The organism is Amycolatopsis sp. NBC_00438 (genome assembly GCF_036026695.1).
In the GTDB taxonomy this organism is placed as follows: domain Bacteria; phylum Actinomycetota; class Actinomycetes; order Mycobacteriales; family Pseudonocardiaceae; genus Amycolatopsis.
Window position 1 is genome coordinate 1,696,038 of sequence record NZ_CP107923.1, and the last position, 113,281, is coordinate 1,809,318.

Annotated in this window: 102 protein-coding genes and 1 pseudogene (2 of these 103 only partly in view); 57 read left to right on the forward strand and 46 right to left on the reverse strand. The window is 72.3% G+C overall.

Features of this window, described 5'->3' with window-relative positions; all coding sequences use genetic code 11:
- Positions 1-998, forward strand: the 3' portion of a protein-coding gene (locus OG494_RS08120; RefSeq protein ID WP_328453500.1) for an SGNH/GDSL hydrolase family protein. 760 nt of this gene lie to the left of the window's left edge; only the last 998 of its 1,758 coding nucleotides appear in the window; the start codon falls outside the window, past its left edge; its stop codon occupies positions 996-998.
- Positions 999-1,002: 4 nt separating this feature from the next.
- Here the strand turns inward: OG494_RS08120 and OG494_RS08125 are convergent, their stop codons facing one another.
- Entirely contained in the window at positions 1,003-2,256 is a 1,254-nt protein-coding gene (locus tag OG494_RS08125; RefSeq protein ID WP_328453502.1) for an MFS transporter, read from the reverse strand.
- Between the two features lie 72 nt (positions 2,257-2,328).
- Here OG494_RS08125 and OG494_RS08130 point away from each other — a divergent pair, with 72 nt between their 5' ends.
- Both OG494_RS08130 and OG494_RS08135 read left to right on the forward strand, forming a co-directional pair.
- Positions 2,329-2,805: a MarR family winged helix-turn-helix transcriptional regulator gene (locus OG494_RS08130; RefSeq protein WP_328453504.1), complete on the forward strand. Its 477-nt coding sequence runs from the start codon at positions 2,329-2,331 to the stop codon at positions 2,803-2,805.
- Positions 2,806-3,083: 278 nt separating this feature from the next.
- Complete coding sequence (locus tag OG494_RS08135) at positions 3,084-3,503, forward strand: STAS domain-containing protein (RefSeq protein WP_328453505.1); 420 nt, start codon at positions 3,084-3,086, stop codon at positions 3,501-3,503.
- 71 nt (positions 3,504-3,574) lie between these two features.
- On the opposite strand, the gene OG494_RS08140 is transcribed toward OG494_RS08135, so the two are convergent.
- Entirely contained in the window at positions 3,575-3,982 is a 408-nt protein-coding gene (locus OG494_RS08140) for an ATP-binding protein (RefSeq protein WP_328453507.1), read from the reverse strand.
- 192 nt (positions 3,983-4,174) lie between these two features.
- On the opposite strand from OG494_RS08140, the gene OG494_RS08145 reads away from it, so the two are divergent.
- Together OG494_RS08145 and OG494_RS08150 are read left to right on the forward strand one after the other, a co-directional pair.
- Positions 4,175-5,365, forward strand: coding sequence for a zinc-dependent alcohol dehydrogenase (locus OG494_RS08145; protein WP_328453509.1), 1,191 nt, complete (start codon positions 4,175-4,177; stop codon positions 5,363-5,365).
- Between the two features lie 61 nt (positions 5,366-5,426).
- Complete coding sequence (locus OG494_RS08150; protein ID WP_328453511.1) at positions 5,427-5,906, forward strand: hemerythrin domain-containing protein; 480 nt, start codon at positions 5,427-5,429, stop codon at positions 5,904-5,906.
- Positions 5,907-5,957: 51 nt separating this feature from the next.
- Here the strand turns inward: OG494_RS08150 and OG494_RS08155 are convergent, their stop codons facing one another.
- From OG494_RS08155 to OG494_RS08180, 6 genes are all read right to left on the reverse strand, one after another.
- Positions 5,958-6,956: an esterase/lipase family protein gene (locus OG494_RS08155; RefSeq protein ID WP_328453513.1), complete on the reverse strand. Its 999-nt coding sequence runs from the start codon at positions 6,954-6,956 to the stop codon at positions 5,958-5,960.
- Positions 6,957-7,107: 151 nt separating this feature from the next.
- Positions 7,108-7,272: a DUF2188 domain-containing protein gene (locus OG494_RS08160; RefSeq protein WP_328453515.1), complete on the reverse strand. Its 165-nt coding sequence runs from the start codon at positions 7,270-7,272 to the stop codon at positions 7,108-7,110.
- Between the two features lie 67 nt (positions 7,273-7,339).
- Positions 7,340-7,549 carry a DUF2188 domain-containing protein gene (locus OG494_RS08165; RefSeq protein WP_328453517.1) on the reverse strand — a complete coding sequence of 70 codons (210 nt, stop codon included), beginning with the start codon at positions 7,547-7,549 and terminating at the stop codon, positions 7,340-7,342.
- 89 nt (positions 7,550-7,638) lie between these two features.
- Positions 7,639-8,010, reverse strand: coding sequence for an STAS domain-containing protein (locus tag OG494_RS08170; protein WP_328453519.1), 372 nt, complete (start codon positions 8,008-8,010; stop codon positions 7,639-7,641).
- A 64-nt stretch (positions 8,011-8,074) separates the two neighbouring features.
- Positions 8,075-8,512 carry an ATP-binding protein gene (locus OG494_RS08175; RefSeq protein WP_328453521.1) on the reverse strand — a complete coding sequence of 146 codons (438 nt, stop codon included), beginning with the start codon at positions 8,510-8,512 and terminating at the stop codon, positions 8,075-8,077.
- 125 nt (positions 8,513-8,637) lie between these two features.
- Positions 8,638-9,231, reverse strand: coding sequence for an NADPH-dependent F420 reductase (locus OG494_RS08180; protein ID WP_328453523.1), 594 nt, complete (start codon positions 9,229-9,231; stop codon positions 8,638-8,640).
- Positions 9,232-9,314: 83 nt separating this feature from the next.
- On the opposite strand from OG494_RS08180, the gene OG494_RS08185 reads away from it, so the two are divergent.
- Positions 9,315-9,782 carry a MarR family winged helix-turn-helix transcriptional regulator gene (locus tag OG494_RS08185; RefSeq protein ID WP_328453525.1) on the forward strand — a complete coding sequence of 156 codons (468 nt, stop codon included), beginning with the start codon at positions 9,315-9,317 and terminating at the stop codon, positions 9,780-9,782.
- 369 nt (positions 9,783-10,151) lie between these two features.
- On the opposite strand, the gene OG494_RS08190 is transcribed toward OG494_RS08185, so the two are convergent.
- Complete coding sequence (locus tag OG494_RS08190) at positions 10,152-10,847, reverse strand: TetR/AcrR family transcriptional regulator (protein ID WP_328453528.1); 696 nt, start codon at positions 10,845-10,847, stop codon at positions 10,152-10,154.
- A gap of 88 nt (positions 10,848-10,935) precedes the next feature.
- Here OG494_RS08190 and OG494_RS08195 point away from each other — a divergent pair, with 88 nt between their 5' ends.
- The 3 genes from OG494_RS08195 to OG494_RS08205 all read left to right on the forward strand — a co-directional run bounded on the left by OG494_RS08195 (position 10,936) and on the right by OG494_RS08205 (position 14,526).
- A complete protein-coding gene (locus OG494_RS08195; RefSeq protein ID WP_328453530.1) occupies positions 10,936-12,066 on the forward strand; it encodes an FAD-dependent oxidoreductase in 1,131 nt (376 codons plus the stop codon).
- A gap of 181 nt (positions 12,067-12,247) precedes the next feature.
- Positions 12,248-13,171, forward strand: coding sequence for an ABC transporter substrate-binding protein (locus tag OG494_RS08200; RefSeq protein ID WP_328616832.1), 924 nt, complete (start codon positions 12,248-12,250; stop codon positions 13,169-13,171).
- A 26-nt stretch (positions 13,172-13,197) separates the two neighbouring features.
- Positions 13,198-14,526, forward strand: a complete 1,329-nt coding sequence (locus OG494_RS08205) for an LLM class flavin-dependent oxidoreductase (RefSeq protein WP_328453532.1) — start codon at positions 13,198-13,200, stop codon at positions 14,524-14,526.
- Positions 14,527-14,670: 144 nt separating this feature from the next.
- On the opposite strand, the pseudogene OG494_RS08210 reads toward OG494_RS08205, so the two are convergent.
- A pseudogene (locus OG494_RS08210) lies at positions 14,671-15,051 on the reverse strand (LytR/AlgR family response regulator transcription factor); the annotation flags it as partial.
- 1,185 nt (positions 15,052-16,236) lie between these two features.
- Between OG494_RS08210 and OG494_RS08215 the strand changes: the two are divergent.
- Entirely contained in the window at positions 16,237-17,274 is a 1,038-nt protein-coding gene (locus OG494_RS08215; RefSeq protein WP_328453534.1) for an ion channel, read from the forward strand.
- Between the two features lie 302 nt (positions 17,275-17,576).
- On the opposite strand, the gene OG494_RS08220 is transcribed toward OG494_RS08215, so the two are convergent.
- From OG494_RS08220 to OG494_RS08260, 9 genes are all read right to left on the reverse strand, one after another.
- On the reverse strand, positions 17,577-17,756 hold the full coding sequence (locus tag OG494_RS08220; protein ID WP_328453536.1) for a hypothetical protein: 180 nt from the start codon (positions 17,754-17,756) through the stop codon (positions 17,577-17,579).
- Between the two features lie 50 nt (positions 17,757-17,806).
- Entirely contained in the window at positions 17,807-19,075 is a 1,269-nt protein-coding gene (locus OG494_RS08225) for a cytochrome P450 (protein ID WP_328458899.1), read from the reverse strand.
- Positions 19,076-19,211: 136 nt separating this feature from the next.
- A complete protein-coding gene (locus OG494_RS08230; protein WP_328453538.1) occupies positions 19,212-20,876 on the reverse strand; it encodes a discoidin domain-containing protein in 1,665 nt (554 codons plus the stop codon).
- Positions 20,877-21,017: 141 nt separating this feature from the next.
- On the reverse strand, positions 21,018-22,388 hold the full coding sequence (locus OG494_RS08235) for a lamin tail domain-containing protein (RefSeq protein WP_328453540.1): 1,371 nt from the start codon (positions 22,386-22,388) through the stop codon (positions 21,018-21,020).
- A gap of 144 nt (positions 22,389-22,532) precedes the next feature.
- Positions 22,533-23,150, reverse strand: coding sequence for a GNAT family N-acetyltransferase (locus OG494_RS08240; protein WP_328453542.1), 618 nt, complete (start codon positions 23,148-23,150; stop codon positions 22,533-22,535).
- Positions 23,151-23,172: 22 nt separating this feature from the next.
- On the reverse strand, positions 23,173-23,334 hold the full coding sequence (locus tag OG494_RS08245; RefSeq protein ID WP_328453544.1) for a hypothetical protein: 162 nt from the start codon (positions 23,332-23,334) through the stop codon (positions 23,173-23,175).
- Complete coding sequence (locus tag OG494_RS08250; protein ID WP_328453546.1) at positions 23,331-23,696, reverse strand: SDR family NAD(P)-dependent oxidoreductase; 366 nt, start codon at positions 23,694-23,696, stop codon at positions 23,331-23,333. The genes OG494_RS08245 and OG494_RS08250 overlap by 4 nt, the downstream gene beginning before the upstream one ends.
- Positions 23,697-23,707: 11 nt before the next feature.
- The gene (locus tag OG494_RS08255) at positions 23,708-24,616 is read right to left on the reverse strand and encodes an NmrA family NAD(P)-binding protein (RefSeq protein ID WP_328453548.1); all 909 of its coding nucleotides are present in this window, start codon (positions 24,614-24,616) and stop codon (positions 23,708-23,710) included.
- A 248-nt stretch (positions 24,617-24,864) separates the two neighbouring features.
- Positions 24,865-25,173, reverse strand: a complete 309-nt coding sequence (locus OG494_RS08260) for a putative quinol monooxygenase (protein WP_328453550.1) — start codon at positions 25,171-25,173, stop codon at positions 24,865-24,867.
- A gap of 93 nt (positions 25,174-25,266) precedes the next feature.
- On the opposite strand from OG494_RS08260, the gene OG494_RS08265 reads away from it, so the two are divergent.
- Entirely contained in the window at positions 25,267-25,803 is a 537-nt protein-coding gene (locus OG494_RS08265) for a winged helix-turn-helix transcriptional regulator (RefSeq protein WP_328453552.1), read from the forward strand.
- Here OG494_RS08265 and OG494_RS08270 read toward each other — a convergent pair.
- The gene (locus OG494_RS08270; protein ID WP_328453554.1) at positions 25,778-26,740 is read right to left on the reverse strand and encodes an AraC family transcriptional regulator; all 963 of its coding nucleotides are present in this window, start codon (positions 26,738-26,740) and stop codon (positions 25,778-25,780) included. The two genes, OG494_RS08265 and OG494_RS08270, sit on opposite strands and share 26 nt — an antisense overlap.
- A gap of 83 nt (positions 26,741-26,823) precedes the next feature.
- Between OG494_RS08270 and OG494_RS08275 the strand changes: the two genes are divergently transcribed.
- Positions 26,824-27,633, forward strand: coding sequence for an NAD(P)H-binding protein (locus OG494_RS08275; RefSeq protein ID WP_328453556.1), 810 nt, complete (start codon positions 26,824-26,826; stop codon positions 27,631-27,633).
- A gap of 4 nt (positions 27,634-27,637) precedes the next feature.
- Here OG494_RS08275 and OG494_RS08280 read toward each other — a convergent pair whose 3' ends face one another.
- Both OG494_RS08280 and OG494_RS08285 read right to left on the reverse strand, forming a co-directional pair.
- Positions 27,638-28,777 (reverse strand): FAD-dependent oxidoreductase, encoded by a 1,140-nt coding sequence (locus tag OG494_RS08280; RefSeq protein ID WP_328453558.1) that lies wholly within the window; start codon positions 28,775-28,777, stop codon positions 27,638-27,640.
- Entirely contained in the window at positions 28,774-29,487 is a 714-nt protein-coding gene (locus OG494_RS08285; protein ID WP_328453559.1) for a TetR/AcrR family transcriptional regulator, read from the reverse strand. Before OG494_RS08285 ends, OG494_RS08280 begins: the two co-directional genes overlap by 4 nt.
- A gap of 536 nt (positions 29,488-30,023) precedes the next feature.
- Here OG494_RS08285 and OG494_RS08290 point away from each other — a divergent pair.
- Both OG494_RS08290 and OG494_RS08295 read left to right on the forward strand, forming a co-directional pair.
- On the forward strand, positions 30,024-30,869 hold the full coding sequence (locus OG494_RS08290; RefSeq protein ID WP_328453561.1) for a hypothetical protein: 846 nt from the start codon (positions 30,024-30,026) through the stop codon (positions 30,867-30,869).
- A gap of 147 nt (positions 30,870-31,016) precedes the next feature.
- Entirely contained in the window at positions 31,017-31,211 is a 195-nt protein-coding gene (locus OG494_RS08295) for a hypothetical protein (protein ID WP_328453563.1), read from the forward strand.
- Between the two features lie 7 nt (positions 31,212-31,218).
- On the opposite strand, the gene OG494_RS08300 is transcribed toward OG494_RS08295, so the two are convergent.
- Positions 31,219-33,042 carry an arabinofuranosidase catalytic domain-containing protein gene (locus OG494_RS08300; RefSeq protein WP_328453565.1) on the reverse strand — a complete coding sequence of 608 codons (1,824 nt, stop codon included), beginning with the start codon at positions 33,040-33,042 and terminating at the stop codon, positions 31,219-31,221.
- Positions 33,043-33,863: 821 nt separating this feature from the next.
- Between OG494_RS08300 and OG494_RS48335 the strand changes: the two genes are divergently transcribed.
- The gene (locus tag OG494_RS48335; protein ID WP_442874393.1) at positions 33,864-35,228 is read left to right on the forward strand and encodes a beta-1,3-glucanase family protein; all 1,365 of its coding nucleotides are present in this window, start codon (positions 33,864-33,866) and stop codon (positions 35,226-35,228) included.
- A 35-nt stretch (positions 35,229-35,263) separates the two neighbouring features.
- On the opposite strand, the gene OG494_RS08315 is transcribed toward OG494_RS48335, so the two are convergent.
- From OG494_RS08315 to OG494_RS08325, 3 genes are all read right to left on the reverse strand, one after another.
- Positions 35,264-35,899 carry a YeiH family protein gene (locus OG494_RS08315; RefSeq protein WP_328453567.1) on the reverse strand — a complete coding sequence of 212 codons (636 nt, stop codon included), beginning with the start codon at positions 35,897-35,899 and terminating at the stop codon, positions 35,264-35,266.
- 73 nt (positions 35,900-35,972) lie between these two features.
- On the reverse strand, positions 35,973-36,737 hold the full coding sequence (locus OG494_RS08320; RefSeq protein WP_328453569.1) for a LysR substrate-binding domain-containing protein: 765 nt from the start codon (positions 36,735-36,737) through the stop codon (positions 35,973-35,975).
- Positions 36,647-36,934, reverse strand: coding sequence for a helix-turn-helix domain-containing protein (locus OG494_RS08325; protein WP_328453571.1), 288 nt, complete (start codon positions 36,932-36,934; stop codon positions 36,647-36,649). The genes OG494_RS08320 and OG494_RS08325 overlap by 91 nt, the downstream gene beginning before the upstream one ends.
- An 85-nt stretch (positions 36,935-37,019) precedes the next feature.
- Between OG494_RS08325 and OG494_RS08330 the strand changes: the two genes are divergently transcribed.
- The 6 genes from OG494_RS08330 (at position 37,020) to OG494_RS08355 (ending at position 40,601) form a co-directional block, all read left to right on the forward strand.
- Positions 37,020-37,628 carry a hypothetical protein gene (locus OG494_RS08330; protein ID WP_328453573.1) on the forward strand — a complete coding sequence of 203 codons (609 nt, stop codon included), beginning with the start codon at positions 37,020-37,022 and terminating at the stop codon, positions 37,626-37,628.
- The gene (locus OG494_RS08335; protein ID WP_328453575.1) at positions 37,625-37,996 is read left to right on the forward strand and encodes an SgcJ/EcaC family oxidoreductase; all 372 of its coding nucleotides are present in this window, start codon (positions 37,625-37,627) and stop codon (positions 37,994-37,996) included. The genes OG494_RS08330 and OG494_RS08335 overlap by 4 nt, the downstream gene beginning before the upstream one ends.
- Positions 37,993-38,373, forward strand: coding sequence for a VOC family protein (locus OG494_RS08340; protein WP_328453577.1), 381 nt, complete (start codon positions 37,993-37,995; stop codon positions 38,371-38,373). Before OG494_RS08335 ends, OG494_RS08340 begins: the two co-directional genes overlap by 4 nt.
- 61 nt (positions 38,374-38,434) lie before the next feature.
- Positions 38,435-39,382 (forward strand): NAD(P)-dependent alcohol dehydrogenase, encoded by a 948-nt coding sequence (locus OG494_RS08345; protein ID WP_328453579.1) that lies wholly within the window; start codon positions 38,435-38,437, stop codon positions 39,380-39,382.
- 56 nt (positions 39,383-39,438) lie between these two features.
- Positions 39,439-40,125 carry a haloacid dehalogenase type II gene (locus OG494_RS08350; RefSeq protein WP_328453581.1) on the forward strand — a complete coding sequence of 229 codons (687 nt, stop codon included), beginning with the start codon at positions 39,439-39,441 and terminating at the stop codon, positions 40,123-40,125.
- 41 nt (positions 40,126-40,166) lie between these two features.
- Positions 40,167-40,601 (forward strand): VOC family protein, encoded by a 435-nt coding sequence (locus tag OG494_RS08355; RefSeq protein WP_328453583.1) that lies wholly within the window; start codon positions 40,167-40,169, stop codon positions 40,599-40,601.
- Between the two features lie 9 nt (positions 40,602-40,610).
- On the opposite strand, the gene OG494_RS08360 is transcribed toward OG494_RS08355, so the two are convergent.
- Complete coding sequence (locus OG494_RS08360) at positions 40,611-41,234, reverse strand: TetR/AcrR family transcriptional regulator (RefSeq protein ID WP_328458901.1); 624 nt, start codon at positions 41,232-41,234, stop codon at positions 40,611-40,613.
- 63 nt (positions 41,235-41,297) lie between these two features.
- Here OG494_RS08360 and OG494_RS08365 point away from each other — a divergent pair, with 63 nt between their 5' ends.
- Both OG494_RS08365 and OG494_RS08370 read left to right on the forward strand, forming a co-directional pair.
- Positions 41,298-42,122: an ABC transporter ATP-binding protein gene (locus OG494_RS08365; protein ID WP_328453585.1), complete on the forward strand. Its 825-nt coding sequence runs from the start codon at positions 41,298-41,300 to the stop codon at positions 42,120-42,122.
- Positions 42,115-42,852 (forward strand): ABC transporter permease, encoded by a 738-nt coding sequence (locus OG494_RS08370; protein ID WP_328453587.1) that lies wholly within the window; start codon positions 42,115-42,117, stop codon positions 42,850-42,852. The genes OG494_RS08365 and OG494_RS08370 overlap by 8 nt, the downstream gene beginning before the upstream one ends.
- Position 42,853: 1 nt before the next feature.
- Here OG494_RS08370 and OG494_RS08375 read toward each other — a convergent pair whose 3' ends face one another.
- Positions 42,854-43,615 carry a class I SAM-dependent methyltransferase gene (locus tag OG494_RS08375; protein WP_328458902.1) on the reverse strand — a complete coding sequence of 254 codons (762 nt, stop codon included), beginning with the start codon at positions 43,613-43,615 and terminating at the stop codon, positions 42,854-42,856.
- Between the two features lie 111 nt (positions 43,616-43,726).
- Here OG494_RS08375 and OG494_RS08380 point away from each other — a divergent pair, with 111 nt between their 5' ends.
- Together OG494_RS08380 and OG494_RS08385 are read left to right on the forward strand one after the other, a co-directional pair.
- Positions 43,727-44,332, forward strand: a complete 606-nt coding sequence (locus OG494_RS08380) for a TetR/AcrR family transcriptional regulator (protein ID WP_328453588.1) — start codon at positions 43,727-43,729, stop codon at positions 44,330-44,332.
- A 68-nt stretch (positions 44,333-44,400) separates the two neighbouring features.
- Entirely contained in the window at positions 44,401-44,643 is a 243-nt protein-coding gene (locus OG494_RS08385) for a hypothetical protein (protein WP_328453589.1), read from the forward strand.
- A gap of 9 nt (positions 44,644-44,652) precedes the next feature.
- Here the strand turns inward: OG494_RS08385 and OG494_RS08390 are convergent, their stop codons facing one another.
- Together OG494_RS08390 and OG494_RS08395 are read right to left on the reverse strand one after the other, a co-directional pair.
- Positions 44,653-45,402 (reverse strand): short-chain dehydrogenase/reductase, encoded by a 750-nt coding sequence (locus OG494_RS08390; protein WP_328453591.1) that lies wholly within the window; start codon positions 45,400-45,402, stop codon positions 44,653-44,655.
- 34 nt (positions 45,403-45,436) lie between these two features.
- Complete coding sequence (locus tag OG494_RS08395) at positions 45,437-46,120, reverse strand: GntR family transcriptional regulator (protein WP_328453593.1); 684 nt, start codon at positions 46,118-46,120, stop codon at positions 45,437-45,439.
- A gap of 86 nt (positions 46,121-46,206) precedes the next feature.
- On the opposite strand from OG494_RS08395, the gene OG494_RS08400 reads away from it, so the two are divergent.
- The 3 genes from OG494_RS08400 (at position 46,207) to OG494_RS08410 (ending at position 48,322) form a co-directional block, all read left to right on the forward strand.
- Positions 46,207-46,728, forward strand: coding sequence for a YbhB/YbcL family Raf kinase inhibitor-like protein (locus OG494_RS08400; RefSeq protein WP_328453595.1), 522 nt, complete (start codon positions 46,207-46,209; stop codon positions 46,726-46,728).
- A complete protein-coding gene (locus tag OG494_RS08405; RefSeq protein ID WP_442874470.1) occupies positions 46,725-47,564 on the forward strand; it encodes an SCO6745 family protein in 840 nt (279 codons plus the stop codon). The genes OG494_RS08400 and OG494_RS08405 overlap by 4 nt, the downstream gene beginning before the upstream one ends.
- Positions 47,565-47,689: 125 nt before the next feature.
- Complete coding sequence (locus OG494_RS08410; protein WP_328453597.1) at positions 47,690-48,322, forward strand: hypothetical protein; 633 nt, start codon at positions 47,690-47,692, stop codon at positions 48,320-48,322.
- Between the two features lie 196 nt (positions 48,323-48,518).
- Here OG494_RS08410 and OG494_RS08415 read toward each other — a convergent pair whose 3' ends face one another.
- A complete protein-coding gene (locus tag OG494_RS08415) occupies positions 48,519-49,760 on the reverse strand; it encodes a helix-turn-helix domain-containing protein (protein WP_328458904.1) in 1,242 nt (413 codons plus the stop codon).
- Positions 49,761-50,154: 394 nt separating this feature from the next.
- On the opposite strand from OG494_RS08415, the gene OG494_RS08420 reads away from it, so the two are divergent.
- The 11 genes from OG494_RS08420 to OG494_RS08470 all read left to right on the forward strand — a co-directional run bounded on the left by OG494_RS08420 (position 50,155) and on the right by OG494_RS08470 (position 69,582).
- On the forward strand, positions 50,155-52,161 hold the full coding sequence (locus OG494_RS08420; protein ID WP_328453599.1) for an MMPL family transporter: 2,007 nt from the start codon (positions 50,155-50,157) through the stop codon (positions 52,159-52,161).
- A 58-nt stretch (positions 52,162-52,219) separates the two neighbouring features.
- On the forward strand, positions 52,220-53,800 hold the full coding sequence (locus OG494_RS08425; protein ID WP_328453601.1) for a CocE/NonD family hydrolase: 1,581 nt from the start codon (positions 52,220-52,222) through the stop codon (positions 53,798-53,800).
- A complete protein-coding gene (locus OG494_RS08430) occupies positions 53,797-54,747 on the forward strand; it encodes a R2-like ligand-binding oxidase (protein ID WP_328453603.1) in 951 nt (316 codons plus the stop codon). Before OG494_RS08425 ends, OG494_RS08430 begins: the two co-directional genes overlap by 4 nt.
- 101 nt (positions 54,748-54,848) lie before the next feature.
- A complete protein-coding gene (locus tag OG494_RS08435; RefSeq protein WP_328453605.1) occupies positions 54,849-56,294 on the forward strand; it encodes an MFS transporter in 1,446 nt (481 codons plus the stop codon).
- 100 nt (positions 56,295-56,394) lie between these two features.
- Positions 56,395-58,089, forward strand: a complete 1,695-nt coding sequence (locus tag OG494_RS08440) for a fatty acyl-AMP ligase (RefSeq protein WP_328453606.1) — start codon at positions 56,395-56,397, stop codon at positions 58,087-58,089.
- The gene (locus OG494_RS08445) at positions 58,086-64,571 is read left to right on the forward strand and encodes an SDR family NAD(P)-dependent oxidoreductase (protein ID WP_328453608.1); all 6,486 of its coding nucleotides are present in this window, start codon (positions 58,086-58,088) and stop codon (positions 64,569-64,571) included. The genes OG494_RS08440 and OG494_RS08445 overlap by 4 nt, the downstream gene beginning before the upstream one ends.
- Positions 64,568-66,163, forward strand: coding sequence for an acyl-CoA carboxylase subunit beta (locus tag OG494_RS08450; protein WP_442874394.1), 1,596 nt, complete (start codon positions 64,568-64,570; stop codon positions 66,161-66,163). Before OG494_RS08445 ends, OG494_RS08450 begins: the two co-directional genes overlap by 4 nt.
- 13 nt (positions 66,164-66,176) lie before the next feature.
- Complete coding sequence (locus tag OG494_RS08455; RefSeq protein ID WP_328453612.1) at positions 66,177-67,181, forward strand: alpha/beta hydrolase; 1,005 nt, start codon at positions 66,177-66,179, stop codon at positions 67,179-67,181.
- Between the two features lie 14 nt (positions 67,182-67,195).
- Positions 67,196-68,440, forward strand: a complete 1,245-nt coding sequence (locus OG494_RS08460) for a lipase family protein (protein WP_442874395.1) — start codon at positions 67,196-67,198, stop codon at positions 68,438-68,440.
- Positions 68,441-68,449: 9 nt separating this feature from the next.
- Positions 68,450-68,821: a helix-turn-helix domain-containing protein gene (locus tag OG494_RS08465; protein ID WP_328453616.1), complete on the forward strand. Its 372-nt coding sequence runs from the start codon at positions 68,450-68,452 to the stop codon at positions 68,819-68,821.
- A 134-nt stretch (positions 68,822-68,955) separates the two neighbouring features.
- Positions 68,956-69,582, forward strand: a complete 627-nt coding sequence (locus OG494_RS08470) for a cyclase (protein ID WP_328453618.1) — start codon at positions 68,956-68,958, stop codon at positions 69,580-69,582.
- A gap of 311 nt (positions 69,583-69,893) precedes the next feature.
- Here the strand turns inward: OG494_RS08470 and OG494_RS08475 are convergent, their stop codons facing one another.
- On the reverse strand, positions 69,894-71,153 hold the full coding sequence (locus OG494_RS08475; protein WP_328453620.1) for a helix-turn-helix domain-containing protein: 1,260 nt from the start codon (positions 71,151-71,153) through the stop codon (positions 69,894-69,896).
- Positions 71,154-71,298: 145 nt separating this feature from the next.
- On the opposite strand from OG494_RS08475, the gene OG494_RS08480 reads away from it, so the two are divergent.
- Positions 71,299-71,769 carry a YdeI/OmpD-associated family protein gene (locus OG494_RS08480; protein WP_328453621.1) on the forward strand — a complete coding sequence of 157 codons (471 nt, stop codon included), beginning with the start codon at positions 71,299-71,301 and terminating at the stop codon, positions 71,767-71,769.
- 9 nt (positions 71,770-71,778) lie between these two features.
- Entirely contained in the window at positions 71,779-72,396 is a 618-nt protein-coding gene (locus tag OG494_RS08485) for a YdcF family protein (protein ID WP_328453623.1), read from the forward strand.
- Here OG494_RS08485 and OG494_RS08490 read toward each other — a convergent pair whose 3' ends face one another.
- The 4 genes from OG494_RS08490 to OG494_RS08505 form a co-directional block, all read right to left on the reverse strand.
- A complete protein-coding gene (locus OG494_RS08490; protein ID WP_328453624.1) occupies positions 72,397-73,539 on the reverse strand; it encodes a serine hydrolase domain-containing protein in 1,143 nt (380 codons plus the stop codon).
- Between the two features lie 73 nt (positions 73,540-73,612).
- Positions 73,613-73,969 carry a putative quinol monooxygenase gene (locus tag OG494_RS08495; RefSeq protein ID WP_328453625.1) on the reverse strand — a complete coding sequence of 119 codons (357 nt, stop codon included), beginning with the start codon at positions 73,967-73,969 and terminating at the stop codon, positions 73,613-73,615.
- Positions 73,966-74,721 (reverse strand): MBL fold metallo-hydrolase, encoded by a 756-nt coding sequence (locus OG494_RS08500; RefSeq protein ID WP_328453627.1) that lies wholly within the window; start codon positions 74,719-74,721, stop codon positions 73,966-73,968. Before OG494_RS08500 ends, OG494_RS08495 begins: the two co-directional genes overlap by 4 nt.
- A gap of 15 nt (positions 74,722-74,736) precedes the next feature.
- Positions 74,737-75,522, reverse strand: coding sequence for an alpha/beta fold hydrolase (locus OG494_RS08505; protein WP_328453629.1), 786 nt, complete (start codon positions 75,520-75,522; stop codon positions 74,737-74,739).
- Positions 75,523-75,617: 95 nt separating this feature from the next.
- On the opposite strand from OG494_RS08505, the gene OG494_RS08510 reads away from it, so the two are divergent.
- A complete protein-coding gene (locus OG494_RS08510) occupies positions 75,618-76,040 on the forward strand; it encodes a MarR family winged helix-turn-helix transcriptional regulator (RefSeq protein ID WP_328453631.1) in 423 nt (140 codons plus the stop codon).
- A 43-nt stretch (positions 76,041-76,083) separates the two neighbouring features.
- Positions 76,084-76,827 (forward strand): 5'/3'-nucleotidase SurE, encoded by a 744-nt coding sequence (gene surE / locus OG494_RS08515; RefSeq protein ID WP_328453633.1) that lies wholly within the window; start codon positions 76,084-76,086, stop codon positions 76,825-76,827.
- A gap of 96 nt (positions 76,828-76,923) precedes the next feature.
- Here surE and OG494_RS08520 read toward each other — a convergent pair whose 3' ends face one another.
- Positions 76,924-77,574, reverse strand: coding sequence for a GOLPH3/VPS74 family protein (locus OG494_RS08520; protein ID WP_328453635.1), 651 nt, complete (start codon positions 77,572-77,574; stop codon positions 76,924-76,926).
- Positions 77,575-77,743: 169 nt separating this feature from the next.
- Between OG494_RS08520 and OG494_RS08525 the strand changes: the two genes are divergently transcribed.
- Positions 77,744-81,133: a TM0106 family RecB-like putative nuclease gene (locus OG494_RS08525; protein ID WP_328453637.1), complete on the forward strand. Its 3,390-nt coding sequence runs from the start codon at positions 77,744-77,746 to the stop codon at positions 81,131-81,133.
- Here the strand turns inward: OG494_RS08525 and OG494_RS08530 are convergent.
- Positions 81,102-82,199: a serine hydrolase gene (locus OG494_RS08530; RefSeq protein ID WP_328453639.1), complete on the reverse strand. Its 1,098-nt coding sequence runs from the start codon at positions 82,197-82,199 to the stop codon at positions 81,102-81,104. The genes OG494_RS08525 and OG494_RS08530 overlap by 32 nt on opposite strands.
- Positions 82,200-82,257: 58 nt before the next feature.
- On the opposite strand from OG494_RS08530, the gene OG494_RS08535 reads away from it, so the two are divergent.
- On the forward strand, positions 82,258-82,812 hold the full coding sequence (locus OG494_RS08535; RefSeq protein WP_328453641.1) for a helix-turn-helix domain-containing protein: 555 nt from the start codon (positions 82,258-82,260) through the stop codon (positions 82,810-82,812).
- A 53-nt stretch (positions 82,813-82,865) separates the two neighbouring features.
- Here OG494_RS08535 and OG494_RS08540 read toward each other — a convergent pair whose 3' ends face one another.
- Positions 82,866-83,510 (reverse strand): TetR/AcrR family transcriptional regulator, encoded by a 645-nt coding sequence (locus OG494_RS08540; RefSeq protein ID WP_328453643.1) that lies wholly within the window; start codon positions 83,508-83,510, stop codon positions 82,866-82,868.
- Positions 83,511-83,627: 117 nt separating this feature from the next.
- On the opposite strand from OG494_RS08540, the gene OG494_RS08545 reads away from it, so the two are divergent.
- The 5 genes from OG494_RS08545 (at position 83,628) to OG494_RS08565 (ending at position 92,879) form a co-directional block, all read left to right on the forward strand.
- Positions 83,628-84,380 (forward strand): SDR family NAD(P)-dependent oxidoreductase, encoded by a 753-nt coding sequence (locus tag OG494_RS08545; RefSeq protein ID WP_328453644.1) that lies wholly within the window; start codon positions 83,628-83,630, stop codon positions 84,378-84,380.
- Between the two features lie 76 nt (positions 84,381-84,456).
- Complete coding sequence (locus OG494_RS08550; protein ID WP_328453645.1) at positions 84,457-85,071, forward strand: class I SAM-dependent methyltransferase; 615 nt, start codon at positions 84,457-84,459, stop codon at positions 85,069-85,071.
- Entirely contained in the window at positions 85,064-85,414 is a 351-nt protein-coding gene (locus OG494_RS08555) for a TraR/DksA C4-type zinc finger protein (RefSeq protein WP_328453648.1), read from the forward strand. The genes OG494_RS08550 and OG494_RS08555 overlap by 8 nt, the downstream gene beginning before the upstream one ends.
- A 125-nt stretch (positions 85,415-85,539) precedes the next feature.
- Complete coding sequence (locus tag OG494_RS08560; protein ID WP_328453650.1) at positions 85,540-89,472, forward strand: family 78 glycoside hydrolase catalytic domain; 3,933 nt, start codon at positions 85,540-85,542, stop codon at positions 89,470-89,472.
- On the forward strand, positions 89,469-92,879 hold the full coding sequence (locus OG494_RS08565; protein ID WP_328453652.1) for a glycoside hydrolase family 3 C-terminal domain-containing protein: 3,411 nt from the start codon (positions 89,469-89,471) through the stop codon (positions 92,877-92,879). The genes OG494_RS08560 and OG494_RS08565 overlap by 4 nt, the downstream gene beginning before the upstream one ends.
- Here the strand turns inward: OG494_RS08565 and OG494_RS08570 are convergent.
- Positions 92,869-93,642 (reverse strand): class I SAM-dependent methyltransferase, encoded by a 774-nt coding sequence (locus tag OG494_RS08570; protein ID WP_328453654.1) that lies wholly within the window; start codon positions 93,640-93,642, stop codon positions 92,869-92,871. The two genes, OG494_RS08565 and OG494_RS08570, sit on opposite strands and share 11 nt — an antisense overlap.
- Before the next feature lie 40 nt (positions 93,643-93,682).
- Positions 93,683-94,123, reverse strand: coding sequence for a GbsR/MarR family transcriptional regulator (locus OG494_RS08575; protein ID WP_328453656.1), 441 nt, complete (start codon positions 94,121-94,123; stop codon positions 93,683-93,685).
- Positions 94,124-94,272: 149 nt separating this feature from the next.
- On the opposite strand from OG494_RS08575, the gene OG494_RS08580 reads away from it, so the two are divergent.
- Complete coding sequence (locus OG494_RS08580) at positions 94,273-96,183, forward strand: sigma-70 family RNA polymerase sigma factor (protein ID WP_328453659.1); 1,911 nt, start codon at positions 94,273-94,275, stop codon at positions 96,181-96,183.
- A gap of 703 nt (positions 96,184-96,886) precedes the next feature.
- Positions 96,887-100,573, forward strand: a complete 3,687-nt coding sequence (locus OG494_RS08585; protein WP_442874471.1) for a CARDB domain-containing protein — start codon at positions 96,887-96,889, stop codon at positions 100,571-100,573.
- Positions 100,574-100,630: 57 nt separating this feature from the next.
- Here the strand turns inward: OG494_RS08585 and OG494_RS08590 are convergent, their stop codons facing one another.
- The 4 genes from OG494_RS08590 to OG494_RS08605 form a co-directional block, all read right to left on the reverse strand.
- Complete coding sequence (locus tag OG494_RS08590) at positions 100,631-101,461, reverse strand: adenylate/guanylate cyclase domain-containing protein (protein ID WP_442874396.1); 831 nt, start codon at positions 101,459-101,461, stop codon at positions 100,631-100,633.
- 126 nt (positions 101,462-101,587) lie between these two features.
- A complete protein-coding gene (locus tag OG494_RS08595) occupies positions 101,588-101,995 on the reverse strand; it encodes an ATP-binding protein (protein ID WP_328453665.1) in 408 nt (135 codons plus the stop codon).
- 590 nt (positions 101,996-102,585) lie between these two features.
- Positions 102,586-103,059 (reverse strand): SRPBCC family protein, encoded by a 474-nt coding sequence (locus tag OG494_RS08600; protein WP_328453667.1) that lies wholly within the window; start codon positions 103,057-103,059, stop codon positions 102,586-102,588.
- A 136-nt stretch (positions 103,060-103,195) separates the two neighbouring features.
- The gene (locus OG494_RS08605; RefSeq protein WP_328453669.1) at positions 103,196-103,651 is read right to left on the reverse strand and encodes an SRPBCC family protein; all 456 of its coding nucleotides are present in this window, start codon (positions 103,649-103,651) and stop codon (positions 103,196-103,198) included.
- Positions 103,652-103,771: 120 nt separating this feature from the next.
- On the opposite strand from OG494_RS08605, the gene OG494_RS08610 reads away from it, so the two are divergent.
- On the forward strand, positions 103,772-104,203 hold the full coding sequence (locus OG494_RS08610; RefSeq protein WP_328453671.1) for a DUF6292 family protein: 432 nt from the start codon (positions 103,772-103,774) through the stop codon (positions 104,201-104,203).
- Between the two features lie 313 nt (positions 104,204-104,516).
- The gene (locus OG494_RS08615) at positions 104,517-106,940 is read left to right on the forward strand and encodes a glycoside hydrolase family 32 protein (protein ID WP_328453673.1); all 2,424 of its coding nucleotides are present in this window, start codon (positions 104,517-104,519) and stop codon (positions 106,938-106,940) included.
- 1 nt (position 106,941) lies between these two features.
- Here the strand turns inward: OG494_RS08615 and OG494_RS08620 are convergent, their stop codons facing one another.
- Entirely contained in the window at positions 106,942-107,619 is a 678-nt protein-coding gene (locus OG494_RS08620; protein ID WP_328453675.1) for an SDR family NAD(P)-dependent oxidoreductase, read from the reverse strand.
- Between the two features lie 101 nt (positions 107,620-107,720).
- Here OG494_RS08620 and OG494_RS08625 point away from each other — a divergent pair, with 101 nt between their 5' ends.
- The 3 genes from OG494_RS08625 to OG494_RS08635 all read left to right on the forward strand — a co-directional run.
- Positions 107,721-108,560: a helix-turn-helix transcriptional regulator gene (locus OG494_RS08625; RefSeq protein WP_328453677.1), complete on the forward strand. Its 840-nt coding sequence runs from the start codon at positions 107,721-107,723 to the stop codon at positions 108,558-108,560.
- Positions 108,561-108,671: 111 nt separating this feature from the next.
- A complete protein-coding gene (locus tag OG494_RS08630; RefSeq protein ID WP_328453679.1) occupies positions 108,672-110,684 on the forward strand; it encodes a phosphocholine-specific phospholipase C in 2,013 nt (670 codons plus the stop codon).
- Between the two features lie 115 nt (positions 110,685-110,799).
- Positions 110,800-113,281, forward strand: partial view of a glycosylhydrolase-like jelly roll fold domain-containing protein gene (locus tag OG494_RS08635; protein ID WP_328453681.1) — the 5' portion only. The gene runs 881 nt beyond the window's last position; only the first 2,482 of its 3,363 coding nucleotides appear in the window; its start codon is at positions 110,800-110,802; its stop codon lies beyond the right edge, outside the window.

Consider the following 113,281-nt stretch of genomic DNA (forward strand, 5'->3'; position numbering starts at 1 on the left):
CCTACGATCCCGGCCCGCTGGTCGTCGGCCACGCCACGGTCGCGGTGCGGCAGGCGGGCGCGACGCCGGTGAGCACGCCGGTCACCCTGACGTTCGGCGGGCAGCCGGAAGCGGCGCTGCCGGCGGGTGGCCAGGCCGTCAGTGACCCGCTGCCCTTCGCGGTGCCCGCGGACGCCGATCTCCTGGTGAGCCTGTACCTGAGGGGGACCGTGACGAACGCGCCCGCGCACAGCGTCGGGCTGCAGGACATGTACACCACCGCGGACGGCACCGGCGACCACACCGCCGACACCGGCGACTTCCCGTCGGCGGGCACGTTCGGCTTCTGGACGATCCTCGCCGGCATCGACGTCGCGGACGCCGACACCGCTGGCACGGTCGTCGCCTTCGGCGATTCGATCACCGACGGCTACTCGTCGACCCCGAACACCAACAGCCGCTGGCCGAACTTCCTGGCCCGGCGCCTGCTCGCCGGTGGCCAGGCCGGCACCCCCGGGGTGGTCGACGAGGGCATCGCGGGCAACCGCATCCTGCAGGACGCGTTCAGCGGCTTCCCGGACGGCCGCACGGCCGGCGTGAGCGGCCTCGCCCGGCTGAACCACGACCTGATCGGCCAGCCCGGGGCGCGCACCGCGATCGTGCTGGAGGGCATCAACGACATCAACAGCGACGCGAGCGCCGACGACGTCATCACCGGCCTGAGGCAGATCGCCACGGAGCTGCACGCGGCCCGCATCCGGGTGCTGGCCGCCACGCTGACGCCGATCAAGGGCTGTTCGTGCAGCAACGACGCGCACCTGGCGGCCCGGGATCAGGTGAACACCTTCATCCGCACGAGCACCGGGGTGTTCGACGGCTGGGTCGACTTCGACGCGGCGGTCCGCGACCCGGCGGACCCGGAGTCGATGCTGGCGGCCTACGACTCCGGCGACCACCTGCACCCGGGCGACGCGGGCTACCGGGCCATGGCGGAGGCCATCCCGCTCGACGCCCTGTGAGTGTCTACTGAGGACTGTCGTGAAAGGACAGTCGTCCGTCTTCGTCCGCTGAGCGCCGGACCCGGCGCACGTCGGGGACGGCGAGGACCGCGGCCGTCGCGGCCGCGATGGCGCCGGCCGCGAACCACAGCGTGCGGTCCAGGCCGATCTTGTCCGCCGCCGGGCCGGCGGCGGCCGCTCCCAGTGGGGTGAGCCCGAAGGAGCCCAGTGCTTCGTACGCCGCGACGCGGGAGAACTTGTCGTGCGGGATTTCCTGCCGCAGCGTCGTCATCCAGTTGACGCTGAAGATCTCCACGCCGACCCCGGCCAGCAGCGATGCCGCGCAGATCACCAGCAGCGGCGCGCCGGCCGCGAACGCGGCCAGCGGCAGCGCCAGCAGCAGCGCCGCGGACGTGCCGGACACCAGCAGGCGCTGCGGCCGCAGCCGCACCATCAGCAGCCCGCCGAGGATCATGCCGACCGCGTCACACGAAAGAATGAAGCCCCAGTCCGCCGCCCCGTTGAACTTCGCGTTGGAGGCCAGCGCGCCGAGGACGGCGAACGCGCCGACGCCGAGGGCGTTGACGACGGCGAACTGCCCCACCACGCTCCACAGCCACCGCCGGCCGGCGAACTCGGTCCAGCCTTCGCGCAGCTCGGTGCTCAGGCCCGTGCGCTTACGCAGGTTGCCCTCGACCTTCATCATCACCCCGAGCCCGGAGGCGAGGAGGAAAGTGGCCGAGTCGAGGGCCAGCACCCAGCCCGGGCCGAAGCCCGCGACCAGCACACCGCCGAGCGCGGCGCCGGCGACCTGCGCGCCGTTGAGGCCGGTCCGGAAGATCGCGAACGCCTTCCTCGCGTTCGACATGTCCACGCTGCGCATCAGCAGGCCCTCGGTGGCGGGCATGCGGAAGGCGATGGCGAGGCCGTTGCCGGCGGCGAAGATCACCAGCTGCCAGACCTTCACCGACTCCATGAAGACCACCAGCGCGAACAGGGCCTGCGCGACCGCGCTGACCAGGTTCGCGGCCACGATGACCAGGTGCCGCGGCAGCCGGTCGGCCACCACGCCGCCGATCGCGAAGAACAGCACCGCCGGCACCGTGCCCGCCGCGGACACCAGGCCCACCGCCGTGCCCGAGCCGCCCGCGTAGATGATCGCGAACGCCATCGCGACCGGCGCGGCGGCCGTGCCCAGCGCCGAGATGACCGCGCCGGCGATCTGCAGCCGGTAGTTGCGGCTCTGCCACACACTCGTGCTCGATCCGGCGATGCCCATCCACGCTCCAGAAGCAGTTTCAACCCGGATAGTGTCAATTTCTTATATGAGGTTTGCGGGTACCCTGGGCGCGTGTCAAGCGAGAAAGCAGGTCCGCCGCCGTCGGGCGCGCAACTGGCCGACGCGCTCATGCGCACCACCCACGCGCTGCGGCGGTTCGCCGGGCAGCCCTACCAGCAACGCGGCTGGTCGACGTCCCGGGTGCTGCTGATGCTCGCCGTCGACGAAGCCGGCGCGCCGCGGATGGGCGAGCTCAAGGACCGGCTCGGCGTCACCGGCCGGTCCATCACATCCCTGGTGGACGGTCTGGAGGCCGAAGGACTGTTACGCCGCTACGGCGACCCCGGCGACCGCCGGTCGACCCGGCTCGAGATCACCGCGAAGGGCCGCGAACACCTCGCCGAGATCAAGGCGCTGCACGACGCGCACGCCGAACACACCTTCGGCATCCTCGGTGACTCCGAACGAAACGCTCTGCTCGACACACTGGGCCGGCTCCGCGACCACGTCGCCGGCCGGCTCTCCGCGTCCGACGACGACGTGTCCTGAGGGATCCGCCGCGAACCGTCACGCTGCTCGCGTCGCAGGTCAAGGGCTGAGTCGTCGCAGAACCGTTGCATGAACGCCGGCTGAGTGCGTCGCGTGCGGGATCGGCGAACGGGGCCCGGGTACTGCATCGATTGTGAATCGGTTGTACCGTCGTGGGTGCAGCGGTTCAACCGGGAGCCGCCGCACCCCACACCCGTGATCCCCGTCCGGGGCCGGCGTGGGACTGGACTGGTGCACGCCGCGGTTTGGCCTCACGGTGAAGAAGGAGGCCACCCGTCATGCCCGCTGTTCCGCCGCCTCGTCATCGCGGCACGTTCGCGTCGGTGACGCCGTTCGACGTGTCGGCCTCGGCCGAGGCCACGGTGCTGGCCGTGGCCGGTGAGCTCGACGCCTCCGTCGTCGACGCGCTCGCCGAGTCGCTCGACCGCGAGCTCGCCCCCCGCCCGCCGGTGCTCGTGGTCGACGCCGCGGCGGTCACCTTCTGCGCGGCGCGAGCGCTGACCGTGCTGGTGAAGGCCGCCGCCGACGCGCACGCCGCCGGTGTCGCGTTCGTGATCGTCACCGAGCAGCGTTCGGTGTTGCGCCCGCTGACCGCGCTGGGGCTGGAGCGGGTGCTGCCGGTGTACCGCGACGTCGCCGAGGCGCTGTCGTGGCTGGCGTTGCTGCCGCGGCTGACCGAGCCGGCGCCGGACTGCTGACCGTCGCGCACCGGTAGCGGGCGCACTACCGAGCCGCGGTCGTCGAACCTCGGACGCGTGACACCGGCCGGTCAGGGTTCCGTGCAGGGGACCCGGCCCCAGACGGTCTTGCCGTCCTCGTCGTCGTCCACTCCCCAGTCCCGGCAGATCCGGTCGACCAGCACCAGCCCGCGGCCGCCGTCGTGGGCCGGGGTGCGCAGGTGCGGCACGCCGTCGCCGTGATCGGCGACGGCCACCGCGACCTCGCACGGGTCCTGGACCTGGTGGAGCCGCAGCTGGATCGGCCCGGTCGCGTGGTGGTAGGCGTTATCGAGCAGCTCCCCGACGACCAGCATGGTGTCGACGCGGTGCGCTTCGCCGAGGCTCGCGAGCCTCGCTTCGGTCCACCGCCGGGCCGCGGAGAGGTCGGCGAGATCGTGGCCGGTCAGGTCCAGGACCTGCCACCCGGTCCGATCGGTTTCGCGCCAGGTCACCGGCATGAACAACTCCTCACGCAGACGTCCGCCACGCCGGGGAGCAAATGTGGCCGACGTCGTTCTCCGGTAGGTACCCCGAGCCGCCGGGCTTACCCGTGACTCGCGCTCCTTTTCGCCGGCGCCCCGACCGGCTGAACCGGGTTTGTGCCTTCCCTTCGCGGGAAACCGGGTAGTCCGTACTCGCAGAGGAGTCCCATGAAGGCAGTGACCTGGCACGGCAAGCGTGACGTCCGCGTCGAAGAAGTGCCGGATCCGAAGCTCGAAGAACCCACCGACGCGATCGTGCGGATCACCTCCAGCGGCATCTGCGGCTCCGACCTGCACCTGTACGAAGTGCTCGGGGCGTTCATGACCGAGGGCGACATCCTGGGCCACGAGCCGATGGGCGTGGTCGAGGAGGTCGGGGCCGAGGTGACCGGCCTGAAGCCGGGTGACCGCGTGGTGGTCCCGTTCAACATCTCCTGCGGCCACTGCTGGATGTGCGACCGTGGGCTGCAGTCGCAGTGCGAGACCACCCAGGTCACCGATCAGGGCAAGGGCGCCGCATTGCTCGGGTACACCAAGCTCTACGGCCAGGTACCCGGCGGGCAGGCCGAGTACCTGCGGGTCCCGCAGGCGCAGTACGGGCCGATCAAGGTCCCGGACGGCCCGCCGGACGAGCGGTTCGTCTACCTGTCCGACGTCGTCCCGACCGCCTGGCAGGCCGTCGAGTACGCGAACGTCCCTCGCGACGGCACGGTCGTGGTGTTCGGCCTCGGCCCGATCGGGCAGATGGCCTGCCGGATCGCCCGCCACCGCGGCGCCGGCCAGGTCATCGGCGTCGACCTCGTGCCGGAACGGCTCGCCCGGGCGCGCGAACACGGCGCCACCGCGATCGACACCCGCGACCACAAGGTCATCGGCGACGCGATCCGGCAGCTGACCGGCGGCCGCGGCGCCGACTCGGTGATCGACGCCGTCGGCATGGAGGCGCACGGCGCCCCGGTGGGCAAGCTCGCCCACAACCTGGTCGCGATGCTGCCGCAGCCGATCGGCGCGAAGATCACCGAGAAGGCCGGCATCGACCGGCTGAGCGTCGTCTACGCCGCCATCGACAGCGTGCGCCGCGGCGGCACGATCTCGCTGTCCGGGGTGTACGGCGGCATGGTCGACCCGCTGCCGCTGATGGACATGTTCGACAAGCAGCTGCAGCTGCGGATGGGCCAGGCGAACGTGCGCCACTGGATCGACGACATCATGCCGGTGCTGACCGGCGACGGCGACCCGCTCGGCGTCGAAGGGTTCGCCACGCACAAGTTGCCGCTGTCGGACGCGCCCCGGGCGTACGACATGTTCCAGAAGAAGCTCGACGGCGTCCAGAAGATCCTGCTGCAGCCGGTGTCCTGATCGGGACGCCGGTTGGGCCGTCCCCCGGCGGGTACCCGCCGGGGGACGAAGGAGGCTGCCCGTGTCGACCGACGCGATCGTGATGCTCAAGGACGATCACAAGACAGTCGAAAGGCTGTTCAAGCAGTTCGAGAAGGCGGGCGAGCAGGCCTTCAAGGAGAAGCGGAAGCTCGTCGACGCGATGATCGAAGAGCTCACCACCCACACCTACATCGAAGAAGAGATCTTCTACCCCGTCGCCCGGGAAGCCGTTCCGGAAACCCGCGACCACGTGCTGGAAAGCGTGGAAGAGCACCACGTGATGGTGTGGCTGATGGCCGAGCTGCGGACGCTCGACCCGAAGGACGAAACCTTCGACGCGAAGGTCACCGTGCTCACCGAAAGCGTGCGCCACCACGTCGAAGAAGAAGAGGAAGAGTGGTTCCCGGAGGTGCGCAAGGCGTTGGGGCGCAAGCGGTTGCAGGAGATCGGGCTGACCATGCTCGACATCCGGCCGAAGGCCCCCAAGGACCCGCTGAAGATCCGCAGCGCGCACGCCTGACGTGCCTCGCGTGGACCGGCCCGGACGCCCTTCGCGTCCGGGCCGGTCCCGTCACCGCAGCCAGCCGAGCAGCGCCTCGTAGACGACGTTCTCGTGCAGCAGCGCGAAGTGGTTCAGGCCGCCGAGCCAGACGATGTCGGCGTCCTCGGTCAGGTCGGCGCGCTCGATCGGGGTCACGAGCAGGTCGCCGAAGAGCCGGCCCCACGTGCTGTCCCGGGTGCGCGAGAGTGTCGCGGACACGAACAACCGGCGGATGCCCGTCCCCGGGCCGGGTTCCGGCCGCCAGGTGGCGCCGGTCTCCCGTTGCGCGTGGTGGACGTGGCCGTACCCGAGGTCCTGGATGCCGTCGCTGCGCAGCGCGAGCAACCGGGCCAGGGGCGCAGCCGCGGCCGAGCGGCCGAGCAGGCCCGCGAGCCGGGCGACGTGGCGTTCGAGCGGCGCGCCGCGGTGCGGCGTGCCCAGGCACACCAGGCGCGTCACGCGGGGGAGCCACGGCGAACCCTGTTCTTGTGCTTGGTACAGCGCGCTTCGCGCGACCAGGCCGCCCATGGAGTGTCCGATGAGGACGATGTCGGTGACGGGGACCGGCCACGCGGCGACGAGCCGGGACAGCAGCGCGACGAGATCCCGGCCGTTCTCCCAGACGTGGCGGCCCGAGTTGTACCGCAGGTACACCGGAGTGCCGCCGACGTCGGCGGCCAGCCGCGTCCCGAAGTCGGCGCCGGGTGACGCGCCGCGGAACCAGCCGCGCTCGGTTTCGACCAGGCCGTGCAGGAAGACCACCACACGGCCGGTCGCGGCCGGGAAGGCCGCGGCGAGCGCCCGGCGATCGACCTCGACCGGCCTCCGGTCCGCCCGGACGGTCATGGCGTCCCGGCCGGGCGCGGCCGGGCTCGCGCCGAACATCCCGTGGGCGACCCCGGTGGCGTAGTGCCCCGCCGAGGACTCGAGCACCGAACCGGCCCAGCTCCGCCACGCGAGGAACGCCGGCAGCTGCGCGGGGACCCGGCCCAGCAGGTCGTGCAGCGCCGAAGCGGCCGTTTTCGTCATGGTGCTTCTTCCGTGCTTCGCCGCCGCAGGACCGGCTGACCTCAGGTGGGGGACTACCCGCCGGGACGCCCGCTACGCGGCCGGACCCGAAGCGCCGGGGTGACGTCCGACGCACTGCCGCAGCAGGGCGCCGGGCGGCGAAGCTCGAAAGTCAGGACCGGGCGCACGGGTACGTCCGGCGTTCGCCCACTTTCCCGTCCTTCGGGTGGATGAGGTGCGCCGTGGCGCGTTTGACCGCCAGCTGCCGGCCGGCTGTGACGGCGTCGGGCTTGTCGGGTTTGGCTTCGGACTGCAGCAGCAAGGTGTGATGGAACACGGTGGTCCGTCCGGGGAACTCGGGCCCAGGCCGTTTCATCGTCCTTGATGGACACTGAAATCGTCCGTCAGGAACTCGGTCCGTACGTTTTCCGTTCTTCGACGTCTCCCGCGGCGTCGTGGACGAAATGCGTGACCCGTTTCCGGCGCGCCATCGTGCGCCCGAACGACAGCGCGTCGCTGCGGCGCACCGAGGTGTTCGAGGCGCGGACACCGCCTTCGATCCGGTTCTTCCACAGTCCGTCTTCGTAGTACGTGTGCACGTCTCCCCGGGTCACGCCGACGCCTTTCACGGTGGGTGGGCCGTCCTACCCGGGGTGGGTGCCCTTCCCGGTGCGGCACAAACGCGGTGCCGCCCATCGATGGCTCAGGTGTCGCCGGGGGTGCCCGAGTCGAGCACGGTCACGACCCGGTCGATCCCGGCGAGGCCGATCACCCGCCGGACCCGGCGCGGTGCGAGCACCACGAACGTCGTTCCCCGGTCGGCGCAGCGCAGCTGCACGGTCATCAGCGTCGAGATGCCGGCGGAGCTGAAGAAGGTCACGGAGTCGAGGTCGAGCGTCAGCCGGCGCGGGCCGCCGGCGAGCTCCGCGGTCAGCGTGTCTTCCAGGACGGGGCTGGTCGAGGCGTCGACCTCGCCGGCCGCCCGCACGCTCACGTCGCCGTCACCGGCGCTCTGCCTGGTCACCGTGAGCAGGTCGTTCGCGGGGCCGGTGCCCTCCGGGCGCGGCGTCTCCATGGCAGCTCCCTCCGCTCGCGTGGCCGGTTCCATCCCACCAGGTCCGGCGGTCGATACCAAGGGCCTAACCCGGGCCGTCCCCGCCCTTCGGGCAGGGGAAGCCGGGTGCCGCGCAGCCGAGGCGGCCCCACACGACCTTGCCGTCGTCGTGGTAGCTCGCGCCCCAGGCGAGACACAGCTGGTCGACGAGCACCAGCCCGCGGCCGCCGTGGTCGTCGGGGACGCGCACCCGCGGCGAACTGCCGCTGGTGTCGGCGACGGCCACGGTGATCTCGCAGGGGTCGGCGAGCCGGTGGAGCCGGACCTGAGTGGGGCCCTCGGCGTGCTGGTAGGCGTTGTCGAGCAGTTCGCCGATCACCATGAGCACGTCGAGGCGGTGCGCTTCGCCCAGCGTGGCGAGCCGGGCTTCGGCCCAGTGCCGCGCGGACGCCGAGTCGGCCCGGTCGCGGCCGGTCACGTCCAGGATCTGCCAGCCGGCCTGGTCGTCTCGAGCCCAGGTCACCGGCAAAACGACTCCTCCCGAGGGCCTGTCCCCAGAGGTCAGGAACCTGCCTGGGCGGTCGTATCCTCCAGGCAGGTTACCCGCGCCCGGGATCGGCACCCGCCGCGGCCATCGGAGCGTCGTGTTCAGCGCAGCGGCTGCTCGACGAAGTTGCGCAGCACGAGGGCGTTCTGCGCCTGGATCAGGCGGCCGCCTTCGTCGATCCGGCCCAGCTGCACCGCGGCGAAGCCGAGGGCGACGGCGAGGTCCGCCATCCGGTCGCCCGCGGCCGGGGAGTCGGTCGCGAGGAAGACCACCCGCTTACCCGGCCCCGGGCCGGGTTCGGCCGCGAGGGTCTCGGACGGCAGCTGGTTGAAGGCCTTGACGACCTCGGCGCCGGGCAGCTGCTCGGCGGTGTAGTGGGTGGACAGCCGGCCTCGCAGGATCTCCTCGGCGTTCGGTGTGTAGTAGGCGTTCGTGGTGTCGACGACGGTCTTGCCGGTCCAGTCCGGCCGGGACTTGCCGAACCGCTCGACCGCGGTGAACGGGATCGCCAGGAAGAGGACATCGCTCTCCAGCGCCTCTTCCAGCGTCACCGCGTGCACGCCGGAGCCGAACGACGGCAGCGATTCCGGCCCGCGGGTGTTGGCGATGCTCACCTCGACGCCGGCCCGGGCGAACAGCCGGGCCAAGGCCGAGCCGATGTTCCCGCTGCCGATGATCGCCGGACGTGTGGTCATGGTGCCTCCCGATTTGGTTAACGTGTGAACCAAACGTAGGCCGCAACTGGTTCACATGTCAACCAAGCGGTAGGGTCCCGGTCATGGCGGACGCGCGGTGGCTGGACGAGCGGGAAGAGCGGGCCTGGCGTGGCCTGATGGCGATGCAGGACGGCCTCTCGGAGTTCATCGAGCGGCAGCTGCGGACCCGCTGCGGGCTGTCCGGGGCCGACTACCAGGTGCTGGCCCACCTTTCCGAGGCGCCGGAAGGCCGGTTGCGGTCGTTCGAACTCGGCGAGCTGCTGCGCTGGGAGAAGAGCCGCCTGTCCCAGCACCTGGGCCGGATGCAGCACCGCGGGCTGGTGACGCGCGAGCGGTGCGCCACCGACCAGCGCGGGGCGGTCGTCGTCAGCACCCCGCGAGGCGCGGACCTGATCAGGGCCGCGGCCCCGCAGCACGTGGCCGACGTCCGGGACGCGTTCATCGACCAGCTCACCGAGGCGGAGCTGGAGACGCTCGGCACCATCGGCGAGAAGGTCCGCGACCGCCTCGCGGCCCTGGACCGCCGGTGACGGCGAGCGGTATCGCCCGGTGAGGTCGGGGACGCCGCCGGCGGGTGGTTGACCGGCGTCGAAGGCCGGGACGAGACCATGTGGGGCCGCCCGGTCGCGGAACTGGTGCGCTCGGCGCCGAACTGGTGGGCACGAGCCCGTTCGCGCCGGAGCCGTTCCACCGGCGCCACCACATGGTGCCGTTCTTCCACGGCTGCGGCGCTGACCGCGCTCGACGTCGCCTGCTGGGACCTGATCAGCAGGATCACCGGTGCGGATCCCGTTGTGCACCAACATGTGCGTGGTCAGTTCGCGCCGGCCGGGCGCGGTCGACGTGATCCACGGCGACGTCGACGAGCGGGGCGGGATTTCGGCGACGAAGGCGCCGCCCTACCCGGCCAGCCCGATGATGCCGGCGAGGATCAGGTCGACCCCGGCGAGGAACTGCTCCCGGTCGTCGTGCTCGCGCATCTGCGCCGCGACGGCCCGGCTGAACGGATACTCGCCGGGGTCGAGCTGTTCCCACGCCGTCGACACGGCGTCGAGGAATCCGGCCCGGTCCATGCCGGGGCCGAGGGCGCGCCCGCTCGCGGTGTTGGCGGCGTTCTGGCCGGCGGCGCCGAAGATGTAGTGCACCAGCGCGGACGTCGCGGTGAACCAGCTGCTCTCGGGTGCGCCCAGCGCGCGGACCTGCCGGCCGAGGCTCTCGAAGATCCGCGGGGTCACCGACCCCCGGAGCCCCTGGGCGGACTGGGTCGAGAGCTGCACGGCGAGCCACGGGTGTTCGTCGATCGCCTCGAACAGGCCGAGGGCGACGGCGCGGACCTCGTCCTCCGGTGAGTCCAGGGGCTTCCCGGGTGCCATGGCCAGGGTGACGACGGCCTCGGTCGCGGCGGCCAGCAGCTCGCCCTTGTTCGCCACGTGCCAGTAGATGGCACCGGCGCCGGTGGCGAGGCGCTCGGTCAGCACCCGGAACGTCAACCCTCCTTCGCCGGCCGCGTCGAGCACCTCGACAGCGGCTTCGACGATGCGCTCGCGGGAGAGCGCTTCTGTGCGCCGCTGGGCCCGGCGCGTCCGTGTGGCCATGCCTCCAGTTTGACACATCTGGAATGGCGTTCCAAGATGGAACGACGTTCCAGTGAGGCTGGACGGCCTCGAACCCGGAGGAGTCACCATGAACTCTCAGGTCACGATCATCGGCGCCGGTCTCGGCGGCCTCACCCTCGCCCGCGTCCTGCACGTCCACGGCATCCCGGCCACGGTCTACGAGGCCGAGGCGTCGCCGGCCGCCCGCACCCAGGGCGGGATGCTCGACATCCACGAACACAACGGCCAGGTCGCCCTCGAGGCCGCCGGCCTGACCGACGAATTCCGCGGCTTGGTCCTGGAGGGCCGCGAGGCGACGCGGATCCTGGACCGGAACGGGACCGTCCTGCTCGACGAACCCGACGACGGCACCGGCGGCCGGCCGGAAGTGCTGCGCGGCGAACTGCGGCAAGTCCTGCTCGACTCGCTCCCGGACGGCACCGTCCGGTGGGGGCACAAGGTCGGCGGCGTCCGCGCCCTCGGTGGCGGACGGCACGAGGTGACCTTCGGCGACGGCACCACCGTCGTCACGAGTCTGCTGGTCGGCGCGGACGGCGCGTGGTCCCGGGTGCGGTCGCTGCTCTCGGACGCGACACCCGAGTACGTCGGGACGTCGTTCGTCGAGACGTACCTGTTCGACGGCGACACCCGGCACCCGGCCGCCGCGAAGGCGGTCGGCGCCGGCGCGATGTCCGCGCCCGAGCCGGGCCGGGGGATCCAGGCGCACCGGGAAAGCGGCGGCAACCTGCACACCTACGTGATGCTGGCGCAGTCGCCGGAGTGGTTCGCCGCCATCGACTTCACCGACGCCACCGCGGCCACCGAGCGGATCGCGCGGGAGTTCGAGGGCTGGGCCCCGGAGCTCACCGCGCTGATCACCGACGGCGAGACCCCGCCGATGCTGCGCCCGCTCAACACCCTGCCGATCGGGCACCGCTGGGACCGGGTGCCGGGGGTGACCCTGCTCGGCGACGCCGCCCACCTGTCGGTCCCGAACGGTGAAGGCGCCAACCTGGCCATGCTCGACGGCGCCGAGCTCGGCCAGGCCCTCGCCGCGCACCCCGGCGACGTCGAAGCCGCGCTCGCCGACTACGAGCGGACGCTGTTCCCGCGCAGTGCCGAGGAGTCCGCCGAGGCGGCCCGCGACTTCGAACTGTGCTTCGGCGAGAAGACACCGCACAGCCTCATCGGGCTGCTGACCGGGCAGGAGCCGGCCTAGCCGAAGTTGACAAGCCGGCCTCCTGGCACCTAACCTCTAAAAATGAGCAGTAAGGTTAGTTACCTGGCTGGCTCCCGGCGCCGACGACCCGCGTCGCCGCGATCCCAGTATGTGGTTTCTGTCGTACCCGCTGGTTAGGGTCGTGTTCGGCTGGATCATGGGAAACGAGGAGTGTGGGCACGTGCGCTGGAGCCGGAATCTTCGAGCGGCCGCGGTGGTGGCGGTGGCCGTCTTCGGCCTGACCGCGTGCGGCGGCGGGGACAGCGGTGACAAGCCCGCCGCGCCGGGCAAGGGCGGGGCGCCGATCGTCGTCGCGTCCTTCAACTTCACCGACAGCCAGATCCTGGCCGAGATCTACGCGCAGGCCTTGGAGGCCAAGGGTTATCCGGTGACCCGGAAGCTCAACCTGGGCTCGCGCGAGCTGATCTACCCGTCGCTGAAGTCCGGTGAGCTGCAGTTCATCCCGGAGTACCAGGGATCGGCGATCACCACCGGCTTCGGCGCGGAGCCGGTCAAGGACGCGAAGGGGGAGCACGACCAGCTGGCGAAGCTGTTCGAGCCCAGTGGCGTCTCCCTGCTGGACTACGCGCCGGCCGAGGACAAGAACACCTACATCGTGAAGGCCGATCTGGCGAAGTCGAAGGGCATCGCCTCGATCAGCGACCTGAAGAAGCTCGACAAGGTGATCCTGGCCGGCGGCCCGGAGTGCGAGAAGCGGCTGACGTGCTTCAAGGGCTTCACCGACATCTACCAGCTGACGAACGCGTCCTTCCAGACCGTGCAGGAGATCGGGCCGCGGGTGCAGCAGCTCAACTCCGGTGCCGTCACGGTGATCCCGGTGGACTCGGTGAGCCCGTCCGCCGGTGACCCGCAGTACGTCGCGCTCAAGGACGACCTGAGCATGGTGCCGACGGAGAACGTGGTGCCGGCGGTGAACAAGAAGGTGCTCGACGCCCGAGGCGCGGACTTCGCGGCCGTCGTCGACGCCGTGAGCGCGAAGCTGAACACCGACGGTATGCGTGAGCTGAACAAGCGCGTGGACTCCGACGGGGAGCCGGCCGCCGACGTCGCGAAGGACTGGCTGTCGCAGCAGGGTCTCGCCTGAGCCGGCACTATCCGAGGAGTCGTTCCGTGAGCGCGGATCAGTTGCACTTCAACGCCTTCATCTGGCCGAACGGGTACCACGAGTCCGCCTGGCGGGTCGTCGGCGACGACGTCCGCGGCGTGCTCGGGCTGCCGTACTTCGCGGACATCGCGCGCATCGCCGAGCGCGGCCTGATGGACACGATCTTCCTGGCCGACAACATCGCCATCGCCGAATACCGGGCGACCCACCTGCCGCAGACGCAGTTCGACCCGATCTCGGTGCTCTCGGCCCTGGCCGCGGTCACCAGCCACATCGGACTGATCGGCACCGGCTCCACGACCTACAACAAGCCGTGGGAGCTGGCCCGCAGGTTCGCGACGCTGGACCACCTCAGCGGCGGCCGCGCGGGCTGGAACATCGTCACCACCATCACGCCGCTGGCCGCGGCGAACTTCGGCGAGCGCGCCCACCCCGATCACGCCGACCGGTACACGCGGGCGCACGAGTTCGTCGACGTCGTGACCCGCGCGTGGGACAGCTGGGAGGACGACGCCGTCGTCGGTGACCGGGAGCGCGGTGTGTGGGCGGATCGCGCGAAGCTGCACGCGCCGCGGTTCCACGGCGAGTTCTACGACGTCGAAGGGATCCTGCCGTTCCCGCGCTCGCCGCAGGGGCGTCCGGTCCTGGTCCAAGCAGGACAGTCCCCGGCGGGTATCGCGCTGGCCGCGCGGTACGCCGAGCTGGTGTTCTCCGGGCCGCCGTCGCTGGCGGCCGCGGCCGCGTTCCGGACCGGGCTCCACGCCCAGGCGGCGGCCGCGGGCCGGGACCCGGCCCAGGTGCTCGTCCTCCCGGCGCTGATGGTGACCCTCGGCGGGACCGAAGCCGAGGCCCAGGAGAAGGCCCGGCGGCTGGAAGAGCTGGCGAGCCCGGAGTTCCGCTGGCAGAACATCCTTTACACAGCGGGGCTCGACCCGGACGGTTTCGATCCGGACGTCCCGCTGCCCGCGGAACTGTGGGCCGGCACGGCGAACGTGTCGAGCCGCGCGGAGGAGCTGTTCGCCCTCTCGCGCGCGCAGCCGGAGGCGTCCTTGCGCGAGGTCGCCCTGCAGCTCAAGAGCGGCGCGGGCCAGTCCCACTTCGTCGGCACGCCCGAGCAGCTGGCCACCCACGTGATGTCCTGGCAGGACGCCGGCGCGGTCGACGGGTTCACCATCATGGGCTCGACCCTGCCGTACGAACTGACGGCGTTCGTCGACCACGTCGTGCCGATCCTGCAACGCAAGGGCCGGTTCCGCACCGAGTACACCGGCCCGACCCTGCGCGACCACCTGGGCCTGAACCGCCCACCCGCAGGAGGTGTCACGCCCCATTGACCCGGCTCCCGGTCTGCGGATCTCCGGGTAAGTAGCGGACCAACGGCCTCTTTGTTTCGTCGAACCCATAATAGGCACCGCTGGAGGCTGCGTAATAGTGGCGAATCGTCAGCTGCCGGTCGCATTCGACTGGCGCTGGTGCCACACTCGGGCAACAGCTCGGTCAAGGCGGTCCTGCATGTAGGGCTTGAGTACATAGTCGACGGCACCGAGTTCGAAGGCGTTGACCGCTTCGTCAGCATGCGCGGTCACGAAGACCAGTGCGGGGGACGGCCGCAGGGCGGCGAACACCCGGGACATCTCCATCCCGGATAGCCCGGGCATTTCGATATCGGCGAAGACCGCGTCCACGATCGGCAGCCCGCGGTCCCGGCGATCGCGCATGCGGGGATCGTCGGTGGACAAGAGGCGCAATGCCTCGGCCGCGTCGATAGCCGGGAAGACCCTCGTCACGTGCGGATTGTGCTGTAGGCAGTGAACGAGTTCGTCAAGACCGTTCGGCTCGTCGTCCACGGCCAGTACCACCAGCTCGGCTGGGTCATCCAGAGCAGCGTCGGCCTCGAGTGTGGTCGTGCCGGCAGGCCGCTCGTCCGGCTCGCCCGAATCCTCGATGGTGTCGCGCAGATCTTCGAACGCGGTCTCCCACAGTTGCCTGAGTCGTTCGACGATGCCGTGATCATCCGGTAGGCGGCCGAGAACTATGAGTGCTTCGACGATGCCCAACGTCGTAGACCAACTCGGCATCGTGGGCTCGACCAGCGCTTTGTGGACTGAGGTGTGGGACAGCTTCGGCCAATCGCCCGGAAACTCCGCTCGATCGGCCCGTTCCTTCAGCCATGCCGAAATTCGGTAGCTACTGACATGGCCGGCGTGCGCATGAAGGCGGTGAAGTGCGTTGTTGAGTTCCCGCAGGGGGCCCTCCGGAAGATCCGGCTGACGCCACCCTCTCATGCGACCCCCCAGTGCGCCTGTCCAGCATCATTTTGCAGCACCGAGTATAAACGGACGTAAACGATCAAGATCCCGCCACGTGCCGTCGCGCTGCCGTTGCCTCCCGGAAACCAGGGGAAACTGCCGCGGAAGAGAGCCTGGAAGAACTGCTCTATACAGACGTAACCAGATGTAATGAGGCATCCCGGGCGACCGCTGACCAGCGTAGACATCTCTCCAGCTTCGAACAGACCGTCTCGAGGCCGACTCGAGGGCAGGTCAGGAGGGCACGTGACGTGGAGCTGGCTGTGGATAGGACCATCAGCCACGGCGATGATCGCGGCGATCGCACGGTGTGTGCTCGCCCGGATCCGGGCGGAGAGCCAGAGGCATGCGCTCGAGATCGCCTTGGAAGGTGCCACCCCGCGGGAGCGCGTGGCGATCATTCGCGAACTTCGTCGTGATCAGCCTGGGTAGCGAGACCCCTTCCACGCCGGTCCTGCCCGCGCCGACTCCCGGCCACCGTGCCGCTGTGGTGCTCTGGCCGTATCTGCAACGGGCTGCTGGGCTGCGCACCTGCGTCAGCCGTACCGCCCCGGCCGCCGAATCGCACTGGCGGTGACCGTCGAATCCCCGGGAAGCGGGTTGCGTCCTGCGGCCGTCACGGTCGGGTAAAGGCCGTTGTGCCTGGTCCGCGCGTGTGATCTCGTGATCGGGAACTGTCCTCAAGGGACGCTGAAGGCGGCGTGTCCGAGTGGTGGCGTTCGGTGAGGAGAGGACGTGTCGTTCATCCTTTCCCGCTTGTTCGCGCGCTGGATCCTGCGTGCCGGGTGGACGCTCCCGGTGGTGGTCGTCGTCTTCGTGTTCGTGACCAGCTGGCCGCTGATGGTGCTGGCCGAGCCGGCCGGCAGTGACCTCGTCCAGCCGGGCAATTACTGGTGGTATTTCGTCGTGACCGCGGCGACGGTCGGGTACGGCGACTTCTCGCCGGCGACGGTGGCCGGGCACTTCGTCGGCGGGTATGTGATCGTCGGCGGGATCGCCACGCTCACCACGGTCTTCACCCGGCTCGCGGCGCTGCTGGAGCAAACGAAGGGACGGCGGATGCAGGGGCTGGAACCGGTGGAGCTGAGCGGCCACGTCGTGCTCGTCGGCTACCTCGCCGGCCGCACCGAGCGGCTCGTGGCGCAGCTGCTGGCCGACGGGATCACCGGCCTGGTGCTGTGCGCGGGAGACGACGTCCCGGTGCACCCGATGCCGGCGCAGCCGGTGGAGTTCGTCCGGGGCGACCTCACCGCGCCGGGCGTCCTCGCGCGGGCGGGGATCGAGCGGGCCGCCACGGTGCTCGTGGACGTCCGGGACGACAATGAAGCGCTGGCCGTGGCGGTCCTGGTCGACCACGCCACGACGTCGGCGCACGTGGTGGTCACGATGCGCGACATGGAGCGCGCCGAGCTGATCGGCTTCGTCGACCCGCGGATCACCTGCGTCCAGTGGCACACCCCGCGCATGGTCGTCGAGGAGGTGGTGTCGCCCGGAATCGCCGAGGTCTACGCCGAGCTGATGACCGCCGGCGGCGCCGGCACGTACTCGATCACCCTCCCGGAACGCCTCGGCGCCGTGTCGGTCGAGCGCTGCCAGGCCGCACTGGGCCACGCGTTCGGCGCCACGGTCCTGGCGGTGCGCGGCGCGGAAGGCCTGACCGTGAACCCCGCCCGGGACGGCGACCTCCCGCCCGGCGCGGTGGTCTACTACGTCAACTCGCGCGCGCTCGGCGAGGAGGAGATCGAACGCGCACTCCGCGCCGCCCACCGCTGACTGCCCACGCGGGTGTGCCACCCCCGACGGACTCCGCGATCGCCTCGGCCCGCGGCAGCCCCCTCGGCCGGCCCCGACCGATGCGGTAAACCGAGGTCGCCGACGAGCACCGTGTTGGCCGTTCCGGTGACTGTGTTGGCCACTCCGGTCGCCGACGTGGCCGTTCCGGTCACGATGGCGACGGACAGCGACCCGTGCGGCCGCCCACGAACCGGCTGCCCCATGGCGACGGGATGCGCTCACAGGCCGAGACCGGAACGGTCTGCGCGGCGACTGGGTTGGCCGACCTGGCGGCAGGACGGTCAGCATGGCAATCGGGCGGCCAACCACGATGGCGGCAGTTGGCGGCCCGCGCGGCTGCGCACGAACGGCCGCCACGCGACGGCGATGGACAACACAGCGACCGCAGTGGCCAACACGGTGACCGCAGTGGCCGACACGATGACCGGAGCGGCCAGCACGGCGGCCGCCGTGGCCAGCACGGCGGCTCCAGATCGGAGCAAGAGCCCCGCACCGGCCTGGGGACTCGGGCTCAGGCGAGCGTGGCGGGAAGGTACTCGTAACCGCGCAGGATGCGGGTGTCGCGGCGGCGGCTTCCCGGGCGCAGGGCCACTCCCGGGTACCGGTCGAAGATCGTCCGCAGGCCGATCTCGCCTTCCATCCGGGCCAGCGCCGCGCCCAGGCAGTGGTGGCGGCCGGCGCCGAAGGAGACGTGGTCGCGGGCTCGGGTGCGGGTCACGTCGAACGCCTCGGGGTCGGTGAAGACCTGCGGGTCGTGGTTGGCGCCGGCCAGGACCGTCGTCACCAGGGCTCCGCGCGGCAGGGGGACGCCGGCGACCTCCGTGGCGCGCACCGAGACCCGGCCGGTCAGCAGCACGGGCGGGTCGTGGCGCAGCACCTCCTCGACGGCGTTTCCCCACAGCTCCGGCCGCTCGCGCAGGGTCGCGAGCTGGTCCGGGTGGGCCGTCAGCAGGGCGATGCCGCTGCCGAGCAGGTTGACCGTCGTCTCGAAGCCGGCCGCCAGGACCAGGCCCGCCGTCGACTTCAGCTCGGCCTCGGTGAGCCCGACGCCGTCGTCACGGGCCGCGACGAGCCGGCTGAACAGGTCGTCGCCGGGGTGGCGGCGCAGGTGGTCCAGGTGCTCGCCGAGCCAGGTGTCGAACTCCGCCAGCGCCGTCTCGACGTCGCGGAACGTGCGCCAGCCCAGGCCGAGGTCGAGACTCGGCGCCGCCGCCGCGCCCAGCGACAGCACCTTGCCCACCTCGGTGGCCGGGACGCCGAGGATCTCGCTGATCACCGTCACCGGGAGCAGCCCGCAGTAGGACTCGACCAGGTCGACCGGAGCGGCCGGGTCGATCCCGTCGAGCACCTCGTCGGCGATCGCCTGGACGCGGCCGCGCAGCTGCTCGACGGCGCGCGCGGTGAACACGCCGGTGACGAGCTTGCGGTAGCGGGTGTGCTCGGGCGGGTTGACGGCCAGCAGCGACGGCGGCCGCACCGGGTGCAGGTGCTCGCCCGCCGACCACTCCAGCAACCGCCCGAGCGCGGACCCGTCGGAACCCATCACGCCGGTGCGGAAGTCGTCGTTGGACAGCACCTCCCGGACGGCGGCGTGCTGCGTGGTGATCCACCCGAAGCGCGTGCGGGCAACCGGCCCGGCGGCGCGGATCTCGTCGAACAGGCCCGTCAGGTCGCGTCCCGCGGCGGCGTCGTCCACCAGCCGGCCCTGCAGGTCGCCGCGCTTGGCCTCGCGCAGCAGCACGGCCCGCGGCAGCGCGTGTCCCAGCCCCCACCGGACCATCGGCTTCGCCCGCAGCAGGGCACCTCCGACGACGTCTTTGCCGAACCGGGCCACGTTCCCCCCACTGCGCCGCTGGACACGAACTACTCCAGAGTAGATCGTGGCGGCCGCCGCGGTGCGGCAGCGGTGCCCGTGATCAGCCGTAGGCCTCGAAGCGGGCGATCTGCCCGGCCGGCCAGCCGGTGTTTCCGGTGCACGTCAAGCGCAGGAAACGACGGCTGGTGCGGGCAACCGTGATCGTGACGCTGTTCCCGCGCGCCGGATCGAAGACGTACCCGGTCGCGGGGGAGAGGGTGTCGAACGTGGTGCCGTCGGACGAACCGGACAGGGCCAGCGTCTGCGTCCGGGTGCCCCACGCGCTCGACGGCGGGAGGGCCACCACGATCCGCGTCACCGCGGTCGCCGCGGCGAGGTCGACCTGCACCCACTGCGGGAACGCGTTGTTCGCGCTTTCCCAGTAGCTGTCGGCGTTCCCGTCGACCGCGTTGCCCGCGCCGTAGTTCTGGGTGTGGCTGCTTTCGGTGGTGGCGCGGCCGCGTGCCAGGTCGGTCGAGCCGCCCGTGGTCAGCGTCGGCGACGTCGGCCGGGTCGCCGTCAACGCGATCTGGCCCTTGAGCATGCGGCCGCCGTCGGCGGTCAGCCGCAGGTAGTAGTCCGACGAGCACGCCGTCCCGTCCTCGTCGAGGGCGAGCAGGCCGGAGCCGGCGGGGGTCATCGAGGCGTTCTCCGCCGTCTTCGCGATCTGGTTGCCTTCGCCGTACTCGTCGAACATCGAGATGTAGATGCCCTGCACGCCGGCGCGCACCATGTTGTAGAACTGGCGCCACATGAAGTCGCCGTGGGCCCGCTGCCGGCCGGAGACGTCGCCGGGCAGCACGCACGGCTGGTAGTCGATGCCGTGGGCGGTGCAGTCGGCCTGGTCGGGCACGGTCAGGTTCTGGTACATCCAGTCCGAGCCCGCCGCGTCCCCGACGGCGCCGACCATCCACGGCGAGATCATGTTGAAGGAGCGGTAGACGTCGCCGAAGCCGGGCCGCGAGCCGCCGTCGCTGGTGCGCCACTCCCGCGGCACGCCGCCGATGACGTAACAACCCTGGCCCTTGAACCAGTTCACGACGTCGAGGCAGGTGCCCGCGTCCCAGGGGTGGTTGCCGTCGTTGTACCCGAAACCCCAGATGCAGACGACCGGTTTGCCGTTCTGGCGGGCATACGCCGACGACGCCGTGTGCGCGGACATCTTCGCCGTCCAGTCGGTTTTCATCTCCTGCTGCATGTTCGCCCAGCCGGTGGCGTCGTACATGATGTAGAACTTCCGCCCGTGCGACTCCGCGGCGCTGCGGACCTTGGCGGCCATCGCGTCGCGTGTCGGGCCTTCGCTGCTGTTGGGGTTGAAGCGCTGCAGCGCGGCGGTGTCGCAGCCGTTCTGCTGCATCCACAGGAAGTGCGTGTCCACGGTCTGCTGGTCGTAGGACGAGAAGAGCGTCGCCGGCCGGCCGTCGCCGAAGTTGCCGTAGGCGGTCTGGTAAGTGCGGGTGTACTCGCGCATGTCCGGCCACGCCTTGATCACGTTGTTGCCCGTCGACGGCGTCTGGCCCCAGTTCTGGCTCCAGTGCCACCACCCGTTGATCGGCGCGCCGTCGCCGGCGCAGGCGAACCAGCCCTGGTAGCCGACGGTGATCTTGCCGACGACGTCCCCCGGCGGGGAGGCGGCGGAGGCGCCGGGCGCTCCGGCGAGGGAAAGCGCTCCCCACACCGAAGCCGCCGCGGCCGAACCGATGAACGTCCTGCGCGAGATCGCCATCCCAGTTCCTCTCGGCACCGTTGCACGAGTACGTGTTCCGCGAGGCGACTGTAGGCTTCCGGCCAAGAACTGGCAATAGTCGGACTGTTTTCAGAAATTTACGTACCGAAGTCTGCAAGAATTGTCGGAGAAGGCGGGCGATCAGCAGGTGACGGTGCCCTTCCGCAGGGCGTGACCGTCGTCGTCGCTGTCGTCGGACCAGTAGACGGGTTTGGTGCCGCCGGCGCATTCGTTCGCGCCGGCGAGAGTGAAGCCTTCGTTGTTGAGGTCGGGCATGCCGCTGGGCCGGTTGTAGACCGCGGTCGTCGCGAACACGCCGGAGGAGTTCACGCGCATCGTGCGGTGCTGGCCGTGGCAGGTGTCGTCGCAGACGACCCACAGCCGCGCGGCCTGCGGCTCCCACTGCACCTCCATGACGCCGCTCATCCCGCTGGCGAAGGACGCCACGCGGGTGAACGCGCCCGAGTCCTGCAGGACGTAGCCGTGGACCATGCCGGTGCCCTCGACGCCGACGAAGAACACGCCGCCGCTGTGCGCGCCGTAGCGGGCGGGGTCGTAGGCCGTGCCGGTCGAGACGTCGGTGAACCCGGCCCCGGTCAGGGCCGCGTCGGGAACCCAGGTGACGCCCTCGAAGCCGAGGTTGGCGCCCACCGGCGGCAGGTCCGCGGTCAGGTTCCACTCCTTGGCCGCGGTCAGGGTGGAGCCGGTGCCGCTCACGTCGTAGCGCAGCACGGACGTGCGGCTGCTGCCGGAACCGTTGCGCTCACTGGCCACGAACGCCGCGCCACCGGTGACCGTCACCCCTTCGCCGTCCGGATTGCCGGAGCCGCCCGGGAAACGCAGTGTCTTCCCCGCCGACCACCCGTTCGCGGTGTCCGGCTTCCAGCCGCCGGAACCGGTGGGCAGCAGGCGCCAGAGCTTCCCGGAGTTCTGGGCGGCCCACAGCACGCCGCCGTCCTGGAACAGGCCGCTGAGGTCCTCGCCGAAGACGTTCGACGCGTCGGCCGTCGTGACCGAACCGCCGCCGGGCCACGCCACCGGCGTGGGGCCCGAACCGCAGCTGTTCGCGGCGCCGAGCGTCAACGCGGCCGCGGTGAGCGGGCCGGTCCCGTCCGGGCAGCGCGACCACGACGGGGCGGAATGCTCGCTCCAGCCGACGCTGTCGACCAGGGTGCTGCCGTCCGCCCGGTACAGCCGCGCCTTGTCCGCCGAGCCCAGGCCGAAGGCGCTGTGGACGTCGAACGCGCGGAACGCGCCGGGCGCCAGCGTGGTCCCCGCGGCGATCTTGTACTTCGAGCTGTCCTGGTCGTCCTTGAGGATCCAGCCCGAGACGTCGACCGCGGTGGTGCCCGCGTTGTAGAGCTCGACCGAGTCGTCGACACCACCCGTGGTCACGACTTCGTTGAGGTGGACGTCCGCGGCCGTCGCGGCGTGCGCCGGGGCGCCGGTGGCCAGCAGCAGGGCACCGGCGATGAGGCAGAAGACGCGCCTGCGGGCACGGGATTCGGTCACGGAGTCCGTCCTCGGGTCGGGGGAACAGAGCCGGCCCAGCGTTCCGGTGCGCGCCGAACGAATGCCCTCCGGGAGATGGGTTTCCCCTGAACGATGACGGAACTGTCCGTGAGCGCGCCACCACCCTTCGGCGGTGATCCGCCGTCAGCCGGCGTCGACCGCGCGTGCGAGGTAGGTGACCGACGGGTGCTCGACGCCGAGGTCGTGGAAACCGAGCCGGTCGTAGAACACCCGGGCCAGCCGGTTCGCGCTCGGCATCACCAGGTGCACACCCGGCACCGCCCGCTCGGCCAGCGCCGCCAGGTACGCCGTCATCAGCGCGCGCCCGTGCCCGCCGCGCTGGTGCCCGGGCAGGAGGTCGATGTGCAGGTGCGCCGGGTAACCGGCGACCTCCGGGCGCACCATGCCCTCCGGGGCGTGCAGGACGGTCAGCATCTCCTCCGACGGTGTGGTCGGCGGATCGGGCGGCGCCGGGAAGCGCCCGGCGACGCGCGGGAGGTACTCGCGCCGGAGCCGGCCGGCGAACGCCGGGGTGTCCGCGGTGCCGACGAGGTACCCCACGGCCACGCCGTCCCCGCGGTCCAGGACGAAGGCCAGCTCGGGCTCCAGGTCCAGGTAGGGCGCGAGGAAGACGGCCGGCAGGAGATCCTCGTCGGCATAGACGCCCCGCGCGTCACCGCCGTCGAGGCCGGTCCGGACACACACGTCGAACAGCGCCGCCCGGTCTTCCGGGCGGTAGAGCCTGATGCGGGGACCGGTCATGAACCCGATCATGGCACGGGGCCTACCAGCCGAGGTCGGTCGCGAGGAAGGGGACGTCTTCCGGCGCTTCCTTCCGGGCCCGCAGGATCCGCTCCGCGGGGGCGCCGATCGGCCCGCGCAGCGGCGGGTCGGGCTTCTCGATCGTGTCGGCCACCGCGGCGGCGACGTCCTGCGCGATGCTCACTTGACGCCAGAGTGACCCACCTCGACAGCGAGGGTTTCGGCGAGCGCTTCCAGCGCCCACTTGCCGGCCCCGCACGGGCTGATCAGCGGCAGCACCACCCGTCCCAGGATGCTCGAGACGAAGACCAGGTGGCCCGCGCCCCGTGTCCGCATCGCCGGGAGCACCCCCTGGGCCACCCGCACCGCGCCCACGGTGTGGAGCTGGAAGAGCCGTTCGAAGGGCAACCGCCGGGAGACCGGCAGCTCGGCCAGGGTCTCCGGACGGCGGGCGGTGGCGATGACCCGGTGGCCCCGGCCCGCGAGTTCGACGGCGAGGGCGCGGCCGATGCCCCGGGACGCGCCGGTGACGAGTACGGACGACATGGGGACTCTCCTCAGGGAGCCGGGACGAAGTAGGGGCCGCTGGTGTCGAACGCGGCTTTGTTGTCGAGCACGAACTGCTCGACGGACAGCGGGGCCCGGCCGCCGATCTTCTCGACGTGGTCGTTCGTGCCCGCGAACACGCCGTCGCGGTAGTCGAGGGCGACGTTGCCCAGGTGCTGCACGAGGTGCGCGGGGAAGCCGCGCTCCGTCATGGACGCGGCGAACTCCTCGACGCTGATCGGCTCGTAGCGCACCGGGATGCCGAGCGTCGCGGCGATCGCCGCGGCGATCTCGTGGTGGTCCAGCTCGACCGGGCCGTGCAGCGGGTAGACGGCGCCGTCGTGCGGCTCGGGGTCGGCGAGCACCGCGGCGATCACGCGCGCCTGGTCGGCCGCGGCGATCGGCGCGTGCCGGCCGTCACCGAACGGGAGCCGCAGATGCCCCTCGCCGTCACGCAGCTCCCACCACGTGGTGAGCCACTCGGCGAAGAACGTCGGCCGCAGGTGCGTGGTGAGCAGGCCGGTCCGGTCCAGCAGGCGTTCGGCGAGCCAGTGCTGCCGTGCCGCGTTGCTCTTCGCTTCCCGCCGGGCGGAGATCTGGGACATGTCGACGACGTGCCGGACGCCGGTTTCCGTGGCGGCCTGGGCGAAGGTGACGGTCGCGTCGAGCAGGCCGTCGCGGATCGGGTAGACGAAGTAGGCGCCGCTGACGCCGTCGAGCGCGGCGGTCACGCTGTCGAGGTCGTGGAGGTCACCCCGGACCACCTCGGCGCCGGCCGCGGCGAGCGCGCGGGACCGGTCGTCCTCCTGGCGGACCATGGTCCGGACGCGGTGCCCGCGTCGCAGCAGCAGTTCGGCCGTCACGCTCCCGGTCTTGCCGGCCGCGCCGGTGATCAGGAACAGCCTGTCGTCGTGCGTCATTTCGAGTCCTTCCGGGTGGTTTCGCGGACGAAGTCCGCCAGTGCGGTGCCGATCAGGTCCGGGAGTGGGGAACGTCCGCTGTGGACGGTCCCGCCGGGTGCCGGTAGGCCCGGTCGAAGCCGAGCGCGGACGCTCCGGGATGCGGCAAGACGGTGCGCCACAGGTATGTCGGCGTCGGGTTGCCGTGGAACGGTGTGGTCAGGGGGTTCCCCCTGCCTTGCCCGCCGAAGTACGGGGCAGGCCGGTGCTCATCGGGCGGTGGCGTTGTCGCCGACGAGGTTGCCCCGCATCAGCCACGTCGGGCCTTCGGCGTACGCGCTCGCCTCGGCGAAGAAGGCGCCGAAGTACGGGCCGCCCGCGTGGGTCTCGAAGGCTTCGAGGTCGGCGTAGACCTCGTTGAGGTAGAAGACATCCGGGTTCTCGGCGTCCGCGATGACCTCGAACCGGTGCGAGCCCGGTTCGTGCGCGAGGGAGTCGCGCGCGGTCCGGCCGGCGGCCCGGACGAAGTCGTCGCGGTGCTCCGGCCGGACGGTGAACGAGACGAGGAACTGGTACACGGCAAGGCCTCTTTCGGTAGTTCATTCATTGAACTAGGTCACCGTAGCACGAGTGCAGTTCATTGAGCGAACTGCCGGTGTAGGGTGGACGACATGGCTCTTCCCAGCACCTACGCGGACCGCAACTGCTCGCTGGCGCGGGCGTTGGAGGTCGTCGGGGAGCGGTGGACGCTCCTGATCGTCCGCGACGCGTTCTTCGGGGTCCGGCGCTTCGGCGACTTCGCCGCCCAGCTCGGCATCCCGCGCGCCGTCCTGACCAGCCGGCTGAAGTCCCTCGTGCAGGAAGGCGTGCTCACCCGCGACGAAGCCGCGGGCGGGATCGTCGAATACCAGCTGACCGGCAAGGGTGTCGAGCTGTGGCCGATCGTGCGCGCCCTGATGGGCTGGGGGGACGCGCACTACTCCCCGGCCGGGGTGAAGCGCGCGGTCCGGCACGACGCCGACGGCGGCCTGCTCGACCACGACGGCCGCTGCCAGGACTGCGGTGAGGTCGTCCCGGTCCCGGACATCCGCATCGAACCCGGCCCCGGTTACGAGCCGTCGGGCGCGGTTCCCGATCCGCTGTCCGCCGCGATCAACACGCCGCACCGGCTGCTCGAGCCGGTCACGGCGGCCCGTCCGGCGCCCTGACCGAGCGCCGCCAGGCCGACGGGCTGACCCCGCGGACGCGTTTGAACGCGACGCTGAAGGCGAAGGCGTCTTCGTACCCGACATCCCGGGCCACGGCGGCGATCGTGGCCTCGGTGTCGCGGATCCGGTCCGCCGCCAAGGTCATCCGCCAGCCGGTGAGGTAGGTGAGCGGCGGCTCGCCGACCAGCGCGGTGAAGCGCGCGGCGAACGCGGCGCGGGACAGGCCGATCTCGGCGGCGAGCGCGGCGACCGTCCAGCGGCGGGCGGGATTCCCGTGCAGCAGGCGCAGCGCGTCGCCGACGGCCGGCTCGGCCAGCGCCCGGTACCAGGAGGGCGGCGCGGCGCCAGGGCGGGCGCACCACGCGCGCAATGCCAGCACGAGCACCAGATCCAGCAGCCGGGCCAGGACGGCGTCCTGGCCCGGTTCGTCTCGGGCGGCCTCGGCGGCGAGCAGTTCCAGTGGCCCGCCGGTCCGCGGCCCGGCGGGCACGACCGCCAGCGGCGGCAGCACGTCCAGCAGGCGGCTACCCGCGTCGCCGCGGAGTTCGTAGACGCCGCGGAGCATGGTCGTCGCCCCGGGCCGGCCGTCGCCGTAGGTGCGGGGCGCCCGGGTCCGCTGTACTTCCGCGGCGGCCTCGCTCCCGTCGGTGAAGTGCTTCTTCCCCTGCCGGATCACGAACCCGGCCGGCGTCGCCGGGTCGTCGGCGATCGTGTGCGCACCGGGTCCTTTGACGAGGGCGATGTCGCCGGCGGCGAGACGCACCGGCGCGGGATCGCCGTCGTCGAACCGGATCCACGCGTGGCCGCCGAGCGTGGCCACGACCGTGAGCGGCGGCGGGTCGGCGTAGGTCACCGCCCACGGCGGGCTTTGGACCAGCTGCCGGACCAGTGCAGTGCTCGCGCGGGCCCGGTCCAGCAGCTCGCTCAGGACGTCCATGCGACCTCACGGTAGACGATCACAAAGATATCCTCGACGTCCTCCCATGGATCGTCTTCGCTGCGGGGAGTTGGCTTCAGGGCATGACGAAGATCCTGATTCTCGGCGGCACCGGCAAGACCGGCAGCCGCGTCGCCCGGCGGCTGACGGACGCCGGCCGGCCGGTGCGGGTGGCGGCCCGCGCCGGCGGCTTCGACCTGGGCGACACGACGACCTGGGCGCCCGCGCTCGACGGGGTCACCGCCGCTTACCTCGTGGAACCCGATCTGCGGACGGTCCGCCTCCCGGGGTTCGTGGCCTCGGCGGTTTCCGCGGGCGTGCGGCGGCTGGTGCTGTTGTCGGCCGGCGGCGTCGGCGAGGCCGACGACCGGCACCCGCTCAAGGCCGCGGAGGCGGCGGTACGCGAGTCCGGGGCCGAGTGGACGATCCTGCGGCCGGACTGGTTCGCCCAGAACTTCGGCGAAGGTCCCTGGCTGCCCGCGATCCTCGCCGGAACCCTGGCCCTGCCCACCGGCGACGGGCGGACGCCGTTCGTCGACGCCGAGGACATCGCCGAGGTCGCCGCGTCGGCGCTGACCGGCCGCCACCACGGCCGGACCTACCGGCTGACCGGGCCGCGGGCGATCGGCGTCGGCGAAGCGGCCGAGATGATCGGCAAGGCCACCGGCCGCGTGATCCACTACGCCGACGTCAGTCCCGAAGTCCACATCGGACACTTGATCGCGAACGGCGTCCCGCCCGGCATCGCCCGGTTGCTCACCGGCATCCTGGTCGCCGTCCGCGACGGCGCGGTTCCCGCGCCGACCGACGACGTGGAACGCGTACTCGGCCGGCCGGCGGGGTCGTTCGAGGACTACGTCATCCGGGCCGCCGCCGCGGGGGTGTGGACCTGACGGCCTACCCCGGGCCCATCTCGGAGAAGAACTCGACGATCTCCCGGGGCGAGGTCGGGGTGAAGATCCACTCGAGTCCTCGCGCGGACCCGTGCGCCGCTTCTTCGGCGCGCGGGAACATCGCCTTCTCGTACTGCGCCAGCGCGGTCTCGACGTCGTCCGGGTGCTCCAGGATCGCGCGGGCCAGGTCGGCGCCGTCGATCAACGCGAGGTTCGCGCCCTCGCCGGCGAACGGGGACATCACGTGCGCGGCGTCGCCGACGAGCGTCACACCCGGGACCCGCTCCCAGCGGTGCCCGGCCGGCAAGCCGTAGATCCGGCGCGGGGTGATCGTGTCCGCGCTGTGGCGGATGAGATCGGTGAGGGCGGGCGCCCAGCCGGCGAACTCCTTGAGCAGGGCTTCGCGGGCCTCGCCCGGATCGGCCCAGTCGACGCCGCTGGAGGACAGCCAGTCCTCGGGGACGCGCAGCGAGGCGCCGAGTTCGATGTCGTGGCCGCCGTGGCCCAGGAAGCCCTTGTTGTCGGAGAGGGCGAAGATCATGCCGGGGCCGACGAGCTCGGCCAGGTCCGGGTGGCGCGCCGGGGCGTCCGGGATGCGGATCTCGACGTGGGAGATCCCGCAGTACTCCGGCGTCGCGGGCGACAGCAGCGGGCGCACCTTCGACCAGGTGCCGTCCGCGCCGATCAGGAGGTCGGTGGTGGTCGTGGTGCCGTCGGCGAAGGTCAGCTCGTGCCGGCCGTCGCCGAGGGCGCGAACCGCGGTGACCTTGTGGTCCCACACGATCCGGCCGGGATCGAGCGACGTGACGAGCAGGTCGCGCAGCACCGTCCGGTCGATCTCCGGACGGCCGCCTTCGCCGCCTTCCGGCCCGTTGTCGATGAAGACGTGCGCTTGCTTGTCGAGGACGCGCACGTGCTCGCCCTGCGGATGCGTATGACGGCGGAACTCGTCGTAGAGGCCGGCTTCGCGCAGGGCGAGCTGCCCGGTTTCTTCGTGGATGTCGAGTGAGCCGCCTTGGCGGCGTGCGCCGGCGGTGGTGTCGAGTTCGTGGACGGTGGCGGCGATCCCGTGGTTCTGGAGGATGCGGGCCAGGACGAGGCCGGACAGGCCCGCGCCGACGATCGTGACGGAAGAAGTGGTCATGGGAGGTCCTGATCCGGTGCTGGAGGGGGGTTTGCGGCGAGGATGCCGTCGAGCAGGACGTCGAAGGCCCAGTCGCCACGGGAGCCGCCGTCCCCGGAGACGAGCGCGGCGCTGAGCGGGAAGATGTGCGGGTACCGGGCCGCGTCCACGGTGGTGATCTTCGTGGCGAGCGCGGACAGCGCGGCGGCTTTCTCCGTCTTGGACTGGGGGCCGCTGAATTCGACGGCCACCGCGGTGGGGAAGAGCAGGAGCAGGTCGACGCCCCAGGCCGCGGCCCGGCCGGGCACGCCGCCTTCGTGGAGCAGCGCCAGGACGGTGTCGACCAGGGACAGGTAGTTCGGGCCGCTGGGCTGCGTGGACATCGCCATCCGGGCGATCCCGGGGTAGCGCATCAGCAGCTGCCCGTAGCCGGTCAGCAGTTCCTTCACCCGATCCCGCCAGGTGCCGGGCCCGGCGGCCGTCGGCCGGAGTTCGCCGAGAAGCACGTCGAGGATCTGCGCGTGCAGGTCTTCGGTGTTCCGGACGTAGACGTAGAGCGACGCGTGCCCCGAGTCGAGCGCGGCGGCGACACGGCGCATCGTCACCTTCTCCAGGCCTTCGTCCCGCAGGATGCCGAGCGCGGTATCGATGATCCCCTGCCTGGTCAGGGCCGGTTTCGCCGGCCGCTCACGGCGGCTGCGGGATGCCTGGGTGTCGTCGGCGGAGGGCATGACGCCACCGTAGCACGACCATGGTCGTAACGACCATGGTCGGCGGGTGATCTCCTCGTAGCCGACCTTGTTCGCGGTGTGCCGGCTCTGCCCGGTCACTTCGGTTCTCCAGGCCAGCCGTGCGGGCCCCGGATCGCTTTCGCTTCGGGTGAAGACGACCAGCCGGCGGTCGCGTGACTCGGCGAAGGGCAACTCGGAACGAGCCAAGGTGATGACGTCGGCCTCGGGACCGGTGAGGGCCGGGGTCGTGCTCGCCACCGAAATCGCCGGCCATTCGTCGTGCACCCTGCGGATGCGGCCGGCTTCCCGCGGCCCCGCCGGAGCGCGCGGGCGATGCGCGGCGCGAGTTCGCCGGCCGGCCGCGTCGCGCCCTTCAGGTCGTCGACGGGGAATCGCATGGTTCCATGCGTAGGCTCGCGCGTCCGAGCCCCGGGAGTTCCGCGTTCGTGCTCAATCCCGTTGCGGGGCAGTGAATCCCGGCGCTTTCCGGTGTTACGGTCCGCCGCGGCAGTCGAATCCACACCCCGGAGGCGCAAATGGTGGCGAAGCGTTGGTTCCCGGCCGTGGTGGCGGCCGTGCTCGGTCTCGCCGCGCCGGCCACTCCCGCGTCGGCGGCAGTGCCGGCGGTACAGGTGGCGCAGGTGGCTCCCGCCGGGTGCACGACGTCCGTCCAGTGGGTGCAGCAAGGCAACAACTACTTCTACGGCCTAGGCAGTGTGCAGTGCACTTCCGGGCGCTACCGGGCGAAGGCGGCCTGCATCAACAACCAGACCGGCGCCGGGTACGTGAACTACGGGACCCAGGTCGTGACCGCCCCGGCGACCACGACTGTGTTGTGCAACACCGGCAACTCGGCGCAGGCCGTGTACGCCGTGACCGATCCGGCCGACGCCGGCCTCACGGGCTGCGTCTCCTGGACCGAGTGGGTCAACCAGGGCGGCAACAACCTCTTCTACGGCCGCGGCCAAGCGCAGTGCGACACCGGCCGTTACCGGGTCAAGGCCCTGTGCAAGAACGAGCAGACCGGCGATTACTACATCCTCTACGGCACCCAGGTGGTGACCGCGCCGGCCGCCGTTGCGGTCACGTGCAACACCGGCAACACCGCGCAGATCGTGCAGGCCGTCGCCGATCCGGCCGCCGCGGGCCTGGCCGGGTGCATGACCTGGAGCGCGTGGATCGTGCAGGGCAGCACGCTCTACTACGGCCGGGGCAGCGCCCAGTGCGACAGCGGCCGCTACCAGGCGCGGCTCGCCTGCCACAACCTCCAGACCGGCCAGGACTACGTCGTGTACGCGCCGGTCGTCACCGCGCCGGCGACGTCGACCGGGACGTGCTTGTCCGGTAACTCCGCCACCGCCGTGACGACTGTCGCGGCCTGAAATCGGGCGGACGGGCAGTCACGCGGCGGCGCGTCACCTCGCGGGGTGACGATGACGAGATGGGGATTGCGGGGAAGACGCGACACGCGTGGAAGCGGCCTCGCAGGAGCGGCGCGTGCGGCCGCGATCCGGGTCGCCGCGTATTGGTTGTCCGAGGCGCGGCGCACCCGGACGAGCACCGTGGTCTGCTGCGGGATCACGACGGCCTTCAGCGTGCTCAACGGGCTGACCAGGTCGTGGCTCAGCCTGCTCGGCGCGGCGGGCCTGGCCGCCGTGGCTGCCCTGGTGCTGTGGCAGCCACGGCGGCTGGAACGTTCCCCGATCCGGCCGGGCCGGACCTGAACCCGGTTCAGAGCAGCGCGAACTTCTGGGCCGCCGAGCCGTTGCAGTCCCAGATCTGCAACCGCGTCCCGTTGCCCGTCGCGCCGCTCGGGGAGTCGAGGCAGCGGCCGGACTGCGGGTTGCGCAGCGAGCCGTCCGCCTGCTGCGTCCACGCCTGGCCGCCGACGCCGTTGCAGTCCCACAGCTCGACCTGGGCGCCGTTGGCCGTGCCGTTGCCGACGATGTCCAGGCACCGGCCCAACGTCCGCAGCGCGCCGCTCGACAGGTGGAACCAGTGCTGGTCCACGGCGAAGGACTGGCAGTCCCACAGCTGCACGGCGGTGCCGTTCACCCCGTGGTCGTCGCCGGCGACGTCGACGCACTTGCCGCCGGGGCCGGTGATCGGGCCGCCGCCGGTGACCGAGAACTTCTGGGCCGCGGAGCCGTTGCAGTCCCAGATCTGCAGCCGGGTGCCGTTGGCCGTGGCGCCGTTCGGCGAGTCGACGCACCGGCCGGACTGCGGGTTGCGCAGCGAGCCGTCCGCCTGCTGCACCCACTTCTGGCCGCCGACGCCGTTGCAGTCCCACAGTTCCAGCAGCGCGCCGCCCGCCGTCCCGTTGCCGACGACGTCGAGGCATCTGCCCAAAGTGGACAGTGACGAGTCGGAGTTGTGCGCCCAGTGCTGGTCGGACGCGTTGGCCTGGCAGTCCCACAGCTGCACGGCGGTGCCGTTGCCGCCGGTGTCGTCACCGGCGACGTCGAGGCACTTGCCGCCCGGGCCGGAGACCGTGGCCGCGTAGGGCGGTGTCCCGGTGCTGCCGGAGTAGCCGACGGAGACCACATTGGACTGGACGGCGTCGTCCGCTGCGTCGGACGGGTAGCCCGCGGTCATCACACCCTCGAAGAACGAGCCGATGGACGCGTTGCTGTTGTCCCCGCCGGTGCCGAGCACGATCGAGCCCTCCTGGTGCATCGGCGTGTAGCCGCCCGAGGGCAGCGCGCCGTTGTACCAGGTGGTGAGGCCGCCGCTCTGGGAGTTGCCGCCCTTGAGCGCGAACGTCGTCTGGCCGTTGTTCTTCAGCAGCGCCGTGACGAACGGCGTGGCGTTGCCGCGGTTGGCGGTGTTGGAGCGGTTGCCCTGGAACAGGCCGTTCTCCAGGTCGCCCGCCACCCACGGGCCGATCCCGGTGCACGGCGGGAAGTAGCACGTGGTGCCGAGGTTCACCGCGTCCATGTGGCCGTTGCCGGTGTCGGCGATCTGGGCCTCGACGTTGCCGTAGTCGAAGCAGCAGCCGCCGTTGACGTGCGTGCCGCTGGCGACCATGTACATGCCTTCGGGCTGGCCGTTGACCGCGACGCCGGCGCCGACGTAGTGCCGGTACCCGGTGCCGGGGGAGACGTAGACGCCGTAGACCTTGTGCCCGCCCGCGGTCACCGGCAGCGCGGACGCGACGGCGGCGACGTCCTGGCCGCCCGCGGTGCCCGGCCCTTCGACGGTGAGGTCGTTGTGGCGCGGGGACTGGTCGTAGATCACCGTGATGAGGCACGTCGTGCCCGCGCAGAACGAGTCCTGCGCGGCGGCGTTGGCGTACCCGCCCGCGGCGAGCAGGCCGATGTCCGTTTCGGCGCGGTCGGAGGCGCGCTGCACGCGGTAGAGGTTGCCGGCGTAGGCCGAGTACAGGGCGCGCGTGGTGCTGTGGGCGGCGACGCACTGGGTGCCCGCGGCGCCGTAGATGTCGCAGGGCAGGGAACCGGCGGCCTGCGAAACCGTGGTCAGGCCGAGCATCGTCCCGAGGACGAGCAGCGTGGTGGTGACGGTGGCGAGAAGTCTTCGGCCGGAAACGCGGTGCACGGGGACCTCACTCTCAAGCCGCAGGTCAATGACCCGGGCGGATTTTACAACGTTGTATTTCCAGGAGAGAAGGAAGAGGCGATCGGGATGTGGGGAGGGTAGGTCGGCGTTCTCGACCGTGTCAACAGTTCACGAGGTGCCGCTGGTCCAGTCCACTGGGATCCCCGGGCAGGTGCACCCGGACGGCCTATCCGGCGGGGATCCGTTTCGTGCCAGGGGATGCGGTCGCCTCGGCGCGATTCGTCCGGTTGGTGGCCTCGGCGGGCGGCGCGATCCGGGAAGGTCCCGGTCGTGGCCGGACCGCGTCGCCCTCTATCCGTTCTGCGGGGCCGTCTTCGGCGGGGCGAGCCTGGTGCCGACGGTCGCGCTGAGGCCCATGGCCCTGCGGAGGGTGGTGACGTCCGGGCGCCTCGCGGAGGCGCTCCGAGCCGGGACCGGCGACCGCGTCCGGGAACCGGTCCGGGTCGCCCGGGAATCGCGGTCCGGCGTCGCCCTGATGGCGGTGCTGTGCTGGTTCGTCCTGACGCGTGGACCCCGGACGGGGCGGAAGACGCCGCTGGGCATGGCTGACTCCAAGTTGAGGAGAGGCCCCTGAGCGGGTGGCGGCGACACGCAGGAGGGTGAGGTGAATCGGTTCCGAATATCGCCCGCGGGCCCCGATCTGTCAAGGCTTGACAGGTCGGGGCCGGTGGTATGAACCTTTTCACCGAGCGTCCCCGGCCGGTCACGGATGCACCTTCCCGGCGGTCAGGGGGCGAGCCGGACGACGCCGTCCCCTGACCGGCGGCGGGTCCGCCCCCGTTCCCGGCCAGGGAGGAACCATGCCCACGATCGTTCGGCCGCGGCACCGCCGCGGACCCGGTACCCGGTTGACGACGCTGGCGGCGGCGCTCGTCGTCGCGGCACTCGGCTTCACCGCCCCCGCGGCGCACGCAGCGGATCCGCTTATTTCGCAGGGGAAAGCCGTCACGGCGTCCTCTGTGGAGAACGCCGGTACCCCCGCCGCCGCCGCGGTGGACGGCAACACCGGCACCCGCTGGTCGTCCCAGTTCAGCGATCCACAGTGGATCCAGGTCGACCTCGGCGGCGCGGCGACCGTCAGCCAGGTCGTGCTGCGCTGGGAGGCCGCGTACGCCACCGCGTTCCAGATCCAGGTGTCCGCCAACGGTTCCAGCTGGTCCACTGTGTACCAGACGACCACCGGCACCGGCGGCGTGCAGACGCTGAACGTGACCGGCTCCGGCCGGTACGTGCGGCTCTACACCACCGCGCGCGCCACACCGTACGGCGTCTCGTTGTTCGAGTTCCAGGTCTTCGGCACCGGCGGTGGCACGACCACCCCGCCGCCCGGGTCGGGCGTCCCGCCCGATTCCTTCTGGGGTGACACGAGCAGCATCCCGGCCGCGCAGAACGTGCTCACCGTGAAGGTGCTCAACCGGACCAACGGCAAGTACCCGGACAGCCAGGTGTTCTGGAACTTCGGCGGCCAGACCCACTCGATCGCCGAGCAGCCCTACATCGACATGCCGGCCAACTCGGCCGGGCGGATGTACTTCTACCTCGGCACCCCGAACGGCCAGTACGCCGACTTCATCGAGTTCACCGTCGGCCCGGACGTTTTCAACGGCAACACCACCCGGGTGGACGCGTTCGCGCTGAAGCTGGCCATGCGGCTGCACGCGCACGACGGCTACGACGTGCAGGTCGGCGACGACTACGGGACCTTCCAGGAGGATCGCGCGGCCACGTTCGCCAAGTTCCAGGCCGAGGTGCCGACCGAGTTCAAGGGCCTGGCGACGGTGAACGCGCCGTACCGGATCCCGGCGCCGGGCAGCGCTCCCGACTTCCGCGCGGGCGGGCAGTACGCGAACTACTTCACCGCCTACGCCCAGTCGGTCGGCGTCAACGAACCGACGTCCAACATCACCGGCTGCGCCGGCTCGCTGGCCGGTAACCCGAACATGTGCGCGGCGCTGAACCGGCACACCGCGCAGCTGCCGGCGTCGCAGCAGCAGGACCCGGCGAACTACTACAAGGCCGCCCCGGCGAACTACTACGCGAAGTACTGGCACGACCACGGCATCAACCACCTCGCGTACGGCTTCCCGTACGACGACGTGGCCGGCCAGTCCTCGTTCGTCTCCCACGGCGACCCGCAGTGGCTGGAGGTCGCCGTCGGCTGGTGACTCCGAAGGTGACGGCCCCGGCAACCCCGGGGCCGTCACCTCGTCAGAGGGTGAACCGTGCGGCTCTTCAGTCCACTTGCGACGGTCTTGCCGCCGCGGGTCGACCAGCAGGCCGCGTACCCGAGGACGACCAGGCCGGTCAGGGCGTTGCGGGTGCTCTTCACCGCGACGGCGACGTCTTGCGCATGCGGGGAGTAGGCCGCGCCGGTCGCTGTCGACTCCGCTGTGTTGTCCACGGCCAGGCCTGTCCACAGCCCGAACTGGGTGTCGGTCAGGTTCAGTGCGTGGCCGATCAGCGGGAAGGTGAACAGCGCGACGGCGCCCACGGCGAGGATCGCGGCGATGGCGTACCCGGAGTCCTCGTCGTCGGCGTCGATGGCGCCCCTGCCGGCGATGATCGCCGAGACGCCGCAGATGGACCATCGGCGTCCCGGCCGTGTTCCGGCCGGGCGTCGCCACCTACGAGTTCTGGCTGAAGATCGGCATCGTGCTGCTCGGCGCCCGGTTCGTGCTGGGCGACCCGGCCAAAGCTCGGCGGCCTGAGCCTCGGGCTGATCCTCAGGTCGGGCAGCGCGGTGCCGGTCGCCTTGCAGCAGGCCGGGGAGGTAGCGCAGGACGGGGATCGCCGTCAGGCCACTGCTTCTTGTGGTGGTGCCGGCCGGCGTGGTCATTTGACCAGGAACGTGATCGCCGGCAGCACACCGAAGGCGGCCAGCAGCTTCGCCCTTGACGGCGTCCGGCGGCTCAGGGGAGGGCGAACGCGGAACCGCCGCCGTGCCACCACTTCCGGTAGAACCGCGAACCCTCGACGAGCGCGAGGTAGTCGTGCTCGATCTTGGCGCACACCTCGTCCACGAGCGGCGCCAGCCGCGAACCCGTGCGCCACGCGAGGACCAGGTCGCGCGACAGTGGCGTGCCGGCCAGCGACAGCGTCGCGAGCCCGTCGCGCGCCGTGCCGATCGGGTAGAGCAGGCAGATGCCCCGGTTCTCGGCGGTGAGCGCGAACGCGACGTGCGCTTCCGTGGTGAGGTGCGCGATGCGCTGTTCGAACCCCGCCGACGCGCAGACGCGGGCGAAGTACTCGTTCATGCCGCTGTCGTCCGGATCGGGCATGACCCACTTCTCGCCGGCGAGGTCGGCCAGCTCGATCTCGTCGCGTTCGGCGAGCGGGTGCCGTTGCGAAACACCGATGAAAAAGGGCTCCCGCAACAACAACCGGTGCTCCACCCCTTCGGGCGGGCGCACCGGGAACCCCGAAAACTGGCGCAGCACCGCGACATCCAGCTCGCCGGAGCGCAGCAACGCCGTGAGCGTACCGGTTTCGCGGATCGTGCGGCTGGTCACCTCGCGGCGCGGCAGCAGCGCGGTCAGCGCGTTGACCAGCAAGCTGAACTGCTGCGCCGGGATCCCGCCCACCTTCACCGGCGCCCCGGACTCGCTCGCGGCGTTGACCCGGGCCGTGCGCTGCAGCGCGTCGAACTGGCGCAGCAGGTTGCGTGCGTCCCGCACCAGTTCCGCGCCGTGTGGGTCGGCACCACACCGTCGGTCGAGCGGATGAACAGTGCTCCGCCGACGAACTGTTCGATGCGTTTGAGCTGTGTGGTGACGGCCGGCTGGCTCAGGTGCAGCCGCGCCGCCGCGCGTCGCAGGCTGCCGGCTTCCGCCACCTCGACGACGAGTTCCAGGTGCCGGATCTCCAGTCGCATCCCGAAACATTATCGCCTGGTGCAATAGGGCCGATCCCGTGACGATCATGGCCGCGCCCGCCGCGGCCCGGTTACGTTCCTCCGCGTGACAGCACTGGCTTGTGTTCCGCTGAGCGGAAAGACGGCGCTCCCCGCCCTGGTCTCCGACGACGTCGTGCGGCGCTTCCTCGACGCCGCGGCCGCCGAGTACGCCTGCATCACGCCCGACACGCCGAGACCCTGCTTCGGCGTGCTGCTGGGCACGGTCGCCGAAGACGCGCTGCTGGTGTCGGACATCGCCTTCGCCCGCAACGCCCGCACCACCGATCCCAGCGCCCGCGCGGAGTTTGCGGCCACGATCGTCCCGCGGTTCGGCTCGGCGTACGAGAACGCCGTCCGCGCGTGGTGGGTCGCGCCGGCCGACCTGCTCCGCATCTCCCGCGACGGCGACGACCGCGGCCTCGACATCCTCGGCTCCATCCACCTGCACCCGGACTGGCACCGGCTCGGCCCGGAGTGCGAACGCGACCGGCCCCTGAGCGACCGGCCGACCCCGATGGACAAGTACGTCTTCCGCGGCGCGGGCTGGCCGCTGAACGTCGTCTGCTACCTGGAAAACCAGCACGGCGGGTTCTACTACTCGCTGGCCGCGTGGGACGGCGAGTGCGCACCGGTTTCGCTGCGCGTGCTCGCCTCGGCGGGGGTGCCCGCGTGACGGACGAGGGAATCCGCGCGTTGTGGGACACGATGACCGCCGGGTGGGCGCGGGGTGACGCGGCGCGGTTCGCCTCGGTCTTCGCCGCCGACGTCGACTTCGTGAACGTCCGCGGGGAAGCCCTTTCCGGCCGGGACGCCGTGGAATCGGGCCACGCGCACCTCTTCGCCACGGCCTATCGCGGGACGACGTTGTCGGCGTCGGTGACGTTGATCCGCCGGCTCGCGCCCGGCCTTTCCCTGGTGCACGTGACGTCGGAGATCGCGCCGGCCGGCGTCGTGACGCACGCCCAAGCCGTGGTCCGGCACACCGGCTCTCCCGAAATCACCGCCTTCCACAACATGATCCCGAAAGGACCCCCACAATGACCCGCCCCCGGCTGCGGCACCTCGCGTTCGTCGTCCAGGACGCCCAGCGGATGGCCGCGTTCTACTGCGAGCAGTTCGGCATGGACCTGTTCCACACCGACCCCGACGGCAGCCACTTCGTCACCGACGGGTACCTCAACCTGGCGCTTATCCAGCAGCGGCTGGACGGCGACGTCGCGACCGGCTTCAACCACTTCGGCTTCCAGGTCTCCGACATCCCGCCGGTCGCCGACCGCCTCGCCGGGGCCGGCGTGCCGCGGCCCGTCCCGCGCGGCGGTGACCGCCCGTTCGCCGAGTACCGCGCGATCGACCCGGAAGGGAACTGGTTCGACCTGTCCGAGCACGGTTTCCTGCCGCCCGGCGTCGAAGCGGGGTGATCGCACCGGCGCTTCTTCTCACTTCCCGGGGCCCGGCCGGATCCCGTGTTAGAAGTGGAACATGCTATCCACTTCGATGCGGCTCGCGACCTACGACCGCTACGGCCCGCCCGACGTCCTCTCCGTGACGACCGCCCCCGTGCCGCGGCCGCGTCCCGGCGAGGTCCTGGTCCGGGTGCGGGCGGTGTCGGTCGACGGCGGCGAACTCGCCCTGCGGGCCGGGAAACTGGGCTCGTTGCGGAGCCGGAAGTTCCCCAAGGGGGTCGGGGTCGACCTGGCCGGCGAGGTCGTCGATCCCGGGACCACGCGGTTCGCGGCGGGCGACCGGGTCTGGGGCATGCTGGGCCGGCGGCTGGGGTCGGCCGCGGAGTACGTCACCCTGCCGCCCGGCCAGCTGGACCACCTGCCCGCGGGACTCGACGTGGTGCAGGCCGCGTCGCTGCTCGTCGGGGCCGCCGCGATCACGGCGTTGCGCGACCTGGCCGCGCTCGCGCCCGGCGAACGGCTCCTGATCCGCGGCGCGACCGGCGGCGTCGGCTACGTCGCCGTCCAGCTCGGGAAGGCGATGGGCGCGCACGTCACCGGGCTGGCGAGCGCGGCCAATCTGGACCTGGCGAAGGAGCTCGGCGCCGACGAAGCGATCGACTACCGCGCGCCCGGCGACCTGGGCCGCTTCGACGTCGTCTTCGACACGGTCGGCACCGGCCTGCCCGCCTTCCGCCGGCTGCTCACACCGCGGGGACGGCTGGTCACGATCGCGCTCGACCTCGGCCGGCCGGCCCGCTCGCTGGCCTACATCGGGGCGAACGCGCTGCGCCGGCGTCGCTGGGTCCGCTTCTTCCCCAGCGACCCGACCGCGCCGCTGCTCGCCGAACTCGGCCGCTGGGTCACCGCGGGGGCGATCCGCCCGCAGGTCGACCGGGTGTTCCCGCTGGCCGAGGTGGCCGCCGCGCACGGTGCGCTGGAACGGGGCGGGGTGCGCGGCAAGATCGTGATCGACCTGTCCTGAGCCGGGGCCGCTGCTGAGTCCGGGTCGTGCCCGCCGGACGGGGGAGGACGTCGCGCATGCCGGTTCTGGAGATCGACGCCGTGGTGTTCGACGTGCTCGGCACCCTCGTCGACGAACCCGCCGGGATCCGCGCCGGCATCCGCGAGCGCGCTCCCGCTCTTGCCGATCCGGTCGTCGACGACCTGGTGCGGCGGTGGCAGGACCACATCGAGGCCGAGCAGCGGCGCATCGCCGGCGGCGACCGGCCCTACGTCGCCAGTGACGTCCTCGACCGGGAAGCCGCCCAGGTCGTCGCCGACGCGGCCGGCATCGCCGACCCGGCCGCGCTCGCGTCGTCGGCCTGGCGGCTCCCGCCGTGGCCCGACGCGGTGGCCGGTCTGGCCCGGCTCGCCGGACGGTTCCCGCTGATCGGGCTCTCCAACGCCGGCCGGACAGCGTTGCTGCGACTCAACGCCCACGCGGGATTGCGGTGGCACCAGGCGCTTTCCGCCGAGGATGCGCGGGCCTACAAGCCGGACCCGGCCGTGTACGAACTCGCGGTCGCGGTGTCCGGGGGCCCGCCGGAGCGGCTGCTGATGGTCGCGGCGCACGCCTGGGACTTGCGTGGGGCGCGGGGAGCCGGCCTGCGGACGGCCTACGTCGCCCGGCCCGTCGGAGACCCGCCCGCGTCGTCGGATCGGTTCGACTTGCACGCGACGGGGCTCGCCGAGCTGGCCGACCGGCTGGGCGTGCCGGTCCGGTAAACCGGGCGGTGTCGACATGCCGATCCGGCTAGGGTGGGCCGATGAGTTCGGTCAGGCAGGTCCAGATCACCTTCGACTGCGCGGATCCCGAGCGCGTCGCCCGGTTCTGGTGCGAGGTGCTGGGGTACGTCGTCCCGCCGCCGCCGGCGGGGTTCGAAAGCTGGGACGACTTCGACAGCTCGCTGGCGCCCGAGCGTCAGGGGTCGGCCTTCGCCTGCGTCGATCCCACGGGTGCGGGCCCGCGGCTGTTCTTCCAGCGTGTGCCCGAAGGCAAGGTCGTCAAGAACCGGGTGCACCTCGACGTCCGGGTCGGCACCGGGCTCGTGGGTGACGAGCGCCTCGCCGCCCTCGAGGCCGAGTGCGCCCGGCTGGTCGCGCTCGGCGCGGTCCACGAGCGCACGCTGTACGCCGACGGCTTCAACGAATCCTGCATCACGATGCAGGACGTCGAGGGCCACGAGTTCTGCCTCGACTGAGGCCGGACGTCAGACAGCGGCGGTCCGTTCGATCACCGCGACGAGGTCGGCGAGGTCGGCGTCGAACTCGGCGTCCCAGTCGACCTGGGGGTCGAGCAGGGGACCGAGGCGGTGGTGGGCGGGCAGCTCGTCCGGCCCGAGCAGGGCGCGGCGTGAGCGCATGTCCCGGTTGCCGTCGGAAAACCGGCCCTGGGTCTCGGAGATGACGAACCCGAGCACGAACGTGCTCAGCAGCCGCTCGAGGCGGGCGACGTGGGCGTCGGGGACCCCCGCGTCCAGCAGGGCCTGGTAGATCCGGTCGACGGCGACGACGGCGTCTTCGGTGACCGACGGCCGGGTGAAGAGCAGGTTCACCACCGCGGGGTGTTTCTTCGCGAGGACCCGCACGCCACCGGCGAGCTGCCCCAGCCGGTCGAGCGGCGGCGCCGCCGGATCGGGCTCCGGGAGGAGGCCGAGCAGGCGGCCGACGATCGCGTCGAGCAGGTCGTCCTTGCCGCGGAAGTAGCCGTAGAGGGCCATCGGGGTGAGGTCGAGCCGGCCGGCGACGGCCCGCATGGACACCGCGTCGAGCCCCTTCTCCCCGGCCAAGGCCATCGCCGCGTCGACGATCTCGTCGCGCCGGCCGGTCTTCATCTTGCGCACCCGGTCAGTCTACGGTGTAGATTCATGGTCTACACCGTAGACTGGAGGTGGAGGATGCTCGAAGTCACCGATCTGGTGAAGCACTACGGCGCGACCCGCGCGTTGTCGGGGTTCACGCTGCGCGCCGAGCCCGGGGAAGTGGTCGGCCTGGTCGGCCACAACGGCGCGGGCAAGTCGACGTTCGCCCGGCTGGTGGCCGGCCTGGCCGCGCCGGACGCCGGCGAGGTGCGGATCGGCGGCCGGGCGCCGAAAGCGGCCCGGGCCCTGCTCGGCTTCGCACCGCAGGAACCGGCGCTGTACCCGAGCGCCACCGTCGCCGAGACGCTCCGGCTCTTCGGCGGCCTGGCCGGCCTGCGCCGCCGCGCCCTGGCCGAGGCGATCGACCGGATCGCCGGCGCGCTGCTGCTCACGGCGTTCCTGCACCGGCGGGTCGGCGTCCTTTCCGGCGGCCAGCAACGGCGGACGCAAGCGGCGACGGCGATGCTGCACCGGCCCCGCCTGCTGCTGCTCGACGAACCCACCGCGGGCGTCGACCCGCAGACCCGGGCGGCGCTGCTCACCGCCGTCCGGGCCGCGGCCGCCGAGGGTGCGGCGGTCGTCTACACCACCCACTACCTGCCCGAGCTCACCGAACTGGGCGCGACTCTCGCCGTCGCCAAGGGCGGCCGGGTGATCGCCCGCGGCACCGCGGCGGACCTGCTCGGCGGGCTGCCCGGCGAGATCCTGCTCAGCACCGACGACGGCGAGATCCGGGTCCCCGCCGCCGATCCCGGGGCGGAACTGGCGGGCGTGCTGGCGACGACGTCCGCGCACGTCCGCGACGTCGAACTGCGCCGGCCGACCCTCGACGACCTCTACCGGGCGGTGGCGCATGAGTAGGTTCTCGGTGCTGGTGCGCCACAACGCGGTGCTGCGGCTGCGCGACCCCGGCCACCTGATCAGCTACGCGGTGATGCCGATGGTGCTGATGCTGGTGTTCAAGCCGCTCTTCGCCGCCTCGGTCGCCGACGGCCCGGCCCAGGCCGTGCTCGGCCTGCTGGTGATGTTCACCGTGCTCGCACTGTCCATCGTGGGCACCGCGATGCTGTCGGAACGGACCTGGAACACGTGGGACCGGCTGCGCGCCACCCCGGTCACGGCGGGGGAACTGCTGGTGGGCAAGGCGATCCCGGTGTTCGCCGTCCTGGTGCTGCAGCAGGCCGTGCTGCTGGTGTTCGGGCACTACGTCGTGGGCATGCCCGCGCCCGCGTCCCCGGTGCTGCTCGGGTTCGCGGTGCTCGTCTGGAGCCTGACGCTGCTGGCGGTCGGCACCGCGGCGGCGACGCTCGTGCGCAGCCACGGCGAGCTGTCGGCGGTCTGCGACGTCGGCTCACTGGCCGTCTCCGCGCTCGGCGGCGCGTTGATCCCCGCCGCGATGCTGCCGGCCTGGGCGCACACGATCGCGCCGATTTCGCCCGGCTACTGGGCGATGACGATGCTGCGCGGCGCCGTCGAAGGGCAGGCCGGCGACGTCTTCCGCGCGGCCGCGGTCCTCGGCGGGCTCGCCGTCGTCGCCGGGGGCGTCGCCGTGGTGCGGCTGGAGCGCGGCCTGAGCCGGCTGCGGGGGTGACTCAGCCGGCGCGCGCGGCGACGGCCGCCAACGTCGTGTACGGCATGGTGAACCGGCCGCCGATCTCGTCGACGGCCGCGCCGACGTCGGCCAGTACTTCCGCCAGCTTGTCGGCCGGGAGCCGGGTCAGCGCGCCGGTGGTGGGCAGCAGTTCGAGCCATTCGTCGCGCGTGTACGAGTGCTCCCAGCCGAACTGCCACTGTGCGGGCTCGGCGAGTCCCTCCGCCTGGCGCATCCCGTCGGCCGCCGCGGCGAACATCGTCCGGTAGATGTCCAGCGCGGTCCGGTCGTTGCCCGCGACGGCCATGGGGGAGTCGGGGACGACGCGCTTCAGCGCTGTCGCATAGGCCTCCGCGACGCCGGGCGGCATGTCGTACACGTGCCCGAACACGGCCAGCAGGCCGCCCGGCCGCAGGACCTCGGCGGCCTTCGCGGGACCGGCGACCGGGTCCACCCAGTGCCACGCCTGGCCGGCGACGACGGCGTCGAACGTCCGGCCGGCGGGGTCCCACGCTTCGAACGTCGAGACCTCGACGTCGACGCCGGTCTCGCGGGCGAACCCGGCCATCCGCGCGTCCGGGTCGACGCCGAGCACGCGGCAGCCGGCCGCCTGGAACTGCCGGGCTTCGATGCCGGTTCCGCAGCCCACGTCGAGGACGTCCCGCCCGGGACTCGCGGCGAGGATCCGCGCCACCAGCGCGCCGGGGTAGGGCGGCCGGGCCCGGTCGTAGCGTGCGGGATCGACCCCGAACGACTCCGCGATCCGCCGGGCCTGATGGGGTGCCGTTCCGGCAGAATAGTGCTGTTCCGAAGGGGAAGTGGGCATGCGCCCACCATAGTGGGCACTTGCCCACGCGGGCAAGGAGGAAACCGGGTGCCGACCGGAGTGCACATCCGCGACGCGCGGCGGCAGCTGTTCGACGCCGCCGAGCGCGTCCTGCTCCGGGACGGCCCGAGCGCGCTGACCAGCCGCTCGGTCACCACGGAGGCCGATTGCGCGAAGGGCGTGCTGCACCGGCACTTCGCCGACTTCGACGAGTTCCTGGCCGAGCTCGTCCAGGAACGCATCACCCGCGTCGACGAGCAGGCGGCGGCCCTGCGCGCCGCGGCCGGCACGGGCTCGGTCGCGGGCCACCTCGCCACCGCGCTGACGGAACTGCTCGATCCGATCGCGGTGGCGATGGTCAGCCTCGTCTTCTTCCGCGACGAGGTCCGCACCCGGCTCCGACGCGCCGGCCCGGCCCACGGCATCCCGGTGCTCGCCGAGGCCCGGGGGATGCTCGCGACCTACCTCGCGGAAGAACGGTCGCTGGGCCGCATCGCCGCCGACGCCGACGCCGAGAACGTCGCCCTGTCGCTGATCGGGGCGGGCCACCTGCTGTTCGCGGGCCGCCGTCCCGGTGACGCGCCGTCCCCGGCGGAGGTCGACCAGCTGGTGGCGACGGTCATCGCGGACGTCCTGCAGCGGCGCCTGTTGTAGGCAGCGGACTGCTCGCGCGCAGGAACCGCCCCGGTGTTCATCCCCTGCCCGCCCGCGGGGCTGCGCACGTGCGCAGCGTCGCCGCCGGGAACACGCGGCCGGCCCGCAAGGTGGGCACGTGCCGGCTGGTGATCCGGAACCGGGACCGCCGGTGCGGGGCGCGCAGGCGCGCCGGCAGCGGCACGACGTGGTCCCGGATGTCCTGCGGTGCCGACAAAGCCGGTACGTCGTCGTCGGTGGCGGCGCTGGGATCGGTGGCCGTGAACCTCCAAGGGGCGCCGGTGCCGGCGGTGATGCGGCAGGCGGAGTGACGATCGGGGTCAGCCGGCCGCCGAGCGGCCGCCGTCGATGGTGACGATCGTGCCGCTGATGTAGCCGGCGCGGTCGGAGGCCAGGAACGCCACCAGGTCCGCGACCTCCCGCGGCTCGGCGACCCGGCCCGAGGGCAGCGCGGCGAAGCTCGCGTCGACGTCCGCGTTGGCCGCGCGCATCGCCGTGATCCGCTCGGTGGCGACCGGGCCCGGGTTCACGCCGACGACGCGGACGCCGTCGCGCGGGCCGACGCCGCCCAGCGCCCTCGTGAAGGCCATCAGCGCCGCGTTGCCCGCGCCGCCCGCGATGTAGCCGGCCGTCGGACGCTCCCCACCGGTGCCGATCACGTTGACGATCACGCCGTGGCCGGCCTCGCGCAGCCGCGCGTACACGAGCCGGGTGAGGTCGACGTACCCGAAGACCTTGAGGTCCCAGGCGTGCCGCCACCGGTCGGGGCCGATCTGGTCGAGGGAGCCGGCCGGGATGTCGCCCGCGTTGTTCACCAGGATGCCGGCGTCCGTCGTGGCCGCGGCGAGCCGCTCGAGGTCGGCGGCGACGCGCAGGTCCACGACGTGCACCGTGACCTCGACCCCGTGCGCTTCCCGCAGTTCCCGGGCGCGGGTCTCCAGCGCGTCCGCGCTCCGGGCCGCCAGGTGCAGGTGACAGCCCTCGGCGGCCAGCACCTCGGCGATCGCCGCCCCGATGCCCTTCGACGCGCCGGTCACCAGGGCGCGCCGGCCGTGAAGATCCAGGTCCATCTGCCGTCCTCCGTGTCGCTGCGGGAAAGTCCGGTCAGGCGGGTGGTTCGGTATCCAGGACCATCTCCGCCGTGAAGCCGATCAGCCGGCGCAGGGCGGCGTCGGCCCGTTCGCTGTCGCGGGTCATGACCGCGTCGAGCAGCTCCCGGTGTTCGTCGTGGCCCGCCGGATCGGCCGGGTCGTGCGCGCCCGGCGTCGGGCGGAGCCAGCGCCGGTACAGCTCGGCCTCTTCCCGCAGGGACGCGGCCAGGTCGCGCAGCCGGGGGTTGGCGCAACCGGCCAGGAGCGCGGTGTGGAAGTCGGCGTGGGCGATCAGCCACGCCTCACCGGGCTCGTCGCCGTCTTCGCCGGCGAGCGGGGTCTGCTCGAACGTGTGATGCGCGGCCAGCACCTGGCCCTGCCACGCGAGGTCGCCTTCGCCGATGGCGCGGCGCAGGGCGAGAGATTCGATCTCGGTGCGGGTGTCGGTCAAGTCGGCCAGCCCGCGTTCGGTCAGGTCGGTGACCTGGAAACCGTGGTGGGCCTCGGAACTGACCAGGTTCTTGGCGACCAGCTTGAGCAGCGCTTCGCGCACGGCGCCCGTGCTCACCCCGTAGCGCTCGCTGAGCTCGGGGAACTTCAGCCGCTCGCCGGGGCGCAGCCGGCCGCCCAGGATGTCGGCCCGGATGCGGTCGTGCACCGCCTCGCTGCGGGTCTGCTGCCCGGTTCCCCTTGCCATGAGACGGAGCTTACAACATTCGACAGCTGGGCATACTTTTAAAAGTATGATTGACTGTTGAAAGTGAGACCGAGAAGGAGAACCTGATGACCAGCCCGTACGACTCCCTGCCCGCCGTCCGCGAGTTCGCCGTCACGAGCGCGGACGTCGCCGACGGGGCACCGCTGCCCGTCGCGCAGTTCGCCGCGATGAGCGGTGTCGCCGGCGCCGAAGACCGTTCCCCGCAGCTGTCGTGGAGCGGCTTCCCCGACGCCACGCGCAGCTTCGTCGTCACGATGTACGACCCGGACGCCCCGACACCGTCCGGCTTCTGGCACTGGGCGGTGGCCGACATCGCCGCCGACGTCACGTCCCTCGAAGCCGGCGTGGCCGCCCTCCCCGACGGCGCTTTCCCCATCGCCAACGACGTCCGCGAGCCGGCCTACACCGGCGCGGCTCCGCCGCCGGGAACTGGCAAGCACCGCTATTACATCGCCGTCACCGCGCTCGACGTGCCGTCCGTGACCGCGCTCGGCGTCACGCCGGAGTCGACCCCGGCGGCGCTGAGCTTCGCCATCCTCGGGCACACGCTCGCCCGGGCGATCCTCGTGCCGTGGGCCGGAGAATGAGCCGCTGCCACGCCGAGGTGAGCCCCTTGCACGCCGCCGTGTACTTCGCGCCGGAGCGGGAGGACGAACTCGCGAAGCTCGGGCTCGAACGCGGGTCCACGGCCTACTTCGCGGGCCGCGCGGCTCCGCTCGGGGCGGTCGGCGCGGGGGCGGTCACGGCGACGTTCGCCAACTTCAACCACGAGCACGTCGCCCGGTCGCTGCCCGCCGCGTGGACCGTCACCACGCCGGAGGCGGTGCTCGACGCGAGGCTGCGCGGCGTCGACGGGATGCTGCGCCGGCTGCTCGGGCCGGACGCCTTGACGTCGACGGAACTGGCCGAGGCGGCCGGGTTGGCGGTGCGCGCCGCCGAGGGCGGCCACCGCGAGGCGCGGCCGCTGTACGCCGCCAACGCCGATCTCCCCGTGCCCGGGGAACCGCACCTGGCGTTGTGGCACGCCGCGACCCTGCTGCGCGAGCACCGGGGTGACGGGCACGTCGCCGCGCTGGCGGTGGCTGGCCTGTCCGGGCTCGAGGCCATCGTCCTGCACAACGCCACCGGCACCGCGGCGACGTCGGCGCTGCTCAAGCGGACCCGCGGGTGGTCCGACGAGCAGTGGGCCGACGCCCGGGAGGGCTTGCGCGAGCGCGGCCTCCTGGACGAGGCGGGGGAGATCACCGAGGCGGGCGTGGCCTTGCGCGCCGAGGCCGAGGCGCTCACCGACCGCCTCGACGCCGCGCCGTACGACCACCTCGGCCCGGCCGCCACCGCCCGGCTGACCGCACTGGCCGGCGCCTTCACGGCGGCACTCCGGAGGGCGGGCGCTTTCCCCGCGGCGGCCTTCGGCAAGGGGTGACGGCCGGGAGCCTCCCGGTCGATCCGCCACGGCGGCGGCGCGCGTGAGAGGCTTGACCTCGGCCGTAACCACCGGAGCGAGGTGGCGCACCGTTGGGGGGCGGCCGATCGAGACCGAGGAACGCCATGACGTACCCGCAGAACCCCGGCCCGCCGCAGGGACCGTATCCCGGCCAGCAGCCGTACCCGGGGCAGCAGCCCTACCCGGCACCCTCGGGCGGTTTCCCCGCGCAGCAGTACCCCGGCCAGCCCGGGTACCCGGCGCCGTACCCGCAGGCGCCCTACCCGGCGCCGGGTTACGGGCTGCAGCCCCCGAAGCCGAACGGTGCCACGGCGATCACCGCGGGTGTGCTCGCCGTGCTGGGCGGGCTGTTCTCCCTGTTCGGCCTGATCAGCTCCATCGTGGGGCTCGCGGCCCTGGGGTCGGTGTACTGGCTGTTCTTCCTCTTCCTGATCCAGGACGTGCTGCTGGTGGGGACACTGCTGCCCGGCGGCATCCTCCTGTTCCTGCGCAAGCCGATCGGGCGGCTGCTGACGATCATCGGCAGCGGGCTCGCGATCCTGACGAGCATCGTGTCGGTCGTGCTGAGCGCGGTCGGTGTCGGCTACGTCGGCGGCGTCTACCTCGGCGGCGCGATCTTCGGCCTGCTGCTGGTCGTGGTCCCGGCGGCGGCCACGCTGACCCTGGCGATCGTCAAGCCGACGGCGGTCTGGTGCGGCGGTACAGCGCCGGGCGTTGTGGGTTACCCGCCGCGCTGACCCGCTGTAGCCCGCCTCTGTCCACTGTGGATACGCGGCGGCCGGTCCCTGTTCGTCGGGCGGCTCCTGCGGCCGCGTTCGCGCTAGCCCCCGCGATCGTCAAGCCGGCGGCGGTCTGTTGTGGCCGCGCCACGCCGGGCATCGTGGGTTGCCCGCCGCAGTCCGAACCTGTCCACTGTGGACGAGCAGGAGCGGGTCACTGCTCGTCGGGCGATTCCTCCGGCGGACGTGTGCCGAGCAGCTGGTGGGCCCGCAGCGCCATCTGGATCTCCAGCCGTTCGAGCGGGTCGGCGAGCCGGTCGCCGAAGAGGCCCGTCAGCTGGCTGACGCGGTAGCGCACCGTCTGCGGGTGGATGCCGAGGGCCTGGGCGATGTCCGGGGTGTTCCCGTTGTGCTCCAGCCAGCTCAGCAACGTCTCGGCCAGCCTGATCTGCTGCTTGACCGTGAGGCCCGCGAACGGCGCGAGCACCTTCGCCGACAGCTGGTCGAGCAGGAAGGGATCCAGGAGCAGCCAGAGCGTCGACAGGTGGTCGCCGCAGTGGGTCACCGTGCGGTCGTCGACGAGCCCGCGCCGGACCAGGTCCAGTGTGTTGCGGGCCCAGTGCCGGGACGTCGCGGCTTCGGGTGGGCGGACGCGGGGGCCGACCGCCGCCCGCCAGCCCGGCAGCCGGCTTTCGAGGGCGCGCAGGTCGCGGTCCGGGTTCGGGGTCAGCAGGCAGGGTTCGCTGCCTTCGAGGTCGAGCAGTACGTCGTCGGGCAGCTGGGGCGCGGCGGTGAGGTGCTGCTCGTCGCGCGGTTCGAGCGCGATGACCGTGACCCACTCCGGGATCTCCCACTTCGCGGCCTTCGCCATCGTCGCGACGGTGGCCGGTGAGGAGGCCGGGGTGGCCAGGAGCAGGTCCAGCAGCCGCCGGCGACGGCGTTCGAGCGTCCCGGTCGCCCGCGCCTGGGCCAGGGTGTACCCCTCGACCGAATAGGACGAGATCTCGTCCACGTAGGCGAAGATGGCTTCCGCGCCGATGCAGAGGATCGCCGCCGGGAGCCGGTGGACCTGGCCGAACTGCGAGACGTAGCGCCAGGCGGCCCGCCCGCCTGCGCGGTAGGCGGCCTGCAGCGAGTTCAGGCTCCCGCCGTCGTGGTGGAGGCGCTTGCCGACCTCGATGAACAGCTTCTGCCAGTCGTCGTGGCCAGTCTCCTGGTCTTCGATGGTGTCGATGCAGCTGACGACCGCGTACTCGATCGCCTGCACGATCACCTTGCCGAACTCGCCTTCGAGGGGCTTCGCGTATTCGGGCACGGCGCGCTGGATCTCGTCGAGGATCCGCCGCGCGACGGGCTCGGCGTGCGGCCGGAACCGCCGCGCGATCTCCGTCGGCAGGGAGCACCACAACCGCCGTGCCTGGCCGGCGTCCCGCTGCTGCGGGACCAGGTGCGCCACGTCGTGCGAGACCGCCCGGTCTCCGGTCGTCCGCGTCACTGGTCACCCCTTGCCGCACGACGGCGGCGGCTTCTCCAGTGAAGTCCGCGCGACCCACCGCGTGCTCACATCGCGTCTGACGCTCCGACACCGGACGCGCACGCCATGTACTCATACGCGGTTCGATTTGGCAACCGTTGATCTTGCTCCCGGGTGACGTTCTGTCGCTTCGCGAACAACCGGCCGGGCGAAGTTGTCAACGTCCGACAAGTCCCCGCGGCCGCCGGAACGGGCGGGCACTCACGCCCGCACGGGGTTTGGCGGACCGATTTGTGAACCCGGGCGGTATCTTCACGCGCGCCGCCGTTGTTAGCGTGATCAGCCTGTTTCCGCTGCTCACGACCGGGAGGACGGCATGGTCGGGCTGGTGTCGTGGTGCTTCCGGCGGGCGCCGTGGGTGGTGGCCTGCTGGCTGCTCGCCCTCGGTGGGCTGCTGTTCGCCGCGCAGCACACCGGGGCGGCCTACCGCGACACTGTCGCGCTGCCCGCGGCGGACAGCACGGTGGCGGCGGACCTCCTGCGCGGCGCGGGCGCGTCCGGGGACCAGGAGCGCGTGGTTGTGCGATCCGCCGACAGCGCCCGGCTCGACACGCTCGCCGGCCGGCTGCGGAGCCTGCCGCACGTCGTCTCGGTCGATCCCGGCCCGGTGTCGGCCGAGCACGGCGTCGCCGTGCTCGACGTCCGCTTCGACGCCGAAGCCGAGGCGCTGGGGCAGGCGGTGGCCGACGACTTCGCGGACGTCGTGCGCGGCGCCGACGGGAACGGGGTGAGCGCCGGGGCGTCCGGGCAGCTGGCCGCGATGACCGCCGCCGCGCCCGGCCTCGGCAACGCCGGGATCGGGCTGGTCGCCGCCGCGCTCGTGCTGCTGCTGACCTTCCGCTCGCTGACGTGCGTGCTGCTCCCGGTCCTCACGGCGTCGGCGTCGGTGGGCTGCGCGCTCGCCGTCGTCGCGCTGCTGTCACACGTCCTGACCGTCCCGAAGATCAGCACCGAGATCGCCGCGCTGCTCGGGCTCGGCGTCGGCGTGGACTACGCGCTGTTCGTGCTCACCCGCTACCGCCAAGGGATCCAGGACGGCCTGGCCGCCGAAGAGGCGCTCGCCGCCGCGGCCGCGACGTCGTGCCGGAGCGTGGTCTTCGCCGGGGTGACGGTCTGCGTGTCCTTGTTCGGGATGTTCACCGTCGGCCTGGCGTTCCTCGACGGGATCGCCGTCGCCGCGGCGGTTTCCGTGCTCCTGACGATGTTCGCCGCGCTGACCCTGTTCCCCGCGTCGCTGCGGCTCCTCGGCCGGCGGATGCGCGTCCGGCCGGTGGACGCCGGCGGGCGGTGGACGCGGGCCGCGCGCTCGGTGACCTCTCGTCCGGCGCCCTACGCCGCGGCCGCCGTGCTGGTCGTCGCCGTGCTCTCGCTGCCGATGACGGGCCTGCGGCTCGGCGTGCCGGGAGCGGACCTGGACCCGCCGGGCAGCGTCACGAAGGTCGCCGCGGAACTCCTCGAAGAGGGCTTCGGACCGGGCGCGAACGGGCCGATCCTCGTGGCCGGCCGCCTCGACCGGGCCTCGGTGGAGTCCTTGCGCGAAACCCTGCTGACCCGGGCCGACGTCGGGCCGCCCGGCTACCTGCCGGGGCCGGTCGCGGTCCTGACCGTCGTGCCGCGGACCGCGCCCGACGACCCGGCCACCACCGACCTGCTCGCGTGGATCCGCACGGTCGGCGGCCCGGACGTCCACCTCGGCGGGGTCGTCGCCACCCAAGCCGACTTCTCCGCGGCGATCACCGGGCGGCTGCCGCTGTTCCTGCTCAGCGTCGTGGGCATCTCGGTGCTGGTGCTCGCCTGGGTGTTCCGCAGTGTGCTCATCCCGCTGACCGCGGCGGTGATGAACCTGCTCACCGCCGCGGCGACGACCGGCGTCGTGGTCTGGGTGTTCGGCGCGCCCCTCGAGCCGTACCTGCCGGTGTTCCTGTTCGCCGGGCTGTTCGGGCTGTCGATGGACTACGAGGTCTTCCTCATCGCGCGGATCCAGGAGGCGTGGCGCCGCGGCGCGGACACGCGTGGCGCGATCGTCGAGGGTCTCGTGTCGACCGGGCGGACCATCACCGCCGCCGCGCTGATCATGGCGCTGGTGTTCGTCTCGTTCGCCTTCGTGGACGCGCGGGTGGTGCGCGAAGCGGGCGTCGGGCTGACCGTCGCCGTGCTGCTGGACGCCGTGCTGATCCGCTGCCTGCTGGTCCCGGCGGTGATGGTCCGGCTCGGTGAAGCGAACTGGTGGTTCCCGCGCCGGTTGCGTCCGCGTGAGCACCGTTCCGGCGCTATTCCGGTGCCGGATGACAATCATGAAGTCCTGACATCCACCGACCGTTGATTCCATTCCGGCGCGTTGTTAGTTTCCGGAAATCACCCGGTGAAAGGAGACCGCCGAAATGATTCGCGCCGGCGCGGCCGCCATGGTCATCGCCGTGACCGCCGCCGTTTTCCCGGGCGTCGCGACGACCGAAGGATTCGCTACCAGTTTCGTCGACGTACCCGCCGCCGGGGGAGTCACCCTCGGCGCCATGGTGATGGCTCCGGCGTCGCCCGGCCCGCACCCCCTCGCCGTGCTCATCGGCGCCTGGGGCGGCGGCCGCACGCAGAACATCGTCCCGGCCCGCGACCTGGCCAACCGCGGCTACGTGGTGATCTCCTACGGCGCCCGCGGCTTCGGCGAGTCCGGGGGCGCGGTCGAGGTCGCCGGGCCCGACGACATCACCGACGTCTCCACGGTCATCGACTGGACCCTGGCGCACACGGCCGCCGACCCGGCCCGGATCGGCGTCGGCGGGGTGTCCTACGGCGCCGGGATCGGCCTGATCGCGGCCGGGTTCGACGCGCGGATCAAGGCCGTCGCCTCGCTGAGCGGCTGGGCCGACCTGGTCGCGTCCCTGACCCAGAACGACACCCGCCACGGCCTCGCCGGGCTGGTGCTCTACCTGTCGGGCAAGGCCAACGGCACGCTCAGCCCCGAGACCGACACGATGCTGACCAAGTTCCTGGAGCCGGCGATCTCCGACGCCGACTCCCAGGCGGTGATCGACTGGGCCCGGCCGCGCTCGCCGTCGTCCTACGTGGACCGGATCAACGCGAACCACCCGGCCGTGCTGGCCATCCAGACCTGGAGCGAGACGGTCTTCCAGCCCGGCCAGATGGCCGGCCTCTACCAGCGGCTCACCGGGCCGAAGCGCGCCGAGTTCGTGCCGGGGGACCACGCCGCGTCCGAGTCCGGCGGCCTGCTCGGCCTGCCGAGCGACACCTGGACGTCGGTCTACCGCTGGTTCGACGCCCACGTCGCCGGCACCGACACCTCGATCGAGGCCGAACCGCCGGTCGTCACCCGCGCCCGGCCGGGGACGCAGCGCCCGGAGTACTTCGCGGACTGGCCGAGCGTCGTCGCGCCGGCGTCCCGGTCCTACCTCGGCCGCGACACGCTGCAGGCCGCGCCCGCCGCCTGGAGCAGCAGTGTCGCGGCGAACCGCGACACCGTCGCGAACGGCGGCGTCCCGCTGGCGACCTACAGCCTGGAGGCGCTGAGCGGGAACCCGCCGACGGCGTTCCTCTGGCAGGTCGACCGGGGCAGCGGCGCGGTCTGGAGCCAGCCGCCGGTCAAGACCGCCACCCAGCTGCGTGGAGCGTTGCGCGCGCACCTCACGGTCGTGCCGCCCGCCGCCGTCGGCACGGTCGTCGCCTACGTCTACGACGTCGACCCGCTCGGCACCGGCAGCCTCGTCGACTACCTGCCCTACAGCTGGAAACACGCGACGCCGGGGCGGCCGCAGCCGGTCGAGCTGGACTTCTCCCCGACGGCCTACACCCTCGCCGCCGGCCACCACCTCGCCCTGGTCGTCGACTCGAAGGACCCGCTGTTCCTCGACTGGAACACCGGCGACGGGCGGCTGGGCTTCGTCTCCACTGCGGCCGACCCGTCCTGGCTCGACGTACCCGTGCGGAAGACCGGAGTGACGCCGTGACCGGAACCGTGCCCGGCACCCGCGAGGAGTTCACGGCCCTGCGCGCGGGCGGGCTCAACTGGGACGTCCTCCCGTTGCGGCTGTTCGCCAAGGGCAACGCGAAGTTCTGGAACCCCGCCGACCTGGACTTCACCCAGGACGCCGTCGACTGGGCGGCGCTGTCGGACGAGCAGCGTTTCGCCGCGACCATGCTGTGCGCGCAGTTCGCCGGCGGCGAGGAGGCGGTCACGCACGACATCCAGCCGTTCCTCGCCGCGATGGGCGCCGAGCGCCGGTTCGCCGACGAGATGTACCTGACGCAGTTCTGCTTCGAGGAAGCCAAGCACACCCAGGTGTTCCGGCTCTGGCTCGACGCCGTCGGCGTGACCGGCAACCTGCACGAGCACGTCGAGGACAACCCGGGCTACCGCGCGATCTTCTACGACGCGCTGCCCACCGCGCTCGGCCGGTTGCGGGAGGATCCCAGTCCCGCCAACCAGATCCGCGCGTCGGTGGTCTACAACCACGTCGTGGAAGGTGTGCTCGCGCTGACCGGGTACTTCGTGTGGAACCGGGCCTGCCGCACGCACGGGATCCTGCCCGGCATGCAGGAGCTGATCCGCCGGATCGGCGACGACGAACGCCGGCACATGGCCTGGGGCACCTTCACCTGCCGCCGCCACGTCGCGGCCGACGACCGCAACTGGCAGATCGTGCAGGACGAGATGCAGGCCCTGCTGCCGCACGCCATCGCGCAGATCGAGTGGACCACCGCCCGGCTCGACGGCGACCCGTTCGACCTGCGGCTGGACGGCGTCATGGAGTACGCCGCCGACCACGCGATGCGCCGCCTGCGCGCGATCGAAGCGGCGCGCGGGATGCCGGTCGCGTCCATCGACCTGGACTACAGCCCGGAACAGCTCGAGGAGGACTTCCTCGACGAGGACACGGCAAGCGAATCCGCCTAGGGCCCTCTGCCGCGGCTCCTCGTGAGTGTTTAGGGCGGTTCTAACCGCCCTAAACACTCACGACCGGCTGCGGCAGACCGACAGATCTGGAGGTGGTGGTCGTGACCGGCCGGAAGGCGCCGACGCTGGTCGTGGTCGCGCTCGGCGCGTTCGTCACCACCCTGGACAACAACATCGTCGCGGCCGGCGTGCCGTCCATCGCCCGCGACCTGGCCCTGGACCTCTCGGCCCTGCAGTGGGTCAGCATCGGGTACATGCTCCCGTTCGCGAGCCTGCTGCTGGTGGCGGGCACGCTCGTCGACCGCTGGGGTCAACGGCTGACGCTGTCCGCGGGGCTGCTCGCGTTCGGGCTCGGCGCGGCCGTCGGCGGCCTGGCCGGGTCGGCCTGGGTGCTCGTCGGCGCCCGGGTGCTGCAGGGCATCGCGGCCGCGTTCCTGGTGCCCGGCCTGCTGAGCCTGCTCCGGACCAACCTGGACGCGCGCGGGCGCGCCGTCGGCGCCACCATCTGGACGGCGAGCCTGGCGATCGCCCTGGCGCTCGGCCCGACACTGGGCGGCCTGCTCAGCGAATACCTGGGCTGGGGCTGGATCTTCTTCGTCAACCTGCCGTTCGTCGCGGTGATGCTGGCCCTGCTGCCGGTGACGGCCGGCGCTCGTCGCGGCACCGGTGGCGGCCGTCCGGCGCTCGCGTCGATGACGCTCGTGACGGCCGGGCTCGTGCTGCTCACCGTGGCCCTGGTCGAGTTCGGCGACGACACGCGGACCGGTGACGTGGTCCCGTCGGCGCTCGCCGCGGGCGGGCTCGGTTTCCTGGCCTGGTTCGCCGTCCGGGAGCGCGGCGCCCGCGAACGCCTGGTCACGCCGGAGCTGACCGGGCAGCAGGTGTTCGCCGGCGCGCTGGCCGTGCAGCTGTTGTGGGGCCTGGGTGTGTCGGGTGTCTTCTTCTTCACGCCGTTGCTGCACCAGGAATCCCTCGGGCTCAGCCCGGTACAGGCCGGGCTGCCGCTGATCCTGGTGGCGGTCGCGATCATGGCCGCGACACCGGCGGTGCCCTGGGCCGTGACGCGGTTGGGGCCGCACCGGACGGTCGGCGCCGGGCTTGTCGTCGTCGCCCTCGGGCTGCTCGCCGTCGCGCTGGTCAACCACCTCCCCGAGGTGCTGCCCCGCGCGCCCGGCCTGCTGCTGATCGGTGCCGGCTCGGCGCTGACCACGCCGTTGACGTCGCACGCGCTGGAAGTCGTGGCCGAACGGCACGCCGGGACCGCGTCGGGCCTGCTCACGGCGTCCCGGGAGCTGTCCAGCGCCCTCGGTGTCGCGCTCGTCGGCGCGGTGCTGACGGCCGTACGCGCTGCCCGCCTCGACGCGGGCGTGGCGGCCGGACCCGCGCTGGCCGGCGGCTACACGGCCGGGCTGCTGGTCGCGGCCGGTCTCGAACTCGCCGGGGCGGTAATGGCCATGACCCTGTTCCGGGCGCGGAAAATCCTTCCCACCGTGACAACCGCGACCGCGGCTTCTCCGTTTCCCGATGAGTATCGGGATTCCGCGTGATTGACACCCGGAGTTCGGTCGAAATACAGTTTCTTCGACGGTGATGATCGGCGCTTTCGGCGCTTCACCCCAATTACTCCGACGCTATCGGCGAGGGGCTATGGAAACCATTTCTCGGACGGCCTTCGCGCTGCCCGGCCACGAGTCGTCCGACGGCGATTCCTTCGCCACCCTGCTCGGCCGGTGGGCCCGGCGCCTGGGCGACGGGATCGCGGTGACCTTCCTGGACTACCGCACGAGCGCCGACGGCCGCGCGGTGAGCCTCACCTGGCGCGAACTGGACGACCGGGTCAGCGCCGTCGCCGCGCACCTGGGCACCCTCGCCGTGCCGGGGGAGCGGGCGGCGGTCCTGGCCGCGCAGTCCGCCGACTACGTCGTCGCCTTCCTCGGGGCCATCCGCGCCGGCCTGGTCGCCGTCCCGCTGTTCGCGCCGAACCTGCCCGGCCACACGGGCCGCCTCGCCGCGACCCTCACCGACTGCGCGCCGCAGGTCGTGCTCACCACCGCCGACCTGACCGGCGAGGTCACCGGCTTCCTCGGCACCCTCGACGTCGAGGCGGCTCTCGTGGCCGTCGACACCCTGCCGCCGGTCGCGGGCGAGCACGAGTGGCACCGCCCGGCACCGGACGAGCTGGCGTACCTGCAGTACACGTCCGGCTCGACGCGCTCGCCGGCCGGCGTCATGCTGACCCACCACAACGTCCTGTCCAACGCCCGGCAGTGCTGCACCGCCTACGGCGCCGAGAGCGGCACGACGTCGACCGTCAGCTGGCTGCCGCTCTTCCACGACATGGGCCTGATCCTCGGCCTCGGTGCGCCGATGTTCGGCGGCCTGACCTCGGTGCTGATGGACCCGCTCGCGTTCCTGGAGCGGCCCGGCCGCTGGCTGCGGGCGCTGACGGCCAGCCCGGGCGCGATCAGCGCGGCCCCCAACTTCGCCTACGCCTACAGCGCTTCCCGCGTGACCGAGGACGAAAAGAGCTACCTCGAGCTGAGCCGGGTCGTCTCGCTGATCAACGGCAGCGAGCCGGTCCTGCCGGCCACCATCACGAAGTTCCAGGACGCGTTCGGCGAGTGCGGGCTGGCGCCGGAGGTCCACCGGGCGTCCTACGGGCTGGCCGAGGCGACCGTGCTCGTCGCCGTGACCGACGCGGGCACGCCGTCGCGCCAGGTCACGTTCGACCGCGACCGCCTGGCCGAGGGGTTCGCGGTGCCGGCCGCCACCGGCACGACGCTCGTCTCCTGTGGCCGGCCGGTGGACCAGCGGATCCGGATCACCGGCCCGCACGGCGAACCGGTCGCGGACGGCGAGGTCGGCGAGATCCGGGTGAGCGGACCGAACGTCGGCCAGGGCTACTGGCGGCGTCCCGGCGCGTCCGCGGCGACGTTCGGCGACGGCTGGCTGGCGACCGGCGACCTCGGCGTGCGGTTCGAAGGTGAGTTGTACATGACCGGCCGGCTCAAGGATCTCGTCATCGTCGACGGGCGCAACCACTACCCGCAGGACATCGAGCAGACCGTGGAGGCGCACCCCGCCGTCCGGCCGCATTCCGCCGCGGCGTTCGCCGTCCCGCACGACGAGGGCGAGGTCGCCGTCGTCGTGCTGGAACGGGCCAAGACCGCCGACGCCGAGGTCGCCGTCGGGGCGCTGCGCGCGGCGGTGTCCGCCGAACACGGCCTGCGGCTGCACGACGTCGTCGTCCTGGCGCCCGGCGAGGTGCCGCGCACCTCCAGCGGCAAGATCAGCCGGGCCCTGTGCCGGACGTCCTACCTGGACGGCCGGTGGTCGCGATGACCACGCCGGACGCCGTCCGGGCGTGGCTCGTCGAGCGGGTCGCCGCGATCACCGGGATCCCGGCCGGCGAGGTCGACGCCGACCGGCCGCTGCAGGAAACCGGACTGTCCTCACGGGACGCGATGAGCCTGACCGGGGACCTGGGGCGGTTCCTCGGCCGCCCCCTCGCGGCGACCTTCGTGTGGCAGCACCCCAGCATCACCGCGCTCGTCGCCGCGCTGTCCACAGTGGACGAGGTGCGGGCCGCGCCGGTGCCGATGGCCGCGGAGGAGCCGATCGCGATCGTCGGCGTCGGCTGCCGCCTGCCGGGCGGTGTCGAGTCGCCGGCGCAGTTCTGGCGGTTCCTCGACACGGGCGCCGACGGGATCGCCGAAGTCCCCGAAGGACGCTGGGAGTCCTTCGCCCCGGCCGACGCGCTCGCCGGGCTGCCCCGCCGCGGCGGGTTCCTCGGTGACGTCGCCGGGTTCGACGCCGCGTTCTTCGGTATCACGCCCCGCGAAGCCGAGGCGATGGACCCGCAGCAGCGGACGCTCCTGGAGGTGACCTGGGCGGCCCTGGAGCACGCGGGCATCCCGCCGTCTTCGCTGCGCGGCACCCGGACCGGCGTGTTCGTCGGGCTGTCGGCCAGCGAGTACGGCTACCTCACGATGACCGACGTCCCCGGCATCGACGCCTGGTCCGGCACCGGCGCCGCGGCGAGCATCGCCGCGAACCGGCTGTCGTACCTGCTCGACCTGCGCGGCCCGAGCCTCACCCTCGACACGGCGTGTTCGTCGTCGCTGGTCGCCGTGCACCAGGCCGTGCAGAGCCTGCGCCGCGGCGAAAGCGAGACCGCGCTGGTCGCGGGCGTGAACCTGCTGCTGTCGCCGGGGATCACCGCGAACTTCCACCGGGCCGGCGTGCTGGCGCCCGACGGGCACTGCAAGCCGTTCGACGCCGGGGCCGACGGGATCGTGCGCGGCGAAGGGTGCGGCGTGGTCGTGCTCAAGCCGCTGAAGGCCGCCCGCGCCGCCGGCGACCGCGTGCTGGCCGTGATCCGCGGCAGCGCCGTCAACTCCGACGGCCGCTCCAACGGCATGATGGCGCCCAACCCCGACGCGCAGGCGGCGTTGCTGCGGGACGCCTACGCCGTCGCCGGCGTCGATCCGTCCTCTGTGGACTACGTCGAGGCGCACGGCACCGGCACCCTGCTCGGCGACCCGATCGAAGCCGGCGCCTTGGGCACGGTCCTGGGTGCCGGGCGCGAACCCGGCCGTCCGCTGCTGGTCGGCTCGGTCAAGAGCAACCTGGGGCATCTCGAAGGCGCCGCCGGGATCGCCGGGCTGATCAAGGTGGTGCTGGCCCTGGTGCACCGCCGGCTGCCGCCCAGCCTGAACTACCGCGACCCCAATCCGCACATCGACTTCGACGGCCTCGGCCTGCGCGTGGTCGCGGCCGGCACCGACTGGCCGCGTTACCCGGGCACCGCCCGCGCCGGCGTCTCGGCCTTCGGGTTCGGCGGGACCAACGCCCACGTGGTGCTGGAGGAGTGGCCCGCCGCGTCCTTCCCGGCGCGAGCCGGCGCCGACGGCCCGCGGATCTTCGCGCTCTCGGCGCGGTCGGCCGACGTGCTGCACGCCCGCGCGAGCGAGCTGGCGGACTGGCTGGACTCACCCGCTGGACGGGCCGTCCCGCTGAGCGCCGTCGCGTCGACGCTGGCGACCCGGCGCGAGCACCTGCCCGTCCGCGCGGCCGTCGTCGCCGAGGAGCGCGGCGCTCTCGTGGACGCGCTGCGCGCCGTCACCCCCGGCGAAGCCCGGGGACGCGGGGACGTCGTGTTCGTCTTCTCCGGCTACGGCTCGCAGTGGCCGGAGATGGGCCGGCAGCTGCTGCGCACCGAGCCCGCGTTCCGCGCCGAGGTCGACGCCCTGGACCCGGTCTTCCGCGCCGAAGCCGGGTTCTCCCTTCGCGAAGTCCTTGCGGGAGAACAGGAGCTGCCCGATCTCGGTGCGACGCAGCTGGCACTGTTCGGCATGCAGACCGCGCTGGCCGGGCTGTGGCGGGCACACGGCGTCGTCCCCGCCGCCGTGCTGGGGCACTCCATGGGCGAGGTCGCCGCGGCCGTCGTCGCGGGCGCGCTCGACGTCACCGACGGCCTGCGCGTGATGGCGACCCGCGCGCGGCTGCTCGCCGAGGTCGACGCCGGCGGCGCCGGCGCGATGGCCGTCGTCGAACTGTCTCCGGCCGAGCTGGCCGAGTTCCCCGACGTCACCGTGGCGGTCTACGCGTCGCCGACCCAGTGCACGATCAGCGGCGACGCCGACCAGGTCGACGCGCTCGTCGCGCACGTCGAGCAGCTCGGCCGGCTCGCCCGCCGGCTCCCGGTCCGTGGCGCCGGGCACTCGGCGGCCGTTGACGCCGTGCTCGACCGCTTCCGCGCCGAACTGGCCGGGTTGCAGCCCGGTCAGGCCGAAATCCCTTGTTACAGCAGCGTTCTCGACGACCCGCGCGAGACACCGGCGTTCGACGTCGAGTACTGGGCGGCCAACCTGCGGCGTCCGGTGCGGTTCACGCAGGCCTTGGCGGCGGCGACCGCCGACGGCCACAGCGTGTTCGTCGAGATCTCGCCGCACCCCGTCGCGCTCGCCGCCGTCGAGCAGACCACCGGCGGCGCCGCGCTCGGCCTGCCCACCGGCAGCCGCAAGATCGACGAGCGCGTCGCGTTCCTGACCAGCCTCGCCCGGCTGCACGTCCTCGGCCGGCCCGGTGTCCTGGACCACGGCCCGCGCCCGGCGCCGGTCGAGCTGCCCGGCCCGGTCTGGCGGCACGAGCGGTTCTGGCCGCGGCGCCCGGCGCACCGGCCGGACACGGGGGCGCACCCGCTGCTCGGCGTCCACATCGAACAGCCCGGCGGCGACCTGCACCTGTGGCGGGGCGACGTCGGCACGGCGCAGCTGCCGTGGCTCGCCGACCACGCCGCGATGGGCGTCCCGCTGTTCCCCGCCACCGGGTTCCTCGAACTCGCGCTCGCCGCGGGCGACCGGATCGGCGATCTCGAACTGCACCAGGTGCTGCCGCTGGCCGAGCACACCGAGGTGACGACGAGCCTGGCGGGCACGGAGATCGGCGTGCACGCCAAGTCCGCGCACGGCGGCTGGGTCCGCTACGCCACCGCGCGGGTGCTCGACGGATCGCCGCCGCCGACGCCGTTCGGCCCCACGGAAGGCGACGCCGTCGACCTCTACCGGGCGCTGGAGGACCTGGGCCAGCACTACGGCCCGGCGTTCCGCGGCCTGCGCCGGGTCGTGGCCGCGCCGGGCCGGGCGTCGGCGTCGATCGCGCTGCCGCCGGAAGCCCGGGACCACCCGGCGTACCGGCTGCACCCCGCGCTCGCCGACGCCTGCCTGCACGCCCTGGCCGCGGCGACCGGCGAGGCCCTGGGCGACGCCGCCGGGCTCTACCTGCCGCTGACGATCGGCGAGGTCACGCTCGCCGGCGACCCCCGCCGCGGCGTCCGGGTCGACGCCGTCCTCGACTCGGTCGACGACTCGGGTGACGGACTGCTCGGCAGCGTCCAGCTCGTCGACGCCGAAGGCGTTGTCCAGGTCCAGTTCCGGGACGTCTACTGCCGGCGGTTCCGGCGGTCGGCGTTGCCGGTGCCGTTGTCGAGCCTGCTCTTCGAGGCCGGGTGGCAGCCGTCCGAATTGCCGCCGGCACCCGGGGACGAGCCGCACAGCTGGGTCGTGCTCCTGGACGCGGCGCAGGAGACCGCGCCGTGGCTGGCCACGCTGCGCGAAGGCATCGGCGGCTGCTTGGCCACGGTCGTGCTGGGTGACCACGAAGGACTCGCGAAGGTGCTTCGCGCCCGCGAGGTGACCGGCGTGCTGGCGATGGTCGGCTGCGCGGCCGAGCTGGGCACCCCCGACCCGGCGCGAGCGGGGGACCTGGTCCTGACGCTGTCGGGGGTGGTCGCCGAACTGGCGTCGGTACCGGCACCGCCGAGGTTGTGGCTGGTCAGCGCGGGCGCGGCGGCGGTCGAGCCGGGCGAAACCGGCCACCCCGGACTCGCGGCGTTGCGCGGGTTGGTGCGGGTGCTGGCGTTCGAGCACCCGGAGCTGCGGGTGAGCCACCTGGACTTCGACGCCGAGCCGGACCCCGCGCGCCTGTGGGTGACCGAGCTGCAGGACGAGGTCCGGGCAGGTGGCCCGGACGACGAGATCGCCTGGCGGGAGGGCATCCGCCACACCCGCCGCTTGGTGCGCCCGGACCTCGCTCCGCCGCGTGACTCGAGCGGTCGTGATGGCAACCGCTCGTTGGTCGCCGAGTCGCTGCGAGATTCGAGCGGTCGTGATGGCAGCCGCCCGCCTGTCGTTCGTGACGGTGCCTACCTCATCACCGGTGGTCTCGGCGGCCTCGGCCTGGTCGCCGCGAAGTGGCTGGCCGGACGCGGTGCCACCCGGCTGATCCTCTCCGGCCGTCGCGGCCCCACGCCCGAGACCGAAGACCTCCTGCGGGAACTCGGCGTCGACGTCCGGGTCGTCACCGGCGACATCGCCGAACCCGGCACCGCCGAACGTCTGGTCGCGGCCGCCGGGGACCTGCCTCTGCGCGGGGTTCTCCACGCGGCCGGTGTGCTGGCCGACGGCGCCGCGATCGCCCTCACTCCCGAAGCCGTCGAGACCGTCTGGCGGCCCAAAGCCCTCGGCGCCTGGCGGCTGCACGAGGCGACCGCGGGCCACGATCTCGACTGGTGGCTCGTCTACTCCTCGGCCGCCGCACTGTTCGGCTCCCCGGGCCAAGCCGCCTACGCCACCGCGAACGCCTGGGCCGACGGCCTCGTCACCTGGCGACGCGGGCTCGGGCTGCCCGCGGCGACGATCAACTGGGGCGCGTGGGGCGAAGCCGGCGCCGTCACCGGCAGCCGGAACCCGGTGCTCGACCCGCTCGGCACCGCGGAAGCCCTCGACGCGCTCGAAGCGGTGCTCGAAAGCGATCGCGCAGCGACCGGCGTCGCCCGGGTCGACACCGACACCGTGCTGGCGCTCTTCCCGCGGCTGGCCGAACGCCCGTTCTTCGAGCTGTTCGTCCCGGCCGAAGGGCCCGGTGGGACCGAACCGTCCACTTGGGACGGAATGGCCGCGCTCCGGGCGGAACAGCCGGAGCGGGCGCGCACAGCGATGACCGAGCACCTCGCGGCCGTCGTCGCCGGGTTGATGGGCTTCCCCGCGGGGGACGTCGACCGGCACGCGCCGCTGACGAGCCTCGGGCTGGACTCGCTGATGGCGATGCGGGCCCGCGGCGCGGTGGAACGCGACTTCGGCCTGCCGCTGCCGGTGCCCCTGTTGCTGCGGGGCGCGAGCCTCACCGAGATCGCCGAGCACCTGGCCGAGCAGGCCGGGTTCGGCGCCGGGACCGCGCGCCCGGCCGAGCCGGGTCACGCCGTGCTCGGGCCGCGCGACCCCGCCGAACGCTGGGTCGCCCGGCACTGGCAGGCCGTCCTCGGCGGCCCGGAACCGGGCGTCTACGACGACTTCGGAGGCGACGCAGACCAAGCGAGAAGGCTGCGGGAAGCCTTCGCCGAAGACCTCGACGACGTTCCCGACATCGACCGGCTGTTCGCCACGCCGACCATCGCGGCGATGGCCGACCTGCTGCGCGCCGAGGTCGAAGGCTTCGGCGGCGGCCCGGTGCGGCTGCTGCGTGACGGCGTCGCGGCCGACCCGGTCTTCCTGTTCCACCCGGCGGGCGGCCCGACGAGCGTCTACCAGGAGCTCGTCCGCCTGCTGCCCGAAGGCCAACCGGCGTACGGGCTGGAGCGGATCGACGAGGAAGACACCGTCGAGGGCAAGGCCGCGTGCTACGTCGAGCTCATCCGCGAGATCCAGCCGCACGGGCCCTACCGGCTGGGCGGCTGGTCCTTCGGCGGCTGCCTCGCCTACGAGACGGCCAAGCGGCTGACCGCGGCGGGGGAGAGCGTCGGCGTCGTCTTCATGATCGACACGATCCTGCCGCTGCCGGCGCCGGAGAAGCCGGTGCAGGACCTGCTCCTCGAACGCTTCGACCGGTTCGCCGAGCACATCGAACTGACTTACGGCGTGCCCCTCGACCTCCCGCGGGCCGAACTCGAGCACCTCGGCGAGCACGACCAGATCCGGCTCGTGATGAGCCGCCTGGCCGCCCAGGTCCCCGGGATGGGCCAGGGTGTCCTGCACCACCAGTACACGTCCTATTTGGACGCTCGGGTGGCCGAACGCTACGTCCCCGAGCCGTACGCCGGGAAGGTGCTGCTGCTGCGGGCGCAGGACCCGCACCCGCTGACGACCACGCTCGACCCGCGGTACCTGCGCACCGACGACCCCCTCGGCTGGGACGCGCACTGCGCGGACCTGGAGATCGTCCGGGTGCCCGGTGACCACCTCTCGATGATCGACCCGCCGCACGTGTCGGTGATCGCGGCCGCCCTGTCCGCCCGCCTCGCCGGTCAGCACGCAGGAAAGGGATGACGATGACACTCGAAGACCTCTCCTTCACGCCGACGACGTCGTTCCGGATCGCCGACCTGGCCGCCCGCCAGGACGAGGTGGTCCGGATCGCCGAGAAACGCGCGATCGACCGTCAGCACGCGAAGGGCAAGCTGACCGCCCGCGAGCGGATCGACCTGCTGGTCGACCCGGGCTCGTTCGTCGAGCTCGACCAGTTCGCCCGGCACCGCTGCACCGAGTTCGGGATGGACGCCAACCGCCCCTACGGCGACGGCGTCGTGACCGGGCACGCCACTGTGGACGGACGCCAGATCTGCCTGTTCTCCCAGGACTTCAGCGTCTTCGGCGGCAGCATGGGGGAGGTCTTCGGCGAGAAGGTCCTCAAGGTGATGGACCTGGCCATGACGCTCGGCTGCCCGGTCGTCGGCATCAACGACTCCGGCGGCGCGCGGATCCAGGAGGGCGTCGTCTCGCTGGCCTACTACGCGGAACTGGGCCGTCGCAACGCCCATGCGTCCGGCGTGATCCCGCAGATCTCGATGATCATGGGCCCGTGCGCCGGCGGCGCGGTCTACTCGCCCGCCATCACCGACTTCACCGTGATGGTCGACGAGACGTCGCACATGTTCGTCACCGGCCCGGACGTCGTGCACGCCGTGACCGGGCAACGCGTGACCTCGCAACAGCTCGGTGGCGCGGCGACCAACAGCGAGGTCGCCGGCAACGCCCACCACCGGGCCGTCGACGAGCACGACGCGATCGAGTGGGTGCAGACCCTGCTCGGCTACCTGCCTTCGAACAACCTCGACCTCGCCCCGGAGTACGCCGACGACACCGATCCCGGGCTGACGGCGGCGGATCTGGAGCTCGACCGGCTCGTCCCGGATTCGCTCAACCAGGCCTACGACATGACCGAGGTGCTCGCGCGGCTCGTCGACGACGGCGACTACACCGAGATCCACAGCGCCTTCGCGCCCAACATGATCTGCGCGTTCGCCCGGATCCAGGGCCGCTCGGTCGGCGTGGTCGCCAACCAGCCCCGCCACCAGGCCGGCGTGATCGACATCGACGCGTCGGAGAAGGCCGCGCGGTTCGTGCGGTTCTGCGACGCGTTCGGCATCCCGCTGCTGACCCTCGCCGACGTCCCCGGCTACCTGCCCGGCGTGGACCAGGAGCGCGGCGGGATCATCCGGCGCGGCGCCAAGCTGATCTACGCCTACGCCGAGGCGACCGTGCCGAAGGTGACCGTGGTGACGCGCAAGGCGTACGGCGGTGGCTACGCGGTGATGGGCTCCAAGCACCTCGGCGCCGACGTCAACCTGGCCTGGCCGACCGCGGAGATCGCGGTGATGGGCGCCGAAGGTGCGGTGCAGGTGCTGCACCGGCGGGAGCTCGCCGGGCTGTCCCCGGACGAGGTCGCCGTCACCCGGCGCCGCCTCACCGAGGAGTACCGCGAGCGCCACGCGAGTCCTTACCTGGCCGCCGAACGCGGCTACGTCGACCAGGTCGTCGCACCGTCGCAGACCCGCCTGCAGGTGGCCCGCGCGCTGCGCGCGCTGCGGACCAAGCGGCAGACCCTGCCGGCCAAGAAGCACGGGAACATCCCGCTGTGAGAACGGAGAACAGATGAACCTCGAGCGGGCCGGGCGCCGACGTCGTCGCCGGGTGGGACTGGCAGTGCTCTTCGCGGCGGTGCTCCTCGGCACGGGGGCTGCTCCGGTGGCCGCGGTGACTCCGGTGACCGCCGACGACGGCGCGAAGGTGACCCAGGAGACGTGGCTGGACGCGCGCACCGTCGACCTCAAGATCAGCTCGCCCGCCCTCGGCACGACCGGGATGGTCCGGCTGATCGTGCCGACCGGCTGGCAGGCGCAGCCGACGCGCACCTGGCCGACGCTGTACCTGCTGCACGGCTGCTGCGAACCGGTGGACTACAAGTCCTGGGACCAGTTCACCGACGTCAAGGCGTTCACCGCGACCAAGGACGCGATCCTGGTCATGCCGACCGACGGCGCGGCCGGGATGTACACGAAGTGGTGGAACTTCGGCCTGAAGAACACCCCCGACTGGGACACCTTCCACACCGCCGAGGTCCGCCAGATCGTCGAGCGCGGGTACCACGGCAACACGCGCCGGGCGGTGGCCGGTGTGTCGATCGGCGGGTACGGCGCGCTCGCGTACGCCTTCCAGCACAAGGGGATGTTCGGCGCCGCGGCCTCCTACAGCGGCGTGCCCAACACCCTGTTCCCGGGCACCGCCGGCGTCATCAAGGGAATCCTGGCGCGCGCCGGGTTCTACAACTTCTTCGACCTCTGGGGCGACGAGGTGGCGACCTGGCCGATCTGGTCGGCGCACAACCCCTACGACCACACCGACGCACTACGCGGCACCGCGCTCTACCTCTCGTGCGGCAACGGCCAGACCGGCCCGCTCGACCCGCCGGGGCAGTCCGACCCGCTGGAACCGTCGGCCCTGCTGACGTCCCGGAGCTTCACGGACAAGCTGCAGTCGCAGGGGATCCCGGCGACGGTCGACTACTACGGCCCCGGCACCCACAGCTGGCCGTACTGGCAGCGCGCCCTGCACAACTCCTGGCCGATCCTCGCGAACGCGCTCGGCCTGCCCGCGTGAAATTCCTTTCCCCGATGGAGGTTCCGGTGAAACGCAAGGTACTCCTCGCTCTGGTGAGCTTGTCGACGCTGGCGGCGGGGGTGGCCGTCGTCAGCTCCCCAGCGGCCGCCGCTCCGGCCGCGCCCGTGACGACGGCGGCCGCGACGGCCGTGGGCCTGCCCGGGCCGTTCGACGACTCGTTCTACAAGGCCCCGGCGCCGTTGCCGGCCGGGCAGCCCGGCGACGTCCTCCGCTGGCGCCCGTCGGTGCCGCTGATGAACGCCGCCAACGCCGACGCGTGGGAGGTCATGTACCTCTCGACCAACGGGCAGGGCCGGCCGGACGCGGTGACCGGCACGATCCTCGTCCCGAAGGGCGTCGACCCGGCGAAGGCGCCGATCATCGGTTACGGCGTCGGCACGCAGGGCCCGGCGTTCAAGTGCACGCCGTCCAAGGCGATCGAGCGCGGCACGCTCTACGACCAGCCGGCGATCAACGACTCGCTTTCCAGCGGGTACGCCGTCGCGGTCACCGACTACGAGGGCTACTCGCCGACGACCGTGCCGACCTACATCACCGGGCAGTCGATGGGCCCGGCCGTGATCGACTCGGTCCGCGCGGCGCAGCGGTTCTCCCCGGCGAAGCTGTCGAAGACCGCGAAGGTGATCTTCCAGGGCTACTCCCAAGGCGGCGGCGGAGCCATGTGGGCGGGGGAGAAGCAGCCTGCCTACGCCCCCGAGCTGAACCTGGTCGGCGTCGCGGCGGGCGGTGTCCCGGCCGACCTGACCGAGGTCGCCAAGGGCCTCGACGGCTACGTCGGCTTCGGCTTCCTCGCCTTCGCCGCGGTCGGGCTCGACGCCGCGTACCCGGACCTGAAGCTGGACTCCTACCTCAACGACACCGGCCGGCAGCAGCTCGACGACGCCAAGCAGAACGCCTGCGTCGTCGAGCTGCTGACCAACTACCCGTTCAAGAAGATCAGCGACTACACGACGTCCAACCCGCTGGACAACCCGCAGTGGAAGGCGCGGCTCGCGCAGAACAAGCTCGGCGCGAACCCGCCGCGCGTGCCGGTCTTCCAGTACCACGCGAGCACCGACGAGATCGTGAACACGCCGCAGGCCGACGCGCTGCACAAGACGTACTGCGCCGCCGGGGTCCGCGAGCAGTGGAACACCTACGTCTCCGACCACCTCTCCGGCATCTTCGCCGGCAACGGGGACGCGCACCAGTGGATCGTCAAGCGGTTCGCCGGTGACCAGGCGCCGTCCAACTGCTGATCGGCGTGCATGACCGTGAATGACGAGGAGCAGGAGTGCCTGGCCGCGCGGCTGCGCGGGTGCCGGGAACGCCTCGGGCTGACCCAGCGGGCGGTCGCCGACCGGCTCGGCGTGCCGCGGTCGGCGATCTCCGGGATCGAGGCGGGCACGCGCAAGGTCGACAGCCTGGAGCTCAAGGCCCTCGCCGGGCTCTACCGGCGGCCGGTCGGCTACTTCCTGGAGGAGCCGGCCGGCCACCCGTCCGAACCGGCCCGGCTGCTGCGGCTCTACCAGTGCCTCGCCGCGGCGGACCGCACCCGGCTCGTCGAGTACGCCGAGCTGCTGGAAATCGCGCGCACCGCACGGCGAGCTCGGACCGCCACCCCCTTCACCGGCCGCTAGCCGCCCAGCCCGGCTTGGCTCGGCCCCGAACGCCCCGATGTGGCGTTGGACGCACCCAACGCCACATCGGGGTGCATCGCCACCTGCCCACCGCGGTTCATTCGACCGCACTTGTCCACAAAGGAGTGGTTCCCTTGTCCCACGGCATCCGTCCCCTCAGCGTGCTGGCGGTCGCGGGCGCGGCCGCGGTGGCCCTCGCGGCCCCGGCGTCCGCGGCGGTGGTCCCGGTCAACCTGGACTGCCAGGCCAACGCGCCGATCGTCGGCCCGCAGCAGGCGAACCTGGTGCAGGGCACCGACGTCACGGCGCCGGCCACGGTCGCCCCGGGCGCGGCGTTCGACATCATCGTCGACCCGGCGCCGAACACCGTGCCGGCCACGGTCGCGGGCTTCAAGCTCAAGCAGGTCAAGAACTTCGCGCTGAAGCTGCCGGTCCCGGCGAACTCGACGTACGTGGGTTCGGCTCTCTCGGGCGGCTCCGGCCTGGGCTCGGCCGCGCCGACGATCGCGGTCTCCGGCGGAGTGGCGACGCTGAGCTTCGCCGGCCCGATCGCCGGCGGCGCGGCGTTCGAGCTGCCGACCATCACGTTCCACCTGAAGGCCGGGACGTCGGGCACGATCCAGACGAAGCTGGCGGGCACGAGCTACAGCAACCCGGGACTGACGTTCACGTCGGTGGTCAACCAGATCTTCGACATCTCCGCCCCGACAGCGTGTTTCCCCAACCCGAGCCCGATCTTCACCACCACGACCATCGCCTGACCCAGGTACGGGGCCGTGGCGGCCGGGTGACCCTCCCCGGCCGCCACGGCCCGTTCACACCCGGGCGTCGAGGGCCGGGCTTACATCACGTGTGGGCGGTGCCGGCCACGTCGATCGGCCGGGTCCCGCGAGGTTGGTCGACGGGGGAGTGGGAGCCGCAAGCCCGGTTGCCGGGCCGGATCGCTCGGCTGGTCGCCGCGGTCCGTCCGAGCAGCGACGGTGTTCACGCCGGCCGGGTGCCGCGCGGGGGGCGATTCGCTTGCGCGGCCGCCACGGCCCGTTCACACCCGGCGTCGAGGGCCGGGCTCCCGTCACGTCTGGGCGGCGCCGGCCACGTCGATCGGCCGGGTCCCGCGCAACCGGTGCGCGTGCAGGGCGAGCTGCATGTCCAGCCGCTGCGCCGGGTCGTTCAGGCTGTCGCCGAACAGCTCCGTCAGCTGGTTGAGGCGGTATCGCACGGTCTGCGGGTGGATCTTCAGCACCTCCGCGATCTCCGGGGTGCTGCCCCGCGATTCCAGCCACGCCATCAGCGTCTCGCCGAGGCGCTCCTGCTGCTTCGCGGTCAGGCCGACGAGCGGGCCGAGGACCTTGCGGCTCAGCTCGGCGAGCAGGAAGTCGTCGTGCATCAGCCACACCGTGCTCAGGTGATCCGTGCTGTGCACGACCGGGCGCGGGTCGATGATCCGCTGGCGCATCAGCTGCAATGTCCGGCACGCCCAGCTCAACGACGTTGCCGCGTCGGCCAGCGGTACCCGCGGCCCGACCGCCAGGTGCCAGCCGCGCAACGCGGGCTGCAGCAGCCGCAGGTCGCGCTCCAGGTTCGCGGACACCAGGCACGGCTGGGTGCTCTCCAGGTCGACCAGGACGTCCGCGTGCACCGGCAGGCCCTGCAGGTCGCCGTGCTGGTCGTCGGGGGGCTCCAGCGCCACGGCGTTGACCTGCTCCGGGAGCTTCCAGTCGGCCGCTTTCGCGGTGGTGGCGATGCTCTGCGGGGACGACGGCGGCGTGGCCAGGATCAGTTCCAGCAGGCGCCGCCGACGCCGCTCGAGGGTGCCCGCGGCCTTCGTCTGGGCCACCGTGTAACCCTCGACCGAGTACGACGAGATCTCCTCGATCACGGCGAAGATCGCCTCGGCGCAGACGCACAGCATCGGCGTCGGCATGCCGGTGCGCTGGCCCCACGCCGCGATGTAGCGCCAGGCGGCCTGACCGCCGACGCGGTAGGAGGCCTGCAGCGAGTCGAGGCTGCCGCCGCCCTTGTGCACCCCGCGGCCCACCTCGCGGAACAGCTCGACCCACTTGTCCTGGGTGGACGGCTTCCCGCCGATGCTGTCGATCGAGCCGATGACGGCTTCTTCGATGGCCTTGATGATGACCGTGCCGAACCCGCCCTCCAGCGGCTTGGCGTACTCGGGCACCTCGCGCTGGATCGCTTCGAGGATCTTCTTGCCCAGGTTGTCCGCGTGCGGCCGGAACCGCCGCGCGACCTCACCGGGCAGGGACACCCACAGCGTCCGGGCCTGGCTGCCCGTCTCCGGCGCCGGGCGTCCGCGTTCCGCCCGCTCGTTCATGTCGAAGCTCCTTCGCTCCACTGCCCCGTTTGCCATGCACTCACGCGCCGGGCGAGGACGCAAAACGGCCCGGACCGGCTGAGCCGCGGTGATGATTCCGGGGGACGCGGTTGTGCGCGGCTGCTAAAGACGCCACGATCGGCGGATGAGCGCACAGCGGTTCCGTGCCGTCATCACCGCAGGTCGCCGGGGTGCCGGCGTCATCGTGGTGCCGTTCGACCCGGACGAGACGTGGGGCGAGAAGGCCGATCACCCGGTCGGTGGCACGATCGGCGACCGGCACGTCCGCGGGAGGCTGTCGCCCGGCGACGGCGGGTGGGTCCTGACCGTGACGCCGTTGTGGCTGCGCGACACGGCCGCCGCGGTCGGCGACGAGGTGACCGTCGTGCTCGCCCCGGAGGGTCCGCAGCGCGGTGACCTCGCCGAAGACGTCGCCGCGGCGCTGGCGGCCGACCCGGCCGCCGCCGCGTTCTTCGACACGCTGGCGCAGTTCTACCGCAAGGCCTACCTGCGCTGGATCGACGGGACCAAGGGCAAACCGGACGTCCGCGCGGCCCGGATCGCCGAAGTGGCCGGCCTGCTCGCCGCCGGCGTCAAGCAGCGGCCGCGGCCCTAGAGTCGCCGCATGCGAAGAACGGCAGGACCGGCGGTGGCCGGAGCCGCGATCCTGGCCTGGGGCGAGTGGGTGAACTGGCGCTGGTCTCGCGCCCTTGTCGGAAGTGGTGCGGGCGGGTCCGAAGCCGTGGTCGTGCTGGGCTACCGGAATCCGCGGCCGACGGCGAACTTCGTCAACCGCTGGCGCGTTCGTGCCGGAATCCGCTCCGCTGCCGCCGACACCCGCGTGATCTTCAGCGGTGGTCCCACCGGCGGCGGAGCCGCGGAGGCCCAGCTGATGGCCGATTACGCGAAGTCGGTGCTCGGGTTCGACGGCCCGGTGCTTCTCGAAGACCGGAGCGCGACGACGTGGGAGAACATCACGAACGTGATCCCGCTCCTCGAGGACGTCGACCGCGTCAAGATCGTCTCCCAGCCGGCGCACGCGCTCAAGGCCCGGGCGTACTTGCGGCGGCAGCGCCCTGATCTCGCCGAGCGGCTCGTGCGAGCGGACGACTACCGCTTCGGCGAGTGGATGGTCGGTAAACCGCTGCTGGCGCTGTACGAGCTGTGGACGCTCCGCAACCTCACGGCCGAAGAACGCCAGGTCGGGCCCGGGCCGGAAATCCGGCCCGGGCCCCCTCGGTGATCACCGGCAGAACGCGGTGTCCACAGTGGCCACGACGGCCTTCGCAGCCTGGTCCGCGTCGCCGAAGGTGCCCGGCAACGCCGTCACCGCGAGCCCGACGGACCGGCCGTCGTCCGTGGTGCCACCGCGGGTTTCGTACCCTTCGATGTCACCGCCGTGGCCCCAGTACGCGCCGCCGCAGCTGAGCGGGACGCGGAACAGCCCGAGGCCGTAACGCCAGCCGGGCAGCAGCGGCGCGTCGACCGTCTTGCGCATCTCGGCGAGCTGCGCGGGCGGGAGCAGCCGGCCGTCGAGCAGCGCGCGGGAGACCTGCGCGAGGTCGCTCGGCGTAGAGATCAGCTGACCGGCCGCGCCGCCCCAGGACGGGTCCATCTCGGTGGCGTCGACGATCGTGGGATCGGTGAACGTGCGGGTCGCGTAGCCCTGCGGGTGCGGCCCGTGGATGGTCTGGTCCCCGGGCTGCGGCCAGTAGGTGTGGCGCAGCCCCGCCTTCTTGATCACGCGTTCGGTGATCTGCTCCTGCACCGGACGCTCGGTCACGCGCTCGATGAGCAGGCCCGCCAGGAGGTAGTTGGTGTTGCTGTACTCCCACTGGGTGCCGGGCGCGAACTTCGCCGGGTGGGCGAGGGCCGCGGCGAGCAGGTCGTGCGGCTGGAAGAACTTGTGCTGGATCTTCCCGAAGTCCTCCAACCCGATGTACTCGGTGTAGTTCGGGAGCCCGCTGGTGTGCTGCAGCAGCTGCCGGACGGTGATCTTCGTCCCGTCGATGCCTTCGCCGCGCACCACGCCGGGCAGGTACTTCTCGATGGGCGCGTCCAGCTCGACCTTGCCCTCGGCCACCAGCTGCAAGACGACGGTCGCGGTGAACGTCTTCGTGTTGCTGCCCGCCCGGACCTCGCCGTCCCGCGGCACCGGGACCTGGCCGCCGAGCCGGGCGGACCCGGAGACCAGCGACGTCGTCCGGCCGTCCTTGGTCACGGAGGCGAGCGCGGCCGGGAACTTCTCCTGGCTCACCAACGAGTCCAGGCTCTGCTGGACCGCCGACCTCGGGGGCGGGCCCGCCGCGGCCGCCGTCGTCAGGGCGGCCCCCAGCACCCCCGCCGCGGCCAGCACCACCACGCCCTTGCGCACCGTCGTCTGCATCAGCTCTCCTTCGCCGAACCGGATTCGATGGCTCAAGGCTGGTCGAATCCGGCACGAAGATCAGTAGCGCTGCCTACCGGACCCCGGGTAGTGCAGGCGCTACCTCGGCGAGCTGGACCAAGGCCCCGGCGTCCGAAGTGCTGTGCTGGGCCAGTTCGGTGAAGAAGTGCGCGACGTGCCCGGTGGCCAGGTGCACGCGGAACGCGTCGGTGTCTTCGTAGATCTCGTAGAGGTAGAAGACGCCGGGGTTCGCGACGTCCTGGAACGCCCGGAACTCCCGGCACCCCGGCTCGGTCCGCACCGCGGCCGTGAGGATCGCGATGGCGGCGGCGAGCCGGTCTTCGTGACCGGGCACCGCCCGGACGACGGCGACCATGGGCCGTTCGCCGGGCGGGAGGTCGTCGCCGACCTCGGGCCGGAACTCCCTCACGGGACCAGCACCGGGGTGCCGGGCAGGACCAGGCGGACGTCGACCTCCGGCGCGAGCCGCGCGACGGCGTCGGCGTAGTGGCGCGGGTCCTGGTCGCCCTTGGTGATCATCCGGTCGCCCAGCCGTCCACTGTGGAACGCGTAGTGGTGCGGCACGGCCATGGTCGGCTTCAGCGCGGCCGTCAGCCCGGCGGCTTCTTCGGCGTCCATGACGACCTGCTGGAGGTTCATCGGCCGGATGCACAGGCCGTTGGTCGGCAGGATGGCCAGGTCGACGTGGCCGAAGCGCTCCGGGATGGTGTCCAGCTCGGGCACGCGCAGCGAGTCGCCGCCGAAGAACACCGTGCGGCCGCCCGCCTGGATCACGAAGGTGACCTCGTGGACGCCGTGCTTGCCCGGCGCCGCGGTCACCGTCAGCTCGCCGACCGTGGTGGCTTCCCACGCTTCGACGACGCGGACGTCGCGGAAACCCTTGTCCCGCGCGATGGCCGCGACCGTGCCCGGCCCGATCAGCGGCGTGTCGAGGTCGAAGCCGCCGGCGACCAGCGCGTCGAGATCGCAGTGGTCGTAGTGCTCGTGGGTGACGACGACGGCGTCGAGCCGGCCGAGGTTTTCGACGCTGGAGAAGACCGGTTCGCCCTGGTAGTAGGTGGCGGTCTGGGTGAACCACGGGTCCGTGAGGACGCGGAGCCCGCCGATGTCGATCACTTGGCAGGCGTGCCCGATCCGGGTCACGCTCAATGAGGTGGGCATGGTTTCTCCTTGAAGTCAGTTGCCGAGGTCGAGCAGCGCGCCGAGCAGTTCTTCGGGCGTCTCGAGCTGCGGGAGGTGGCCACTGCGGGGGAGCAGGGTGAACGTCGACAGCGGGATCGCGGCGGCGAAGGCGCGGCCGTAGTCCGGGGTGACGATGCCGTCGCTCTCGCCCCAGATCACGTGGACCGGGATGTCGAGCCCGCCGAGCCGCTTGGCCAGCGTCGGGTCGGCCATCGCCGCGCCGGTGTAGCCGAGGAGGGCGACGACGTCCGGGCTCGGACCGGTGCCCCCGGCCGGCGGCACCGGCGCCTTGCTCGCGTCGTGCCAGGAAATGGCCCGCAGCTCCTGCGGGGTCAGGCCGCGGACGTCGGTCACCGGGTGGCCGTCGACCTCGACGCCGACGCCGTCGACGATCACCGCGCCGCTGACCCGCGGGCTCTCGAGCAGGGCGATCTCGGCGGCCAGCCAGCCGCCGAAGGAGTTGCCGAGCACGGTGACGTCGGTGAGGTCGAGCTCGTCGAGCATCGTGACGTAGGCCTTGGCCAGCTCGGCGACGGTGGTCAGGCCGTCGGCCTTCGGGGTGCCGCCGAAGCCGGGGTGGGTGGGCAGCAGCACGCGGGAGTGGGTGCGCTCGGCGAGCAGGTCGGCGAAGCCGGCCATCGTCGCGACGCCGCCACCGCCGTGCAGCAGCAGGAACGGCCGGGTGCGGTCGCGGTCCTGGAAGGTGATCCCGACCGAGCCGAACGTGCGGGTTTCGGTGCGGGTGGGCCGGAGCGAACCGGCCTGGGGAAGCGTGGTCATGAGTCCTTCTTCGGTGTCGGCGGGGCCTTACCTAAGGAACCTTAGATCAGCTTCCTTAGATAAGCAAGCTGTCCTCGATGGGTTAGGGTGAGCGCATGACGTACCGCCCGGCAGAGGTCGCCCTGGCCGTGAAGCGCCTGCAGTACCGCCACCACCGCGCGCTGAGCCGCGCGCTGGCGCCGCTGGGGCTTTCGCTCGTGCAGTGGGACACGCTGCGCCACCTGCACCGCGAGCCGGAGGCGTCGCTGCACGACCTCGCCGTGCTGACCTTCCAGACCGATCAGTCCTTCGGCTCGCTGGCCACCCGGATGGCCGACCGCGGGCTGATCGAGCGCGTCCCGGGCCCGGGACGCGCGGTGCGGCACCGGCTCACCGAGGAAGGCGAGCGGCTGCGCGCGGACGGCCAGGACCTCGTGGACGGCATCGTCGAGTCCTCGTTCGAGGACCTGTCGGCCGCCCAGGTCGACCAGCTGGGCGCGCTCCTGGACCGCGCCCTCGGCCCCGACCCCACTGCGTAGCCGTCCGCGGACGTCCGGCCGCCTCGCCCGAGAAGGAGTACGCATGAGGATCCTGGTCACCAACGACGACGGCGTCGAATCGCCGGGGCTGCACGCTCTGGCCCGCGGCGCGCGGGCGCACGGCTGGGACGTCGTCGTCGCGGCGCCGGCCCAGGAGGCGAGCGGCACCAGCGCGGGCCTGACCGCCGCCGCGGGGGACACCCGCCGGGTCGCCGTCGAGCGGCGGGACGTGCCGGGCCTGGACGGCGTCCCCGTGCACGCCGTCGCCGCGCACCCGGGACTCATCGCCCTGCTGGCGGCGCAGGGGGCGTTCGGCGATCCGCCGGACGTGGTGCTGTCCGGGATCAACCTCGGCGCGAACACCGGCCGCGCGGTGCTGCACTCGGGCACGGTGGGGGCGGCACTGACCGCGTCGCTGCACGGCGCCCGCGCGCTGGCGGTGTCGCTCGACGTCGAGCTGGGCGACGAAACGGACCCTCACTGGGACACCGCGGTCGCGGTCGCGGCGGGTTTGTTCGACCGGCTGGCGGCCCTGCCGGCCGGGTCGGTGCTGAACCTCAACGTGCCGAACCGGCCCGACGCCGGCCCTCCGCGGCGCGCCGGTCTGGCCGAGTTCGGCGCGGTACAAGGCCGCATCGAGGACACCGGCGACGGCACGATCGCGCTGTCCGCCGTGCTGGTCGAAGGCGAGCTGCCGCCCGGCAGCGACGCCGCGCTGCTGGCCGAAGGCCACCCGACGGTCACCGCGCTGCGGTCGGTCACCGAGGATCCCGACCTGGTCTGGTGACGGCGGGTCAGGCGGTGGCCGCCGACCGGTGGGCCGCGGTGGTCACCGCGCTGCGGTCGGTTACCGAGGATCCCGACCTGGTCTGGTGACCGCGGTTCAGGCGGCGGCCGCCGATCGGCGGGCCGCGACGGACCAGATCAGGCCCTTCCGCAAGCCCGGCAGCACCGTGTCGACGTGGTCGGCGATCGCCCGGAACGCCTTCCGGTGCGTGCGCCGCTCCTTGGGGGTGAAGACGGTGTGGACGTCGCCGTTGGCGGCGAACAGGGCCAGGCTCGTGTCCTCGATGGCGACGCCGGCCGGGTCGTGACCGCCGAGCGCCGCGTTCCGCACGCGCTCGCGCAGCTCCCGGGCCCGGCCGGAGTCGGTCACCGTGACCCGGCGGACCGGGAACAGCCCCAGCGCCCGGCGGCGGTCGAGGGAGAGGACGCCGGCCGCGGCGAGCTGGTCGCGGACCTCGGCCTCGGCCCGGTGCCAGTCGCGGTCCAGGACGCTGGACCAGCGCCGCGGCCGGTCCGGGGGGACGCCGTCGAGGACCTGGGCGAGAAAGGGATCGTCCGGGGGGCGCACGGCCTGCGGGGTGCGTCCGGCCTTGCCGTCGAGGTCTTGCAGGAGGCCGCCGAGGGTCAGCTCGGCCACGGCGGCGGCCCGCAGCAGCGGCCCCCGGACCAGGACACTGGCCGGGTCGAGCCGGCGCTTGTCGCCGTCCCAGCAAAGCAGGTACATCCGCTGGGGCAGGGGCTGCTTCATGACGCTCCTCGCGGGTCGGCGCGCACTCCTCGACCGAACAGGAATACCCCGGCGGCCACGGTTCCGACCGTGTCGGGGCGATTCGTCACCGGAATGCGCGGCCGCGGGGTCGGCGTGTCGGGGCCCGTGTGGTCCGACCGGGTGTATCGCCGTGTCAGACTTCGCGGCGATGTACACCCCAGCCGATCTCGCCGACCTGCTCGAGTGCGAACACCGCAGCGTCCTGAACCAGGCGCTGGCCGCGGGCCTGCCGGGTGCGCCACGGCCCGGTCCCGTGCCCGACGAGCCCGGCCGCACGGCGGCGGAGACCATGCTCGCCCGGTTCCGCGCCGAAGGCCGTGCGGCGGTCGAGATCGACGTCCGCGACCTCGCTGCTGCCGCGAAGGCGACCGAAGCGGCGTTGCGCGAAGGGGTGCCGGTGATCCACCAGGCCGTCCTTCGCGACGACGAGTTCTCGGGCCGCGCGGACTTCCTGGTCCAGGACGCCGAAGCCCGCTACGAGGTGTACGACGCGAAGCCGGCCCGCCAGGCGAAGCCCGCTGCCGTGGTGCAGCTGACCGCCTTCGCCGACGCGCTGCGCCGGGCCGGCTGGCCGACCGGGCCGCAGCTGCACCTGCGGCTCGGCGACGGCGGCACCCGGACGTTGCGGGTCGACGACTTCCGGCCCCTGGTCGACCGCCTCGGGGCCCGGCTGCGCGGCCGGTCTCCGAGCCTGCCCGCCCGGCTCTGGGCCGACGAACGCCCGGCCTGCGCGACCTGTGGGTTCGCCCAGCACTGCACGTCCGCCCGCGAAGCCGACCGCGACCTTTCGCTCGTCGCCGGGATGCGCGGCGACCAGCGCCGCAAGCTCGTCGCCGCCGGGCTCGGCTCGATCGACGCGCTGGCCGCGGCCGGCCCGGCCGACCGGCCGCGGGACCTGTCCGTCACGGCGTTCGCGGCCCTGCGGGCCCAGGCCGCGCTCCAGGTCCGGCAGGACAAGACCGGCGACGTCTCCTACGAGATCGTCGAGCCCGGCGCGCTCGCCGAGCTGCCGGCCCCCGCGCCGGGCGACGTCTTCCTCGACCTGGCGGGCGATCCGCACGCGCTGGCGGGCGAGGGCCTGGAGTACCTCTTCGGCGCCGTCACCACGGAAAACGGCCAGGAGTTCACGCCGTTCTGGGCCCACAGCCGCGCGCAGGAGAAGCGGGCGTTCGAGGAGTTCGTCGACTTCGCCGAGGCGCGCGTCGCCGAGCACCCCGGCTCCCACGTCTACCACTACGCGCCCTACGAGGTCACCGCGATCAAGCGGCTCGCGGCGGTGCACGGCACCCGCGAGGAAGCCGTCGACCAGCTGCTGCGCGGCGGTGCGGTCGTGGACCTGCACGCGGTGGTGCGCAAGGCGTTGCGCGTCTCGCAGCGGTCGTACTCGATCCGCTACCTCGAAGCGCTCTACATGCCCGGCGCGCGTGAGGGCGGCGGGAAGACCGCGGTGTCGGACGTCGAGGCGTACGAGGAGTACCTGACCCTGTCCGCCGAACCGGAGCGCGCAGGGGAAATCCTGCGCGGGATCGCGGACACCACCGAGTACGACTGCGTCTCGACGCTGCGGTTGTTCGAGTTCCTCCACCAGGTCCGCGCGGACGCCGGGATCGACCTCCCGGAACCGGCCGAGGAGTCGGCCGAGGACGCGCTGATCCGGCAGGCCGAGGAGGACGTCGCCGCCGAGCGGCGCGCCGAACGGGCCGCGCAGCTGGCCGCGCTGGTCGACCCGCTGATAGAGGGCCTGCCGGACGACCCGGGCGCCTTCACCCCCGACGAACGCGCCCGCGCGCTGCTGGCGGCGTCGGTCGGTTATCACCGCCGCGAGACCAACCCGGCGTGGTGGGAGTACTTCCGCCAGCTGGCCGCGCCGCTCGGCGACCTCGAGGTCGACACCGCCTGCGCGGTGCCGGTGTCGCTGGACGCGGGGGAGTGGGTGCCGCCGGCCGGGCGGGTCCGCAACGCGAAGCGGACGCTGCTGCTCACCTGCGACCCGGACCGGCCGCACCCGTTCGCGCCGGGCGACGACGTCCGGCTGCGCTACGGCGCCACCGCCCGCGACGCCAAGGTCGTCTCGGTGACGGCCGTGGAGCTGACGCTCGAAGAGAGCTGCCCGCCCGACGCCACCACCGGTGACCGGCCGACCGCCGTGCTGCCCGGCAGCCCGGTGCGTCCGTCGCCCAAGGACGAGGCCGTCGCCGATCTCGCCCGCCTGGTCGTCGACGCCCTTCCGGTGCTGCCGCGCCACCCCGGCGTCGACCTGCTCCGCCGGACGTCGCCGCGGCTGCTCGGCGGCGCCGCGTTGCCGGAGCCGGGGGACGACCTCGTCCGCACCGTCATCGAAGCCGTCGACGAGCTCGACGGGTCGACGCTCGCGGTGCAGGGTCCGCCGGGCGCGGGCAAGACCTACCTCGCCGGGAAGCTGATCGCCCACCTCGTGCGCGCCGGGCGGACCGTCGCCGTCACGTCCAACAGCCACAAGGCCGTGGAGAACGTGCTGAGCGCGGCGATGAAGAGCGCGCCGGAACTGCCGTGCGCCAAGCGCGCGAAGCGGACGCCGGACCCGGCCGCGCCGTGGGAGCAGCCGAAGAGCAACCCGGCGCTGGTGAACTGGCGCCTGGAGCACGACAACGGGCACCTGGTCGGCGGGACGGCGTGGACGTTCGCCAACGCCGCGATCCGCGAGGAACCGTTCGACCTGCTGATCATCGACGAGGCCGGCCAGTTCGCCCTCGCCGACGCGCTCGCGGTGTCGATGTGCGCCAAGAACGTCCTGCTGCTGGGTGATCCGCAGCAGCTGCCCCAGGTCGTGCAGGGGACGCACCCGGCGGGCGCGGAGGCCTCGGCGCTGGGGCACCTGATCGGCGAGGCCGACATCATGCCGCCGGCGCTGGGCTACTTCCTCGACGAGACCCGGCGGATGCACCCGGCCGTGTGCGAGCCGGTGTCGAACCTGTCCTACGCCGGCCGCCTCCACGCCCACCCCTCGGCCGCGGAACGCGCCATCGAGGGCGTCGAGCCGGGCCTGTACCTGGCCGAGGTCGACCACCACGGCAACACGACCCGCTCGGTGGAGGAAGCCGCCGCCGTCACGGCGATCGTGACCGGCCTCCACGGTCGCCTGTGGACGGACCACGGCACGCCCCGGCCGCTCGGCGACGCGGACATCGTCGTCGTCGCGCCGTACAACCTGCAGGCGCGCACCGTGGCGCGGGCCTTGGAGGAAGCCGGGTTCCCCGGCGTCCGGGTCGGCACGGTCGACCGGTTCCAGGGCCAGGAAGCGCCGGTGGTGATCACCACGATGACGTCGTCGTCCGCTGTCGACCTGCCCCGCGGGCTCGACTTCCTGCTGTCGCGCAACCGGCTCAACGTCGCCCTGTCGCGGGCGCAGGCGCTGGCGATCCTGGTGTGCTCGCCGCGGCTCGTCGAGGCCGACATCCGGACGGTGGACCAGATGCGGCTGGTCGCGGGCATGATCGGCCTGATGACCGGCGCCGCCCCCTGGCCCGTCACGCCAGCAGGCGAAACGCCCCTCGGATGACCGGCTGCGCTTCGGCGGTCAACGGGAGGGTGTCCAGTGTGGACTCCGGATCGGACACCATCAGGCTGACGGCTCGCCGGCCGCCGCCGGCGGTCCGCGCGAGGTAGTGCAGGGTGACGACGCCGGGCTCGCTGCCGCCCTTGTACCAGACTTCCGGGAACGCGGTGGCGTCCAGATCGAGGCCGTCATCGTTGCGGGACAAGGCGTTGCCGACTTCGGGCTGGTCGAACCGGAGCAGCCCGGCGTAGGCGCGGCAGACGTCGGCCGGGGACGCGAACCACTCGACCTCGTCGATGTCCACGGGAGCGGGCCAGAGCTGTCCGGACGGAGCCTTGTGCCGGAAGAACGCCTTCGTGGTGCGGAACGGGACGTTCGCTTCGGGCCGCTGGTGGCCGAACAGCGCCAGCTGCCGCTCCACCGCGTCCCGGCCGAGCCGGTGGATCAGGTGGTCGGTCGCGGTGTTGTCGCTGATCGAGATCATCAGCCGGGCGAACTCGGACAGCGGGAACTCCGTGCCCGCCGGGTGGTTCTGCATCGTGCCGGACGGCAAGCTCTTCCACTCGTCGCGGATCGCGAGGGGTTCGTCCCACGACGCTCGTCCCTCGACCACGGCTTGGGCGAGCGCACCCAGGACGTACAGCTTGAACGCCGACCCGATCGGCCGCAGCGTGTCGGCGTCGAGACCGTGCACGATCCGGCTCTGCCCGCCGTCGATCTCCGCCGCGGCGAAGGACACGCGCTTGCCGAGGCCCGCCAGCCGCGCGTCGATTTCGGCCCACGACGCCGGCTTGGGGTCATCGGGCGTCAGCTGCAGGTCGTCGACGAGTCCCGCGTCGTCCACGTGCACGGTCAGGAGGTAGTCCCCGGCCGGGCCGCGGACCGGCACCCGGTTCTCGCCGCCGCCCTTCGCGAGGATCGTGAGCGGTCCCACCGAGGCGAGTGCCGCGTTGATCCCGGCCGGCCCGCCGCTTCCGTCCACAAGGGACGGTGCGAGGCGTGCGCGGATCTCGTCGTCCGGCAGCGGCGCGCGGGCCGACGCGGCCACCAGCCACTCCAGTGGTGTCATGGTTCCCCCAACGTTCGCAAGTTTTGCGAACGGTAGCACGGTATGAGAACGTTGGGGAGTGGACACCTTGGAACTGCTGGCCCACCCGGTGCGGCTGCGGATCGTGCACGCGATGCGCGGGCGGGAGCTGACCACCGCGCAGCTGTGCGCCCGGATCCCCGACGCGTCGAAGGCGATGGTCTACCGGCACGTCGACCTGCTCGCGGCCCACGGCGTCCTGGAGGTCGCCGGTGAACGCCGGGTGCGCGGCGCGGTCGAACGCCGCTACCGGCTGCACCAGGGCCGGGCGACGGTCGACGCCGAGGAGGTCGCGGCACTCTCGCCCGAAGACCACCGCCGGGTGTTCGCGACGTCGATGGCCGTCCTGATCGCCGAGTTCGGCGCGTACCTCGACAGCGGGAACGCCGACCCGATGGCGGACCTCATCAGCTACCGGCAGCACGCGGTCTGGCTCAGCCACGACGAGCTGGCGGAGATGATCGGCGAACTGCGTCGCGTGATCCACCCCCGGCTGGCCAACGAACCGGCCCCGGACCGCGCGCAACACCTGCTCAGCCCGATCTTCTTCCCGGTGGAGCAGCCGCCCGCCGACGCCGGCCAGGAAGGTCCGTGAAGGCCTCCTTGAGGGACTCAGAGTCCCTCAAGGAGGCCTTCACGGACCTCTGATCACTGGCCGGCGTCGCGGAGCCCGGCCTCGGCGAAGGCGAGCACCTCGTCGACCAGATCGGACAGCTCGCTCGACGCCGACTGCGCCTTCGCCCGGCCTTCGCGCGTCACGTAGATCTCGCGGAGGCCGGTGACGACCGTGACGGCGGCGAGCCGGGGGAGCAGCGCGTCCGCCGGGCGGCCGATGTCTTCGCCGATTCCCGCGGCCACCAGGACTTCGAGGTCGCGGTAACCGGCGCGGGCGCGGCCGCGCAGGTCGTCGTCCTCCATGAGCAGCCGGGCGCGCAGGGCGCGGCGGCGCCACACCTGCGCCGGGTCCGCCTCCTGCTCGAGGTCGCTCGCGTCGAGCTCGCGCATGGTCGTGTGCATCCAGTCGCGCAGCGTTTCGAGCGTGCTCGCCGACTGCCGCTCGCGCAGGTGCCGGCCGAGCGACTCGGGGGTGAACGGGTCGTCGGCGAACAGCAGGTCGTCCTTGGCGGGGAAGTGGAGGGTGACCGTGCGGGTCGCGACGTCGGCGCTCGCCGCGATCTGCGCGATCGTCGTCTCCCGGTAGCCCTGGCTCGCGAAGAGCTCCAAGGCCGCTTCCTGGATGCGGGCCCGGGTCTGGGCCTTCTTGCGCTCACGGCGGCTGTCTCCGGCGATCATGCTCGGAGACTACCATTCGAACTATTAATGCAGTCCATGCTACTGTTATGTCATGACGCAACGAACTGAGACGAAGACCTGGTTGATCACCGGAACGTCGAAGGGCTTCGGCCGCGAATGGGCCGAGCGGCCCTCGAGCGCGGTGACCGGGTCGCGGCCACCGCGCGGAACGTCGAGAGCTTGTGCCCGCTCGTCGAACGCTTCGGCGACGCCGTGCTGCCCCTGCGGCTGGACATCACCGACCGCGCCGCGGCGATCGCCGCCGTCGAGGCGACGGTGGCGAAGTTCGGGACCCTGGACGTGCTGGTCAACAACGCCGGCTACGGGCACTTCGGCATGGTCGAGGAGCTCACCGAAGAGGAGATCCGCGCGGAGCTGGACACGAACTTCTTCGGCACGCTCTGGCTGACCCAGGCGGCCCTGCCGGTCATGCGCCGGCAAGGGCGCGGCCGGATCATCCAGGTCACCAGCGAAGGCGGTGTCCGCGCGTTCCCCGGCATCGGCGCCTACCACGCGTCGAAATGGGCGGTGGAAGGGCTTTCGCAGTCCCTGCGGCAGGAGGTCGCGGCGTTCGGGATCGACGTGATCTGCCTGGAGCCCGGCCCGTACCGCACGGACTTCGGCGGTGGCAGCATCCGCACCAGCGCCCCGAACCCGGACTACGACGACGTCCGCGAGGCGGGCCGGATCGAGTGGGACATGGGCGATCCCCGCGCGACCCGCGGCCCCCTGCTGGAACTGGCGGACACCGACAAGCCGCCGCAGCGCGTGTTCTTCGGCAAGTCCTTCGCGGCGGTCGAAGAGGAGTACCGCGAGCGCCTGGAGACGTGGCGCGAGTGGGAACCCCTCGCCCAAGCCGCCTTCGGCTGAGGGTGCGGGAGCGGCCCGGCCGCCGGATCCCGCCCGGATCCCGCGTGCCACCCCGGATTCGTGGTTCGCTGGGGGCATGACGAAGGCGGAGCGGTGGCGTCGGTACTGGGACCGCAAGTCCGCGACCTACGACGCGGAGATGAGCGTCTGGGACCGCCGCCTCTTCGGTGACTCGCGGGAGTGGGCGTGCGGGCAGGCCGTGGGCGAAGTGCTCGAGGTCGCCGTCGGGACCGGGCTGAACCTTCCGGCCTATCCCGCCGACGTCACCCTGACCGGCCTCGACCTCAGCGCCGGGATGCTGGACCTCGCCCGGGCCCGCGCGGAGAAGCTCGGCCGCGAGGTGACCCTCCGGCAGGGCAGCGCGCACGAGCTGCCGTTCGGCGACGCGTCCTTCGACACGGTCGTGTGCACCTTCGGCCTCTGCGCGATCCCGGACCACGCGGCGGCCGTGGGGGAGATGGCGCGGGTGCTGCGGCCCGCCGGACGGCTGATCCTGGTCGATCACGTGGCGAGTTCGGTGTGGCCGGTGCGGGGGATGCAGTGGCTGGTCGAGCTGGCCAGCGTGCCCCTGGCCGGCGAGCACTTCCGGCGCCGGCCGCTGAAGGAGGTCGAGGCGCGGGGGATGCGCGTCGAACGGCGGGAGCGGTTCAAGCTCGGGCTGGTCGAGCGGCTGGTCGCCCGTCATGGATGAGCGCGTCGCGATGGAGCTGATCGAGCGGGCCCGGGCCGAGACCGAGCGGCTGGCCGCCTCGCTCGCGCGGCAGCGGGACGGCATCGTCGAAGCCTCGGAGTTCACCAGCAACGACGACGAGCACGACCCGGAAGGCGCCACGATCGCGTTCGAACGGGCGCAGGTCCAGGCGATGCTGCGGCAGGCCCAGGACGACTTGGCGGACCTCGGCCGCGCCGCCGAGCGGGTTCGTGCCGGCACCTACGAGACCTGCGAACGCTGCGGCGGCCCGATCGCGGAAGAGCGGCTCGCCGCCCTCCCCGCGACGCGGATCTGCATCGCCTGCGCGAACAGGGCGCGCTGAGCTGATCGAGTGTCTTCTTCGCCATCATCCGGACAGGAATGACGCCGTTTCTTGTTTCGCCGCGAGGATGGTTGTAGACAGTCCCTCGGCTGATTGAAACGTTTTTATGGCGTCAGGAGACGTTCATGCGCCGGCTGGGAACCTCAATGACGAGACGTGCTGTCGTCGTCGCGCTCACGCTCGCCACGGCGGTCGTACCCGCCACGACGGCGAGTGCGCAACCGGCGCACGGCGGCCCCCTGCCGCCGACCGCGCTGCGGGCCGACGGCCAAGTGGCGAACGTCCTGGTCGGCAGTCCACGGCCGATCCTGGCGTGGACGGTGAACGACGCCGGCCGCGCGGAAACCCAGACGGCGTACGAGATCCGCGTCGACGGTCCCCGGTCCCATTGGGACTCCGGGCGGGTGGTTTCGGGCAACTCGGTCGATGTCGCCTATACCGGACCGGCCCTCGACAGCGACCGCACCTACGAGTGGTCGGTGCGGACGTGGAACAGCGAAGGGCGGCAGTCGCCGTGGTCGGCGCCCGCCCGCTTCGACACCGGCCTGCTGCAGCCCGCCGACTGGTCCGCCTGGTGGCTGCAGGTCGACGACGGCGCGCTCGTCCGGGGCGGCTTCGACGTCACCAAGCCCGTCGCCCGCGCCCGGCTGTACTTCGGCGCGCAGGGGGTGGCCGAGCCGCACCTCAACGGCGCCCGCGTCCAGCCCCAGCAGGTGCTCGACTCCGCCGTCACCGACTACGCGGCTCGCGTGCTCTACCGCGACCTCGACGTCACGAAGCTGCTCAAGCCCGGCCGCAACGCGCTCGCGTTCATGGCCGGGAAGGGCCAGTACACCGGCCGCCCGGCGCTCGTCGCGCAGGTCGACGTCACCTACACCGACGGCTCGACCGCGCGGTTCGGCACCGGCACCGACTGGAAGGCCCACGCCGGCCCGGTGACCGGCGACGACTTCTACTACGGCGAGACCTACGACGCCCGCAAGGAGATCGCGGGCTGGGACACCGCCGGCTTCGACGCCGGTGCCTGGCCCGCCGCGCACGCCGTCGCCCCGGAGTCCCACCGCCAGAGCCTGGCGCAGGGCAAACCGGTCACCGCGTCGGACACGACCACCTGCTGCGGCTGGTCCCCGGCGGCCGCCACCGACGGCATCGACGGCTCGATCGACGCGTCCGAGGGCTACCACTCCGCCATCGAATCCAGTGCCGACGCCGCGAAGTGGGTGCAGGTCGACCTCGGCTCGGCGCAGCGGCTCGGCTCGGTGGCGCTGTTCCCGGCGCGCCCGACCAACGACACCTCGGGTGACGTCGTCGGCGCCGGCTTCCCGGTGCGCTACCGGGTCCAGGTCGGCGACGACCCGGCGTTCGCCACCGCGACGACCGTCGCCGACCGCACGGACGCCGACCAGCCCAACCCGGGCACCGCGGCCGTCACGCTGCCCGCGAACGTCACCGGCCGGTACGTCCGGGTGACCGCGACGAAACTCGCCTGCGCCGGCACCAGCTGCACCTTCCGGCTGGCCGAGATCGGCGTCCACGGCCCGAATCCCGCCGTCGTCAGCAGTGGCGTCACGCAGCTGCAGGCCGACATCACCCCGCCGACCCGGATCGTCGCGAACCACGACCCGGTCAAGGAAACCCGGCCCGCGCCGGGCGTGCGCGTCTACGACTTCGGCCAGAACCGCACCGGCCAGGCGACGCTGCGGGCCGCGCAGCCCGCCGGGACGACGGCGTCACTGAAGAAGGGCGAGATCCTCGACGCGAACGGCCGCGTCTCGACCGCGAACATCAGCTTCAACGGCTCCGAACCGGCCCGCCAGACCGACCACTACACGTTCAGCGGCACCGGCACCGGCACGTACCTGCCGCACTTCAACTACGCCGGTTTCCGCTACGCCGAGCTGACCGGCGTGCCCGACGACGCCGTCGTCACCGTGACCGCGCAGGAGATCCACACCGATGTCGCTTCGACGGGCCGGTTCGGCACCTCGGACCCGGGGCTCGACCGGATCCAGGCCGCCGTCACGCAGACCCAGCTGAACAACCTCGAGTCGATCCAGATGGACTGCCCGACCCGGGAACGCCACGGCTGGCTCGGCGACGCCGCCGACTCCGACCAGGAGGCGATGGCCAACTTCGACATGCAGGCGTTCTACACGAAGTGGCTCGGCGACATGGTCACCAGCGCCGGCGCCGACGGCAGCCTGCCCTCGGTCGCGCCGGTCAACGGCCGCACCGACTGGCTCACCGACCCCGCGTGGGGCACCGCCTACCCGCAGATCATCTGGGACTCCTACACCCAGTACGGGAATTCGCAGCTGCTCGCCACGCACTACGACCACGTCAAGGCGTGGGTCGACTACCTCGGCACGATCAGCGACGCCGACCACGTCGTCGTCAACCCGCCGACGTCCTGGGGTGACGACTGGCTCTCGACGGTCAGCACCCCGCACGGCTACTTCCAGACCGGCTTCTCCTACCTCGACGCGCAGCTGCTCGCGAAGATGGCCGGAGCCCTCGGCCAGCAGGCCGACGCCACGAAGTACAACGCGCTCGCCGGGCAGATCGCGACGGGCTTCCTCAAGCGCTTCTACTCCGCCGACACCGGCGTCTTCGGCACCGGGACGCAGCTGTCCTACGCACTGCCGCTCGTGTTCGGACTCGTCCCGGCCGGCCGCGAGCAGTCCACAGTGGACCGCCTGGTCGCCGACGTCGCCGCGCACCAGAACCACGTCACGACCGGGTTCGTCGGCACCACCCTCGTGTTCCAGGCGCTCGGCAAGTACCAGCGCAACGACGTCGCGCTCGCCATCGCGCAGCGCACCGACTACCCGAGCTTCGGCTACATGGTGAACCAGGGCCCGGGGACCATCTGGGAGAAGTGGGACAACTCCTCGGCCCCGGACGGCACGTCGTCGAAGGACCACATCGGCCTCGGCGGCGCGATCGGCCAGTGGTTCCAGCAGCAGCTCGCCGGGATCCAGCCCGGCACCCCCGGCTGGCGCGAGTTCACCCTCGCGCCCGCCGTCGCCGGGAACCTCACCCACGTGACGGCGCAGCAGCAGACCGTGCGGGGGACCGTGGTGAGTTCATGGCAGCGTGACGGCAGCACCCTCACCTACCACGCCACGATCCCGGTCGGCGCGAAGGCGACGATCCGGCTGCCCCTGCTGGGCGGCAAGCAGTCGTCGGTGCGGGAGAACGGGCGGACGATCTTCGCCGACGGCCACGCCGCCCAGCCCGACCCCGGGCTGAGCGTCGGCCGGGCCGACGACGAGACGCTCACCCTGACCGCCGGCTCGGGCGACTACACGTTCACCGTGACGCCGCCGCGCACGCCGTTCACCCGGCTCGCGCTCACCACGGGCACGCCCGCCGCGATCACGGCGGGCGGCAGCGGTGACGTCCCGGTCGTTGTCGAAGGACGGTCCACTGTGGCCGGTCAGGCGACGCTCGGCGCGCAGGTGCCGGTGGGTTGGACCGTGACGGCCACTCCGGCCGGGATTCCGTTGACCCCGGCCACCTCCGAGACGCCGGCGACCGTGCGGCTCACCGTGCCCGCCGGCGCCAAGAGCGGGCTGTACCCGGTGACGCTGACCGTGAAGCCACCTCGTGGTGAGGCGGTGAAGACGACCGTGAACGTGCCGGTGTTCGGCAGCTGGGCGAGCGGCACGACGGCCGCGGCGTCCAGCGAGCACGCACCGAACGTCGTCAACGGCGCCACCCGCACCTATGTCGCGTCGAACGCGATCGACCACGACCTCGCGACGTTCTGGAACGACGACACCGACAGCCGGTACCCGGACACGCTCACCGTCACGGCGCCCGCCGCGACCGCGCTGACCGGCGTCGGCTTCGCGTCCCACCCGGACGGCGTCCCGACCGACTTCACCGTGCAGACCTGGGACGGCGCGCAGTGGGCCGACCAGGTCCACGTCACCGGCAACACCGCCGTGGACCGGTGGATCCCGTTCCCGGCGCCGGTGACCACGACCCAGGTGCGGATCGTCGTCGCGGCCGCGCAGAACAGTTTCACGAGGATCGCGGAGGTGACGCCGTGAAACGGCGTGGAGCAGCCCTGATCGCGGCCGTGCTGATCACCGGCACGGTGGTCCCCGCCGCGGCCGAGGCGGCGCCCGCGTCGCCTTCCGCTTGTCCCTGGGTGGGATCCCACGCGCCCGTGGACAAGCGGGTCGCGCAGGTGCTCGGGCAGATGACCCTGGACGAGAAGATCACGATGGTGCACGGCACCGCGGCGGGCGGTTACACCGGCCGCGTCGCGGGCAACGACCGGCTGTGCGTCCCGTCGCTGAAGATGGAGGACGGCCCGCTGGGCGTGAACCTGGGCAACACCACCCAGCTGCCCGCCGCGTCCGCCGTGGCCGCGTCGTTCGACGCCTCGCTGGCCAAGACCTATGGGTCGGTGATCGGCGCCGAGGACAAGACAAAGGGGGTCGACGTCGACCTCGGCCCGACGATCAACATCGTCCGCGATCCGCGCTGGGGGCGGGCGTTCGAGTCCTACAGCGAAGATCCCTACCTGGCCGGGCAGATGGGCGCGGCCGACATCGACGGCGTCCAGTCCCAGGGGGTGATGGCGCAGGTGAAGCACTGGGCCGTCTACAACCAGGAGGAGAACCGCAACACCACGGCCGACAACGCGGTGATCGACGACCGGACCGTGCACGAGATCTACGCCAGCGCGTTCGGGAACGTCGTCGCGAAGGCCAAGCCGTCGTCGGCGATGTGCTCGTACTCCTCGATCAACGGCACCTACGCGTGTGAGAACCCGTATCTGAACGACATCCTGAAGCAGGACTTCGGCTTCGACGGCTTCATCACGTCGGACTGGGGCGCCACGCACAGCGCGGCGCCGTCGGCGAACGCCGGGATGGACATGGAGATGCCCGGCCAGGACTTCTTCGGCGCCACACTGAAGACGGCCGTCCAAAGTGGACAGGTGCCGCAGTCCCGGCTGGACGACATGGTCACCCGCATCCTGCGCGAGGAGTTCCGCTTCGGGCTGTTCGACCACCCGTCCGCCGACACTCCGGACGCGGCGGCGTCGACCGCCGGGCATCTCGCGGTGGCCAAGAAGGCCGCCGAAGACGGCACGGTCCTGCTCAAGAACGACGGCTTGCTGCCACTGGACGCGCACAAGCTGCGCTCGGTCGCGGTGATCGGCGACGGCGCGGGCAAGAACACGCTCAGCTCCGGCGGCGGCAGCGCGCACATCGCCGGCACCGGCACGGTCACGCCGTTCGACGGCATCAAGGCGCGGGCGGGCTCGGGCATCGACGTCGAGTACGCGCAGGGCAACCTCGGCACCGGCAGCGCGCTGCCCCCGATCGAGAGCAGTGCGCTCAAGCCGCCGTCGGGCACCGGCACCGGCCTGCAGGGGGACTACTACGCGAACACCGACTCGTCCGGGACGCCGGTGGTGACCCGCACCGACCCGCAAGTGGCGTTCACGTTCAGCGGGGCGCCCGCGCCCGGCGTGCCCGCGACGAACTTCTCGGCCAAGTGGACCGGCACGCTCACCGCGCCCGCGACCGGCACGTACACCCTCGGCCTGACCAGCGACGACGGCAGCCGGCTGCTCGTCGGCGGTCAGCAGGTGATCGACAACTGGGGTGACCACGGCGCGCAGACCAAGACCGCGCAGGTCCCGCTGACCGCGGGCCAGCCGGTCCAGGTCGAGGTCGACTACTACCAGGGTGGCGGCGACGCCTCGGTCAGCCTCGGCTGGCTGCCGCCGGGGGAGGACCTCGTCGGGCAGGCGGCCGCGCTCGCCGCGAAGTCCGACGTCGCGGTCGTCTACGCCAACGACTACGAGTCCGAAGGCGGCGACCTCGCCGACATCGACCTGCCCGCCGACCAGAACAAGCTGATCGACGCCGTCGCGGCGGCCAACCCGAACACCGTCGTCGTGCTCACCACCGGCTCCGCGGTGACGATGCCGTGGCTGGCGAAGGTCAAGGGTGTCTTCGAGGCGTGGTACCCGGGCCAGGAGGCGGGCCACGCGATCGCGTCGCTGCTCTTCGGCGACGTCGCGCCGTCGGGCAAGCTGCCGGTGACGTTCCCGACGTCCCTGGATCAGGTTCCGGCGTCCACTCCGGAGCAGTGGCCCGGTGTCGCCGGCAAGGTCCAGTACTCGGAGGGCCTCGACGTCGGCTACCGCTGGTACGACCGGAAGAACCTGACCCCGTTGTACCCCTTCGGTTTCGGGCTCTCGTACACGACCTTCCGGTTCTCGAACCTGAAGGTGGACGGCGACACGATGCGGGAGAACGGCCGGCTCTCGGTCAGCGCGGACGTCACCAACACCGGTGCGCGGCGGGGTGCCGAGGTCGCCCAGCTGTACCTGAGCGATCCGGCGTCCACCGGGGAGCCGGTCAACCAGCTCAAGGGCTTCCAGAAGGTGGATCTCCAGCCGCGCCAGACGCAGCGGGTCCGGTTCGAGCTGACCGCGCAGGACGCGTCGTACTGGAGCACCGACGCGCACGCGTGGGAACTCGGCGTCGGCCGGTACACCGTCCGCGTCGGCGACTCGTCCCGGAACCTCCCGCTGTCGGGCGGCTTCCGCGTCGACCACACCACTGGACCGCGGTTCACGAAGGTGGCCGCGCCCGCGATCGCGGCGCCGGGCAAGACCCTCTCGGTGACGACCACCTTCACCAACGGCGCCACCGAAACCGTGCACGACGCTTCGACCAGCCTGGCCGTCCCGGCGGGCTGGAAGGCGACGCCGCGCATCCCGGCCGTCGCCCGGACGGTCCGGCCGGGGGAGTCGGTGCCGACCACCTGGGCGGTGACGGTCGGCGCGTCGGCGGCGCCCGGCCCGGTCCCGTTGTCCGCCACCACCCGGTACGCGGGTGGCTCGGTCCGGGGCACGGCGAGCACGCAGGTCGCCTACCCCAACCTGGCGGCGGCCTACACGGACGTCGGCGTCACCGACGACGCGAACCCGGCGCCGGGCAACCTCGACGGCGCGGGCTTCAGCTTCTCCGCCCAGGCCCTGGACTCGGTGGGCGTCCACCCCGGCGGCCCGGTCACGAGCGGCACGGCGACGTTCACCTGGCCCGACGTCCCCGCTGGGCAGCCGGACACGGTGACCACGGTCGGCCAGAGCGTCACCCTGACCGGCTCGGGGACGGCGCTGAACCTGCTGACCACCGGCACGAACGGCACGCAGAGCGGCCCGGTCACCGTGACCTACGCCGATGGCACGACGTCCACCTCGACGCTGACCGTCGCGGACTGGTACGCCAACCAGGCCGTGGCCGGCTGCGTCCTCGTGGCGACGACGCCGTACTGGAACCGGCCCGCAGGAAGTACGTACCCGCACGACCAGAAGGTGAGTCTCTACGCGGCTTCCGTGCCGCTGACGGCGTCGAAGCAGGTCGCGTACCTGACGCTGCCGGCGAACAAGCAGCTGCACGTCTTCGCGACTGCGTTCACCGCGTGAAGCCGTAGCGCAGGAACCGCATGGCGTCGCGGACCGGCGGCACGTGGGCGAACGCCCGCGTCGCCGCCCGGGCCGCGACGCCGCTCTGGTGCCCGCCGATGAGGTCGACGGCGGAGCGCTCGTCGAGCAGCCGCAGCGGCGGGTGCTCGGTGGCGAAGGCCTCCGGCGCGGGCATCGCCCAGCGGAAGCCGGTGTCCGCGCGGCGCATCGAGGGCTGCAGGCCCGCGATCGTCTTGACCCACGGCGCGACGCCGTCGAAAACGAGACGGCCGGTGGGGAAGTGCCGCAGCGCCCGGTCGACCAGCCGGTCCACGTCGTCCGGGGCGAGGTACATCAGCAGCCCTTCGGCCAGCACCAGAGCCGGCCGATCCGCCGGGACCTCGTCCCACCACGCGGCCTCGGTGACCGACGAGCCCACCGTGCGGACGCCGTCGATCGGTCCGTAGATGCGTTCGCGGAGTTCGATGACGTCGGGGTAGTCGACGTCGATCCACTGGGCCGTCGCCGGGCGGGTGATGCGCAGCGGCCGGCTGTCCAGGCCGCACGCCAGATGCAGGACCAGGCCGTCGGGGTGGCCGGCGAGGAAGTCGCGGGTCCAGGCGTCGAACTGGCGGGCGCGGGTCGCGATCAGGGGCGCGTTGCCCTTGAGGTTGCCGAGCCGGCCGAAGTCGTAGCCGATCCGGTCGACGACGTCCTGCGCGAACGGGTCACCGAGGATCGGCGTCGGGCGGCGGTTGTCGAGGGCGCGCAGGTACAGCGCCATCAGCAGGGTTCCTTCTCCTGGCTCAGGCGGACCTGTTCGGTCATCGGGAGTCTCCGTTCTCCGGCGGTCGCAGGAGCGAGCCGACCCAGTGGTAGACCGAGTGCGCGGCGCGCAGCCGGGACGCGCGTTCGGCGTCCGGGCCGACGAGGTCGAGGCCCTGGTGGAGGACGTCCTCGAAGGCGCTCATCCCCTCGATGCGCCGGCGGACCGCGGTTTCCCAGCCCTGGTCGTCGAGGCGGTAGTAGGCGGTGCGGTCACCGGCCCGGGTGTAGCGGCGGACCAGCCCGGTGGCGGTCAGGGAGCGGATGTTCGCCGTCATCGACGCGCGGCTCGCCTTGATCCCGGCGGCGATATCGGCCGCGGACTGCTCGGCGGGTTCGCAGATCATCAGCCAGCCCAGGATGCGCCCGGTGATCGGCGGCAGTCCTTCCTGGCGCGCGAAGAAGGCCGAGACCTGCTCGATCCAGGCTTCCTCGTCCACCCGCGTCTCCCTCCAGCCATTACAGTCGCGACTGTAACATGCGCCGAATGTGACCCGGCTCACTCGCGGGCGAAGTTTCTGTGATCCAGGATGGTCGGGCCCGGTCTCCTGGTCGTACGGGAATTCGTCGGCGGAGTGAGGGTGTGGACGTGATCGGTCAGAAGCGGCTCGAGCAGGTGGACGTGTCGCAGGTGGTCGCCGCGCGGGCCGGCGACCGGGCGGCGCTCGACGCCCTGGTGGCCGCCTACCTGCCGCTGGTCTACAGCATCGCCGGCCGCGCGCTCTCGTCCGACGCCGACGTCGACGACGTCGTGCAGGAGACGATGCTGCGCGTCCTGCGGGGCATCGAGACCCTGCGGGAGCCGGCCCGGTTCCGGTCGTGGCTGGTCGCCGTGACGATCAACCAGCTCCGCGAGCACCACCGCCGCCGGAGCGCGGCCCCGGACCCGCTGGCCGAGTACGACGAGCGCCCGGACCCGGGCGCCGAGTTCGCGGAGATCGCCCTGGCCCGGCTGCACATCGCCGAGCAGCGCCGCGAGGTCGACGAGGCGGCCCGCTGGCTCGACCCGGCGGACCGCGAACTGCTGGCCCTGTGGACCCTCGAGCGTGCGGGGCACCTGACCCGCACCGAGGTGGCGGAGGCCCTGCGCCTGGACGCCCACCTGGTGACGGTCCGCGTGAGCCGGCTGAAGACCCGCCTGGAGACGATCCGCCCGCTGGTGCGCGCGTTGGCCGCCGAGCCGCGGTGCGCGCGCCTGGATCAGGCGTCGGCGGGCTGGTCCGGCCGCCCGGGACCGTTGTGGCGCAAGCGTTTCCTGCGGCACGTGGAAGAGTGCGCGCACTGTCGCCGCGAGACGGACGACGCGGTCCCGGTGGACCGGATCCTCACGGGCGCGGCCCTGCTGGCGCTCCCGTTCGGGTACCTGCCGCAGCTGCTGGCGAACCTGGGAGACGTGGTTTCGGGACCGGCCGCGGTCGCGGGCGGTGGTGCCGCGAGTGGTGCCGTCGCCGGGAGCGCCGCCGGGGGTGGCGCAATTGGCGCCGCGGGGAGTGGTGGTGCCGGGAGTGGTGCCGCCACCGGAGGTGGGATGGCTGCGGGTGCTGGTGCCGGGGGTGGCGCGATTGGCGCCGCGGGGAGTGGTGGTGCCGGGGGTGCCGCCGTCGGTGCCGGGAGTGGTGCCGCCACCGGAGGTGGGATGGCTGCGGGTGCTGGTGCCGGTAGTGCTGCGGGTGGCGCCGCAAGTGGTGCGGCCGCGGGTGCGGGTGCCGCGGCCGGGGTGGGCGCGGCCGCGGGTGCCGGTGCTGCCGCGGCGGGCACTGCTGTGGCGGCGGGTGCCCTCGCTCGATTCCTGGCCACAAAACCCTTCCTCGCGGCCGCCGGCGCGGCCATCGTCTGTGCGCTCGGCGTGGCCGGGGCCGTGGTTCTTTCCCAGCCCGGCCAGCCGGTCCAGCCGCCGGCCGCGTTGTCCGGTGGCACGTCCGAGCCCGCTCCGGCGCCCGTGACCGAACCCGGCACGACCGCCGCCCCGACCTCCGCGCCGGTGGCGAGCACCTCGGCAGCGGCGTCCACGCAAGCGAGTCCGACGCCGACGGCCGCCGCACCGCCGGCTCCGAGTTCGGCGAAACCGCGGGTCCTGACTCCCGAGGAACGGGTCCTCGCGCTGATCAACGACCAGCGCGCCGCCGCCGGATTGGCCGCGCTGCGGATGGATCCCGCGCTGGTCACCGGCGCCGCGGCGCACAACCGGACGATGGCCGGCGGGTGCGGCCTGTCGCACCAGTGCCCCGGCGAGGCCCCGCTCGGCGACCGCGAGCACGCGGCGGGCGCGCAGTGGAACTCGGCCGGCGAGAACATCGGCACCGGCGGCCCGGTCGCCGACGCGACCGACCCGATCGCGCGGATGGCCCTCGGCCTGACCCAGAGCATGATCGACGAGAAGCCCCCGAACGACGGCCACCGCCGCAACATCCTGAGCACGTCGTTCACCCGCATCGGCATCGTCGTCACCCGAGACTCCCACGGTTCGGTCTGGCTGACCCAGGACTTCGCCGGCAGCTGACGCGGCCTTCGGGCAGGCGAAGGCCCCCACATTCCCCGGCGAACCCAGCGGCCTCCCGGCGACCCCCGACCGGCCGTAACCCGGTGACCCGGCGACCCCGCCAACCCGGCCGGGCGCGACCCGGCGAATCCGGCGCCCCGGCGAATCCGGCGACCCGGTGATCAGCTGCTCGGCGACCCCGCCAGCTCAGCCGGGCGAGACCCGGCGAACCCCAGCGGTCCGGCGAGCCCCAGCGGTCCGGCGGCTCAGCGAACCCGGCGAGCCCCAGCGGTCCGGCGAGCCCCAGCGGTCCGGCGGCTCAGCGAACCCGGCGAGCCCCAGCGGTCCGGCGAGCCCCAGCGGTCCGGCGGCTCAGCGAACCCGGCGAGCCCCAGCGATCCGGCGAACCCCAGCGGCCCGGCGGCTCAGCGAACCCGGCGAGCCCCAGCGATCCGGCGAACCCCAGCGGCCCGGCGGCTCAGCGAACCCGGCGAACCCGGCGAACCCGGCGAACCCGGCCGGTCCCCACCGTCGCGACCTCCGTCCTTTGTAGACCGACAAACGCGCGCGACCAAGTGGCGTCCTCCTGATGGAGCAACGCCGCTTAGTCGTAAATTTACTCATCCATGTCAAGTTCTTGCAGATCGTCTCCCGGTTGTTGCATGCTCGTACGACTCTGGCTCCCCTCCTGCTGTCTCGAAGAAGAGAAGACGCCATGACACGTATGCGCCTGTCCCGGCTCGTCGCAGGTCTCCTCGCTGCGGGGCTCACCTTCACCGGGCTCGCCTCCGCGGCCGGTGCGCCACCACCGCCACCTCCGGAAACCGCCCAAGTCCGGCCGGCCGCGCTCGCCGAAGTGCCGCTGACCCGCACCGTGTCGGCCAGCAGCGCGCTGCCCGGCTACCCCGTCGCCAACACCGTCGACGGCAACCAGGACACCTACTGGGAGTCCGCGAACAACGCCTTCCCGCAGTGGCTCCAGGCCGACCTCGGCTCGGCCAAGGCCCTCTCGCGGGTCGTGCTGAAGCTGCCCGCGGCCTGGGAGTCCCGCACCCAGACGCTCGCCGTGCGCGGTAGCACCGACGGCACCTCGTTCACCGACCTCGTCGCGTCGAAGGGGTACGCGTTCGCCCCCTCTGGCAACACCGTCACGATCCCGGTGACGGCGTCGACCCGGTACGTGCGGCTGAACATCACGGCCAACACGCAGTGGCCCGCCGCGCAGCTCTCGGAGTTCGAGCTCTACGGCGCGGACACCGGCGACACGCAGGCGCCGTCCGCGCCCGCGAACCTCGCGCTGACCGAGCCCGCCTCCGGCCAGATCGGGCTGAGCTGGTCGGCTTCGACGGACAATGTCGGCGTCACCGGCTACACCGTCTACCGCGACAACGCGCCCGTCACGACGGTCACCGGCACCACGTTCGGCGAGACGCGGCCCGCGGGCACGCGCGTCGAGTACTTCGTGCGGGCCAGGGACGCCGCCGGCAACGAGTCCGCCGACAGCAACCACGTGGTGCGCCAAGGTACCCAGGCCGGCACGAACCTCGCTGTGGGCAAGCCGATCGAAGCGTCTTCGACGGTCAACAACTTCGTCGCGACCAACGCGAACGACGGCAACACCGCCACGTACTGGGAGTCCGCCGCGGGCTACCCGAACACGCTGACGGTGAAGCTCGGCGCCAACGCCGACCTCGACTCGGTCGTCGTCAAGCTCAACCCGGACGCGGCCTGGGGCGCGCGGACGCAGAACTTCGAGGTCCTCGGCCGTGACCAGGGCGCGACCGCGTTCACGTCGCTGAAGGCCCGCGCCGACTACCGCTTCGACCCGGCCGGCAACCAGAACTCGGTGACCATTCCGGTCAGCGGCCGGGCCGCGGACCTGCGGCTGCAGTTCTCCGCCAACTCCGGCGCGCCCGGCGGGCAGGTCGCCGAACTCCAGGTGCTCGGCACGCCGGCGCCGAACCCGGACCTGGTCGTCACCGGCACGTCCTGGACGCCGGCGAACCCGACCGAGACCAGCCAGGTCGCGGTGTCCGCGACCGTGAAGAACGCGGGTACCGCGAACGCCGCGGCGACGACCGTGAACGTCAGCCTCGGCGGCACCGTCGTCGGCAACGCGGCCGTCGGCGCGCTCGCCGCGGGCGCGTCCACCACGGTGACCGTGAACGCGGGCACCCGGCCGCAGGGCACCTACAGCGTGTCCGCGACCGTCGACCCCGCCAACACCGTGGTCGAGCAGAACGACACCAACAACACCTACACGTCACCGACGTCGCTGGTGATCGCGCAGGCGCCGGGGCCGGACCTCGAGGTCACCGGCATCACGTCGAACCCGCCGAACCCGGCGGTCGGCGCGGCGGTGTCGTTCACCGTCGCGGTGCACAACCGCGGCACGAGCAGCGCGAGCGCGTCGGTGACCCGGGTGACCGTCGGCAGCACCACACTCGACGCCACCACCGCCGCGATCGCGGCCGGTGCCACGGCGAACGTCGCGGTGCCGGGCACCTGGACCGCCACCAACGGCGGCGCCACCCTGACGGCGACGGCCGACGCGACCAACACCGTCGCGGAGACCAGCGAGTCCAACAACGCGCTTTCGCGGGCCATCGTCGTGGGCCGCGGCGCGGCGGTGCCCTACACCGAGTACGAGGCGGAAGCCGCGCAGTACCAAGGCGAACTGCTGACGGCCGACCCGCTGCGCACGTTCGGGCACACGAACTTCGCGACGGAGTCCTCGGGCCGCCAGTCCGTGCGGCTGGCGAGCCAGGGCCAGTACGTGGAGGTCACCTCCACGAACCAGTCGAACTCGATCGTGGTGCGCAACTCGGTGCCCGACGCCGCGGCCGGTGGCGGCCAGGACTACACCCTCAGCCTGTACGTCAACGGCGCGTTCGCCCAGAAGCTGACGCTGTCCTCGACGCACAGCTGGCTCTACGGCACCACCGACGACCCCGAGGGCCTCACCAACCGGCCTGGGGGAGACGCGCGGCGCCTGTTCGACGAGTCGCACGCGCTGCTCGCGCAGTCGTACCCGCCGGGCACGAAGTTCAAGCTGCAGCGGGACAGCGGCGACAACGCGGCGTTCTACGTCCTCGACCTGGTCGACCTGGAGCAGGTCGCCCCGGCGACGGCGAAGCCGGCGGAGTGCACCTCGATCACGGAGTACGGCGCGGTGCCGAACGACGGCGTCGATGACTCGACGGCGATCCAGCGCGCGGTCACCGACGACCAGAACGGCGTCATCGCCTGCGTGTGGATCCCGGAAGGGCAGTGGCGGCAGGAGAAGAAGATCCTGACCGACGACCCGAACGTGCCCAACGGCGGCGGCCAGTACAACCAGATCGGCATCTCCAACGTGACGGTCAAGGGTGCCGGCATGTGGCGCTCGCAGCTGTACTCGCTGATCCAGCCGCAGGACGCGGGCACCATCAACCACCCGCACGAGGGCAACTTCGGGTTCGACATCGACAAGAACGTGCAGCTCTCCGACATCGCCATCTTCGGGTCCGGCCGGATCCGCGGCGGCGACGGCAACGCCGAGGGCGGTGTCGGCCTCAACGGCCGGTTCGGCACCGGCACGAAAATCTCGAACGTCTGGATCGAGCACGCGAACGTCGGTGTGTGGGTCGGGCGGGACTACGGCAACATCCCGGCACTGTGGGGGCCGGCCGACGGCCTGGATTTCAGCGGCATGCGGATCCGCGACACCTACGCCGACGGCATCAACCTCACGAACGGCAGCCGGAACTCGCGGGTGTTCAACTCGTCGTTCCGCACCACCGGTGACGACTCGCTCGCGGTGTGGGCGAGCCAGTACGTGAAGGACCCGTCGGTGGACATCGGGCACGACAACGTGTTCACCAACAACACGATCCAGCTTCCGTGGCGCGCCAACGGGATCGCGGTCTACGGCGGGTACGGCAACAAGATCGAGAACAACCTCGTCTACGACACGATGAACTACCCGGGCATCATGCTGGCGACCGACCACGACCCGCTGCCGTTCTCCGGGCAGACGACGATCGCCAACAACGCCCTCTACCGCTGCGGCGGCGTGTTCTGGGGCGAGCAGCAGAAGTTCGGCGCGATCACGTTCTTCGCGCAGAGCAAGGACATCCCGGGGGTGACGTTGCGGGACACCGAGATCCACGACTCGACCTACGACGGCATCCAGTTCAAGACGGGCGGCGGCGTGGTGACCGCGGCCGTCACGAACGTCAAGATCGACAAGTCGGACAACGGCGCGGGCATCCTCGCGATGAGCGGCGCCCGCGGCAGCGCGACGCTGACGAACGTGGCGATCACGAACTCGTCGACGGGCAACGTCGTCGTCGAGCCGGGCTCGCAGTTCGTGATCAACGGCGCGCCGATCCCGGCGGTGGTCGCTTCGGGCCGTCGCGAGACGCGGTAGCCGAGTCTGCCGCAGCCGGTCGTGAGTGGTTAGGGCGGTTCTAACCGCCCTAACCACTCACGACCACGGCGGGCCTTCGGATCCGTAGCGGGGGACCACCGCGAACACTTCGAGGTCGGTGGGCGCGCCCTTCGCGCGGAACTTGCGGCGACGCCGGACGGTGAACCGGTCGCGATCGAGGTTCGCCAGGACGTCGCCGGTGATCAGGACTTCGCCGCCGCCGGCCGCGTCCATGATCCGGGCCGCGATGTTGACGTCGACGCCGAAGTAGTCGCGCCCGACCCGGCGTGGGCGGCCCGTGTGCAGCCCCGCCCGCAGCTGGGGGCGGTAGCCGTCGAGGTCGATCGCGCTGACCGCACCGCACGTCTCGTACGCGGCTTCGACCGCGGCGGCGGGATCGGCGAACGCGGCCATCAGCCCGTCGCCGAGGCCTTTCACGACGCGGCCGCGGTGGCGGGCGATCGTCGCCTCGCTCGCGGTCGACACCGCGCGCAGCAGGTCCAGGGCCCGCGCGTCGCCGACGTCGAGGGCCCAGCTGGAGAAGCCGACCAGGTCGGTGAACACGATCGTCGTCTCGCCGGTGTCGCTTTCGCGGCCCTGGGCGACGGCCTGCCACACCTGCACCGCGGCCAGGCCGAGCTCGCGCATCGCGCTGGGCTGCTCGGCTTTCGCCTCGGCCAGCAGCCGCGCCACCCGGTCGGACGGGTGGCCCGCGGTCGTCGACAGCGCGTCGCCGAGGTCGCGGTCGCCGGGGACCAGGCGCCGCACGACGCGGGCGGATCGCACGAGGCCCGGGCGCCGGTCGGCCGCCCGCAGCAGGTCTACGAAGCGGGACACCTTGCGCGTCCGGTCCGGCTGTCCGTCGTGGCTGTCCGTCACCAGCCGCATGCTACCGGGAAGTAGCCTCGCGCGCGGCCACGTCCCTCGTACCTCGAAGGGGCGTCGACAGGACAAGTCTGAAAAGACCACTCAGCCGGGTGTGCTACGCCACAACGAGCGGACGGGAGGGCAGGATCAGAGCGTCGCGGGAGGCCGGGTGAGGTCGATCTCCGCCCACACGGTCTTCCCGGTGCTGCGCTGCCGCTGGCCCCAGGAGACCGAGATCGCGACGACGATCTCGAGGCCGTGCCCGCCGCTGTCCGACGGGGGACGGCGGCACGCGGGGTCGAGGCAGGCGTCGTCGACTTCGAGGCAGATCCAGCCGCGCTTACGCAGCAACCGGACCTGACGCGGGGGTTCGCCGTGCCGGAGGGCGTTCGAGGTCAGCTCGTCGAGCACCAGGACCACGTCGAGCCGCTGCCGCTCGGGCAGGTCCCGCAGCACCCGGTGGGCCCACGCCCGGACCGCGGGCAGCTCGCCGAAGTCGTCGGCGACCTCCAAGGCGACCACCCGCGGCTCGTTGTGGGTGCGTGTCGGCTGCATCGCAGGCCGTCCTCCTTGATCACGGTGCCACGGGAGTGACGGCCGGTCCCGGCGCCGGGCCGTGGGCGCGGATCCGCGCCCACGACCCGGTGTGCGGTCCCGGTGCCGCCGTGCCGAGGGGGGAGTGAACGCGGCGGAACCCGGGACCTCGGCCCGCTCGCGAGGGGAAAAATCGAGCGGGTCGCACTGGAGGAATTCCCGCGCCGCCCGCGGTGCGAAACCTGGCATTCCGGTGAATGCCCGCCGGCCGGGGTCGCCCGTTCGCCGGAGGGCGGCGTCGCCGATCGTCATGGTGTCCTCAATGGACGGTGTGGCCCGGGCACGCCGATGCCGGTGCCCGCACAACCCGGGACGGTCGGGGGGAAGCCGTCCTGGGCCGCGGGCACCGGCACCGGTGGTCGACGACGACCGCGCCTGTGGTCTCCGTCTGAGGGAAGAGACGCGATTCGCTGCATGATCGTTACAGCCGTCGTGCCGAACGGCCGGCCCCCGGATGGATCTCACGGAGGGAGCCGGCCGTCCGGTGACGCGATGGGCCCCTCGGCAGAGCCCACCGCGGTCCGTGCGCGTCCTGTCCGACGCGGCGGGGGTTACTTCGGGTGCTGGCCGGGACGGTCGACGTCGCCGCGCCAGGCGCCGGTCTCGTGACCGTCGCGGGTTTCGATGAACTTCTTGAAGCGGTCGAGGTCACCCTGGACGCGGTGGTCGAGGATGCCGGTCTTGTCGGCGACGTTCTCCACGAAGCCCTCGGGGTCGATGTCCATCTGGACGGTGACCCGGGTGTGGGCGTCGTCGAGGCGGTGCACGGTCACGACACCGGCGTGGTTCGGGCCGGAGTCGGACTTCCAGGCGATCCGCTCGTCGCGGTTCTGCTCGGTGATCGTCGCGTCGAACTGCTTGGTGACGCCGGCGACGCTGATGGTCCAGTGGGTGTGGGTGTCGTCCACCTGGTCGATGCGGTCGACGCCGTCCATGAACCGGGGGAAGTCGGTGAACTGGGTCCACTGGTTGTAGACGGTGCTCACGTCGGCTTCGACATCGACGGACTTGGTGATCGTGCTCATGCCGCGGTCAGCTCCTTTTCGTGGTCTCGGGTACCGCACCTGCAGTGCACGGCCACCCCACGGCTACCCGCTCGGCGCGAGAACAAACCGATCCGAATTCGATGCACTCGCACGTCCGTCCACTGTGGAGCACCGGTCACGAGCGCGCGGGCGCCCGCCGGCCGACCGCCAGGTCGCCCAGCCGCGCCAGCGACTCGGTGTTGCGGGGTCGCAGGAACAGTCCCTGCACGGCCTCCGGCAGCACCTTGGCCGGCCCGCGCACGACGTGCTCGGTCATCCGGACCAGCGTCCGCGCGCCGCCGTCGTGCGGGACCAGCGTGATGCCGACCGCTGCGGCGCCGGACGGCCACGCCTTCGCCTCCAGCGACAGCGAGCGGCCGGTCTCCACCGCCACGACCGTGGTCTCGTCCTGCAACTGCAGCGGCCAGGAGCCGACGCTGTGGTGGATCCGGCTGCCGACGGCGGGCCAGCCCGGGTCGACGGCCCGGATGTGCGAGCTGCCCACCACCCACCCGCCGTAGGACCAGCCGTCGGCGAGTACGGCGAAAACGGTCTGCGGCGGCGCGTCGACCACCCGGCTGACCTCGGTCATGGGGTTCTCCGTTTCATTCCGTGGGAAGCCCGCCGGGTACCCCGCGCGGGGCCGTCCCACGCGCCGGGTCCGCGCGGTACCGATCGGCGCGACCGGAGGCGGACGGCTAACGTGACGTCCATGGAGTCCTCGGAACCGGACCTGATCCGGGCGCTGGAGCGCGGGCTCGGTGCGTACGTCCAAGCCGTCGCCGCCGCGATCGGAGTCCCTGCGGAGGGGACGACGATCGAGATCAGCGACACGGCCACGGCCTACCTCGGGCTGTCCCGTCCCTGGCCGGGCCGCCCGCGCCACGACGTGATGCTGGTGTGGAGCGAACGCCGCGGCTGGACGGTCGCGGTGGAGACCGCGCCCAGTGAAGACACGGTCGTCCTCGCGCGCTGGCCGGGCGAGGAGCTCGTCCCGCCACCGGACGAGGTGGCCCGCTTCGTGGACGACGCCGCCGCCGGGCGAGTCGCGGAGAAGCACCGGATCACCGCCGTTCCCGGCACCCGCCGGGAACTGGCTCGGCGCCTCGAGGAGTACGTCTTCCAGCAGTCCGACCAGGTGTAGGTCCGATCGGCGTGCGAGTGCTGCTCGTCGAGTCCGACGACGACCTGCGCGCGGCGTACGACGCGACCCTGCGCGGCGGGCTTCGACGTCGACGCCGTTCGTGACCTCGGCGTAGGCGATCGAGCACCGCCCTCACCCGGCGTATGGCCGCCTCGGAACAAGGCGACGGAACACCGCGACGGCCCTAACGGAGCACGGTGAGTGCGTCCGGCCAGGGGCAGCCCGGGATTTCTGTCCGCTCAAGTCTCGCGAAACCCCCCGATCCGCCGTTGTGGCCGGCGTCTCACCTGTGCCACCGTCGATGCTGACAACGTTGTCTCCGAAGAGGGTGGGCCTCGTGGTCCGGATCGCCCGTGTGTCGCTCGTAGTTCTCCTCGCCGCCCTGGCGGTCCTCGTGCCCGTGAGCCCCGCCAGCGCGGGCACCGTGGCCGGCTACCCGGAGTTCCCGTACCCGGCGACCACCTACCAGGAGCCGTTCCGGGGGCAGTTCCACTTCAGCTCGCAGGCCGGGTGGATGAACGATCCCAACGGCCTGGTCTACGCCAACGGCCTCTACCACTTCTTCTACCAGCACAACCCGCACGGCCTCGAATGGGACACGATGCACTGGGGCCACGCCACCAGCCCGGACCTGGTGCACTGGACGCAGAAGCCGATCGCGCTGGAGCCGGACGTGCACCCCGGCATCCTGTTCTCCGGCGGCGGCGTCGTCGACCGGGACAACACGTCGGGGCTGAAGACCGGCCCGCTCGACCCGATCATCGTGTTCACCAACACGAACGGCGTCAGCGTCTACTACAGCAACGACAACGGCCGCAGCTTCCAGCCGTACGACAAGGGGCGCAAGCAGATCGAGATCCCGGAGGAGAGCCGGGACCCGAAGGTGGTCTGGGACGCCGCGCGCCGGCAGTGGGCGATGGTCGTGTGGTCCGATCGCGGCGGCCGGGGCGTCGACGTCTACACCTCACCCGACCTGCTGCACTGGAGTTTCGCCAGCCGGTACGCGGCGGACTGGCTCTTCGAATGCCCCGACCTGTTCCCGATGACGCTGAACGGCACGCAGCAGTGGGTGCTGACGTCGGCGACGAGCGAGTACGTCGTCGGTTCGTTCGACGGCAGGACGTTCCGCACCGACCGGCCGCAGCCGAAGAAGATGAACCAGGGCACCACGTTCGCCGGCGGCACGTTCTACGCCGCCGAGACGTTCTCGAACGCGCCGGGCGGCCGCGTCGTGCAGATGGCCTGGCAAGGCGGCAACCGCGGCAGCACCTGGACCGGCGACGCCACCTTCCCGGCGGAGCTGCGGCTCGTCGGCTCACCCGACGGGCCCCAGATCACGCGGACGCCGGTCGCCGAGCTGGATTCACTGCGGGCCGACAGCCGGAGCTGGCAGAACCAGACCGTGAGCCCCGGGAGCAACCTCTTCGGCGGGATCCTCGCCGACACCTACGAGATCACCGCGACCTTCGACGTCGCGAGCGCGACCGCCGCGCAGTTCGGCTTCGCGCTGCACAGCCGTTCCGACGGCAGCGCCGACCGGACCGTCGTCTACGACCGCGCGGCGGGCACGCTCTACGGGAAGCCCTTGGCGCCCACGAACGGCGAGGTCACCCTGCGGCTGCTGGTCGACCGCGGCCAGCTCGAGGCCTTCGGCGGCGACGGGCGGTTCTCCGTGGCCGACAACGTGAACTTCGACTCCGCCGCGGTCAGCCAGGGCATCCGGCTGTTCGCGACGGGCGGCCAGGTGCGGTTGAAGAGCGCGAAGTTCACCCGGCTCAGCACGAGCTGGGGCACCGCGCAGTCGACGCTGGAGAGCAACCTCGCCGGCCCGTGGCACGCGGCCGGCGGCTCGTGGACCGACACCAGCGGCGGGAAGCAGGCGCAGGCCACCGGCGACGCCTTCTACCTCGGCGCGAGCACCGCGGGCGACGCCGTCTACCAGGGCGACGTCCGGCTGGACACCGCGCAGGCGGCCGGGCTGACGTTCCGGGCGACCGACGACGGCGCCGGTTACACGGCCAACATCGACACGAGCGGCGTGGTGAAGCTGTGGCGGCCCGGCCGCGACATCGCGACGTACGCCACACCCATCGCGGCCGGCAGCACCCACCACCTGGAGGTGCGCACGACCGGCTCCCGCATCCAGGTCCTGCTCGACCACGGCAGCACGCCGGTCATCGACGCCACCGACGACGTCTACGCGTCGGGCCGGTTCGGCGCGAACGCCTACCATGGGACGGCGACCGTGCAGAACCTGAACACCGGCGCCGGCGGCCTGGACGCGTTCACCTCCGGCGCCTGGACCGCCCGGGGTGGCACCTGGACCACCACCCCGGACGGCCTCCGCGGCCGCTCGCCCGACGACGGCTTCTACCTCAGCGACCGCACCGGAACGGACTTCACCTACGACGGCGACGTGTCGGTCACCAACGGCACGGCGGCCGGCCTGACCTTCCGCGCGGCCGCCGACGGCACCGGGTACACCGCGAACGTCGACAGCGGCGGGCTGGTCAAGCTGTGGCGCCCCGGCCGCGACATCGCGACGTACGCGACGCCGATCATCGAGGGCCGCACGTATCACCTGACCGTGCGGACGACGGGCGCCCGCATCCAGGTCTGGCTCGACCACGGCGCCGCCCCGGTCATCGACGCCACGGACACCGCGTACGCGTCGGGGCGGTTCGGGGTGAACGGCTACGCGGGGAACACCCTCACCCAGCACCTGGCGATCAGCTGAGTCACCAGCCGAGCTCGGCGTCGTCCTCCTGGAAGGTGCCCGTCGGGCCGTCCTCGCCGATGACGGCCATCCGGACGACGGTCCGGGCGCTGATCTCGACCGGGCGGCCGTGCGGGTTCTCGACGCCGCCGAGCAGTGTCGCGGTGTAACCGGGCTCGACGGCGTTGAACTTCACGTCGGGCACCGCCCGCGCGTACTGGACCGTGAGCATCGAGACGGCCGCCTTGCTCGCGCCGTAGACGATCGCCGACACCTGCGACGCGGGCCGCTCGGGGTGGTGGTTGGCCGAGAACGAGCCGAGCGCGCTGGAGATGTTCACGACGACCGGGTTGGCGGACTTCCGCAGCAGCGGCAGCGCCGCCTCGGTGACGCGGACGATCCCGACCGCGTTCGTGTCGAACACCGCCAGCGCCTCCGGGCCGTTGAGGGCGAGCAGGGCGATGCCCGCGTTGTTGACGAGCACGTCGAGCCCGCCCTCGAGCTGGTCGAAGGCCGCGGCGACGGACGCGTCGTCGGTGACGTCGAGCGGGACGAACCGGGCGCCGACCTCGTCGGCGGCCGCGCGGCCGCGGTCGACGTCACGGGCGCCGAGGTAGACGGTGTGCCCGGCGGCGACGAGCTGGCGGGCGGTTTCCTTGCCGAGGCCCCGGTTGGCCCCGGTGATCAATGTGGTGGTCATGACCCGAGCTTCCGGCGCCGCCCGAGGGTTAGGCAGTCGTGCCGTTTTCGTAGGACCGCCAGGGCCAGGACAAGGCCACCGCGGGCGCGCACACTGGAGGCGTGGAGACGTGGGAGTTCGGCCGGATGGTGCGCCGCCGGCGCGACCGTGTCGCGCCCGAGACGGCCGGGGTGCCGGTGGGCCGGCGCCGCCGCGCGACGGGCCTGCGCCGCGAGGAACTCGCCGGTCTCGCGGGGATCTCCGCCGACTACCTGACCCGCCTGGAACAGGGGCGCGCGACCTCGCCGTCGGTGCAGGTCGTGGAGGCGCTGGCGCGTGCCCTGCGCCTGGCCGACGGGGAGCGCGACCTGCTGTTCCGCCTCGCCGGGCACGCCGCGCCCGGGCTCGACGTCGTCCCGTCGCGGATCACCCCGAGCGTCCAGCGCCTGCTCGACCGGCTGGCGCACACGCCGGTCGCCGTCTACGACGCCACCTGGACGCTCGTCGTCGCCAACGCGGCCTACGACGCGCTGATGGGGGAGACGACGGCCTGGCGCGGGATCGAACGCAACGCCGTCTGGCGCCACCTCGCCGGCCCCGGCACGCGCGCGGTCCACACCCCGGCGGAACACGCCGAATTCGTGGCGCAGCTGGTCGCCGACCTGCGGCTGAACGTGGCGCGGTACCCCGCCGACCGGAGCGTCACCCGGCTCGTCGAGCAGCTGTCGCGGACGCCGCGGTTCGTCGAACTCTGGGACGCCGGCGCGCCCGGGCCGGCCCAGGAGACGTCGAGGCACAAGGTCGTCGACCACCCGCTGGTCGGCCGCATCACCCTCGACTGCGACACGCTCATCGTGGCTGCGGACGACCTGCGCATCATGGTCTACACGGCCGAACCGGGCACCGAGGACGCCGAGCGCCTCGACCTGGCGATCGTGCTCGGTACGCAGACGCTCGTCTGAACGAGCCGTTGATCCGGGCTTCACCCCGTGTTCCCCCGCAGCGGTGGTGATTTCCCGCCGCAGCGGGCGATACTGGCGCGGTTCCCGGCCACCACACCCTCCGGAGCCCTGATGACGGACGTCAACCGCAGGCGGTTCTTGCAGCTCACCGGCGGCACCGCTGCCCTTTCGGTCCTTTCGGGCAGCATCGCCCGCGCGGCGGAGATCCCCGCCCACCACCGCACGGGCACCCTGCGCGACGTCGAGCACATCGTGGTCCTGATGCAGGAGAACCGGTCGTTCGACCACTACTTCGGCACGATGCGCGGCGTCCGCGGCTTCGGCGACCCGCGGCCGGCGACGCTGTCCTCGGGCAAGCCCGTCTGGGCGCAGCCGGACGGCGATCGCGACATCCTGCCCTTCCACCCCGACGCGGACAACCTGGGCCTGCAGTTCATCCAGGACCTCCCGCACAGCTGGAACGACACGCACACGGCGTGGAACCAGGGCAGGTACGACAAGTGGGTACCCGCCAAGGGCTCGACCACGATGGCCTACCTGACGCGCGAGGACATCCCGTTCCACTACGCGCTGGCCGACGCGTTCACGATCTGCGACAGCTACCACTGCTCGTTCATGGGCTCCACCGACCCGAACCGCTACTACATGTGGACCGGCTTCACCGGCAACGACGGCACCGGCGGCGGGCCGGTCCTGGGCAACGACGAAAAGGGCTACTCCTGGACGACCTACCCCGAGCGCCTGGAGAAGGCCGGCGTGTCGTGGAAGATCTACCAGGACGTCGGTGACGGTCTCGACGCCGCCGGGGGCTGGGGCTGGATCGACGACGCCTACCGCGGCAACTACGGCGACAACTCGTTGCTGTACTTCAACTCCTACCGCAACGCGAAGCCCGGCGACCCGCTGTACGACAAGGCCCGCACCGGCACGAACGCGAAGGCCGGCGACGGGTACTTCGACCGGTTGCGGGCCGACGTCAAGGCCGGGACGCTGCCGCAGGTCTCGTGGATCACCGCGCCGGAGGCGTTCTGCGAACACCCGAACTGGCCGGTGAACTACGGCGCCTGGTACCTCGCGCAGGTGCTCGACGCGCTCACCGCGAACCCCGAGGTCTGGAGCAAGACGGCGCTGCTGGTCACCTACGACGAGAACGACGGCTTCTTCGACCACGTGCTCCCGCCGTACGCGACGGCCGGCCAGTCCACTGTGGACACGACGGGGGAGATCTTCGCGGGCTCGGCGTCGAACCCGGGTGGCCCGTACGGCCTCGGCCAGCGCGTGCCGATGATGGTCGTGTCGCCGTGGAGCAAGGGCGGCTGGGTGTGCTCCGAGACGTTCGACCACACGTCGATCATCCGGCTCATCGAACGGCGCTTCGGGGTGGCCGAACCGAACATCACGCCGTGGCGGCGGTCGGTGTGCGGTGACCTGACGTCGGCGTTCGACTTCGCGCGCACGGACGTCCACGTGCCGAGGCTGCCGGACACGGCCGCCTACGCGCCGCCGGACCGCGAGCGGCACCCGGACTACGTGCCCGCCGTGCCCGCGAAAGGCGTGTTGCCGAAGCAGGAACGCGGGTCGCGCCCGGCGCGGGCCCTGCCGTACGACCTGGCCGCTGACGCGCGTGTGCACGGCGACCAGCTGACGCTGAGTTTCGCCAACCACGGCCGGGCGGGCGCGGCGTTCGTCGTGACGTCGCCGGCGGCGGACCCGCGGACGTACACCGTGGGCGCCGGACGCTCGTTGTCCGGCGCGGTGCCCACGGCCGGCGGGTACGACTTCACCGCCCACGGCCCGAACAGCTTCCTGCGGCAGTTCCGGGGCGCCGTCGCCGGGCCCGAGGTGAGCGCGCGCCAGGACGGCGGCTGCGTCGAGCTGACCCTGACCAACCCCGGGTCCGCCACGGTCCGGCTGACGATCACGGACGCGTACGGCCGCCGCTCGACGACCCGGCAGCTGCGGCCGGGCGCGCGGGCCGTCGAGAGGGTGGACACCGGGCGGAGCGGCAACTGGTACGACGTCTCCGTGACGTCGGACAAGGACCCGAAGTTCCTGCGCCGCCTGGCCGGTCACCTCGAGAACGGCCGTCCCAGCACCAGCGACCCGGCGATCCTCACGCGGTGAGCCGATAGGGCTGTCCCGTCGGACAGGATGCCGGTCATGCCTTGACGGGTATGACCGGCGTCACGTACGTTCCGCCGTGTCTTGAATCGTTTCAATCCACGGCGGGGGATCAACGGTGATCGAGAACGACCCTGTACGCACCACGGCGATCGGCGACTTCAGGCTCTCCCGGCGGCGGATGCTCGCGCTCGCTTCGGCCGCGGCCGTCGCCGGGACGGCCGGTGGCTGGGAGTTCGCCTACGCCACGCCGGAAACCAGTGCCGCGGCGGGCCGCTTCGCCGACCCGCGCCCGGATTCCCGGCCCACCGTGCTGTGGTTCTGGAACGGCACCGTCACCACCGCCCTGGTCGCCGACGGGCTGGCGGACCTGCGGGACAAGGGCATCCACGAAGTCCTGGTGTTCCCGTTCGACACAGCGGCCCTGAAACCGGCCTTCTTCACCGAAGACTGGTTCACGATCATCGAGTTCACCCTGCGCGAGGCGCAGCGCCGTGGCATGCACCTGTGGCTGTTCAACGACGACTACTTCCCGAGCGGCCGCGCCGCCGGGCTGGTCGTGGACGGCGGCAAGATCGGCGACCGGGTTTACCCGCCGCGTCCGGACCTGCGGCTCAAGGGTGTCGGGCACCAGGTCCTGACCGTCCCCGGCGGGGCCCCGGTGCCGCTGACCAGCCGGGGGCTTTCGGTGTCGGGTGGCCGGTTGCTGGTCGACGCCGCCGCCCGCGACGGCGTCACCCTGCTGCGCGACGGCGCCGGGTGGCAGGACTACGACGTCGTGGCGAAGGTGCGCGTGGAAAGCGCGACGGCCGGGCTCATGGTGCGCAGCACCGACGAGGGCAACGGCGTCCTCGCCGACCTGCGCACCGACGGCGCCGTCGACGTCTGGCAGCAGACCGGCGGCGCGTTCACCCAGGTCCGGGGCGGCACCCCGGTCCCCGGCTTCGACCCCGCCGCCGACCACGAACTGGCCGTGCGGGTCCGGGGGACGACCGTGACCGTGACGCTGGACGGCGTCGCGCAGCCCGCGGTGGACGGCCTGAAGTACGCGTCCGGCCGGGTCGGGGTGCGCGCGGTGGCGAGCCAGCGCTCGTCGTGGGACAGCCTGACCGTGCGCGACGCGGCGGGCGCGGCGCTGTACACGGAGACGTTCGACAGCGCCGCCGCCCTGGACGGCTTCGACCTGCCCGCGACCGGCGTCCCGCTGGTCGCCGCGGCCGCGCGGCCGGCGTCCTCGACGGATCCCGCCACGCTGGTGGACCTGACCGCGCAGGCCCGCGCGGGCGGCACGTGGACGCCGCCCGCCGGGACCTGGCAGCTGGACCTGTTCACCGTCCGCGACCTGAGCACCCCCACCGGTACCGGCCGCGCCTACCTCGACCTGCTCGACGACGAGGCGGTGCGCCTGTTCATCGACGCCGTGCCGGGGGAGTACGTGCGCCGGTTCCCGTGGGCGCCGGGCGCGGTGCTGCGCGGCTTCGCCGACGACGAGCCCTACCTCGCCTCGGCCGACGGGCCGTTCAACACGGTTCCGTGGTCGCCCACGCTGGACGCGGAACTGCACGCGCTCGGGACGTCACCGGGCATCGCGCTGACCGCGGTGCACGACGCCGGTCTCGGCAACGCCGGTCTGCGGCTGCGCGGTGTGTTCTGGCGCGCGGTGAGCAACCGGTTCGCGGCGGCGTATTACAAGAGCCAGGGCCAGTGGCTGGCCGGGCACGGCCTGAAGCTGATCTCCAACCCGCTGTGGGACGAGTACGGCCCGGGCGAGCAGCTGCGCAGCTCCGGCAACCTGAACACGAACAACCAGTGGGCGCAGGTGCCGGGCACCGACCTGATCTTCGACCACTACCAGCGCGGGTACCACCGCACGCTGTCGCGCTGGCCGGCCAGCACCGCGCACCAGCTCGGGCTGGAGCGCGTCTACCTGGAGGCGATGGGCGGCACCGGCTGGCAGGTCACGCCGTCGTTCGTCCGCGAGGTGGTCGGCGCGTTCGCCGTGCGCGGGGTCAACCACACGCTGCTGCACGCGCGGTTCAGCGACGAGAACCAGATCGTCTACCCGCCGCCGTTCCAGCCGGCCAACCCGTGGTGGGCGGTGTCCGCGCCGCTCAACGACTGGATCGGCCGGCTGATGGAAGCCTGCCGCGCCCCGGCGAAGGCCCGCACCGCGCTGCTGCAGCCGCAGCGCGCCGTCGAGTCCACACAGGACACCCCGGCGATGGCCGACCTCGACACGGCGTTCCTGAGCACCGCCCACGCCCTCGAAGACGTCCAGGTCGACTTCGACTTCCTGGACGAAGGCGCGCTCGACGCCGACCCGGCGCTGCGGACGCACGCCCGGCCCAGCGGCCCGAAGCTGGTCGTGGGGCAGCAGGGGTACGGGATCGTCGTGGTGCCCCGGACGCCGATCCTCGCCGTCGGTTCGGTGCGGACGCTGATCCGGTTCGTCCGCGGCGGCGGCACGGTGGTCGTCGTCGGCGAACCGCCGAGCCGCGAGGCCGGCGGAGACGACGCGGGCCTGCGGGCCGCGCTGGCCGAGCTGTTCCGCGCGCGCACAGCGGTCCGGGTGGCCGACCCGGTGGCGGCCGCGACGGCCG

Excerpts from the sequence above, each read along its gene's own strand:
- OG494_RS08125 (WP_328453502.1), bottom strand. The coding sequence starts at position 2,256 with ATGGGCATCGCCGGATCGAGCACGAGTGTGTGGCAGAGCCGCAACTAC.
- OG494_RS08135 (WP_328453505.1), top strand. The coding sequence starts at position 3,084 with ATGCCCGCTGTTCCGCCGCCTCGTCATCGCGGCACGTTCGCGTCGGTG.
- OG494_RS08140 (WP_328453507.1), bottom strand. The coding sequence starts at position 3,982 with ATGCCGGTGACCTGGCGCGAAACCGATCGGACCGGGTGGCAGGTCCTG.
- OG494_RS08145 (WP_328453509.1), top strand. The coding sequence starts at position 4,175 with ATGAAGGCAGTGACCTGGCACGGCAAGCGTGACGTCCGCGTCGAAGAA.
- OG494_RS08155 (WP_328453513.1), bottom strand. The coding sequence starts at position 6,956 with ATGACGAAAACGGCCGCTTCGGCGCTGCACGACCTGCTGGGCCGGGTC.
- OG494_RS08170 (WP_328453519.1), bottom strand. The coding sequence starts at position 8,010 with ATGGAGACGCCGCGCCCGGAGGGCACCGGCCCCGCGAACGACCTGCTC.
- OG494_RS08180 (WP_328453523.1), bottom strand. The coding sequence starts at position 9,231 with ATGACCACACGTCCGGCGATCATCGGCAGCGGGAACATCGGCTCGGCC.
- OG494_RS08185 (WP_328453525.1), top strand. The coding sequence starts at position 9,315 with ATGGCGGACGCGCGGTGGCTGGACGAGCGGGAAGAGCGGGCCTGGCGT.
- OG494_RS08190 (WP_328453528.1), bottom strand. The coding sequence starts at position 10,847 with ATGGCCACACGGACGCGCCGGGCCCAGCGGCGCACAGAAGCGCTCTCC.
- OG494_RS08195 (WP_328453530.1), top strand. The coding sequence starts at position 10,936 with ATGAACTCTCAGGTCACGATCATCGGCGCCGGTCTCGGCGGCCTCACC.
- OG494_RS08225 (WP_328458899.1), bottom strand. The coding sequence starts at position 19,075 with ATGGTCCGGTGGGGGCTGGGACACGCGCTGCCGCGGGCCGTGCTGCTG.
- OG494_RS08230 (WP_328453538.1), bottom strand. The coding sequence starts at position 20,876 with ATGGCGATCTCGCGCAGGACGTTCATCGGTTCGGCCGCGGCGGCTTCG.
- OG494_RS08240 (WP_328453542.1), bottom strand. The coding sequence starts at position 23,150 with ATGACCGGTCCCCGCATCAGGCTCTACCGCCCGGAAGACCGGGCGGCG.
- OG494_RS08250 (WP_328453546.1), bottom strand. The coding sequence starts at position 23,696 with ATGTCGTCCGTACTCGTCACCGGCGCGTCCCGGGGCATCGGCCGCGCC.
- OG494_RS08255 (WP_328453548.1), bottom strand. The coding sequence starts at position 24,616 with ATGACGCACGACGACAGGCTGTTCCTGATCACCGGCGCGGCCGGCAAG.
- OG494_RS08265 (WP_328453552.1), top strand. The coding sequence starts at position 25,267 with ATGGCTCTTCCCAGCACCTACGCGGACCGCAACTGCTCGCTGGCGCGG.
- OG494_RS08270 (WP_328453554.1), bottom strand. The coding sequence starts at position 26,740 with ATGGACGTCCTGAGCGAGCTGCTGGACCGGGCCCGCGCGAGCACTGCA.
- OG494_RS08275 (WP_328453556.1), top strand. The coding sequence starts at position 26,824 with ATGACGAAGATCCTGATTCTCGGCGGCACCGGCAAGACCGGCAGCCGC.
- OG494_RS08280 (WP_328453558.1), bottom strand. The coding sequence starts at position 28,777 with ATGACCACTTCTTCCGTCACGATCGTCGGCGCGGGCCTGTCCGGCCTC.
- OG494_RS08285 (WP_328453559.1), bottom strand. The coding sequence starts at position 29,487 with ATGCCCTCCGCCGACGACACCCAGGCATCCCGCAGCCGCCGTGAGCGG.
- OG494_RS08290 (WP_328453561.1), top strand. The coding sequence starts at position 30,024 with ATGGTGGCGAAGCGTTGGTTCCCGGCCGTGGTGGCGGCCGTGCTCGGT.
- OG494_RS48335 (WP_442874393.1), top strand. The coding sequence starts at position 33,864 with ATGCCCACGATCGTTCGGCCGCGGCACCGCCGCGGACCCGGTACCCGG.
- OG494_RS08315 (WP_328453567.1), bottom strand. The coding sequence starts at position 35,899 with ATGACCACGCCGGCCGGCACCACCACAAGAAGCAGTGGCCTGACGGCG.
- OG494_RS08325 (WP_328453571.1), bottom strand. The coding sequence starts at position 36,934 with ATGCGACTGGAGATCCGGCACCTGGAACTCGTCGTCGAGGTGGCGGAA.
- OG494_RS08340 (WP_328453577.1), top strand. The coding sequence starts at position 37,993 with ATGACCCGCCCCCGGCTGCGGCACCTCGCGTTCGTCGTCCAGGACGCC.
- OG494_RS08345 (WP_328453579.1), top strand. The coding sequence starts at position 38,435 with ATGCTATCCACTTCGATGCGGCTCGCGACCTACGACCGCTACGGCCCG.
- OG494_RS08350 (WP_328453581.1), top strand. The coding sequence starts at position 39,439 with ATGCCGGTTCTGGAGATCGACGCCGTGGTGTTCGACGTGCTCGGCACC.
- OG494_RS08355 (WP_328453583.1), top strand. The coding sequence starts at position 40,167 with ATGAGTTCGGTCAGGCAGGTCCAGATCACCTTCGACTGCGCGGATCCC.
- OG494_RS08360 (WP_328458901.1), bottom strand. The coding sequence starts at position 41,234 with ATGAAGACCGGCCGGCGCGACGAGATCGTCGACGCGGCGATGGCCTTG.
- OG494_RS08365 (WP_328453585.1), top strand. The coding sequence starts at position 41,298 with ATGCTCGAAGTCACCGATCTGGTGAAGCACTACGGCGCGACCCGCGCG.
- OG494_RS08370 (WP_328453587.1), top strand. The coding sequence starts at position 42,115 with ATGAGTAGGTTCTCGGTGCTGGTGCGCCACAACGCGGTGCTGCGGCTG.
- OG494_RS08390 (WP_328453591.1), bottom strand. The coding sequence starts at position 45,402 with ATGGACCTGGATCTTCACGGCCGGCGCGCCCTGGTGACCGGCGCGTCG.
- OG494_RS08395 (WP_328453593.1), bottom strand. The coding sequence starts at position 46,120 with ATGGCAAGGGGAACCGGGCAGCAGACCCGCAGCGAGGCGGTGCACGAC.
- OG494_RS08400 (WP_328453595.1), top strand. The coding sequence starts at position 46,207 with ATGACCAGCCCGTACGACTCCCTGCCCGCCGTCCGCGAGTTCGCCGTC.
- OG494_RS08405 (WP_442874470.1), top strand. The coding sequence starts at position 46,725 with ATGAGCCGCTGCCACGCCGAGGTGAGCCCCTTGCACGCCGCCGTGTAC.
- OG494_RS08410 (WP_328453597.1), top strand. The coding sequence starts at position 47,690 with ATGACGTACCCGCAGAACCCCGGCCCGCCGCAGGGACCGTATCCCGGC.
- OG494_RS08420 (WP_328453599.1), top strand. The coding sequence starts at position 50,155 with ATGGTCGGGCTGGTGTCGTGGTGCTTCCGGCGGGCGCCGTGGGTGGTG.
- OG494_RS08425 (WP_328453601.1), top strand. The coding sequence starts at position 52,220 with ATGATTCGCGCCGGCGCGGCCGCCATGGTCATCGCCGTGACCGCCGCC.
- OG494_RS08440 (WP_328453606.1), top strand. The coding sequence starts at position 56,395 with ATGGAAACCATTTCTCGGACGGCCTTCGCGCTGCCCGGCCACGAGTCG.
- OG494_RS08445 (WP_328453608.1), top strand. The coding sequence starts at position 58,086 with ATGACCACGCCGGACGCCGTCCGGGCGTGGCTCGTCGAGCGGGTCGCC.
- OG494_RS08450 (WP_442874394.1), top strand. The coding sequence starts at position 64,568 with ATGACGATGACACTCGAAGACCTCTCCTTCACGCCGACGACGTCGTTC.
- OG494_RS08455 (WP_328453612.1), top strand. The coding sequence starts at position 66,177 with ATGAACCTCGAGCGGGCCGGGCGCCGACGTCGTCGCCGGGTGGGACTG.
- OG494_RS08460 (WP_442874395.1), top strand. The coding sequence starts at position 67,196 with ATGGAGGTTCCGGTGAAACGCAAGGTACTCCTCGCTCTGGTGAGCTTG.
- OG494_RS08465 (WP_328453616.1), top strand. The coding sequence starts at position 68,450 with ATGACCGTGAATGACGAGGAGCAGGAGTGCCTGGCCGCGCGGCTGCGC.
- OG494_RS08475 (WP_328453620.1), bottom strand. The coding sequence starts at position 71,153 with ATGAACGAGCGGGCGGAACGCGGACGCCCGGCGCCGGAGACGGGCAGC.
- OG494_RS08480 (WP_328453621.1), top strand. The coding sequence starts at position 71,299 with ATGAGCGCACAGCGGTTCCGTGCCGTCATCACCGCAGGTCGCCGGGGT.
- OG494_RS08485 (WP_328453623.1), top strand. The coding sequence starts at position 71,779 with ATGCGAAGAACGGCAGGACCGGCGGTGGCCGGAGCCGCGATCCTGGCC.
- OG494_RS08490 (WP_328453624.1), bottom strand. The coding sequence starts at position 73,539 with ATGCAGACGACGGTGCGCAAGGGCGTGGTGGTGCTGGCCGCGGCGGGG.
- OG494_RS08500 (WP_328453627.1), bottom strand. The coding sequence starts at position 74,721 with ATGCCCACCTCATTGAGCGTGACCCGGATCGGGCACGCCTGCCAAGTG.
- OG494_RS08505 (WP_328453629.1), bottom strand. The coding sequence starts at position 75,522 with ATGACCACGCTTCCCCAGGCCGGTTCGCTCCGGCCCACCCGCACCGAA.
- OG494_RS08510 (WP_328453631.1), top strand. The coding sequence starts at position 75,618 with ATGACGTACCGCCCGGCAGAGGTCGCCCTGGCCGTGAAGCGCCTGCAG.
- surE (WP_328453633.1), top strand. The coding sequence starts at position 76,084 with ATGAGGATCCTGGTCACCAACGACGACGGCGTCGAATCGCCGGGGCTG.
- OG494_RS08520 (WP_328453635.1), bottom strand. The coding sequence starts at position 77,574 with ATGAAGCAGCCCCTGCCCCAGCGGATGTACCTGCTTTGCTGGGACGGC.
- OG494_RS08525 (WP_328453637.1), top strand. The coding sequence starts at position 77,744 with ATGTACACCCCAGCCGATCTCGCCGACCTGCTCGAGTGCGAACACCGC.
- OG494_RS08530 (WP_328453639.1), bottom strand. The coding sequence starts at position 82,199 with ATGACACCACTGGAGTGGCTGGTGGCCGCGTCGGCCCGCGCGCCGCTG.
- OG494_RS08540 (WP_328453643.1), bottom strand. The coding sequence starts at position 83,510 with ATGATCGCCGGAGACAGCCGCCGTGAGCGCAAGAAGGCCCAGACCCGG.
- OG494_RS08545 (WP_328453644.1), top strand. The coding sequence starts at position 83,628 with ATGGGCCGAGCGGCCCTCGAGCGCGGTGACCGGGTCGCGGCCACCGCG.
- OG494_RS08550 (WP_328453645.1), top strand. The coding sequence starts at position 84,457 with ATGACGAAGGCGGAGCGGTGGCGTCGGTACTGGGACCGCAAGTCCGCG.
- OG494_RS08555 (WP_328453648.1), top strand. The coding sequence starts at position 85,064 with ATGGATGAGCGCGTCGCGATGGAGCTGATCGAGCGGGCCCGGGCCGAG.
- OG494_RS08560 (WP_328453650.1), top strand. The coding sequence starts at position 85,540 with ATGCGCCGGCTGGGAACCTCAATGACGAGACGTGCTGTCGTCGTCGCG.
- OG494_RS08570 (WP_328453654.1), bottom strand. The coding sequence starts at position 93,642 with ATGGCGCTGTACCTGCGCGCCCTCGACAACCGCCGCCCGACGCCGATC.
- OG494_RS08585 (WP_442874471.1), top strand. The coding sequence starts at position 96,887 with ATGCGCCTGTCCCGGCTCGTCGCAGGTCTCCTCGCTGCGGGGCTCACC.
- OG494_RS08590 (WP_442874396.1), bottom strand. The coding sequence starts at position 101,461 with ATGCGGCTGGTGACGGACAGCCACGACGGACAGCCGGACCGGACGCGC.
- OG494_RS08595 (WP_328453665.1), bottom strand. The coding sequence starts at position 101,995 with ATGCAGCCGACACGCACCCACAACGAGCCGCGGGTGGTCGCCTTGGAG.
- OG494_RS08600 (WP_328453667.1), bottom strand. The coding sequence starts at position 103,059 with ATGAGCACGATCACCAAGTCCGTCGATGTCGAAGCCGACGTGAGCACC.
- OG494_RS08605 (WP_328453669.1), bottom strand. The coding sequence starts at position 103,651 with ATGACCGAGGTCAGCCGGGTGGTCGACGCGCCGCCGCAGACCGTTTTC.
- OG494_RS08610 (WP_328453671.1), top strand. The coding sequence starts at position 103,772 with ATGGAGTCCTCGGAACCGGACCTGATCCGGGCGCTGGAGCGCGGGCTC.
- OG494_RS08620 (WP_328453675.1), bottom strand. The coding sequence starts at position 107,619 with ATGACCACCACATTGATCACCGGGGCCAACCGGGGCCTCGGCAAGGAA.
- OG494_RS08630 (WP_328453679.1), top strand. The coding sequence starts at position 108,672 with ATGACGGACGTCAACCGCAGGCGGTTCTTGCAGCTCACCGGCGGCACC.